The following is a 112,752-nucleotide window of genomic DNA, read 5'->3' on the forward strand; positions in this document are numbered from 1 at the left end:
CAGACCGCAGTGTGGCTCAACTGTGATTCACGCGAAACTCATTCGTATTGATCTTGACGAGAATGTCAAGACCCCGTCCCGGTTGCGTCTCGGAACTGTGACACGGGAACCGCTCAGCTGATGCCCCGGCGTCGCAACAGGTCCTCGATGTCGGAGAAGTCGTCATCGCCCTTGGCGGCCTTCTTCTGCTCCACCGCCGGCTTCGCGGGCGCCGCCTGAGGCGCCTTCCCGGCCGCCGCGGGCGCCTGAGCTGCGGGAACCTTCTCCGCCTTGCCGCGCCCCGCGCCCTTCAGCTTGCGTCCGCGCATCACACCCGACGCCACGAACAGCACCACCGACAGCCCGGCCACCGCCACGCCCGCCCACACCATCGGATTGAACACCAGGCTCGTCACGAACCCCACGACCGTCGTGCCGATCGTCCACAACGCCTGGAGCGCCCCGGTCAGATAGGCGGCCAGCGGCAGCAGCGCCCACGCAGCCGTCCGCATGCCCGACGCCGCGCCGCGCCGCCGGAACGCCAAGAAGCTCAGGAACAGCCCGGCGAGGGTCAGCCCGGTGCAGAGCGGGAACCATGCGATCGTTTCGAAAGGCATTCGGGGCCACCTCCGTCGTCGGTTACCTCTCCATCCTGGCACGCGATATGGCGCGTGTTCCTCCTCCCCGAGAACCACCCGACCCTTAGGGGACGAACCACCCACCCGTCCGGGACCGGCCCCCCATCGTCACCCAACCGCCCCGATCCCGCCAGCCCACCCTTTCCGGGCCGGGCTTCCGCGGGTGCCGCTTCCGGCGGGGTGCCGCCGGGCCAGAGCGCCACCTCGCTGAAGCACCCCGCGAGACGACCCCGCGAGACGACCCGTGGAGGGCGCGCCTCGCAGCGACCCTTCCCGGGAGGCGCCGTCTGCCGGAGGGCGAGGGCCTCCGCAGGCGGGGGTGGCCGTTCATGCGGGGTGGCCGTTCACGGGGGGTGGCGTTCACGTGGGGTGGCGTTCACGTGGGGGTGGCCGTTCACGTGGGGGTGGCCGTTCACGTGGGGGTGGCCGTTCACGTGGGGGTGGCCGTTCACGTGGGGGTGGCCGTTCACGTGGGGGTGGCCGTCGCGGAAGGCGTCCGGCGGGACGCCTTCCGGATGAGGGTCCGGGCTTCTCGGCGGTGTGGGGCCTATCGGGCGTCTCGCCGTACGGGCGCGGCCTCGTACGGCGTTGTGCGCCCCTCAGGGGGCGAGAGCGGGGTCAGGCGGGGATGAGGGCGCGCAGGTCGGCGGGGGTGACTTCGGTCAGGGAGGAGACGACCAGGCGGCCCGGAGCCGGGTCGATGGGCAGCAGGCTGGGCACCGCGACCACCGCGCATCCGGCGGCCGTGCCTGCGGCGACGCCGTTGGGCGAGTCCTCCAGCACCACGCAGCGCACCGGCTCCACCCCGAGCAGGCGGGCGGCCGTCAGGTACGGCTCGGGGTCGGGCTTGGTGCGGGTCACGTCGTCGGCCGTCACGATGGCGTCGAACCGGTCGCGGCCCACGGCCTTCAGCACCGCGTCCGCGATCTCCCGCAGCGACGAGGTCACCAGCGCCACCGGCACGCCCTCGTCCCGCAGCGCGTCGAGCAGCTCGGAGGCGCCCGGCATGACCTCGACGCCGCCGTTCAGCGTCGTGACCATCCCGCTGACCATCCACTCGCGCACGGTCGCCTCGGAGGCGTCCGAGCCGGACACGGCCAGCATGTACTCCACGGTGCGCTCCATGGAACCGCCGACGAGGTGCGTCTGGTGCTCCGGCGACCACTCGCCGCCCAGCCGCGCCATCACGCCGGTCTCGATCTCCAGCCACACCTTCTCGGTGTCGACGAGCAGACCGTCCATGTCGAAGAAGACCGCTTCCACACATCCCCCGTTCCAACGAAAAGGCGGCGTCGCCGCCGCTGCACATCGCCTTCCACCGTAGGCCGTCCCCCCGGACCCACCCCAACGGGGGCCACATATCGCCCACCCGACGGCATATCCCCAGATGTCGTACGGGGCCCGTACCAGCGGAAACCGGCCCGCACCGGAGGACGCCGGCAGAGCGCCGGACGGCTTCGGGGCGGGGCGGATCGGGCGGGGCGGGGCGGCCGGGCAGGGCGCGGCCGCCCGCTTCCGTCAGACGTTGAAGTACTTGGCCTCCGGGTGGTGGGCGACCAGGGCGGAGGTGGCCTGCTCGGGGTGGAGCTGGAACTCCTCCGACAGCGTGACCCCGATGCGCTCCGGGTCGAGCAGCTGGAAGAGCTGGACCTGGTCCTCCAGGTTGGGGCAGGCGGGGTAGCCGAAGGAGTAGCGGCAGCCCTGGATGTTGACCTTGAGCATGTCGTCCAGCGACTCGTCGCCGCCGATCCGCCACTCGGAGCGGACCCGGGCGTGCCAGTATTCGGCCAGCGCCTCGGTGAGCTGCACCGACAGGCCGTGCAGCTCCAGGTAGTCGCGGTAGGCGTCCTTGGCGAACAGCTCGGCCGTGGCCTCGGAGATCTTGCCGCCCATGGTGGCGATCTGGAAGCCGACGACGTCGACCTCGCCGGAGTCCTTGCCGCGGAAGAAGTCGGACAGGCACAGGTGCCGGTCGCGGCGCTGGCGCGGGAAGGTGAAGCGGGTGCGCTCGTCGCCCTTGTCGTCGAGGATGATCAGGGAGTCGCCGTCGCTCACGCACGGGAAGTAGCCGTAGACGACGGCCGCCTCCAGCAGGCCCTCGGTCTGCAGGCGCTCCAGCCACATGCGCAGCCGGGGCCGCCCCTCGGTCTCGACGAGCTCCTCGTAGCCGGGGCCGTCGCCGCCCCGGGTGGGCTTGAGGCCCCACTGGCCGAGGAACAGCGCGCGCTCGTCGAGGAAGGAGGCGTAGTCGGCGAGCGGGATGCCCTTGACGATGCGGTCGCCGTGGAAGGGCGGCGTGGGCACCGGGTTGTCGGCGGCCACGTCGGAGCGGGCGGGCAGCGCCTCGACGGGGGTGCGGTCGAGGACGGCGCCGGTCTTGACGCGGCGCTCGCGCAGCGGCGGCAGGGTGGCGCCCTCGACGCCGCGTTTGACGGCCATGAAGGCGTCCATCAGCCGCAGGCCCTCGAAGGCGTCGCGGGCGTAGCGGACCTCGCCGGGGAACAGCTCGGCCAGGTCCTGCTCGACGTAGGCGCGGGTGAGGGCGGCGCCGCCGAGCAGCACCGGGTAGCGGTCGGACAGGCCCCTGGACTTCATCTCCTCCAGGTTCTCCTTCATCACGACCGTCGACTTGACCAGCAGGCCGGACATGCCGATGACGTCGGCCCGCTGCTCGTCGGCGGCCTCCAGGATGGCGGAGACGGGCTGCTTGATGCCGAGGTTGACGACCTCGTAGCCGTTGTTGGACAGGATGATGTCGACGAGGTTCTTGCCGATGTCGTGCACGTCGCCCTTGACGGTGGCGAGCACGATGCGGCCCTTGGTCTCACCCTCGACCCGGTCCATGTGCGGCTCGAGGTAGGCGACGGCGTTCTTCATCACCTCGGCCGACTGCAGCACGAACGGGAGTTGCATCTGGCCGGAGCCGAACAGCTCGCCGACCGTCTTCATGCCGTCGAGCAGCACGTCGTTGATGATCTCCAGCGCGGGCCGCTGGGCCAGGCCCTCGTCGAGGTCGGCCTCCAGGCCCTTCTTCTCGCCGTCGATGATGCGCCGCTTGAGCCGCTCCCACAGGGGCAGCGCGGCCAGCTCCTCGGCCTTGCCGGCGCGCATCGCGGCGGCGTCGACGCCCTCGAACAGGTCCATGAAGCGCTGCAGCGGGTCGTAGCCCTCGCGGCGCCGGTCGTAGACCATGTCGAGGGCGACCTGGCGCTGCTCGTCGGGGATGCGCGCCATCGGCAGGATCTTGGAGGCGTGGACGATGGCGGAGTCGAGCCCGGCGTTGACGCACTCGTTGAGGAAGACCGAGTTGAGCACCATGCGGGCGGCCGGGTTGAGGCCGAAGGAGATGTTGGACAGGCCGAGCGTGGTCTGCACGCCGGGGTAGCGGCGCTTGAGCTCGCGGATGGCCTCGATGGTCTCCAGCCCGTCGCGCCTGGTCTCCTCCTGGCCGGTGGCGATGGGGAAGGTGAGGCAGTCGACGATGATGTCCTCGACCCTCATCCCCCAGTTGCCGGTCAGGTCCTCGATCAGGCGGGTGGCGACGCGGACCTTCCACTCGGCGGTGCGGGCCTGGCCCTCCTCGTCGATGGTGAGGGCGACGACGGCGGCGCCGTGCTCGCGGACCAGGCGCATGATGCGCTGGAAGCGGGAGTCGGGGCCGGTGCCGTCCTCGTAGTTGACGGAGTTGACGACGGCGCGCCCGCCGAGCATCTCCAGACCCGCGCGGATCACCTCGGACTCGGTCGAGTCGATCATGATCGGCAGGGTCGAGGCGGTGGCGAGCCGGAAGGCGAGCTCCTTCATGTCGGCGACGCCGTCGCGGCCGACGTAGTCGACGCACAGGTCGAGCATGTGCGCGCCGCCGCGGGCCTGGTCGCGGGCGGTCTCGACGCAGTCGTCCCAGCGGCCTTCGAGCATGGCCTCGCGGAAGGCCTTGGAGCCGTTGGTGTTGCAGCGCTCGCCCACGGCCAGGTAGGAGGTGTCCTGCCGGAACGGGACGGACTGGTAGAGGGAGGACGCGGCGGGCTCGGGGTGCGGGCGGCGGGCGGCGATCTCCCGGCCGCGCACGGTCTCGACGACCTGGCGCAGGTGCTCGGGGGTGGTGCCGCAGCAGCCGCCGACGAGCGACAGGCCGTAGTCGCGGGAGAAGGTGTCGTGGGCGCCGGCGAGCTCGCCGGCGCTCAGCGGGTAGTAGGCGCCGTCGGCGGTCAGCACCGGCAGGCCCGCGTTGGGCATGCAGGACAGCCGCAGCCGCGAGTGGCGGGCCAGGTAGCGCAGGTGCTCGCTCATCTCGGCGGGGCCGGTGGCGCAGTTGAGGCCGATGACGTCGACGCCGAGCGGCTCGATGGCGGTGAGCGCGGCGCCGATCTCGGAGCCGAGCAGCATGGCGCCGTTGGTCTCGATCGTCACCTGGGCGATGATCGGCACGTCGCGGCCGGCCGCCTCGATGGCCCGCTTGGCGCCCACGACGGCGGCCTTGACCTGGAGCAGGTCCTGGCAGGTCTCGATGATGAGCGCGTCGGCGCCGCCGGCGATCAGGCCGGCCGCGTTGTCGCGGTAGGCGTCGCGCAGCGTCGAGTAGGGCAGGTGGCCCAGCGTGGGAAGCTTGGTGCCGGGGCCCATGGAGCCCAGCACGAAGCGCGGGTGCTCCGGCGTGGACCAGTGGTCGGCGCGCTCGCGCGCGATGCGGGCGCCGGCCTCGGAGTATTCGTAGACGCGGGCGCCGATGTCGTACTCGCCGAGTGCGCTCAGGTTGGCGCCGAAGGTGTTGGTCTCGACGCAGTCGACGCCCACCGCGAAGTAGGCGTCGTGGACGCCGGCGACGATGTCGGGCCGGGTGACGTTGAGCACCTCGTTGCAGCCCTCGTGGCCCTGGAAGTCGTCGAGCGTCGGGTCCTGCGCCTGCAGCATCGTCCCCATGGCGCCGTCGGCGACGACCACGCGCTGGGACAGCACATCACGGAAGGAGGAGATGCTCATGGTCCAAGACTATCGGCTGTGCCCGCGCGGATTTTCCTGCGGGATGCCCCTCAGGGCACGCGGCGCTGATCACGCTTACCGAGTGACATGAGAGGGCCCCCACCGCATAGGCTTAGCGGGATGGCGGAGACAGGAGGCGACACGTGATCGAGCTCGAAGGGCTCCCCGAGCTCGTCGACCCGGTGCTCATTGCCGCGTTCGAGGGGTGGAACGACGCGGGCGAGGCTTCGAGCGGTGTGATCGCCCATCTCGAGTCCGCGTGGAAGGCCGAGCCGCTGGCCGAGCTCGACCCGGACGACTACTACGACTTCCAGGTCACCCGTCCCGTCGTGGAGATGGGCGAGGGCCTGACGCGGTCGATCGTGTGGCCGACGACCCGCCTGCTGCGCGCCCGGCCGCCGGGCAGCGAGCGTGACGTGGTGCTGCTGCGCGGCATCGAGCCCAACATGCGCTGGCGCGCGTTCTGCGCCGACATCGTGGAGGTCTGCCGCGAGCTGGGGGTGGAGCTGGCCGTGATGCTGGGGGCGCTGCTCAACGACTCCCCCCACACCCGGCCGGTGCCGATCCTGGGCGGGGCCACCGACGAGGCGCTGGCCCGCTCGACCAACCTGGAGCTGAGCCGCTACGAGGGCCCGACGGGCATCGTGGGGGTGCTGCAGCACGCGTTCGGCGAGGCGGGGCTGGGCGCGATCACGCTGTGGGCGTCGGTGCCGCACTACGTGGCCCAGCCGCCCAACCCGAAGGCCACGCTGGCGCTGCTGCGCCGCCTGGAGGACGTGCTGGAGATCCCGATGCCGCTGGGCGACCTCGACGAGGAGGCCCGCGCCTGGGAGCACGGCGTCGACGAGCTCGCCTCGCAGGACAGCGAGGTGGCCGAGTACGTCAAGGAGCTGGAGGAGCGCAAGGACGCGGCGGAGCTGCCGGAGGCGAGCGGTGACGCGATCGCCGCCGAGTTCGAGCGCTACCTGCGGCGCCGCGACCGCGACACGGACTCCTGACCCGTACGGCCTCCCGTACGGCCTCCCGTCTTTCGCGGGAACGGCACCCGGGGTTGCTGCCGGTCGGGTGGGTCCACCGGGCCTACATCGAGCCGGTCGCCGGCGCGTACGGCGTGACCGGCCGGGACGCGAGCGCCGGGGAGACCGCCCGGGAGCCGGGGCCGTCCGGCCGGGCGCGTACGGCGGCGTCGTAGCGGAGCCAGACGAGGTCGGCCACGCCGGGGGCGGGGCCGAGGGGGGCGCTGACCACGTCCGCGCCGGAGTCGCGCAGCCGGGCGTGGAAGAACCCGGGGGCCAGCAGGTAGGAGGCGACGGCGACGCGCGGTGAGCGGGCGCGGGCGAGCGCCTCGCCCAGCGACGGGGAGCCACTGGAGACGAACGCGGCGGTGACGGGCCGCGCCAGGCGCGCGCTGAGGAGGCGGGCGGCGGCGCGGACGTCGGCGAGCCCGGCCGGGTCGGACGAGCCGGCCGCGCCGAGGACGACCGCGTCGCCGGCGCGCAGCCCCGCCTGTGCCAGGCGGCCGGCCAGGGCGGCGGTGAGCAGGTCGTGCGGGCCCAGCCGGTCGGCCACGACGGCGCCGGGGCGGTGCGCGGCGACGACGGCGGGCAGGTCGACGTGCAGGTGGTAGCCGCCGGCGAGCAGCAGCGGGACGACGACGACCGGGCCGGGCGCGGCGGCCAGCACGGCCGGGAGCGGCGGGGAGCTGATCTCCAGGTAGGCGAGCTCGACGCGGACGCCGGGCCGGGCCCGCCGCACGGCCCCGGCCAGCGCCGCCAGGGTCCGCTCCCCCTCCCGGCTACGCGTCCCGTGCGCGGCCAGCACGAGCGAAGGAGGCGCCGGCCTGCCGCTCAGCACCAGCGAAGGGGGCGTCGGCCTGCCGCTCAGCGGAAGCGAAGGGGTCGCCGGCCTGCCGGTCGGCGGGGGTGCGGGGGTCATGGGCCTGCCTTACGGGTGCGGGTCATGGGGCGGGGTCGTAGGCGCAGGCCAGGCGGTAGCCGCGTTTGACGACCGTCTCGACGATGCCGCCGGGGCCGAGGGCGCGGCGCAGGCGGGTGACGGCCATCTCGACGGCGTGCTCGGCCGACTCCTTGGCGGCGCTGCCCGGCAGCACGGTGCGCAGGTCGGCGCGGGAGACGACGTGGCCGGGCTTGGCGGCCAGGCGTTTGAGCACGGCCATCGGGGCGGGCGGCAGCGGCCTGAGCTCGCCGTCGACGACGGCCGCGTGGCCGCGGATCTCCACCCGGTGCCCGCCGGCGTCCAGGCGGGTGACGGCGTGCTCCGGCAGGTGCCTGGCCAGGGCGCGGGCCAGCGCGCCGAGCCGGGAGCGGTCGGGCTGCAGCGTGGGGACGCCGCGCTCGGTCAGCGGCGCGGCGGTGACCGGCCCGACGCAGGCGGCCACGACGGGCCCGGCGAACGCGGCCAGCAGCCCCTCCTCCAGCCCGTCGGCCCGGGCCGCGCCGAGCATGGCGTGCACGGCGGGCGCGCTGGTGAAGGCGACGGCGTCGACCGCGCCGGAGACGGCCTGGCTGATGAGGCGGCGCAGCGGCGACGGGTCGCGGTAGGGCAGCCACCGGTAGACGGGGATCTCGATCACCTCGGCCCCCGCGGCGCGCAGGGCGTCGGCGAAGCCGGTGAGGGGCTCGCCGTGCTGCTGCACCGCGATACGGCGGCCGCGCAGGTCCTGGGCGAGCAGGTGGTCCTTCACCTCGTCGCAGGACTCGGCGGGCGCGGTCCAGTGGTCGTTCAGCCCGGCGGCGCGGACGGCTCCCCTGGCCTTGGGGCCGCGGGTGAGCAGCCGGGCGTGTGACAGGTGCTCGGCCAGGTCGCCGGAGAGCCCCCAGCCCTCGGCGGCGGCCATCCAGCCGCGGAAGCCGACCCCGGTGGTGATCACCACGTCGTGGAGCGGTCCGTCCAGGGTGAGGCGGGTGGCGGCGAGCAGGTCGGCGTCCTCGGCGAGCGGCACGAGCCTGATCGCGGGGGCGCTCAGCACGCGGGCGCCCCGCCGTTCGAGCAGCGCGCCGAACTCCTCGCGCCGCCGGGTGGCGGTGACGCCGACGGTGAAGCCCGCCAGCGCGTCGGGCGCGGTCTCCAGGATCATGCGGGCACCTCGCCGGCGGGGCGGGGCATCACACGGGTGAGAGCCGATGGTGAAATCACGTCTTCGATCCTGCGATCGGGGCGTTTCGGCACTGTTACCGCCGTGCTAAAAGCACTGTTACCGCTGGGACCGTGGGGGGCTGTCACCGTGGTGCCACAAGCCCGGATCCGCGCGGTTGGCGGGGCTCGCGCCGGGGAAACCCCTTGGGAGTGCGACGCGACGTATCGGGGAGTTTCGGGTGACGGTGCCTATCCGGATGTTCGGCGACCCGGCGCTGCGCGTGGTGTCGGAGCCGGTGAAGGACTTCGACCGCGAGCTGCGCAAGCTGGTCAAGTCCCTGACGGCGACGCTGCGTGCCGGTCAGGGCCGGGCCGGGCTGGCCGCTCCTCAGCTCGGGGTGCCGCTGCGCGTGCTGGTCTACGCCTACGACGGCGCGCAGGGCCATCTGGTCAATCCGAGGCTGGAGCTGTCGGAGCGCCGGATCACGGCGGACGAGGCGTGCCTGTCGGCGCCGGGCGTGTGGTGGCCGCTGGAGCGGGCGTACATGGTGACAGCGCGCGGCCGTGACATGTTCGGCAAGCCGGTGACCGTGCGCGCGCTCGGGGTGCTGGCCCGGGTCATGCAGCACGAGGTCGACCATCTCGACGGGGTGTTGTTCAGCGACCACCTCGAAGAGGACGAGCGGGCGCGGTTCCTGGCGGCGGCAACGCCTTCGGGATGAGGGCCCGCCGCTGGTCGGGGTCGGTGCCGCCCCAGACGCCGTGCGCCTGGCGGCTGCTGATCGCGTAGTCGAGGCAGGGTCTGCGCACAGGGCAGTCGCGGCAGATCGCCTTGGCGCGTTCCACCTGCGAGCGGCCGGGGCCCTGGTGCGAGATCGGGAAGAACAGCTCAGGGTCCAGGTCCAGGCAGGCTGCCCTGCGTGACCATTCGAGCGTCGTCGTCATGCCCATCGCGCCTACCCAGGCGAAATCGGGTCATACCTCTTCGAGCAGCTGGTCCCAGTCACGCAGGAACCTGTCGAGCCCGTACCGGGACAGGGCGGCGGCGCGGGCGGCCTTGCCCGCCTGCGCGGCCCGCTCGGGGTCGTCGGCGAAGCCCCTGAGCGCGTCGGCGAGCACGTCCACGCGGGTGGAGACGACGCCCGCCTCCGGCGGCACCGCCTCGACGGCCTCGGTGGCGGCCAGCGCCACGACGGGCATGCCGAGCGTCATCGCCTCGATCAGCGCCAGCCCGAGCGAGGTCCAGCGGTAGGGGTGCAGGTAGACGCGCCGCCGCGCCAGCTCGGCGTGCATGGCGTGCTGCGGCAGGTCCTCGTACGTGCCGTAGGGCAGGCCGTCGACCTTCATGCCGAACAGGTCGAGCGGCGCCGCGGCGGCGAAGCGCGGCAGCAGGTCGGTCCCGGCCACGCGGGTGCGCCGGACGGGCTCGTTGACCACGACGCCGGCCCGGCGCAGCTCGCCGGTGTAGAGGTGGCCGGGGTCGGGCACGCCGTGCTCGATCACCCGGGTGGGCGCCCGGCCGTTGTCCCAGAACAGCTCGTTGAAGTACGTGACGTGCACCAGCGGGACGTCGTCGCGCCCGGCCAGCGGGTGCCGCGTCTCGGGCACGTCGCCCTTGGGCGTGTTGTGCTCGACGTAGACGCCGGGCAGGTCGCGGCCGAGCCAGTCGCGGGCCAGCTCCAGCTCGTGCGGCCGCTGGTAGACGACCAGGTCGATCGGCTCGTCGCGGAGCCGGTCCCAGGGCACCTCGCGGGCGGCGGCGGGCCAGTCGTAGGTGGCCGCCCGCCCCCGGCCGTCGGGACCACGGCCGGGGACGAGCGGGATGACGTAGTCGTGGCGGCCCTGGACGAACGCGGTCGTCCACGAGCCGTGCACGTGCCAGAGCAGGATCCTCACCAGTGGCTCCAGTCCACGTGGCGGGCGTCCTGGCCGGCGGCGACGGTGACGGTGTCGCTCAGCACGCGGTCGGCGACGTCGATGAGGTCGGCGGCCACCTCGGCGGCCCGGTCGATCTCCTCCTGGAGGGTCAGCGCCGTGGGCACCATGATGCCGCGGGCGCCCGCCGCCCTGGCGGCCTCCATGTCCCTGCCGATGTCGCCCACGACGACGCAGTCGCGCGGGCTCACGTCGAGCACCGCGGCCGCCCTGATCACCAGGCCGGGCGCGGGTTTGCGGCAGGTGCAGCCGTCGCCGTCGTCGTGGACGCAGATCGCCCACGCGTCGAACGGCCCGAGCAGCTCCTCCACGCGGGCGTTCACCTGTTCCATCTCGTCGGCCGTCAGCAGGCCCTTGGCCACGCCCGACTGGTTGGTCACGACCGCCACCGGCACGTCGGCGCGCCGCAGCCTGCCGAGGGCTTCCAGCGCGCCCGGCATCGGGATCACCCGGGCCGGGTCGCCGTTGTACGGGACGTCCCTGATCAGGGTCCCGTCACGGTCGAAGAGCACGGCCCCGGGACGTCGTTGTTCGAACACTGCCCACCTCCGTCGCGTGCCTCGCAGCTACCCGGCCGCATGTCCGGCAAACAACTACTTAGAGTAATCAACCACCCTTTGGCGCAGGGCGTTTCCGCATTTCCCGGGATCGGGTCATGTTTGAGAGCCGCTCCTCTCGGTAGCGGTTCTCCCATCCGCAGGGGGAGGACTGATGAGATTTCTCGGCATCAACGCGATCTTCCACGACCCGGCCGCCGCGCTCGTGGTGAACGGCAAGGTGGTCGCCGCCGCGGAGGAGGAGCGGTTCAGCCGCCGCAAGCACGGCAAGCGCCCGCTGCCGTTCTCCGCGTGGGAGCTGCCGGAGCAGGCCGCCGCCTGGTGCCTGCGCGAGGCGGGGATCGGGCCCGAGGACGTCGACGCCGTGGCCTACTCCTACGACCCCGCCCTGGTCCGGCAGGCGCCCGACGGCGACTGGGAGGAGCTGCGCACCCGCTACGCGGTGCGCGCCCCGCTGTTCCTGGCCACGGCACTGCCCGGGCTGGACCCGGCGCAGGTGCGGTACGTGCCGCACCACGTGGCCCACGCCGCCTCGGCCGGGCTCGCCTCACCGTGGCGCGACTGCGCGGTGCTGGTGTGCGACGGGCGCGGCGAGGACGTCTCCCACCTGGCCGGCCGCTACCGCGACGGCGAGCTGGAGGTGCTGGCCACGCAGCGGCTGCCGCACTCGCTCGGCCTGCTGTACGAGGAGGTCACCGAGCACCTGGGCTTCATGCGCTCCAGCGACGAGTACAAGGTCATGGCGATGGCCTCCTACGGGACGCCGCGCCACCTGGCCGAGCTGCGTGAGCTGATCTGCTCCACCGGCGACGGCGGCTTCCGCGCCGGGCCCGTCGACTGGAACGGCTACGCCAAGGCCCTGCAGAAGGGCGAGCCGTGGACCGCCGACCACGCCGACCTGGCCGCCAGCGTGCAGACGCGGCTGGAGGAGGTGCTGCTGGAGCTGGCCGCCTGGCTGCACGAGCGCACCGGCGAACGGCGGCTCGCGCTGGCCGGGGGTGTCGCGCTGAACTGCGTGGCCAACACCCGGCTGCTGGCCGAGGGGCCCTTCGACGAGGTGTGGGTGCAGCCGGCCGCCGGCGACTCCGGCACCGCGCTCGGCGGCGCCCTGCACCTGGCGCAGGCGTACGGCGAGCCCGCCGCGCCGATGACCAGCGCCGCGCTCGGGCGCGGGTTCACCGACGAGGAGCTGGGCGCGTGGCTGGAGGTGGCCCGGGTGCCGCACTCGCGGCCCGCCGACCTGGCCGCCGCCGTGGCCGCCGAGCTCGCCGCCGACCGGATCGTCGCCTGGTTCCAGGGGCGTTCCGAGTACGGGCCGCGCGCCCTGGGGCAGCGGTCGCTGCTGGCCCATCCCGGGCACGCGCGCAACACCGAACGGCTCAACGACGTCAAGGGGCGCGAGCAGTTCCGGCCGATCGCGCCGATGGTGCTGGAGTCGCGGGCCGGCGAGATCTTCGGGCGGGGGCCGACGCCCTCGCCGTACATGCTGTTCGTGCACGACGTGCATCCCGACTGGCGCGACCGCATCCCGGCCGTGGTGCACGTGGACGGGACCGCCCGCATCCAGACGGTCTCCCCCGCCGCGCAACCGCTGATGGCGCGGGTGCTGGCCGAGTTCGAGTGCCTGACCGGGCTGCCGGTGGTGGTGAACACGAGCCTCAACACGGCGGGGCGGCCCATGGTGGACGACCCGCGTGACGCCCTGGAGTGCTTCGGCTCCTCGCCCGTCGAGGTGCTGGCGCTCGGCCCGTACCTGGTGCGGCGCGCGGAGGTGTTCGGATCATGATCACCGTGGTGATCCCCACGATCGGGCGGCCGTCCCTGGCGGCCACGCTCGACGCGCTGGGGACGGACCTGCCGATCATCGTGGCCGACGACCGGCGCACCGGCTCGCCGCCGCTCGCGCTGCCGTCCCACGTCCGCGTCGTGCGCTCGGGCGGGCGGGGGCCGGCGGCGGCCCGCAACGCCGGCTGGCGGCTCGCCAGGACGCCGTGGGTGGCGTTCCTGGACGACGACGTGGTGCCGGAGCCCGGGTGGGCCGAGGCGGTCTGGAAGGACCTGGCCGACCTGCCGGACGACGTGGCGGGCAGCCAGGGCCGCATCGTGGTGCCGCTGCCCCGCGACCGGCCGCCCACCGACGCCGAACGGCACACCGCCGGGCTGCAGACGGCCGAGTGGCCGACGGCCGACATGGCCTACCGGCTGTCGGCGCTGGAGATCGTGAGGGGCTTCGACGAGCGCTTCCCGCGCGCGTACCGGGAGGACGCGGACCTGGCGCTGCGGGTGCGGGCGGCGGGGCACCGGCTGGTGCGGGGCTCGCGCGTGACCGTGCACCCGCTGCGGCAGGACGGTTACTGGTCCAGCGTGCGCTTCCAGCGGGGCAACGCCGACGACGCGCTGATGCGGCGCCTGCACGGGCGCGGCTGGCGGGCGGCGATCGGCGGCCCGCGCGGCCGCCTGCGCCGCCACGCCGTCACCACGGCCCTCGGCCTGACGGCCCTCGCCCTGGCCGCCACCGCCGCCGCGCTCCCCGCCGTCCGCCGCACGCCGGCCGCGACCGGGCGCGCCACCCGGGCGGCGTACGGGAGCCGCAAGCTGGCGTGGGCGGCCGGGGCGGCGGCCGCGGGGTGGGCGGCGATGACGGCGGAGTTCGCGTGGGCGCGGATCGCGCCCGGCCCGCGGACGCCCGCCGAGGTGGCGCGGATGGCCGTCACCAGCGTCGTGATCCCGCCGGTCGCCTGCGCGCACCGGCTTCGAGGGGAATGGAGGGTACGGCGATGAGCGCTGCGGTGCTGTCACGGGCCCGCCCGCAGGCACAGCCGGCCGCCGAGAGCGAGCCGGCGGGCCGCGGGCCGCGGCGCGGCCGGGGCCGGGTGCTGGTCGCGCGGCTCGACGACGCCGGGGACGTGCTGCTGGCCGGACCAGCCGTGCGGGCGGTCCGGGAGGGCGCCCGCGAGGTGGTGATGCTGGCCGGCCCGCACGGCCGGGCGGCGGCCGAGCTGTTGCCCGGGGTGGATCGGGTGATCGAGTGGCGGGCCCCGTGGATCGACCACGACCCGCCGGCCGTGGACGCCGACCGGGTGAACGAGCTGGTCCGGCGGGTGCGCGGCATCGACGAGGCGCTGATCCTCACGTCCTTCCACCAGTCGGCGCTGCCGCTGGCCCTGCTGCTGCGGCTGGCCGGGGTGCGCCGCATCTCGGCGATCAGCAACGACTACCCCGGCTCGCTGCTCGACGTGCGTCACGTCGTGGACGAGAGCCAGGACGTGCCGGAGGCCGAGCGGATGCTCGAACTGGCCCGCGCCGCCGGGTTCGAACTCGCGCCCGGCGACGACGGCAGACTCGCAGTTCGGCGGCCACTTCCGGATATGAGCCGCCAGATCGGGCAGGCACTGAGCGCCGGCGGCGTTGCCGGCAAAGGCGCGTATGTCGTGGTGCACCCGGGGACCACCGCCCCCGCCCGGTCCTGGCCCGCAGAAAAGCACCGCCAGACCGTGAAGGAGCTGGTCGACGACGGGCATCGCGTCGTCGTCACCGGCAAGGAACGCGAGCTCACCGCCTTCGTCGCCCACCAGGTCGCCGCCGACCTGGGCGGCAGGACGACGTTCGCCGAGCTGGCGGCCGTGATCGAGGGCGCGTCGGTGCTGGTGGCCGGCAACACCGGCCCCGCGCACCTGGCGGCCGCGGTCGGCACCCCGGTCGTCAGCCTGTTCGCTCCCGTCGTCCCGGCCGCCCGCTGGGCTCCGTACGGCGTGCCGGTGGTGCTTCTCGGTGACCAGCAGGCGCCCTGCCGCGCGAGCAGGGCGCGCCTGTGCCCGGTACCCGGGCATCCGTGCCTGTCAGAGGTGACGAGTGAGCAGGTGGTCAAGGCAGTAAGGGAGCTGGCGCAGTGAAGATCGATCTCATCTCGGAGCATGCCGATCCGCTGGCCGCCGTGGGCGGCGTCGACTCGGGCGGCCAGAACGTGTACGTCGCCGCGCTGGCCGTGGCGCTGGCCGGGCGCGGCCACTCGGTGGTCGTGCACACCCGCCGGTCCGATCCCGTCCGTCCCGTCTCGGTGCCGCTCGCGCCGGGCGTCACGGTCTCCTACGTCCAGGCGGGGCCGCTCGCCCCGGTGCCCAAGGACGAGCTTCCCCCGTACATGCCGGAGTTCACCGAGCGGCTGGCCGAGCGGTGGGCGCGCCGCCGGCCGGACGTGGTGCACGCGCACTTCTGGATGAGCGGGCAGGCGGCGCTGGAGGCCGCCGACGGGGTGCCGGTGGTGCAGACGTTCCACGCGCTGGGCACGGTCAAGCGGCGCTGGCAGGGCGGTGCCGACACCAGCCCGGCGCACCGGATCGCCACCGAGCGTGAGATCGGCGAGCGGGCCGACGCGATCCTGGCGACCTGCCGGGACGAGGTGCTGGAGCTGCGCGCGATGGGCGTGCCCGAGCGGCGGATCACCGTGGTGCCGTGCGGGGTGGACGTGGACGCGTTCCGCCCGGACGGGCCGGTCGCGCCGCGCGACGGGCGGCCGCTGGTGCTCAGCATCGGCCGGCTGGTGCCGCGCAAGGGCGTCGACACGGTGATCGCGGCGCTGCGCAGGCTGCCGGACGCCGACCTGGTGATCGCCGGCGGGCGGGCCGACGACGAGGAGGCGGTGCGGCTGCGCGACCTGGCCGGCCGCTACGGGCTGGCCGACCGGGTGCGGGTGATCGGCAGCGTGCCGCGCGAGGACGTGCCGGCGCTGATGCGCTCGGCCGACGTGCTCGTCGCGGTGCCCTGGTATGAGCCGTTCGGGATGGTGCCGGTGGAGGCGATGGCGTGCGGGGTGCCGGTGGTGGCCTCGGCCGTCGGCGGCCACCTGGACACGGTGGCCGGGGCGGGCCTGCTCGTGCCGCCGCGCCGCCCGCGCGCCCTGGCCAGGGCGCTGCGCGACGTGCTCGACAACCCGGACAGGCGCCGCGAGCTGGGCGAGGCGGGAGCCCGCCGGGCCCGCGACCGGTACGGCTGGCCGAGGGTCGCCGAGCTGACCGAGGCCGTGTACACGCAGGTCATCGACGGCCAGCCGCGCCGTCTGGCCGCTCTTGGGGGGTAGCCATGGACACGCATCTGGAGAAGCTCCGCACCGCCCTGGCGCGGGTCGACGGCCACGCGGTCACGGTCCGCGCCTGGGGCGGCAAGCTGGCGGGCGTGCTGTCGGCCGGCGGCCGGCTGCTGGCCTGCGGCAACGGCGGGTCGGCGGCCGAGGCGCAGCACCTGACGGCCGAGCTGGTCGGCAGGTTCAAGGACGACAGGCAGCCGTACGCGGCGATCCCGCTGCACGCCGACACCTCCTCGATGACCGCGATCGTCAACGACTACGGCGCCGACGAGGTGTACGCCCGCCAGGTGCGGGCGCACGGCCGGCCCGGTGACGTGCTGGTGTGCCTGTCGACCAGCGGCGGCAGCACGAACGTGATCAACGCGGCGCTGGCGGCGCAGGAGGCCGGCATCCTCGCCTGGGCGCTGACCGGGCCCGCGCCGAACCCGCTGGCCGACGTCTGCGACGAGACCGTCGCCGTGCCGTTCGACGACACGGCCACCGTCCAGGAGGTCCACCTCGCGATGATCCACATGCTCTGCGACGCGGTCGAAGAGGCGCTGTGATGGGGCCGCTCGTGGTGATCGGGGACACGCTGCTCGACGTGGACGTCGAGGGCGAGACCGAGCGCCTGTGCCCCGACGCGCCCGTGCCGGTGGTGGACGTGGCCGCCGAGCGCGCCCGGCCCGGCGGCGCGGGCCTGGCGGCGCTGCTCGCCTCCCGCGACGGCGCCGACGTGGTGCTGATCACCGCGATCGGCGACGACCCGGCCGGCCGCCGCCTGTGCGGGCTGCTGGCCGACGAGCTGGAGCTGGTCCGCCTTCCGCTGCGCGGCGGCACCGTACGCAAGACGAGGATCAGGTCGCGCGGCCAGACGCTGCTGCGGATCGACACCGGCGACGGCCGGGCCAGGCGGGCGCCCGAGCACGCCAGGGCGGCCGAGGCGGTCGCCGGGGCGGGCGCGGTGCTGGTCGCCGACTACGGCCGGGGCGTCGCCCGGGTCGCGCTGGAGCTGCTGCGGGGCGTGGACGTGCCGGTCGTGTGGGACCCGCACCCGAAGGGCGAGCGGCCCCCGGCGGGCTGCGCCCTGGTCACGCCGAGCGAGGCGGAGGCGCGCGGCCTGTGCCCCGGCCCCTACCCCGGCCCCGACCGGGCCGCCCGGCGGCTGCTGCGCGAGCTGGACGCCCGGGCGGTCGCCGTGACGGCCGGGACGCGTGGCGCCTCGCTGGCGCGGCGCGACGGCTCCCTCACCAGGATTCCGGCGCCCGTGCTGGCCACCGGCCAGGACGTGTGCGGCGCCGGTGACCGGCTCGCGAGCGCCGCCGCGCTCGCCCTGCGGGCCGGCGCGGACGTGGAGGAGGCGGTGACGATCGGCGTCGGCGAGGCTTCGCGCTTCGTCGCGCGCGGCGGCGCCGCCGCGGTCCGCGTCCAGGAGCAGGAGCTGGGCGACCGGCCGCGCACCGCGGTCGAGGTGGCCGAGCTCACCCGGGCCTCCGGCGGGCGGCTGATCGCCACCGGGGGCTGCTTCGACCTGCTGCACGCCGGGCACGTGAGCCTGCTGCGGCGGGCCAGGGCGCTGGGCGACGCGCTCGTCGTCTGCGTCAACTCCGACGCGTCGGTGCGCAGGCTCAAGGGCCCCGCCCGGCCGGTCGTGGACGTCCGCGACCGGGTCGAGGTGCTGCGCGCGCTGAGCTGCGTGGACGCGGTGCTGGTGTTCGACGAGGACACCCCCGTGGACGCGATCGAGCTGCTCCGCCCCGACGTGTGGGTGAAGGGCGGCGACTACGAGGGCGGGAACCTGCCCGAATCCGAGGTCCTGGCAGGGCTCGGCGCGGAAACGGTCGTGCTGAGCCTGCTGCCGGGACGGTCGACCACGAATCTGATCAGGGAGATCCGATGAACGTATTGATCACGGGAGGCGCGTCCGGGCTCGGCCTGGCCACGGCGGAAGCGGTGGAGAAGGAGGGCTGGCGTCCGCTGGTCGTCGACGTGCGCGACCCCGACCAGCGCTTCGAGCACGTGACCGCCGACCTGGCCGACCGGGGCGAGGCCGAGCGGGCGGTGCGGGAGCTGGCCGAGCGGGCCGGCGGCCTGGACGCCGTCGTCACCGCCGCGGGCATCGACGCGTGCGGGCGGCTGGAGGACGTGCCCGCCGACGACTGGGAGCGGGTGATCCGGGTGAACCTGCTCGGCACGGCCGCGGTCGTCCGGGCGGCGCTGCCGCACCTGAAGGCGTCGCGGGGCCGGGTCGTCACCTGCGCCTCGACTCTCGGGCTGCGGCCGCTCAGCGACGCCTCGGCCTACAGCGCGTCGAAGTTCGGCGTCGTCGGCTTCACCCGGGCGCTGGCGCTGGAGATGCGCGGCGAGATCGGCGTGACGCTGCTGGTGCCGGGCGGCATGCGGACGAGCTTCTTCGACGGCCGCCCCGAACAGTACAAGCCGGGCCCCGAGGCCGGGCTGAACGACCCGGCGGACGTCGCCAGGACGGTGGTGTTCGCGCTGTCGCAACCGGCCGGCTGCGAGATCAGGGAGCTCGTCATCTGCCCCGGCACGGAGACGTCATGGCCCTAGAACTGCTGGTGCTGCGCGGGCTGGGACTGGGCGACCTGCTGACGGCCGTCCCCCCGCTGCGCGCGCTGCGCCAGGCCTTCCCGGAGCACCGGATCACGCTCGCCGCGCCCGCCGTGCTGGGCCCGCTGCTGCCGTTCATCGGGGCGGTGGACGCGCACCTCGACGTGTCGGGGCCGGGGCCGGTGCCGTTCGAGCGGCCCGACATCGCGGTCAACCTGCACGGCAAGGGCCCGCAGAGCATCGAGGCGCTGCGCCGTACCGGCCCGGGCAGGCTGATCAGCTACGGGACGGGCCCCGCCTGGCGCGACGACCTGCACGAGGTGCGGCGCTGGTGCGAGCTGCTGGAATGGCACGGCATCCCCGCCGACCCGGACGACCTGACGCTCGGCGTCTCCGACCGGACCGGCCCGGCGATCGTGCACCCGGGCGCCGCCTACCCGGCGCGCCGGTGGCCGCCGGAGCGGTTCGCCCGGGTGGCGGCGGCGCTGGACGACGTGGTCGTCACCGGCAGCGCCGCCGAGGTCGGCATCGCCCGGCGGGTCGCCGAGCTGGCCGGGCTGCCGCCGGAACGGATGCTGGCCGGCCGCACCGACCTGGCCGACCTGATCGACCTCGTCGGCCGGGCCCGGCTGGTCGTGTGCGGCGACACCGGCGTCGCCCACCTGGCGACCGCGTTCTGCGTGCCGTCGGTGGTGCTGTTCGGGCCGGTGTCGCCCGCGCTGTGGGGGCCGCCGCCCGGCTGGCGGCACGTCGCGCTCTGGGCGGGCCGCAACGGGGACCCGCACGGGGAACGGCCCGACCCGGGGCTGCTGAAGATCGAAGTATCCGAAGTCGTCGACGCCGCAATGGAGGTCACGTCATGAGGGCGCTGGTCACCGGAGGAGCCGGGTTCCTCGGCTCCTACCTGTGCGAGCGGCTGCTGGACGAGGGGGCGGACGTGGTCTGCATGGACAGCTTCCTCACCGGCGGCCCACGCAACGTGGAACACCTGATCGACCGGCCGTCGTTCCGCATCATCGAATGCGACCTGACCGGCTACGTGCACGTGCCCGACCGGCTGGACCTGGTCCTGCACTTCGCCTCGGCCGCCTCTCCGGCCGACTACCTGCGCTACCCGATCGAGACGCTGCGCGTCGGCAGCGTCGGCACCCTGCACGCGCTCGGGCTGGCCCGGGAGAAGGGCGCGCGGTTCGTGCTCGCCTCCACCAGCGAGGTGTACGGCGACCCGCTGGAGCACCCGCAGCGCGAGACGTACTGGGGCAACGTCAACCCGGTCGGCCCGCGCAGCGTCTACGACGAGGCCAAGCGCTTCGCCGAGTCGCTGACCACGGCCTACCGGCACGCCCGGGGCACCGACACGGGCATCGTGCGGATCTTCAACACGTACGGGCCCCGGATGCGGCCGTTCGACGGCCGGGCGATCCCGACGTTCATCCGGCAGGCGCTCATGGGCGAGCCGATCACGATCACCGGTGACGGCTCGCAGACCCGGTCGATCTGCTATGTGGACGACACGGTGTCGGGCATCCTGGCGATGGCGGCCAGCGACTTCGCCGGGCCGGTGAACATCGGCAACCCGGACGAGCTGACCATGCTGGAGCTGGCCACGATGGTCAGGGACCTGAGCGGGTCGTCGTCGCCGATCGAGTTCATCGACCGGCCGGCCGACGACCCCCGGGTGCGCCGGCCGGACACGTCGCTGGCGGCCGAGCGGCTCGGCTGGAAGGCCCAGGTGCCCGCCGAGGAGGGGCTGCGGCGGACCATCGAGTGGTTCTCGGCCGAGCTCGCCGGCTTCACCCCGGCGGCCCCCATGGCCGCCGAGGCGGGCGCCTGACCGGCCGCCCCGCCACCACGGGGCGCGCCCGTCAGCGCCACCACGGGCCGCGCCCGTCAGAGGGCGATGCCGAGGAGGGCGTCGGTGAGGTCGCGGACCAGGGCCGGGGCGCCGGGGTCGGTGCCCCGGCCCGCCAGCGCCTCCTCCGCCCAGGCGTCGACGGCGGCGAGCGCGCCGGGGGCGTCCAGGTCGTCGGCGAGCCGCTCGCGCACGGCCGCGAGCACGTCGCCGGCGGGCGGGGCGGCGGCGAGCGCCACGGCCGAGCGCCAGCGCTCCAGCCGCGCCTCGGCCTCGGCGAGCATCGCCGGCACGTATCCCCAGTCGGCCCGGTAGTGGTGGGCGAGCAGCACGAGCCGGATCGCCATCGGGTCGTGGGCGGCCCGCAGCTTGGACACGAACACCAGGTTGCCCTTGGACTTCGACATCTTCTCGCCGTCGAGCCCCACCATGCCGGCGTGGGTGTAGAAGCGGGCGAAGGGCCACTCCCCCGTGGCCGCGTGGCCCTCGGAGGCGCCGCACTCGTGATGCGGGAAGATCAGGTCGGAGCCGCCCCCGGCGACGTCGTAGCCGGCGCCCAGGTGGTCGAGGGCGATGGAGGTGCACTCGACGTGCCAGCCGGGCCGCCCCCGCCCCAGCGGTGAGTCCCAGGCGGGCTCGCCGGGCCGCTCGGCGCGCCACAGCAGCCAGTCGAGCGGGTGGCGCTTGCCGGGCCGCTCGGGGTCGCCGCCGCGCTCGGCGAACAGCGTGAGCATCTCGGCCTCGCCGTAGCCGGACACCTGCCCGAACTTGGGGGCGTCGGCGACGCTGAAGTAGACGTCGCCGTCGAGGTCGTAGGTGACGCCCTTGGCGCCGAGGCCGGCGATGAGATCGGCGACCCGGTCGACGACCTCGGTGACGCCCACGTACTCGCGCGGCGGCAGGATGCGCAGCGCCTCCATGTCGGTGCGGAACAGCTCGATCTCGCGCTCGGCCAGGCTCTGCCAGGCGACGCCGGTGCTCTCGGCCCGCTCCAGCAGCGGGTCGTCCACGTCGGTGGCGTTCTGCGTGTAGTGCACCTCGTGTCCGGCGTCGCGCCAGAGGCGGCCGACGAGGTCGAAGGCGAGGTAGGTGTTGGCGTGCCCCAGGTGCGTGGCGTCATAGGGGGTGATGCCGCACACGTACATCCGGGCGGTGGGGCCCGGGTCGGTCTGCCGCACCTGCTTGGCCGCGGTGTCGTAGAGCCGCAGCGGGACGCTCTCACCGGGCAGCTTGGGGATGTTGGGGGCGGACCACGATCTCATGTCTTCGAGCCTATCCGTCCCGATCAGCTGTCATGTCGGTGAAGTCGTACGTCACTCCGCCGGTGTCGAGCGTGAGCAGGGTGACACTGAGCGTGGTGAAGCGGCGGCCGTCGGGCAGCGTGTGGTCGACGATGAGCGCGGCGGGGTCGGCGGAGGGCGGATCGGTGATCAGCTCGTGCCAGTCGGCGGTGCTCGCGAACCGGGGCAGGAACGCGGTGACGCGCTCGCTGGCGGGGTCGAGGCCGCTGTTGACGATCATGCTGGTGCCGTCGGGCAGGCCGGTCGTGGTGAGCCGTACGCCGTCCCAGGTGAACAGGCGGGCCCGGCCGGGGTCGGCGAGCACCAGGTGGAAGGGGTCGTAGCGGGTCAGGTCGAGGTCGGGCAGGTCGCCGGCGGCGACGGCGCGCAGCGGCAGGTCGCCGCGGGAGACCTTGACGGCGTCGGGGGCCTCGCGGCCGCGGCCGTTGAGGAGCGCGGCGGCGCGCCGGGCGGACGGGTCGACCGCCAGCCAGGTGCCGCCGGCCTTGAGGTCACGCCCGCCGACCACGCCGGGGTAGTCGGGCCAGTGCTCGCCGGGGCCCTCCCAGGGGCGGTCGGCGAACTCGTCGCGCACCCCCATGAGGGTGAGGGGCAGGCCCGTTCTCACGATCACCGTACACATGCGGCAAAGCGTAGTAAACGGGATTAGATGGGCGGCCAGGGGATGGCAGGCCAGCCCTCGGAGGGCGAGGGGTGCACGCCGGTGTCGAGGAGCTTGCGCACCCGCTTCCACGTCGCCTCCACCTCCGCGAGCGTCAGCAGCTCGCGCAGCCGGCGGCCGAGCGAGCCCGACTCCAGGTCGCGCTCCAGTTTGGCGAGCACCGCCACCGCCTCGCGGGCCAGCGGCTTGCCGCGCCACTGCCACAGCACGGTGCGCAGTTTGTCCTCCACGGCGAAGCAGACGCCGTGGTCGACGCCGTAGACGTGGCCGGTGGGCATCGGCAGCAGGTGGCCGCCCTTGCGGTCGGCGTTGTTGACGATCGCGTCGAACACCGCCATCCGCCGCACCACCGGGTTGCGGCTGCGCACCAGCCGCATCAGGTCGACCTCGCGCTCGGTGTCGATCCAGAGCTGGCACATGCCGGGACCGAACGGCCCGTCGCGGTAGACCGTGGGCGGCACGACGTGCCAGCCGGTCGCCTGGGAGACCTCGAAGGCCGCGACCTCGCGGGCGGCCAGGGTGCCGTCGGGGAAGTCCCACAGCGGCCGCTCGCCGCGCACCGGCTTGTAGACGCAGGCGACGCTGCGCGAGCCGAGTGTGACCGAGCAGTAGAGGGTCATGTTGGTGGCTTCGACGAGGCGGCCGGCCACCTCCAGGCGGCCGTCGCGGAGCAGCTTGAGCGTCTCCTCCTCGTTCATGGCCGTGGGAGGGGTGGGCCTGACGGCCGGCTCGCTCTCCGGAGCGGTCATGAAGCCGCCTCACCTCCGCGGTAGCCGTTGAGACGTACGCACACGTGACCCGTGGCGTCGAGCGGCTGCCCGCAGAGCGGGCACGGCGGGCGTCCCGCCGACACGATCTTGAGCGCCCGCTGGGTGAAGGCGCGGGCGGCCCCGGCGCTGATGCGCACCCGCAGCACCGCGGGCTCGGGCGCGTCGAGGTCGTCCTCGTCGACGACCTCCTGGGCCTCGATGACGACCTGGGAGCTCTCCTCGTCCCAGGACAGCGCCATCGTGCCGACCCTGAACTCCTCCGACACCGGGACGTCGAGGGGGCCGTCGTCGGCCAGGTCGGCGGGGGCGATGGCCGGCACCCGGGCGGTGCCGCCGCTGAGCCGCAGGACCTCGTCGAGCATCTCGTCGAGCCTGTCGGCGAGCGCGGCGACCTGCAGCTTCTCCAGCGCCACGGTGGTCAGTCTGCCCTCGGCCCTGGCCTGCAGAAAGAAGGCTCGTGCGCCCGGCCGCCCGAGGGCGCCAGCCACGAACCTCTCCGGTGGGTCGTAGTCGAAGACCGGCATAGCCTGACCTTACGTGGTCCCGGGCCCGCCGCCGACGGCGGCATCGCTCCCGGTGGAGTTTTCTCCCCCGTCTTTCTCCTCCGAATCCTCGGGCAACCGCAATTCCCCCATATCGTTAACTCTGAGAACAAAGGGACGCAAGGGGGCATAGCGAATCACGGTGAGAGCCGCCGGATCAGCAGTTATCCGCTGAAAGTGATCGAGGTGGAGCCCCAGAGCGTCGGCCACGATCGCCTTGATCACGTCTCCGTGGCTGCACGCCAGGTAGACAGCCTTCTCCCCCAGGCGTCTATTCCACTCCCGGACCGCCGCCACGGCCCGCGCCTGCATCGCCGCGAGCGACTCGCCGCCGGGGAACTCGGCGGCGCTCGGGTGGGCCTGGACGACCGGCCAGAGCGGCTCCCGCGCCAGCTCCTTGAGCGCGCGCCCGGTCCAGGCGCCGTAGTCGCACTCGATCAGCCGCTCGTCGGTCAGCACCGTCAGGCCGCGGCCGCCGGCCACCGCCTCGGCCGTCTCCACGCAGCGCTCCAGCGGGCTGGAGACGATCGCGTCGAGCCGTACGGAGGCGACGCGCCCGGCCAGCGCGGCGGCCTGCGCCCGGCCCGCGTCACTGAGGTGCACCCCCGGGGTGCGGCCCGCCAGGATCGGCCCCGTCAGGTCGGTGAGCCCGTGGCGGGCCAGAAGCAGCGTCGTCACGACCCAAGTGTCGCAGGCGTCTATCACGGCGTTTCACCCACCCGAGCGGTAACCTGGCGGGATCATGGAGCAGCGCTATGTCGGCCGCAGCGGCCTGTCGGTGTCCCGGATGGGCCTCGGCACGATGACGTGGGGGCGTGACACCGACGCGGACGACGCCGTGGCCCAGCTGCGCACGTTCATGGACGCGGGCGGCACACTGGTCGACACCGCCGACGTCTACACCGGCGGCGACGCCGAGCGGCTGCTGGGCCGGATGCTGCGCGACTCGGTGCCGCGGGCCGAGCTGGTGATCTCGACCAAGGCCGTGGTGACCCCGCTGGGGCGCCGGCCGCGCGACGCCTCCCGGCGTCACCTGATCGCCGCCGTCGACGACTCGCTCGGCCGGCTCGGGCTCGACTACGTGGACCTGTGGCAGCTGCACACCTACGACGCCGAGGTGCCGCTGGAGGAGACGCTGGCCGCGGTCGACGCGATCGTCTCCTCGGGGCGGGCCGTCTACGCGGGCGTGTGCGACTACACCGGCTGGCAGCTCGCCGCGGCGGCCGTGACGCAGCGCGCGACCCCGGGGCGGGTGCCGATCACCGCCGTGCAGGCCGAATACTCGCTGCTGGCCCGCGACCCCGAGCGCGAGCTGCTGCCCGCCGCCCAGCACTGCGGGGTCGGCGTGCTGGCCTGGTCGCCGCTCGGCCGGGGCGTGCTGACGGGCAAGTACCGGACGGGCATCCCGGCCGATTCCCGGGCCGCCACGCCGCATTTCGCGGATTTCGTCCGCCCGTATCTCGACGAACGCAGCCGCCGGGTGGTGGAATCGGTCATGACCGCGGCCGACGGGCTGGGGGTCTCGCCCTTGGCCGTCGCGCTGTCCTGGGTGCGCGACCAGCCCGGGGTGGCCTCGGCGATCGTCGGCGCCCGCACGCTGGCGCAGCTCAGGAGCACCCTCCCGGCCGAGGACGTGGTGCTGCCGATCGAGATCCGAGAGGCCCTGGATGACGTGTCGTCACCCGATTGACGGCGAACGAGAGCTCAACTCGCGTATCACTAGTCGATACCGAATCGCAACATTAACGGGAAAACACCTGCGTCTGATGGCCGATGTCCATAAAGATTTCCTCCGGGAGCGATTCGGGAGGGGACGAATGGGGAGCAGGAGCGCCATCTCGGCCGGGGTGCTGGCGATGGCGCTGGCGGCCGTGCCGGTCGCGGCGCCACCCGCCCAGGCCGCCGACTGCGAGCGCGGCGGCGGACTGCTCTCCGGGGTGACCGACAGCCTGTGCGGCGTCGTCGAGGCGGTCACCGGCACCGTCGACCAGCTCACCGGCGGGCTCACCGATCCGGTGACCGACGGGCTCGACAAGACCACCGACACGGTGCTCGGCACGGTCGGCGAGGCGGTCCCCACCGGCCGGCCGCGCGCCTCCGGCAAGCCGTCCGGCAAACCCGCCGCCACGCCCGACCCCCCGGGCCCCGTCGAGCCGCCCGAGCCGCCCGACCCGAAGGTCACCGAGCTGCTGCCGGAGCCGCTCGACGAGGTGTGCCTGCCGGTGGTGGGCTGCGACGAGGACGGCGTGCTCGGCGGCCTCACCACGCCGACGCCGACGACGACCGGCCCTGACGACGGCGAGGACGACCGGCCCGCCGACGAGCGCGGGCGGCGCGAGGACACCACGGCCGTGCCCGCCGAGGTCGTCACCACTCCGCCGGGCGACACGGTCGTGCCGCCGGACAACCAGCCGCACCTGATCGACTCCCGGCAGGAGCCGGTGGGCGACAAGCCGTCGGCCGACCCGGAGGACTTCCGGATCGACCTGCTGTGGCCCAACCCGTTCGCCGAGGAGTTAGGCCTGCCCGCCGACGAGCGGCCCGTCGTACGGCCCTCCACCCGCGCCTCCGACGTGGTCGGCACGGCGCTGACGATCATCCTGCTCGCCACGGCCGTGGCCGCCACCCGCATCGTGCAGCAGCGGCGTCACCGCCGCGAGCAGAGCGAGACCATCCCCTTCGAGCCGGCGCGCGGCAACGGCCTCCACCGGCTCGCCTGACCCGCCCGCCGGGCGCGCCCGCCCGGCGTCAGGCCGGCTCTGCGGGCCGGATCTCCGGCGGTCAGGCGCCGATCGCGTGGACGCCGCCGTCGACGTGCACGATCTCGCCCGTCGTGGCCGGGAACCAGTCGGACATCAGCGCCACGCACGCGCGGGCCGCCGGCATCGTGTCGGCCAGGTCCCAGCCGAGCGGGGCCTTCTCCGGCCAGCTGTCCTCGAACTCCTTGAAGCCCGGGATCGACTTGGCGGCCATCGTGCGCAGCGGCCCGGCGGCCACCAGGTTGGCCCGGATGCCCTGCTTGCCCAGGTCACGGGCCAGGTAGCGGTTGCACGACTCCAGGCCGGCCTTGGCCACGCCCATCCAGTCGTAGACCGGCCACGCCTTGGTCGCGTCGAAGTCGAGGCCGACGACCGCGCCGCCCTCCTTCATCAGCGGCAGGCAGGCCACGGCCAGCGCCTTGTAGGAGTAGGTCGACACGTGCACGGCGGTGGCGACGTCCTCCCAGGTGGTGTTGAGGAAGTTGCCGCCGAGCGCCGTCTGCGGGGCGAAGCCGATGGAGTGGACGACGCCGTCGAGGCCGTCGACGTGCTCGCCCACCCGGGCCGCCAGCGACTCGAGGTGCTCGGTGTTCTGCACGTCGAGCTCCAGCACCGGCGCCGGGGCGGGCAGCCGCTTGGCGATCCGCTCGACCAGGCTGAGCCGGCCGAACCCGGTGAGCACCACGGTGGCGCCCTCCTGCTGCGCCAGCTTGGCGACCGAGAAGGCGATCGAGGCGTCGGTGAGCACGCCGGTCACCAGGATGCGCTTGCCTTCGAGAAGTCCCATGTCAGTGCCCCATTCCGAGTCCGCCGTCGACGGGGATCACGGCCCCGGTGATGTAGGAGGCGTCGTCGCTCGCCAGGAAGCGCACGACGCGGGCGACCTCGGAGGGGGTCGCCTGCCTGCCGAGCGGGATGTTCTTGACGATCGCGTCGGTGTCGAGCTCGGCCGTCATGTCGGTGGCCACGAAGCCGGGCGAGACGACGTTGACGGTGATGCCGCGCGAACCGTACTCGCGGGCCATGGAGCGGGCGAAGCCGATCAGCCCGGCCTTGGAGGCGGCGTAGTTGGTCTGGCCCGCCTGGCCGAGCATGGCGATGACGGAGGAGACGAGGATGACGCGGCCGCGCTTGAGCTTCATCATCGGGCGGATGGCCCGCTTGGCGACGCGGAAGGCGCCGGTCAGGTTGGCGTCGACGACGTCGGTGAAGGTCTCCTCCTTCATCATCGCCAGCAGCGTGTCCTTGGTGATGCCGGCGTTGGAGACGAGCACCTCGACGGGGCCGTGCTCGGCCTCGACCTTGTCGAAGGCGGCCTCGACGTCGGCCATGCTGGTGACGTCGCAGCGGACGCCGAACAGCCCTTCAGGCGGCTCCCCCGATCGGTAGGTGACGGCGACGGCGTCGCCGGCCGCGGCCAGTTCGCGGGCGATCGCGAGGCCGATGCCGCGATTGCCTCCTGTGACGAGTACAGAGCGTGCCATGAGAACTGACGCTATCTCCTACCGGCCGGTACCGGCTTGTCCGGGGGATACAAGATCACAGCGTTAGGATCGTGGACATGCGCCAGATCGATGACGATTTCCTCGCGCTGCCGCTCAGACGGCTCGCGGACGCCGCCCTGCAACGCGCACGCGAGCTGGGCGCGGAGCACGCCGACTTCCGGCTCGAACGCATCAGAGCCGAGACCCTGAGCCTCTACGACGCGCGCCTGGAGGGCGCCGCCGACGCCGACGACCTCGGCTACGCCGTGCGCGTGGTCAAGGGCGGCACCTGGGGGTTCGCCGCCGGGATCGACCTGACCCCCGAGGCCGCCGCGCGGGTGGCCGAGCAGGCGGTGCGGGTCGCGGAGGTGAGCGCCCCGATCAACCGTGAGCCGATCGAGCTCGCGCCCGAGCCGGTGCACGGCGAGGTCACCTGGGTGTCGTCCTACGACGTCGACCCGTTCGACGTGCCGTCGGCCGACAAGGTGGCGCTGCTGGCCGACTGGTCGGCGGGCCTGCTCAAGGGCGCCGACCACGTGTCGGCGCGGCTGCTGCAGGTCAAGGAGCAGAAGTTCTACGCCGACACGGCCGGCACCGTGACGACGCAGCAGCGGGTGCGGGTGCATCCCGTGCTCAACGCCATGAAGGCGTCGGAGACCGGCTTCGACGACATGTCCACGATCGCGCCGCCGGTCGGCCGGGGCTACGAGTATCTGACCGGCACGGGCTGGGACTGGGCGGCGGAGCTGGCCGCGCTGCCGGAGCTGCTGGCCGAGAAGCTGGCCGCGCCGTCGGTCGAGGCGGGCGACTACGACCTGGTGATCCACCCGTCCAACCTGTGGCTGACCATCCACGAGTCGATCGGCCACGCGACCGAGCTCGACCGGGCGCTCGGCTACGAGGCCGCCTACGCCGGCACCAGCTTCGCCACCTTCGACCAGCTCGGCGAGCTGGTCTACGGTTCGCCGCTGATGAACGTGACCGGCGACCGCACCGTCGAGCACGGCCTGGCCACCATCGGCTACGACGACGAGGGCGTGCAGGGGCAGAGCTTCGACATCGTCAAGGACGGCGTCCTGGTCGGCTACCAGCTCGACCGGCGGATGGCGCTGATGAAGGGCCTGGGCCGCTCCAACGGCTGCGCCTTCGCCGACTCGCCCGGCCACATGCCGATCCAGCGCATGGCCAACGTGTCGCTGGCCGCCGCGCCCGGTGGCCCGTCGACGGAGGAGCTCATCTCCGGCGTGGAGCGCGGCATCTACATCGTCGGCGACAAGAGCTGGTCGATCGACATGCAGCGCTACAATTTCCAGTTCACCGGTCAGCGCGCGTACCGGATCTCCCACGGCGAGCTCGCCGGGCAGGTCCGCGACTTCGCCTACCAGGCCACCACCACCGACTTCTGGCAGTCGATGGAACGCGTCGGCGGCCCGCAGACGTACGTGCTCGGCGGGGCCTTCAACTGCGGCAAGGGCCAGCCGGGGCAGGTGGCGCCGGTCAGCCACGGCTGCCCGTCGGCCCTGTTCAGGAACGTACGGATACTCAACACCGTTCAGGAGGGCGGAAAGTGACTCCCCAGGAGATGGTGGAGCGGGCCCTGGAGCTCTCCACGGCCGACGGCTGCGTGGTGCTGGTGGACGAGGAGTCCACCGCCAACCTGCGCTTCGCCGGCAACACGCTGACGACCAACGGCGTGGCGCGCTCCAGCCGGCTGACCGTGATCTCGATCGCCGGGCGGGGCGTGGGCGTCGTGTCGCGCGCCGCGGTGCGGCCCGAGCAGCTCGCCGCCGTGGTGGCCGCCGCCGACGCGACCGCGCGCGACGCGCAGCCGGCCGAGGACGCGGGCGAGCTCGTCGCGGGCGGCCCGGCGAGCGCGTCGTGGGACGGCCCGGTGACGCCGACCGACATCGAGGTGTTCCGCGGGTTCGCGCCGGCGCTCGGCGAGGCGTTCGCCTCCGCCGAGGCGGGCGGCAGGAGGCTGTACGGGTTCGCCGAGCACACGCTGACCACGACGTTCCTCGGCAGCTCGACCGGGCTGCGGCTGCGCCACGACCAGCCGTCGGGGCGGCTGGAGCTCAACGCCAAGTCCGCCGACCTCAAGCGCTCGGCGTGGGCCGGGGTGGCCACGCGCGACTTCACCGACGTGGACGTGGCCGCCCTCGACGCGGGGCTGGCGCAGCGGCTCGACTGGGCCAAGACGCGCGTCGACCTCCCGGCGGGCCGCTACGAGACGCTGCTGCCCCCGACGGCGGTCGCCGACCTGATGGTCTACCTGTTCTGGTCCGCCGGCGCCAGGGACGCGCTGGACGGCCGCTCGGTGTTCTCCAAGCCGGGCGGCGGCACCCGGGTCGGCGAGCGGATCGCCACGCTGCCCGTGACGCTGTCGAGCGACCCGGCGGCGCCCGGGATCGGCTGCGCGCCGTTCGTGACGGCACGCTCGTCCAGCAGGGAGAGCTCGGTCTTCGACAACGGGCTGCCGTTGTCGGCCACCGACTGGATCGCCGACGGCCGGCTGGAGGCGCTGCTGCAGACGCGCTACTCGGCCGGGCTGAGCGGCCTGCCGGTGACGCCCTCCGTCGACAACCTGATCATGAAGGGGCCGGAGGGCGGCCGCTCCCTGGAGGAGATGATCGCCTCCACCGAGCGCGGCCTGCTGCTGACCTGCCTGTGGTACATCCGCCAGGTCGACCCGCAGACGCTGCTGCTGACCGGGCTCACCCGCGACGGCGTCTACCTGGTCGAGCACGGCGAGGTCGTGGGCGAGGTGAACAACTTCCGGTTCAACGAGAGCCCGGTCGACCTGCTGGGCCGCCTCACGGAGGTGGGCGCGCCGGAGCAGACGCTGCCGCGCGAGTGGGGCGACTACTTCACGCGGGCGGTCATGCCGCCGGTGCGGGTGCCCGACTTCAACATGTCGACGGTCAGCCAGGCGAGCTGATCGCCAGCTCGTGCACACGGCCCCAGCGCTGCCCGGTGACCAGCCGGGCGGTGCCGGCCGTCAGGTCGTACACGACCGACCAGCGCGTGTGCGGCTGCGCCACCCGGCGCAGCAGGGCCAGGGGGTCGGCGCCGGCCCCCTGGCTGAGCGCGCGGTAGCGGGGATCGGCCAGGCGGGTGGCGCGGCTCGCGCCGGTCATGGTGATGTTGGTCAGCACGCGGTCCTCGATGACGTTGAGCCTGCCGTCGCCGTACTCGACGACCGCCGAGCGGCCCGAGCGGTCGCCGATCAGGTAGTGCACCTGCGGGCCGCCGGAGAAGTCGACGTCGTAGCGGCGCATGAGGGCGACCGCCTCGTCCACGGTGGCGGCCCGGTCCAGGAGCAGCCGCATGACGCGGGCGCTGCCGACCGTCGTGCGTCCCGGCGCGCGGGCGGGCAGCAGCGCGTCGGGCACCTGGGCGAGGCCGACGGCCAGGCCCTTCTCGTTCATGCCGTCGAACGGCGCCAGCACCGCGTGCGCCAGCCGCCGCCGGTCGGCCGGGTCACCGAGGTCCGGGGCGCCGCCGTGGCCGAGCACGTACGAGACGTCCGAGATCGACAGTGAGGCGTACCCTCCCGGCGGCCGGGCGTGCACCACCATCGCCGGGTGCGGGTCCCAGTCGAAGTTGCGGCCGAACACCGGGCCGGCCTCGCCGGGCTGCAGGAACAGCGAGCAGGCCCACGCGTCGTCGCGGCGGGCGAGCTCCTGCTCGGTGAGGGGCGCCTCGGCGTCGTAGCCGCCGTGGAAGGTCATCTCGTACAGCGGCAGGTCGTCCAGCCGGCGCAGGCTCGCCGCCGTACGGGCCGCCTCGGCGGCGCTCTGGCGCAGGACAGGGGCCGGGGCAGGCTCCTGTGACCGCGGCGGGGTCTGCCCGGCGACCTCCCGCGGCGTGGCGGTCGTCCCGCAGGCGGCGAGGGCGCAGGCGAGCACGACGGCGAGCACAGCGCTGAGCACAGCGCCGGGCACAGCGGCCAGGGCAGGCGGTGCGGGCGGGAGCGCGGGGCGGCGGCGCATGACCGCAGTGTGAACGGCCCGCGCCGCCCCTGTCACGTCCCGCACGGAACCGTGACAGAGACGGCGTTTCCCGTGTGTCCCCGGGGTTCCCGGGCGTGTCCGGTTGTTCACCGGCGTGTCCGGGTGTTCCCGGGCTGTCAGGGCGTGCTCAGGCGTCTTCCAGCCTGAAGCCGACCTTCATCCCGACCTGGAAGTGCGCCACCTCTCCCCCCTCGATGTGGCCGCGCACCTCCGTCACTTCGAACCAGTCGAGGTGGCGCAGGGTCTGCGAGGCGCGCCGGATGCCGTTGCGGATGGCCTCGTCGACGCTCTCCCCCGAAGTGCCGACGATCTCGGTCACCCGGTACGTTCGGTCCGTCATGTCCACATCCTCCTTACTAGAAGGCCATGATCGCATGACCTGTGCTCCCAGGGGGGTGCGCCTTCGCGAGCGCCCCGTCCGAGGTCTACGGTGGGAAACATGAGGGGTTGGCGCAGGAAAGAGGCGGTTCACCAGGTGACGGACGCCCGTCCGTCGCTCACCGCCGACGTCCATCGGCGCGAGATCAGCTACCTGGTCAAGATGGGCATCCGGACGATCTGCCTGATCCTGGCGGTCGTGGTGCCGGTGCCGTGGCCCTACCGGCTGCTGTTCATCGCCGGGGCCGTCTTTTTGCCATACATAGCGGTAATCGGGGCCAATGAGAGGGGGAGGGATGCCCCACCTCCCACCTTTCACACACCCGAAGCTAACCAAAGCGAGATACCGCTGCACCGACGCGAGATCGGGTCGTGACTAAGTCTTGACGCATCCCATGGGTTGTAGGTGTACGCTTTAGGCAAGCGCTCCGGTCCCCCGTCGGAGTGCTGGTGCCGGCGTTCCGGGCCCCCGTCGGAACGCCGATGAAGCGACGCCGGGTGGTTTGCCCCCGTAACCACCCGGCGTCGCCCTTTTTCCAGGTAAAGCGTCGCATTAGATGATCTGTTCGACGCGCGCCCCGCGTATTGGATAGGGCTGCTTTCCCGAAATCGTTTACACCCCGCCCTGGCCGTATTTCACAGGAAATCTTCAGGTTCGAGCGGGGTGCTTGACAGCGGTAGTTCGTTCCAGTGTCAGCTGTCCGTCAGCGTCTCGGCCGTCGCCTCGCCCCAATTGCGGGCCAGCGTCGTCAGCCGCGCCACGGCCTCCTCAGGCGCCGTGCCGGCCCCCTCGGCCAGCCCCAGCAGGTACGCCGTCAGCGGCGCCGCCGGCCTCGCGACCCCGTGCGCCACCTCCTTGGTCAGCTCCAGGATCTGGTCCCGGTCCACCCGCGCCGGGTCGATGCCCAGCTCCTTGCAGGCCAGCGCGGTCCATTCGGCCAGTACGTTCATCCGTGCCTCCTCGAGGTCGTCCACAGTGTCGCAGTCGAACCATGCCCGGCGCGGCAACGCCACCCGGGCCCGTGTCAGCGGCGCCAGCAGCCCGCGCAGCGACCGCCCCTCATAGCGGTCCAGCGCCTCCCGCAGCTCCGCCACGTCCCACACGCCCAGCAGCCACTGCTCCCGCCCCTCCCCATCCACGGCCACCACCCCACCGCCCGGCCCAACCCCGGAACCGCCCGGGCCGCGCCGACCGACGTCGCTTGACGCCACGCGTACCCAGGAAGCGCCCCCCACCCGGGGCCCGGACGGCCCGGACACCGCCCCAGACGGGCCCGACCCCGCCCCGGGCGGACCGGAGGCACCTGGTGGGGCGTGAGGCTTCGGCCCTTCGGAGTGAGCGTCCGCCGTCCCGGGTGGCATGGACGGGCTGACCTCCGCCCCTGGCCGGCCGGGAGCGCCTGGCGCCGTGTGAGGCTCCGGCCCTTCGAAGGGCGTTCCCGCCGCCTTGGGAGGGCCGGACGGGCGGGCCTGGCTGGTGGAAGCGTCCGTCTCCGCCGGGTGTGCGGGCCGGTCTGGCGCGGTCGCGAGGTGGGGTTCAGGGGTGGGCGGCAGGGAGTGGGCTGCGGTGAGGAGGGTGGTGACGTGGCGGGCGTTCAGGAAGGGGAGGTCGCCGGCGAGGAGGATGACCCAGGGGGCCGTGACGTGGGCGAGGCCGGCGCGCAGGGCGGGGATCGGGCCCGCGCCCGGCGGGTCCTCGCGGGTGAACAGGACGCCGGGCAGGTCACGGGGCGGGCCGACGACGATGACGCGCCCGGCGGCGGGGACGGCCGCGACGACGTTCTCGACCAGCGAGCGACGGCCGACGTCGAGGCCGGGCTTGTCGAGGCCGCCGAGGCGGCGGGCCTGGCCCCCGGCGAGGATCACAGCGTCGTACCCGGGCCTCATGGCGTCGCGCCCGGGAGGGGGACGGCGTGGGCGGTGCGGCCGTACACGCCGGTGGTCGTCGTGGCGGTGAACAGGGAGTTGAGCACGGCCTCCTCGACGGCGTCGAGCGTCGCCTCGAACAGCGGGCTCAGCGAGGCGTCCGGCACGGGGGCGGCGCCGGGGCGGACGCTGAAGGCGATGCCGTAGTCGCCGCTGCCGTGGGTGTAGGCCGCGCCGACCCGGGCCAGGGCGAAGACGGCGCGCCGTGCCACCCGGGTGAGCTGCCGCGCGTCCAGGGGCGCGTCGGTGGCGACCACCACCATGCACGACCCGGCCTCTCCGTCGTCACCGACCGCCACGGGAGCCGGTAGGCCGGGGAAGGGCGCCGGGGAGCCGGTCGAGGGCCGGTCCCCCTCCAGGGGGCCTGACGGTGACCCAGCGGGCTGCAGGGGGCGGCCCGGTGAGGGTGTGTCCGCCTGGGATCGGTCCGGATGGGAGGGGCCCGCCGGGGGAAGGCGGAGGGTGCCGGCGAAGTTGGCCTGGACGAGGGCGCCCACCGTGTACGGGGGGACGAGGCGGGAGGAGGTGCCGATCCCGGCCTTGTGGCCGAGCGCCACGGTGCCGGTGCCCGCGCCGACGCAGCCTTCAGGGACGGCCCCGCCGGTCGCCGTGTCGATGGCCGCCAGCACGTGCGCCTCGGTGATGGGCCGGGCGCGGATGTCCGACAGGTGGCCGTCGTTGCACTCCCCCACGACCGGGTTGAAGGTGCGCACGCCGGCGCAGTCGGGCCGGGCGAGCATCCAGGTGACGAGCGCGTCGGCGGCGCGGAAGGCGGACAGCGTGGAGGTCAGGACGACGGGTGATTCCAGCAGGCCGAGCTCGGCGAGCTGGGTGGCGCCGATGAGCTTGCCGTGGCCGTTGCCGGTGAACACGCCGGCGGGCAGCGGGCTGACCGGGGTGGCGCCGGGGACGACGGCGGTGACGCCGGTGCGGATGCCGGGGTCGCGGACGACGGTGCGGTGGCCGACGCGGACGCCGGGCACGTCGGTGATGGCGTTGTGCGCGCCGGGCCGGCCGGCTAGCGGGAGGCCGAGGTCGCGCGCTCTGGGCACCTAGCCGCCGATCGCCGACATGGGCCGGGCGGGCTGGAGGAAGGACGGGTCGTCGATGCCGTGGCCGGCGCGCTTGCGGGCGACGGCGGCGAGCCAGCGCTGGGCGAGGTCGTCGTCGGTGGCTCCGGCGCGCATGGCGGACTTGAGGTCGGACTCCTCGGTGGCGAACAGGCAGTTGCGGATCTGCCCGTCGGCGGTGAGCCGGACGCGGTCGCAGGCGCCGCAGAACGGCCGGGTGACGGAGCCGATGACGCCGACGCGGCCGGGGCCGCCGTCGACGAGGAAGCGTTCGGCGGGGGCGCTGCCGCGGTCCTCGCTCTCGTCGGGGGTGAGGGTGAACGCGGCCGACAGCAGGTCGAGGATCTCGTCGGCGGTGACCATGGTGTCGCGGCTCCAGCCGTGCTGGGCGTCGAGCGGCATCTGCTCGATGAAGCGCAGCTCGTAGCCCTGTTGCAGGCAGTAGCGCAGCAGCGGGACGGCCTCGTGCTGGTTGACGTCGCGCATGAGCACGGCGTTGACCTTGACGGGGCGCAGACCGGCGTCGTGGGCGGCGGCCATGCCGGCGATCACGTCGGTGAACCGGTCGCGGTGGGCGAGTTTCTTGAACGTGTCGCGGTCGAGGGTGTCGAGCGAGACGTTGACGCGGCCGAGGCCGGCGGCGGCGAGGGGGGCGGCCAGGCGGGCCAGGCCGATGCCGTTGGTGGTGAGCGACACCTGGGGGCGCGGGGTGAGCGCGGTGGTGCGGGCGACGATGTCGGGCAGTTCGCGGCGCAGCAGCGGCTCGCCGCCGGTGTAGCGGACCTCGCGGATGCCGAGGCGTTCGACGCCGATGGTGACGAGCCGGACGATCTCGTCGGCCGTGAGGAGCTGGGAGTTGGGCAGCCAGTCGAGACCCTCGGGCGGCATGCAGTAGGAGCAGCGCAGATTGCACTTGTCCGTGAGCGACACCCGCAGATCCGTCGCCACCCGTCCGAACGAGTCTCGCAACATGGGGCGTCACCTCCTGTCGTTCGCCAGAGGCCCAGCCTACGTCGGCGTCATGCGCTGTCTCAAAACGCATACCGCTGTACGTGCCGGGCGTCGGCGAGGTACAGCTCGGGGTGGCCGTCGGCGAGGTGGGCGGCGAAGGCGGCGTCGCCGGCGGCGGCCCGTTCGCGGATGTGGCGGGCGAGCCCGTGCAGGACGCGGACGAGGGTGCCGGGCAGCGCCCGCCGGTCGGCCTCGGGCAGGCCGTAGGCGTCGCAGAACAGCCGCAGCCGCCGGATCTGCTCGGCGACGGGCAGCGGCTCCTCGCCGTGGCCGCCGAGGGTGATGGGGACGAAGCGGTAGGCGGCGTGGGCGACGTCCCACAGGCGGGGCGCGGGGTGCGCGGTGTCGAAGTCGATGAACGCGACGGGCACGCCGTCGCGGAAGACGCAGTTGTACGGGGCGACGTCGCCGTGGCAGACGACCTCGGCGGGCTCCTTGGGCGCGAACTGCCAGCGGGCGCCGGCGGGCGGGACATAGCCGATGGTGGCGTCGTGGTAGTCGCGCAGCAGCGCGGCCACGGCGGTCAGCGTGGCGTCGCTCCAGGTGGAGGGGGGCGCCGGGTAGTGGGCGACGGCGCCGGGCACGTAGTCGAGGATCTCGCGCCCGCGCTCGTCGAGGCCGTGGGCGCGGGGCGCGCCGGTGAAGCCGCGGGCGGCCAGGTGGGTGAGCAGGCCGTGCACGGCGGGGGTCCACGGCGCGGCGGGGCGGCGGACGGTGTCGCCGGCCCGGACGACCTCGTTGACCCCGCCTCCGGCCAGCGGTTCTTCGGCGATCACGGCGGGGATCGTAACAAGCCGGCGGGTAAAATGAGTGGGTTTTCACCTGCGCCCCCGGCAGACTGGATCAAGAACGAACCGAGGAGATCCACTCATGCCGCACCAGCCCGCACCGAACCTGCTGTCCTGGGCCAGCGAGATCGACGAGGGAACGATCACGCAGGCCGCTCGCGCCGCCCGCCTGCCGTTCGTCTCCGGGCACGTCGCTCTCATGCCCGACGCGCACGTCGGCATCGGCGCGACGGTCGGCTCGGTCATCCCCACCGAGGGCGCGATCATCCCGGCCGCCGTCGGGGTCGACATCGGCTGCGGCATGGTCGCGACCGAGACCACGCTCACGGCCGCGGACCTGCCGGCCACGCTCGACGCGCTGATGCCGCTGGTGGAGCGCCGCATCCCGGCGGGCGTCGGCAAGGGCCACGAGGACCCGTCGGTCGACCGGGCGCTGAGCGAGCTCGGCCGTCCGCGCACGGAGCTGACGGGCAAGCAGGAGGCGACGGTGTCGCGCCAGTTCGGCACGCTCGGCTCGGGCAACCACTTCGTCGAGGTGTGCCTGGACGAGCGCGACCGGGTGTGGACGGTGCTGCACTCGGGTTCGCGCGGCATCGGCAACCAGCTCGCGACCAAGCACATCGCCGGGGCCAAGAACCTGATGCGCCGCCAGGCGATCGGGCTGGAGGACCCGGACCTGGCGTACCTGGTGCAGGGCTCGCCGGAGTTCGACGCCTACATCGAGGACATGCTGTGGGCGCAGCGCTACGCGATGGCCTCGCGGGCCCGGATGGACCGGGTCCTGGTCGACGCCCTGTTCCGCGTCGTGGGCACGGGGCGCAGGGTGCGGACCATCAACTGCCACCACAACTTCACCCAGCTGGAGGAGCACCACGGCAAGAGGCTGTGGATCACCAGGAAGGGCGCGATCAAGGCCGACACCGGTGACGAGGGCGTCATCCCGGGCTCGATGGGGACGCGCTCGTACATCGTGAGCGGGCGCGGCAACGCGGAGTCGTACCACTCGTGCGCGCACGGGGCGGGGCGGCGGATGTCGCGCACCAGGGCCAAGCGGGAGCTGTCGGCCTCGTCGCTGAAGGCGGCGATGCGGGGCCGCACCTGGAACGAGGACCGCGCGGCGGCGCTGGTGGACGAGCACCCGGAGGCGTACAAGCCGATCGACCAGGTGATGGAGGACCAGAAGGACCTGGTGACGGTGCGGCACACGCTGCGGCAGGTGTTCAACTACAAGGGCTGACACAATGGCGGGCGTGACGACCGTGTACGTGTTCAACGGCCCCAATCTCAACCTGCTCGGCACCCGCAGGCCGGAGGTCTACGGGACGGCCACGCTGGCCGACGTGGAGGCGCTGTGCCGCGAGGAGTGCGCGGCGGCCGGCGTGGAGCTCGACTTCCGGCAGTCCAACCACGAGGGCGACCTCGTCGACTGGATCCAGGAGGCGGGCGCGGCGGTGAAGGCGGGCCGGGCGGTGGGCGCGGTGGTCAACGCGGGCGCCTACACGCACACGTCGGTGGCGCTGCACGATGCGATCGAGGGGGCGGAGCTGCCGGTGGTGGAGGTGCACATCTCCAACGTGCACCGGCGTGAGCCGTTCCGGCACCGCTCGTACCTGTCGCCGGTGGCGGCGGGGATCGTGGTGGGGTTCGGGGTGCGCGGCTACGCGCTGGCGATCAGGGGGCTGTGCCCGACCAGCTGATGCGCTCCTCCAGCAGGGCCTGCTGGGCGGGGTTGGCGGTCAGGCGCAGGGCGCGCTCGTCGGCCTCGCGGGCCTCGCCTGGCCGGCCGAGGTCGCGCAGCAGCTCGGCATGGGTGGCGTGATAGAGCGGATAGCGGTCGAGCGCGGCCCGCAGGTCCTTCAGCTCGCCGAGCGCGGCCTCGGGGCCGTCGGCGTGACGCACGGCGACGGCGCGGTGCAGCCGGGTGACGGGTGAGGGCGCGAGCCGCAGCAGCATGTCGTAGAGGACGACGATCTGCCGCCAGTCGGTGTCGTCCCAGCGGTCGGCCTCCGCGTGGCAGGCCGCGATGGCGGCCTGGAGCTGGTACGGGCCGGGCGCGCGGTGGCGGCGGGCGGTGCGGGTCAGCAGGGCGGTGGCCGCGGCGATGGCGTCGTGGTCCCAGCGGGACCGGTCCTGGTCGCGCAGCAGCACGAGGCCGCCGGAGTCGTCGAAGCGGGCGGCGTCGCGGGCCCGGTGCAGGCGGATGAGCGCGAGCAGCCCGGCGGCCTCGGGTTCGGCGGGCATCAGCCCGGTCAGCAGCGAGGCGAGCCATTCGGCGTCGTCGACCAGGTCGCGCGAGTGGGCGCGCTCGGCGGTGCTGGACAGGTAGCCCTCGTTGAACAGCAGGTAGATGACGGCCAGCACCTCGCGCACGCGGGCGGGCAGCTCGCCGGCGGCGGGCACCCGGTACGGGATCCCGGCCTCGGCGATCTTCTTCTTGGCGCGGGTGATGCGCTGGGCGACGGTCGTCTCGGGGGCGAGGAAGGCGGCGGCGATCTGGCCGGTGGTGAGCCCGCACACCACGCGCAGGGTGAGCGCGATCTGCGCGGCCCTGGGCAGCGCCGGGTGGCAGCAGGTGAACATGAGCCGCAGCCGCCCGTCGGGCTCGGCCGGGGCGGGGTCGCGCAGCAGCTCCAGCTTGGCCCGGTAGACGGACTCGCGGCGCAGCACGTCCAGGCCGCGGCGGCGGGCCACCGTGTGGAGCCAGGCGTCGGGGCGGTCCGGGATGCCCTCGTCCGGCCAGCGTCGCAGCGCGGTCTCGACCGCGTCCTGGACCAGGTCCTCGGCGGCGGAGAAGTCGCCGAGGAGCGACACCAGCGAGGCGGCGAGCCGGCCCGCGTGCTCGCGCACCACGCGGGCCAGTTCGTCGGCGGGCGCGCCTGTCACCGTTCGACGGGCCTGATCTCGACCGTCGGGCAGGCGGGCCAGGTGCGGACCATGGCCAGGGCCTCGTCGAGGTCGGCCACGTCGATCTCGGCGAAGCCGCTGACGACCTCCTTGCCCTCCATGAACGGCCCGTCGGTGATGACGGGCTCGCCGCCGCCCTCCAGGCGGACGGTGGTGGCGGTGTGCGGCGGCGCGAGCTTGCTGCCGCCGGTGATCCGGCCGGCGTGGTCGGCGAACCACTGCTCGACCTTCCGTACGGCCTCGGCGCGCTCGTCGCCGGTCATGGCCTCCAGGTCCTTGGTGAACTGCTCGGTGTCCATGAACATCAGCACGTATTTCACGACATTCCCCTTCCCGTGGGTCTCACCTGTAAGACGAACGGGAGAGCGCCCGTCACGACACCGGCCGCCAGGCGGGCGGCTCGCCGGTGTCGGTCAGGTCCCAGGCGCCGTTCGCGCGCAGGCGGTCCTCGTAGTAGTGGACGGTGGCGGGCATGGGCACGCCGGCGGCGAAGGCATCGCGGGCGGCCCGCCTGAGCCGTTCCGGCGGCACGCCGAGCGCGGCCTCGGCGACGGCGGCGAGGCGTTCGAGCGCGTGGTGGCCGAGGAAGCTGTCGTAGGCGAGGCTGAAGACGCTCTCGCGCGGCTGCCGGACGTCGCGGGAGATCACGTTGACGGGCGGCAGCTCGCGGGTGAGGCCGAGGTCGTGACGGGTGCGGGGGTCGACGTAGACGCCGCAGTCGCGGTAGAGGACGGCCGTGCGCCCGCCGCCGTCGAAGGCGAACAGCGTGTTCTGGCCGTGCGGCTCCAGGACGCATCCCGTACGGGTCAGCGCCCGGCACCACAGCTCGACCATCGGGGTGACGACGCGGCGGGCCAGCCAGTCGCCGGGGTCCTCGCCGCTGCGGGCCACGAGCTGCTCCATCAGCGTCGGGTCGCCGGGCCGCCGCACGTCGTGGCCGTACAGCGCGAACAGCGGCACGGTGAACGGCAGGCCGCCGGAGCGGGGGCGGGCCTCGCGCAGCAGGAAGCCCCACGCCTCGCGCGGGTCGTCGCCGAGCACGCCGCCCGCCACCTCGGGCAGCACGGGCAGCCCGGCGGCCAGCAGCTCCTCGGCGGCCCAGAGCTGCACGGTGATGATCGGGCGGCGCAGCCGCCGGGTGAACCGCGACAGCCTGCGCGGGTAGTGCAGCTTGACGAAGTGCGGCTCGACGGGCTCGGCGCCGATCCGCTCGACGAACACGGTGCGGGCGTTGGCCGAGGGCACCACGGTCAGGTCGGGGCCGCGTTCGACCAGCGCGTCGCGGCCGGGCAGGGCGGGGTGGGCGAGCGTCTCGGGGTGGACGGGCAGCAGGAAGCCGTCGCCGCGCCGGTAGAGCTTGGTGAGCGTGGACTCGACGGCGTTCGTCAGGAACGTCCCGGTGACGCGGAAGGTCGGCACGGGGAAGCGGGGGCGGCCGAGCTGCGGGTGGTAGGGCTCGGAGATCTCCAGGTCGGCGGAGAAGCTGCTGTAGGCGCGGGTGCCCCCGCCCAGGTAGCGCTCGGCGTGCTGCCAGGTGTGGAGGGGGTCTGCCGCGTCATCGAGGATCATCGCGTCCGTCCAGGTAGTGCAGGCCGGGGTGGGGGTGCATGAGGAAGTCGTGGTGGGACAGGTTCCACGCGTAGGCGCCGGCCAGGCCGAAGGCGATCAGGTCGCCGGGGCGCAGGCCGGTGACGGGGGCGTCGCGGTGCAGCACGTCCTTGGGGGTGCACAGCTGGCCGACGAGGGTGGCGCGGCCGGTCAGGGCGGGGCCCGCGCTCTCGCGGTGGATCACGGTGAAGGGCTGGTCGTGGCCGCGGGCGACGGGGGTGCGCAGGTGGTGGGTGCCGCCGCGCAGGACGGCGTAGTCGCGGCCGTGGTTGCGCTTGACGTCGAGGACGTCGGTGACGTACCAGCCGTCGTAGGCGGTCAGCGCGCGGCCGGGCTCGATCCGCAGCCGCGCCCCGCCGAGGCGGGACAGCGCGCCGGCGTAGGCGGCCCAGCCGAACCGCTCGTCCGGGGCGGCGTAGTCGACGCCCATGCCGCCGCCCAGGTCGAGCTCGGGGGCGGTGAGGTGCGGCAGGTGCGCGCCGATCCAGCCGAGCGCCCAGCGGGCGACCTCGGCGGCGAGCCGGGCCAGGCCGGCCGCGTCCTCTCGGGCCCAGGTGAGGTGGGTGTGCAGGCCGTGCACGCGGATCCGCGGCGCGTCCGCGAGCAGCGGCAGGCAGGCGGCCAGCCCGGCGGGGTCCATGCCGAACGGGGTGGCGGCGCCCTCGCCGGGCAGGCCGGGGTTGGCGCGCAGCAGCACGTCGGCTCCGCGCGGGCCGGCCAGCTCGATCAGGCGGGCCAGCTCGCGGGGGCTCTCGACGTGCAGCCGCTCGACGCCCGCCTCCAGGGCGAGGGCCAGCTCGGCCGGGGTCTTGCCGGGGCCGCTGAAGGCGATCCGGGCGTCCGGCGCGACCTCGCGCACGTGCGCCAGCTCGCCGCCGGAGGCGACCTCGAAGCCGTCCACGTACGGGCGCAGCGTCCGCAGGATCTCGGCGGCCGGGTTGGCCTTGACGGCGTAGAAGACCTCGGCCGTGCCGCCCATCTCGGCGCGCACGTCCGCGGCGTGCGCGGCCAGGCCGGGCAGGTCGTACACGTAGGCGGGCAGGCCGCCGGCGCCCGCCAGCCGCAGCGCCGCGGCGCGCACCCGCTGCCTCACGGGCCGCCGCCCCGTTCGCGTCTCCTCATCGGCTCATTGTTCCGCATGGGCGGGTCCTTCGGGTTTCCTGAGAGTGAACGGGACGGCGGCGGGCCGGCCGGGCGGGTTCCCAGAGTTCTCCCAGAAGCTCACAGAAGGCGGTCGGCCGGACCCGCCAGGATCTCGGCCATGACGACGATCGACGTAAAAGGGCTGACCAAGCGGTACGGGCCGGACACGGTGGTGGACGACCTGTCGTTCACCGTCTCCCCCGGGCAGGTGACCGGCTTCCTCGGCCCGAACGGCGCGGGCAAGTCCACCACGATGAAGATGATCATGGGGCTGGCGGCTCCCACGAGCGGGTCCGCCACCGTCGGCGGACGCCGCTACCGGGACCTGCCCGTGCCCCTGACCGAGGTGGGCGCGCTGCTCGACGCCGGGGCGGTGCACGGCGGCCGGACGGCGTACGACCACCTGCTGGCGCTCGCGGTGAGCAACGGCCTGCCCCGGCGCCGCGCCGACGAGGTGCTCGCCAGGACCGGGCTGGAGTCCGTGGCCGGCAAGCGGGCCGGCGGGTTCTCGCTCGGGATGCGGCAGCGGCTCGGCATCGCGGCGGCGCTGCTCGGCGACCCGGCTGTGCTGATCTTCGACGAGCCGGTGAACGGGCTCGACCCCGAGGGCATCCGCTGGATCCGCGGCTTCATGCGCTCCCTCGCCCGTGAGGGCCGGGCCGTGCTGGTCTCCAGCCATCTCATGAGCGAGATGGCGCTGACCGCCGACCACCTGGTGGTCATCGGCCGGGGCCGGCTCATCGCCGACACCGGGATGGGCGAGTTCGTACGCGGCGCCGGCGAGGGCGCCGTGCTCGTCCGCGCGTCCGGGGCGGACTCCTTCGCGCGCCGGCTGACCGCCGCCGGGGCCGCCGTGCGCGGCGGGCCGGAGTCGTCCCTCGTCGTCTCCGGCATGACGAGCGCGGAGATCGGCAAGCTCGCCGCCTACCACGGCGTCGAGCTGAGCGAGCTCACCCCGCAGCGGCCCTCGCTGGAGGACGCCTTCATGGAGCTGACCAGGGACAGCGTCGAGTACCAGGGGGCCCGGGCATGAGCTCCGTGCGCTTCACCCGCCTCCTGCACGCCGAATGGATCAAGCTGCGCGGGCTGCGTTCCACCTGGTACACGCTGGCCTGCCTGTTCGTGGTCGGGCTCGGCATCACGGGCCTGTCGATGAGTACGGCCGGGGCCGACCACGCGGCCCTGACCGAGGCGGAACGGCAGGCGTGGGACCCGACGAACCTCAGCCTGACGTCGTACATCGTCGCCCAGCTGATCATCGGCGTGGTGGGCATCCTGGTCGTCACCTCCGAGTACGCGACCGGGCTGATGGCGACGACGCTGACCGCCGCGCCCCGCAGGCACCGGCTGCTGGCGGCCAAGGTGGTGGTGGCGACCGCGATCGCCGTGGTGGCGGGGCAGGCGCTGATGCTCGCCTCCTTCCTCCTCGGCCAGGCCCTCCTCGCCGGTCAGGGCGTGCCGTACGCGCGGCTCGGCGACCCGGGGGTGTTCTCCGCGGTGGCGGGCGGCGGGGTCTACCTGGCGGCGATCGCGCTGCTGTCGGCCGGGCTCGGCACGATCATGCGGGCCACGGCGGGGGCGCTCGCCACACTGGTGGGGATCGTCTTCCTGGTGCCCGCCCTCGCGGGCCTGTTCCCGTCGTGGCTGCAGGGCCTCGTCGCCGTCTGGCCGACCAGGGGCGCCGCCTCGGTGCTCACGACGGTCCCCGACCCGGCCCACCCGCACCCGTGGCTGAACCTGGGCGGGATGTGCCTCGGGGTGGCCGCCGTGCTGGCCGCCGCGTTCGTGCTGTTCCGGCGCCGCGACGTGTGATGGGCGGGCACCGGGCTTCCGTATCCTGGCCGGCGTGGACGGATCAGGCCGGGCGATGACGCCCGAGGAGGACGCCGAGCGGCTGCTGGTGGTGGACGACGAGGCCACCGTCCGCGAGCTGCTCGCGGCGACGCTGCGCTTCGCCGGGTTCCGGGTGACCTCGGTGGCGACCGGGACCGAGGCGGTCGCCGCGGCCGGCGCCGAACCGCCCGACCTGGTGCTGCTCGACGTGATGCTGCCGGACATGGACGGCTTCGAGGTGGTCCGGCGGCTGCGTGAGCGGCGGCCGGTGCCCGTCCTGTTCCTCACCGCCCGCGACCGCCAGGCGGACAAGGTCACCGGGCTCTCCCTCGGCGCCGACGACTACGTGACCAAGCCGTTCGACCTGGAGGAGCTGATCGCCAGGATCCGCGCGATCCTCCGCCGCACCTCCGGCCACCACGCCGGGGTGCTGAAGGTGGGGGCGCTCACGCTCGACGCCGACGGGCACCAGGTGACGCGGGAGGGGCGGCCGGTCCGGGTCTCCCCCACCGAGTTCCGGCTGCTGCGCTACCTGATGGAGAACGCCGGGCGCGTGGTGTCCAAGGCGCAGATCCTCGACCGGGTGTGGCGCTACGACTTCGGCGGCGACGCCAGCATCGTCGACACCTACATCTCCTACCTGCGGCGCAAGGTCGACGCCGGGGAGCCCAAGCTCATCCACACCGTGCACGGCGTGGGCTACGTGATGCGCGAGCCCCGGCGGTGAGGCGGCTGTCGCTGCGGGCCAGGCTGCTGCTGCTCACCGCAGGGCTGCTGCTGGCCGGGCTGAGCCTGGCCGGCGCGGTCGTCGCCGACCAGCTGGAGCGCTACCAGCTCGGCCGGCTCGACGGCCAGCTGCGCTCGCTCACCGCGCTCGTCTCCAGCGTGCCGGCCCCGGGGCCGCCCGACCTCGCGGACGCCGCCGCCCGCCCCGGCCTCCTCGCGCAGGGACTCGACGTGTTCGGCAGCCCGTACCTGGTCTATCTGGACGCGGGCGGCGCGGTGGCGGCGAGCGTGCACTCGCCCAGGGTGGCCGCCGCGACGCTGCCGCGCCTGGAGGACCTGCGCGCGGTGCCCGCGGACGCGTCGGCCGCCGACCTGCCCGCCGCCGACGGCTCGGGCCGGTGGCGGGCCGTCGCCCGGCCGGCCACCGGGCGGGGCGGGACGGTGATCGCGGCGGCGCCGCTGGCCGAGGCCGACGCGACCATCGCCCGGGTCCGGGCCAGCAGCGTGATCAGCGGCGCGGTGCTGCTCGTCCTGCTGACGGGGGCCGGCTGGTTCGCCCTCGGCCGGGGGCTGCGGCCGCTGCGCCGGATCGAGCACACCGCGGCCGCGATCGCCGGCGGCGACCTCAGCCGGCGGGTGCCCGTGCTGGCGCCGCCCGGCACCGAGATCGGGCACCTGGCGGCGTCGCTCAACACCATGCTCGGCCAGCTCGAACGCGCCTTCGCCGACCGGGCCGCGTCCGAGGCGCGGATGCGCGCGTTCGTCTCGGACGTCAGCCACGAGCTGCGCACGCCGCTGTTCGTCATCAAGGGCTCGGCCGAGCTGCACCGGATGGGCGCGCTGGCCTCCCCCGCCGACGTCGACGAGGCGATGCGGCGCATCGACCGCGAGGCCACCCGGCTCACCGCGCTCACCGAGGACCTGCTGCTGCTCGCCCAGCTCGACGAGGGCGCCGACGAGCAGCTCGACCTGGCCCCGATGGACCTGCGCACGCTCGCCAACGACGCCCGGCACGACCTGCGCGCCCTCGACCCGGCGCGTCCCGTCGAGGTCACCGGGCCCGACGGCGGGCCGCCCGGCCCGGCGCCGGTCCACGCCGACGAGGCGCGGCTGCGTCAGGTGGTCGCCAACCTGGTGGGCAACGCCGCCGCCCACACCCCGCCGGGCACCCCCGTGCGGATCGGCGTCGGCACGGCGGACGGCCGGGCGGTGCTCGACGTGGCGGACGAGGGGCCGGGGATGACGGCCGAGCAGGCGGGCCGCGTCTTCGACCGCTTCTACCGGACCGACCGCTCCCGCGACCGCTCGGTCGGCGCCGGCGCGGGGCTCGGGCTGGCCATCGCCCGCTCCCTCGCCCGCGCGCACGGTGGCGACGTCGAGCTGCGGACCGCCCTCGGCGAGGGCGCCCGCTTCCGCCTGACCCTCCCCCTCCTGAACCCCTGACGCCCCCGTGCAGACCGTAAGGGGCGGGCGCGCCCCCGCGTGGGGGGCGCGCCCGTGGGAAGCCGCGCGGGCCGTACGGCTCCCGGTGCCGCTCCTCCCTCGGCCCGCGCGGAGATCAGGGGTACGCGGTCACGGCGAGGCGCAGGTGTAGCCCGAGGGCGTCTGCGTGTTGCCGCTGGGGCGGTTGACCTGGAAGCCGAAGCTGGTGGCGGCGTTGGGGGCCAGGGTGCCGTTGTAGGAGACGCTCTTGGCCGTCACCGTCTGCCCGCTGGTGGTCAGGGTGGCGTTCCAGGAGCCCGCGAGGGTGTGGCCGGCGGGCAGGGTGAAGGTGACGGTCCACCCGTTGAGCGTGGCCGAGCCGGTGTTGGTGACGGTGACGGGCTGCACGACGTAGCCGTTGTTCCACTGGGTCTGGATGGTGCCCGTCGCGGTGCAGGGGCCGCCGGGGCCGCCGCCCGCGCTGGTCTCGAAGGTCACCGTCGCCGAGGGGGTGGACAGGTTGCCGGCGCCGTCGCGGGCGCGCACGTACACCTGGTACTCGGTGTCGGCCGTCAGGCCGGTGAGGGTGGTGGAGTTGGTGGCCGACTGGCCGAGCAGCGTGTCGGTGGCGCCCTGCTCGCGGTAGACGTTGTAGCCGGCCAGGCCGCTGCCGCCGGAGTCGGTGGAGGCCGCCCAGGACAGGCTCGCCGAGCTGCTCGTGACGCCGGAGGCCGCCGGGGTGCCCGGGGTGGTCGGCGGGGTGGTGTCGTTGCCGGTGCCGCCGGCGAGCGCGTCGTGCACGGCGGTGTAGGCCGGCTTGGTCTGGTAGTTCTCGTTGTAGATGAGCGCGGCGCCCTCGCCGGGGAACGTGTCGGGCACCCAGGAGTGCCTGTCGGTGATGCCCCAGATGGTGACGCCGGCGCAGGCGGTCACGGCGAGGCAGGCGTTGACGACGTTGCGGTAGTAGGTGGCCTGGGTGGCGTCCTTGGAGGCGTCGCGCGGCATCTGCATGCGCACGTCGAGCTCGGTGATGCGCACCTGGACGCCGAGGTCGGCGAAGCGCTGCAGGTTCTGCTGCAGGTCGTTGGGGAAGCCGTACTGGATGGCCAGGTGGCTCTGGAAGCCGACGCAGTCGACGGGCACGTTCTGCTGGCGCAGCGACCGGACCAGGTTGTACATGGCGGTGCTCTTGGCGTTGATGCCTTCGACGTTGTAGTCGTTGATGCACAGCCGGGCGTCGGGGTCGGCGGCGCGGGCGTAGCGGAAGGCGTCGGCGATGTAGCTCTGGCCGAGCGTGTTGTACCAGAACGAGGTGCGCAGGCTGCCGTTCTCCTCGAAGACCTCGTTGACCACGTCCCAGGAGACCAGGGCGGGGTTGTCGGCGTAGCGGCCGGCGACCGTGTCGATGTGGTTGCGCATGGCCTCGCGCATGGCGGTGGCGGGCAGGTTCTGCACCCAGGTGGGGGTCTGGCTGTGCCAGACGAGCGTGTGGCCGTGGACCTGCTGGTCGTTCTGCTGGGCGAAGTTCATGATGGCGTCGGCGCCGGAGAAGTTGAACTGGCCCTGGCTGGGCTCGGTGGCGTCCCACTTCATCGCGTTCTCGGCGGTGATCTGGTTGAACTCGCCGGCCGCGAGGGTGCGGTACTGGGTCTCGTTCGACAGCGGCCCGGTGGCGAGGGCGGCGCCGATGAACTTGCCGCGTGCGGCGGCGTGCTGGCGCAGCGGCGCCGAGGCGTCGGCGGGGACGGCCGGCGCCAGGAACACGGTGAGCAGGGCGAGGGCCGCCGCCGCCGTGAGGGTTCTGATCCGGGCTCCGGATCTGTTGAGCGTTGTCGAGAGCACGAGCACCTACCTCCGCGAAGTTCCGATCCCGAAAGTTTCATCAGCCCGGGACCCTTGCGGGGAAGGTATTGACATGCGAGAGCGTGGTCAATGCCGGGAACGGCGTCCCGTCATCGGCGCAGGTGGTGAGCAGAAATTATCGGACGCTATATGAAACTTTCACGGGCGGAGGGCGCCGCGTGCCCGCCCCGCAGGGGGAGCTGGGGGCGGGCACGGGGTCCCGGTAGGTGGGTGGCCTGCCGGGAGCATGGCGGTCAGGCGCCGGTCCTGCGCCTCGTGCCGGTCATGCGTCGTCGTCGGAGACGCGCGAGGCGTCCGTGCACGTGCTGGATCCGGAGCTGAGCACGGGGAACAGCGCGCCGCAGGTGCTGACCGGCGCCGACACCGGCTCGACGATCTCGTCGTTGAAGATGATGATGTCGCCGATGAGCGGTGGAGCCGGCTTGGCCGCCGCCGGGGACACCTGCGCGAGCAAGCCGACGATCACGCCGCCGATACCCGTTGCTGCGGCGAGGCGGAAGCCGGGTCGCCCGGCCGGTGCCGGCTCGGCCGGCTGTTCAGCATGATGCGGTCGATGAGGGCCAGCGCGACAGCCGAGACGATGAAGGTCAGATGAATCAACGTTTTCCATAGCAGTTCCCTGTCGGTGACGGCCGGGCGGGCCGCGTTGATGAATATCTGCAGCAGGTGGATGGAGGAGATGCCGATGATGGCCATGGCGAGCTTGACCTTGAGCACGTTGGCGTTCACGTGGGAGAGCCATTGGGGCTGGTCGGGATGCCCCTCGATGCGCAGGCGCGACACGAACGTCTCGTAGCCGCCCACTATCACCATGATCAGCAGGTTGGAGATCATCACCACGTCCACCAGGCCGAGGACGATGAGCATGACGGTGGTCTCCGGAGGGTGGCCGCCGAACCCGAGCTCCACGAGGTGGATCAGCTCGGCCATGAACCGCCACACGTACACGACCTGCGCGGCGATGAGGCCCAGGTAGAGGGGTGCCTGGATCCAGCGGCTGAGGAACATGACGTAGCCGAGGCGCTTGAGCGGGCTGCGCCGCTCCCGGGGGGCGCCGGCCACGTGCAGAGGCAGGGGCGGGTGCATCTAGGACGTGAGGAGGTTGACGTGCTGGATGACGGTCTCCAGGCCGATCAGCGGCTCGCCGCCGGCGTCCGCCGCCAGGGGCGGCAGGACGATCGCGGCCGCCGTGAGGACGGCGACGTACAGGGTCCGCAGGTACAACGCTGCTCCTTGGGGTTGCTGGGCGGAACGGAAACCTGCGGCCGGGACGGGGGCCGCCCCGGCCTGCCGAGAGTCAGGGCGCGGTCAGGCAGTTGACGGCGGGCACCTCGGCCGGGAGTCCCGGGGCCGAGGGGTCGACGAGGGTGGTGACCTCGCCGGCGCTGGCCGTGAGGCACTCGAGGGCCCCGACCGGGTCGACGATGGCGTGGGCGGGCGCGGTGGCGGCGAGCAGGCCGCCGGCCACGAGGGCGGCGACGCCGGTCAGGCGAAGCGTGCGGTGCATGAGACCTCCTGGGTCCGGTAGGGGAACACCCCTGAACTGCTACCCACAGTAGTTTTTCAGTAACTCTCAGTACAGGAATTGACCGCGATTCTCATGTGCGCCGCCGCGAAAAAGACCCTTTGCACGCCTTTGTGGATCATGTTAACTGGCGGAGAAAAGGTGGCGATCTATCATGCTGCTCATCGACGGCGTCCGCGTACGGCAGCGCGGCGAGGTCTGGCTCGACGACATCAACCTGGAGTTACCGAGGGGGATGACCACCCTCCTGGGGCCGATGACGGCAGGCAAGACGACGCTCATGCGGGTCGTCGCCGGGCTGCATCCACCGGACGCGGGGCGGGTGCTCGTCGGCGGGCGTGACGTCACCTCGGTCTCGGTGCGCCGCAGGTCGGTCGCCTTCGTCTACCAGCGCTTCATCAACTACCCGACGCTGACGGTGTACGAGAACATCGCCTCCCCGCTGCGCCTGGACCGGGCCTTCCCCCGCGAGTCGGTGGACCGGCGGGTGCGCGAGGTGGCCGAGCTGATGGGCATCGGCGAGCTGCTGGACCGGCGGCCCGGCGAGCTGTCCGGCGGCCAGCAGCAGCGCACCGCGATCGCCAGGGCGCTGGCCCGCCCGGTGGACGTGCTGCTGCTCGACGAGCCGCTGGCCAACCTGGACTTCAAGCTGCGCGAGCAGTTGCGCGCCGACCTCAGGGGCATGTTCGCGGACTCCCCCGGCGTGGTGCTGTACGCGACGGCCGACCCGAACGAGGCGCTGTCGTTCGGCGCCCCGGCCGTGGTGCTGGGCGAGGGCCGGGTGCTGCACACCGGCGACGTGGCCGCCCTGTACGCCGGGCCGCCGTCGCTGGCGGTCGCGGCGGCGCTCAGCGACCCGCCGCTCAACGTGCTGCCGGGCGTGGCGCGCGAGGGCGGCATCGACTGCCTCGGCGCGACCTTCCCCGCCCCCGCCGGGCTGCCGCCGGGTCGTGAGGTGGCGCTGGCCGTGCGCCCGCACCAGGTGGCCGTCGAGCGCCCGGGCGGCGGCGCGGTGGGCTTCCCCGGGGAGGTCCGGCTGGCGGAGGTGACGGGCGGGTCGACGTTCCTGCACCTGCTGCTGGACGGCGGCCCGCACGTGGTGGCCCACCTGCCGGGCACGCGGGCCTACGAGCCGGGCGGCCGGGCGACCGCGTACGTGGACCCGGAGGACGTGTTCGTGTTCGAGTCGCGGCATGGCGGAGGACAATCTGCATGACTGACATCCGGCTGGAGGGCGTGGGACACAGCTACGACGGCGGCCGGACGTGGGCGCTGCGGCCGACGACGTGGACGTGGCGCGGGTCTCGGGCGTACGCGCTGCTCGGGCCGAGCGGGTGCGGCAAGACGACACTGCTGAACATCGTCTCGGGCCTGCTCTCCCCCACCACCGGCCGGATCTGGTTCGGCGACCGGGACGTGACCGGGGTGCCGACGGCGGGGCGCAACATCGCGCAGGTCTTCCAGTTCCCGGTGCTGTACGAGGAGATGTCGGTCTACGACAACCTGGCCTTCCCGCTGCGCAACCGGGGCCTGGGCCGGGCGGAGACGGACCGGCGGGTGCGGGAGGTGTCGCGGCTGCTGGGCCTGGACGAGCATCTGCGGCGCCGGTCGAGGCGGCTGGACCCGGGCCGGCAGCAGATCGTCGCGCTGGGCCGCGGGCTGGTGCGGCCGGACGTGGCGGCGGTGCTGCTGGACGAGCCGCTGACCGTGGTCGACCCGGCGGTGAAGTGGGCGCTGCGCAGCAAGCTGAAGGAGATCCACCGCGACACCGGGCACACGCTGATCTACGTCACGCACGACCAGACGGAGGCGCTGACGTTCGCCGACGAGGTGGTCGTGCTCAACGAGGGGCGCATCGTGCAGGCGGGCGAGCCGGGCGAGCTGTTCCTGTCGCCGGCGCACGAGTTCGTCGGCCACTTCATCGGCTCGCCCGGCATGAACGTGCTGCCGGGCGAGCTGGCCGGCGGCGTGGTGCGGGTCGGCGGCACGGCGCTGGGGCGGGCCTCCGGCGACCTGCCGCCGGGGCCGGTGCGGGTCGGGGTGCGGCCGGAGTTCGTCCGCCTGGGCGCCGGGCACGGCGGGCTGAACGGGCTGACGGGCCGGGTGACGGGGGTGGACCGGATGGGCGCCTACGACCTGGTGCACGCGGCGGTGGACGGGCACCCGCTCGTCGTCCGTGCGGAGGCCGGGGCGGCGGTCACGGTGGGCAAGGCGGAGCCGCTGAGCTTCGCCGAGGGGCGCGCGTTCCTGTTCAGGGACGCCGTCAGGTGCGGGGTCGTCGAGCCGCTGGACGGGAGGCCCGGAGCGTGAGCGAGAAGCGCCCGCCGGAGGTGAAGCGGCGCGACAACCGGGCCTGGTGGCTGGTGCTGCCGGTCGTGCTGTCGGTGGCGTTCACCGCGGTGATCCCGCTGATGACGGTCGTGAACTACTCGGTGCAGGACGTGTTCAGCCCGAACGACCGGATCTTCGTCGGGCTGGAGTGGTTCCGCGACGTGACCCGCGACCCGGAGGTGCGCGCGGCGTTCGGCCGCACGCTGCTGTTCTCGGCGCAGGTGCTGCTCGTCGAGATCCCGCTGGGGGTGGCGATCGCGGCGACGATGCCGCGCCACGGGCGGGTCGCGGTGCCGGCGGCGCTGGTCGTGGTGGCGCTGCCGCTGCTCATCCCGTGGAACGTGGTCGGCACCATCTGGCAGATCTTCGCCCGTCCCGACATCGGCCTGGGCGGCTGGGCGGTCAACCGGGTGCCGGGCGTGAACTTCAACTACACGCTCGACGCCACCGACGCGTGGATCACGGTGCTCGTCATGGACGTGTGGCACTGGACGCCGCTGGTGGCGCTGCTGGCGTACGCGGGGCTGCGGTCGATCCCGGACCCGTACTTCCAGGCGGCGCAGATCGACGGGGCGTCGGCGTGGGCGACGTTCCGGCACGTCCAGCTCCCGAGGCTGCGCGGGGTGCTGACGATCGCGATCCTGCTGCGGTTCATGGACAGCTTCATGATCTACACCGAGCCGTTCGTGGTGACGGGCGGCGGGCCAGGCAACGCCACGTCGTTCCTCAGCATCCTGCTGTCGAAGATCGCCGTCGGGCAGTTCGACCTGGGGCCGGCGGGCGCGTTCTCGCTGCTGTACTTCCTGGTGGTGCAGATCGCCTGCTACGTGTTCTTCACCGTGCTGACGAGGAGCGGCCGATGAGCGGGCGGGACGGGCGGCGGCTGCCGTGGGCGCGGACGGTGTTCTGGCTGTACGGGGCGACGCTGCTGCTGCCGGTGCTGTGGATGTTCGGCATGTCGATCCGCCCGAACCAGGACATCCTCGGAAGCTTCTCGCTGATTCCGCAGCGGGTGACGTTCGACAACTACGTCACGTTCTTCACGAACCCGGTGTGGTATTCGAGCTACCTGAACTCGATCGTCTACACGTCGATGAACGCGGTGATGTCGCTGGTCGTGGCGTTGCCGGCGGCGTACGCGTTCTCCCGGTTCCGCTTCGCCGGCGACCGGCACCTGTTCTTCTGGCTGCTGACGAACCGGATGGCACCCCCGGCGGTGTTCCTGCTGCCGTTCTTCCAGATCTACCAGTCGGTCGGCCTGTTCGACACGCATCTGGGCGTGGCGATCGCGCACATGCTGTTCAACGTGCCGCTGGCGGTGTGGATCCTGGAGGGGTTCATGTCGGGCATCCCCCGCGAGATCGACGAGACGGCGGCGATCGACGGCTACTCGCTCCCCCGGTTCTTCGTGCGGATCTTCCTGCCGATGATCCGGTCGGCGATCGGCGTGACGCTGTTCTTCTGCTTCATGTTCAGCTGGGTGGAGCTGCTCATCGCCAGGACGATCACCTCGGTGAACGCCAAGCCGATCGCCGCCACGATGACGCGCACGGTGAGCGCGGCGGGCGTCGACTGGGGGCTGCTGGCGGCGGCCGGGGTGCTGACGATCGTGCCGGGCGCGATCGTCATCTGGTTCGTGCGCAACTACATCGCCCGCGGGTTCAGCCTGGGGAGGGTGTGAGCGGTGCTGGAGTGGATGGTGTGGACGGCGCCCACGGCGCTGGTGTTCGCCGGGCTGGCGCTGCTGCTGGCCGGGATGGCCGTCTGGGCGCGGATCTCGCCGCCGGTGGCGCGGCGCGGCTTCCTGCGCATCGAGACCGATCGGGGTGACCGGCTGTACATCGGCCTCGTCAGCGCCGCCGTGGTGCTCGCCGGGTGGATCGCGGTCAGCGACCTGTCCATGTGGCTCGCGCTGGCGCTCGCGGTCGTGGTGGTGCTGGTCATCGGCAGATGGGGCTGACCCGAGGAGGCGCAATGGCGTTCATGGCACGAGGTCCGGCCGTACCCGTCCTGCTGCTCGCCCTGGTGGCGGCGGGATGCTCGCAGGGGCAGGGAGGCGGTGGCGGCGAGTTCCGGGAGGCGGACGCGAAGGCGGCGGCGCAGCGGTGGGTGTCCACCGAGTTCACGCCGAGCACGCTGACGCGCGACCAGCAGCTGGCCGAGATGGACTGGTTCATGAAAGCGGCCCAGCCGTACCGGGGCATGGAGATCAACGTCGTGTCCGAGACGATCACCACGCACCAGTACGAGTCGCAGCGCCTGGCCAAGGCGTTCGGCGAGATCACCGGCATCCGGGTCAAGCACGACCTGATCCAGGAGGGCGACGTGATCGAGAAGCTGCAGACGCAGATCCAGGGCGACCAGAACATCTACGACGCCTACGTCAACGACTCCGACCTGATCGGCACGCACGCGCGCGGCGACTACGTCTTCCCGCTGTCGGACTACATGGCCGGCGAGGGCAAGGCCGTCACCTCGCCGACGCTCGACCTCGGCGACTTCATCGGCATCAGCTTCACGACCGGGCCGGACAAGAAGCTCTACCAGCTTCCCGACCAGCAGTTCGCCAACCTCTACTGGTTCCGCTACGACTGGTTCACCGACCCGGCGATCAAGAAGCAGTTCCGCGACGCCTACGGCTACGAGCTGGGCGTCCCGGTCAACTGGGCGGCCTACGAGGACATCGCGGAGTTCTTCACCTCGAAGGTCAACGGCGACGGCACGATCGACGGCGTCAAGGTGTACGGCCACATGGACTACGGGCGCAAGGACCCGTCGCTCGGCTGGCGGTTCACCGACTCGTGGCTGTCGATGGCGGGCAACGGCGACCCGGGCCTGCCGAACGGGCTGCCGGTCGACGACTGGGGCATCCGGGTGGAGAACTGCCGCCCGGTGGGCTCGTCGGTCACCCGGGGCGGCGACACCAACGGCCCGGCGGCCGTCTACGCGCTGACCAAGTACGTCGACTGGCTGAAGCGGTTCGCGCCGAGATCGGCGGCCGGGATGAACTTCAGCGAGGCCGGCCCGGTGCCCGCGCAGGGCAACGTCGCCCAGCAGATCTTCTGGTACACCTCGTTCACCGCCGACATGACCAAGCAGGGGCTGCCGGTCGTCAACGCCGACGGCACGCCGAAGTGGCGCATCGCGCCGAGCCCGCACGGCGCGTACTGGAAGGAGGGCAACAAGCTCGGCTACCAGGACGCGGGCTCGTGGACGCTGCTGCGCAACACCCCGGCGGAGCGCCGCGCGGCGGCCTGGCTGTACGCGCAGTTCGTCACGTCCAAGACGGTGTCGCTGAAGAAGTCCATCGTCGGGCTGACCTTCATCCGCGACTCCGACCTGCGCAGCGACCACTTCGAGCGGAACGCGGACAAGTACGGCGGCCTGATCGAGTTCTACCGGGGCCCGGCGCGTGAGCAGTGGACGCCGACCGGGACGAACGTGCCGGACTACCCGAGGCTGGCGCAGCTGTGGTGGCAGAACGTGGCCACCGCCGTCACCGGGGAGACGACGCCGCAGCAGTCGATGGACAACCTGGCCAGGCAGCAGGACGACATCCTGTCGCGGCTGGAGCGGCGCGGCTACGGCGGCGCGTGCGCGCCCAAGCTGAACCCCGAGCGTGACGCGCAGCACTGGCTGGACCAGCCGGGCGCGCCCGCGCCGAAGCTCGCCGACGAGCGCGGCAAGCCCGAGACGCTCGACTACGACCAGCTCGTCGCCCAGTGGAAGAAGATCGACTGACGGCGGCCCCGGTTTCCGGCCGGAGACCTCAGGGCAGGACTCCGGCCAGGGGATTTCGGGGGAAACACGGATGAACGGCTGGCCGCTGCTGCGGCAACTCATGGGCGGGGACCCCACCGGGCGGGGGCGGGCGGTCAGGTCCGCGCGCACCGACCGGCTGGAGGCGCGGACGGCGACGGCGGACCGGGTGGTCAAGTCCGTCTGCCCCTACTGCGCCGTCGGGTGCGCGCAGAACGTCTACGTCCGCGACGGGAAGGTCGTGCAGATCGAGGGCGACCCGGACTCGCCGGTCAGCCGCGGCCGCCTGTGCCCGAAGGGCGCGGCCAGCCTGCAGCTCACCACCGGCTCCGGCCGCCTGGACAAGGTCCTTTACCGGCCTCCTCACGCCGCCGGCTGGCAGGAGCTCGACCTGGACACGGCGATGGACATGGTCGCCGACCGGATCATCGCCACCCGCCGCGCGACGTGGGAGTGGGAGCGCGACGGCGCGCGCACCGCCCGCACGATGGGCATCGCCTCGCTCGGCGGCGCCACGCTGGACAACGAGGAGAACTACCTCATCAAGAAGCTGCTCACGGCGCTGGGCGTGGTGCAGATCGAGAACCAGGCGCGGGTGTGCCACAGCTCGACCGTCGTCGGCCTCGGCACCTCGTTCGGGCGCGGCGGGGCGACCACGTTCATGCAGGACCTGCAGCACGCCGACTGCATCGTCATCGAGGGCTCGAACTTCGCCGAGGCGCACCCGGTGGGCTTCCAGTGGGTGATGGAGGCCAAGGCGCGCGGCGCGACGGTGATCCACGTCGATCCGCGGTTCACCCGCACGAGCGCGCTGGCCGACCTGCACGTGCCGCTGCGGGCGGGCAGCGACGTGGCGTTCCTGGGCGGGCTGATCAACCACGTGCTGACCGGGGAGCGTTACTTCCGCGAGTACGTGGTCGCGTACACCAACGCCGCCACCCTGGTCGGCGAGGACTACCGCGACACCGAGGACCTCGACGGGCTGTTCTCCGGCTTCGACCCGCAGGAGCGCTGCTACGACCACCGGAGCTGGCAGTACGAGGGGATGCCGGTGATCTCGGCGGCGGGCGAGCGCGAGCAGCCGCAGGCGGGGCAGAGCGAGATGCACGGGGCGGGCGGCTCCAGCATGCGCGGCACGCCGACGCGGGACGAGACGTTGCGGCACCCGCGCTGCGTGATGCAGATCCTGCGCCGCCACTTCGCCCGTTACACGCCGGAGATGGTGGAACGGGTGTGCGGGGTGCCGCCCGAGCTGTTCGCGCGGGTCTGCCGCCACCTGACGGAGAACTCCGGCCCGGACCGGACGTCGGCGTTCGTGTACGCGGTCGGGTGGACGCAGCACAGCGACGGCTCGCAGTTCATCCGGGCGGCGAGCATCCTGCAACTGCTGCTGGGCAACATCGGCCGGCCGGGCGGCGGCATCCAGGCGCTGCGCGGGCACGCCAGCATCCAGGGCTCCAGCGACATCCCGACGCTGTTCAACCTGCTGCCCGGCTACATCCCGATGCCGCACGCGCACCGCCACCAGCGGCTGGAGGACTTCCTGCGCGCCGACGCGCCGGTCAAGGGCTACTGGGCGCACATGCCCGCCTACCTGGTGAGCCTGCTCAAGGCGTGGTGGGGGCCGTCGGCGCGGCCCGACAACGACTTCCGCTTCGGCTACCTGCCCCGGCTGACCGGCAGCCACAGCCACTACGACACGGTGATGGCGCAGCTCGACGGCACCTGCAAGGGCTACCTGCTGCTGGGCGAGAACCCGGCGGTCGGCTCGGCCAACGCCCGCATGCAGCGCCTGGGCATGGCCGAGCTCGACTGGCTGGTGGTGCGCGACTTCAACCTGATCGAGAGCGCCACCTGGTGGAAGGACGGGCCGGAGATCGAGACCGGCGAGCTGTCCACCGCCGAGATCGGCACCGAGGTGTTCTTCTTCCCGGCCGCCGCGCACACCGAGAAGGACGGCAGCTTCACCAACACCAACCGGCTGCTGCAGTGGCACCACAAGGCCGTCGAGCCGGCCGGCGACCGGCGCAGCGACCTGTGGTTCATGTACCACCTGGGGCGGATCATCCGGGAGAAGCTGGCCGGGTCCGCCGACCCGATGGACGCGCCGGTGCTCGACCTGACCTGGGACTACCCGGTCAGCGGGCCGACGGCCGAGCCGGACGCGGAGGCGGTGCTGGCTGAGATCAACGGCACCGACGCCGAGGGCCGGCCGCTGTCCGGCTACGACCAGCTCAGGAGCGACGGCTCGACGGCGTGCGGGTGCTGGATCTACTGCGGCGTCCGCGCCGGCGGCGTCAACCAGGCGGCCCGCCGCAAGCCCGGCGCCGAGCAGGACTGGATCGCCGCCGAGTGGGCATGGGCGTGGCCGGCCAACCGGCGGCTGCTGTACAACCGGGCCTCGGCGCGGCCCGACGGCAGCCCGTGGAGCGAGCGCAAGAAGCTCGTGTGGTGGGACGGGTCGGCCTGGTCGGGCTACGACGTGCCCGACTTCGAGCGGGGCAAGGCGCCGGACTACCGGCCGCCCGAGGACGCGGCCGGGGTCGAGGCGCTGTCGGGCGTCGACCCGTTCATCATGCAGGGTGACGGCAAGGGCTGGCTGTTCGCGCCCGCCGGGGTGCTCGACGGGCCGCTGCCCACGCACTACGAGCCGCAGGACTCGCCGGTGGCCAACGCCCTGTACGGGCGGCAGCGCAGCCCGGCGCGCAAGCTGTACCCGCACGTGCACAACCGCTACCACCCCAGCGGCGGCGAGGCGGGCGCGTCCGTCTACCCGTACGTGGTCACCACCTACCGGCTCACCGAGCACTTCACCGCGGGCGGGATGAGCCGCAGCACGCCCTACCTGGCCGAGCTGCAGCCGGAGATGTTCTGCGAGGTGTCGCCCGAGCTGGCCGCCGAGCGCGGACTCACGCACGGCGGCTGGGCGACGATCGTCACCGCGCGCAACGCCATCGAGGCCCGGGTGCTGGTCACCCAGCGGATGACGCCGCTGCACGCCGACGGGCAGGTGATCCACCAGATCGGGCTGCCGTTCCACTTCGGGCCCAACGGGCGGGCGCGCGGCGACGCCGCCAACGAGCTGTCGGCCATCTCGCTCGACCCGAGCTCGCACATCCAGGAGGTCAAGGCGCTGTCGGCGGACATCCGGCCCGGCCGGCGCCCGCGCGGCCCGGCGCTGCCCGAGCTCGTCCAGCACTACCGGCTGCGCGCCGGGATCACCGAGCGCACCGGAACGGAGGCGTGACATGGGCCGCGTCGGCTTCTTCACCGACACCAGCGTGTGCATCGGCTGCAAGGCGTGCGAAGTGGCGTGCAAGGAGTGGAACGCCGTCCCGGACGACGTCCTCGGCTTCACCGGCATGTCGTACGACAACACCAAGGGGCTGGGCGCGAGCACGTGGCGGCACGTGGCGTTCGTCGAGCAGCCGCACCCCGACTTCCGCTGGCTGATGGCCTCCGACGTGTGCAAGCACTGCACCGAGGCGGCCTGCCTGGACGTGTGCCCGACCGGGTCGCTGTTCCGCACCGAGTTCGGCACCGTCGTGGTGCAGGAGGACGTGTGCAACGGGTGCGGCTACTGCGTCCCGGCGTGCCCGTACGGGGTGATCGGCAAGCGGGAGGGCGACGGGCTGGCTCACAAGTGCACGATGTGCTACGACCGGCTGGGGGCCGGGATGGAGCCGGCGTGCGCGAAGACGTGCCCGACGGACTCGATCCAGTTCGGCGACCTCGACGAGCTGCGCGAGCGGGCGTCGCGGCGGCTGGAGCGGCTGCACGAGGCCGGGGTGGGCTCGGCCCGGCTGTACGGCCACTCCCCCGCCGACGGGGTGGGCGGCACCGCGGCGTTCTTCCTGCTGCTGGACGAGCCGGAGGTGTACGGGCTGCCGCCGGACCCGGTGGTGACGACGCGGGACCTGCCGTCGATGTGGCGGCACGCCGCCGTGGCCGCGGCCGGGCTGCTGGCGGGGCTGGTGGCGCTGTCGTGGAGGGGGCGGTCATGACCGGGCTGACGGACGTGCGGCTGGACGGGGACCCGGCGCTGCCGCCGGGCCGCGACGCCGTGCCGGAGTCGCTGGGCCGGCCCCGGGAGCGGCGCATGGTGCCCCGGGCGGACTTCGGCTCCTACTACGGGCTGCCGGTGCTCAACGAGCCCACCTGGCAGGCGCACGACATCGGCGGTTACCTGTTCCTCGGCGGGCTGGCGGGGGCCTCGTCCACGCTGGCCGCCGCCGCGCACCTGACCGGCCGCCCCCGCCTGGCGCGGGCCTGCAAGACGGCGGCGCTGTGCGGGGTGACGGGCTCACTGTACGCGCTCATCCACGACCTGGGGCGGCCGGGGCGCTTCCTCAACATGCTGCGCGTGTTCAAGGTGACCTCCCCGATGAGCGTCGGCACCTGGATCCTGACCGCGTACGGCCCGCAGGCGGGGCTGGCCGCGGCGACGGCGCTGGTGCCCGGGCCCTGGCCGGGGGTCGCGAGATGGGCCACGGTGGGGGCCGGGCTGCTGGGACCGGCGCTGGCGACCTACACGGCGGTGCTGATCTCCGACACCGCGGTGCCCGCGTGGCACGGCGGCTACCGGGAGATGCCGTTCCTGTTCGCCGGGTCGGCGGCGGCGTCGGCGGCGGGGATCGGCCTGCTGGCCGCGCCGCTCGCCGAGGCGGCCCCGGCGCGGCGGGCGGCCGTGGCGGGCGTCGCCGTCGAGCTGGCCGCCGCCGCGCGGATGAAGCACCGGCTCGGCACGGTCGCCGAGCCGCTGCGGCGGGGCCGGGCCGGGCGGCTGCTGCGCCTCGGGCAGGCGCTGTCGGTCACCGGGGCGCTGGTCGGCCTGACCGCCGGCCGCCGCAGCCGCCGGGCCGCCGTCGTGGCCGGGGCCGCGCTGCTGGCCGGTTCGGTGTGCACCCGGTTCGGCGTGTTCGAGGCGGGGACGGCCTCGGCCCGCGACCCCCGCTACACCGTCGAGCCGCAACGCGCCCGGCTCACCGAGGAGGAGGACGACACCCAGTGAAGAAATACGTCCCGTTCGCGATGATCGTACTGATCACCTGCGCCGCCTCGTGGCTCGCGGCGCGCGCCCCGGAGGTCAGGCGGGAGCCTTCTCGCCCTCGGCGGGCTGGAGGTCGACGCTGTCGCGCAGCGTGATCCTCGGCAGGAACAGCGTGGCCACGACGCCGACGGCGGCGATGCCGGCCGAGATGAGGAAGATGTGCCCGGTCGCGTCGCCGTAGGCGGTGCGGATGACGGTCGCGAACGGCTCGGGCAGCGCCTCCAGGTTGAGCGAGCCGGCCGACTCGGCGGCGGCCCGGCCGGTGACGCCCGCCCTGGCCAGGCCCCGGGTGATGTCGGTGGCGACCTGCTGGGCCAGGACCGCGCCGAGCACCGAGACGCCGATGGTGCCGCCGAGCGAGCGGAAGAACGTGATCGCGCCGCTGGCCGCGCCCAGCTCGCGCAGCGGGACGGTGTTCTGGATGGCCAGGACGAGGTTCTGCATCGACATGCCGACGCCCGCGCCGACCAGCACCATCGCACCGCCGATCAGCCAGAGCGAGGTGTCGTGGTCCATCGTGGACAGCACGAGGAACCCGGCGGTCAGCACGATCGACCCGCTGACGATGTACGGCTTGACGCGCCCGGTCTTCGACACCAGGTTGCCGCTCACGGCGGAGGAGACCAGCACGCCGAGCATCATCGGGATGGTGAGCAACCCCGACTCGGTGGGCGTGTAGCCGCGGCCGATCTGGAAGTACTGGCCAAGGAAGACCGCCCCGCCGAACATCGCCATGCCGACCGCGAGGCTGGCCAGGATCGCCAGGGCGGGGGTGCGGCGGCGCACCACGTGCAGCGGCACGACGGGCTGGCTCACCCGTGACTCCACCCAGGTGGCGAGGGCCAGGACGGCGAGGCCGCCGCCGGCCATGACCGCGGTCTGCCAGGAGAGCCAGTCGAAGGAGTTGCCGACGAAGGTGATCCAGATGAGCAGGACGCTGACGCCGGCGGCGATGAGCGTCGCGCCCACGTAGTCGATCTTGACGTTCCGCGCCCGGACCGAGCTGACGTGCAGGGTCTTGTGCAGCAGGGCGAGCGCGGCGATGGTGAACGGCACTGCGACGAAGAAGCACCAGCGCCAGCCGAGCCACGAGGTGTCGGCGATGAGGCCGCCGAGCAGCGGGCCGGCGACGGTGGCCACGGCCATGACGCCGCCCAGGTAGCCGTTGTAGCGGCCGCGCTCCTTGGGGCTGATCATGGCCCCGATCACCACCTGGACCAGCACCTGCAGGGCGCCCATGCCGAGGCCCTGCACCGCGCGGAAGGCGATGAGCTGCCCGGTGTTCTGGGCGAACCCGCAGGCCAGCGAGCTCACCATGAAGATCACGATGGAGATCTGGATCAGCAGCTTCTTGTCGAACAGGTCGGCCAGCTTGCCCCAGATCGGCGTGGACGCCGTGGCGGCCAGCAGGGAGGCGGTGACCACCCAGGTGTACTGCGACTGGCTGCCGTTCAGCGCGCCGATGATCTGCGGCAGCGCGACGGACACGATCGTGCCGCTGATCATCGCGACGAACAGGACCAGCAGGAGCCCGCTGAGGGCTTCGAGAATCTGCCGGTGGGTCATCTGCCCGGGTGGTGCGTCCATGGTGGCGCTCACGCGCTTTCCCCCAAATCCTCATCAAACGTGCAGAGGACACCCTACATTCGCATTGGGCAAGTTTGCGCACTGGGCAGTTATTCCCAGCCGGTAAGATGTCCGCATCATGGACAGCACGCTGGGCCTGCGGGAGCGCAAGAAGGCGGAGACGCGGCAGGCCGTGCACGAGGCGGCGCTGCGGCTCACGATCGAGCACGGCTTCGACGCCGTCACCGTCGAGGCCATCGCCGACGCGGCCAACATCTCCCGCCGCACGTTCTCCAACTACTTCGCCGGCAAGGAGGACGCCATCCTCTACGGCGACGAGCGGCGCATCCGGGCGCTGGTCGAGCGGGTGCGCGCCGAGCCCGCCGACCGGCCCGCCTGGCTCGCGCTGCGCGGCGCCGTCCAGCGGCTCTACGAGGAGATCGGCGTCCCGGAGCGCGAGCAGGCGGTGCGCACCCGGCTGGCCATGAAGCACCCGTCGCTGCTGGCCCGGCAGCTCGCCAACCACGCGGCCTTCGACCGGGAGCTGGCCCAGGCCCTCGCGCTGCGCCGTGGCGGCGGCGTGAGCCCCCGGGTGATGGCCGCCGCCTTCCTCGCCGCGCTCCGGCTCGCCACGCACACGTGGATCGAGGAGGAGCAGGCCCGCCCGCTGCACGAGGTCATCGACGAGACGCTGGAGCAGATGGCGCGCCCCTTCACCTGACCCGCCCCTTCACCTGACCCGCCCCTTCACCTGACCCGCCCCTGCACCAGGCTCGTCCCGTCGTCCGGGCGGGTCAGCTCTCGTCGGGCACCGTGACGCCGAGCAGCGGCCGCACCTCGACGCCGCCGCGCACGACGGGCACCAGCTCGGCGATCGACAGCGCGTGGTCGTGGTCGCGCGCCTCGACGACCAGGACCCCGGCCAGCGCCTCCTCCGCCTCGGCGAACGGCCCGTCGGTCACCCGGCCGCCGCGCATCGCCGTGGCGGTCTCGGGCTGCTCCAGGGTCAGCCCGGCGACGAGCCGGCCGCCGAGCCCGGTGACCTGCCCGGGCAGGGCCCGGTGCGCCTCCTGGACGTCGTGCGGCAGGTCGGCGGGGGCGACGGCCTCGTACACGAGCACCGCGTAGCGGGCCATCACCCCACCTCCCCGCGGATCTCGAAATGCCGTGTCATGGTGTGTCTTCTCCCCCGTACGGCGAACAGGGTGCGCCGGAACGGGCAGCGTCACGGCAAAGCTTCGTTGGGCACCGTCTCTGTTTGGGCAGCGCTTCTCCAGGTAGACGCAGCGTATGAACAGCGACATCGAGGCCGTGGTCGTCGGCGACGTGATGCTCGACTCCTGGCTGCGCGGCCCGGTGCGGCGGATCGCCCAGGAGGCGCCGGTGCCGGTGGTCAGCGTGGAGGCCACCGACGAGGCGCCGGGCGGCGCCGGCAACGCGGCGGCGAACCTGGTGGCGCTCGGAGCACGGGTGCGCCTGGTGGGCGCGGTCGGGGACGACGCCTGCTCGGGCACGCTCGCCCGGGCGCTCGAACTGCTGGGCGTGGACGCCCGGCTGGTGACCGTGCCGGGCCGCCGTACCCCGCACAAGCAGCGGCTGATGGTCGGCGAGCAGCTCATCGCCCGCTACGACGAGGAGGACCGCGAGCCGCTCGGCGGCGAGGCCGAGGAGCGCGTGCTGGCCGAGCTGGAGCGGGCGCTGCGCGGCGCCGACGTGGTGGTGGCCTGCGACTACGGCGGCGGCGTCTGCACGCCGGCGGTGCGGCGGGCCCTGACCGGGCTGCCGGTGCTGGTCGTGGACGCGCACGTGATCACGCCGTGGCGGGAGTGCGGCGCGACCGCGATGCTGCCCAACTACGGCGAGGTGCTGCAACTGCTCGGCGAGGACGGCGACACCGCCGACCGGGTGCGCTTCCTCACCGACCGGTCCGAGAGGCTGCTGGCGGCGTCGGGGGCGCGGATGGTGGTGACGACGCTCGACGGCGAGGGCACGCTGCTGCACCGGCCGGGGCGGCCGCCGTACCGGACGTACGCCGATCCCGCGCCGGACCACATGACGACGGGGGCGGGCGACACGTTCACCGCGGCGTTCGCGCTGTGGCTGGCGGGCGGCGCGGAGCCGGAGCAGGCGGCGCGGGCCGCGCAGGCGGCGGCCGGGGTGGTGGTGCGCAGGCCGGGCACCGCCACCTGCACCCGCCACGAGCTGCTGAAGGCGCTGCGCGGCGAGGACGAGCTGCTGCGCCCGGCCGACCGGCAGGCCGAGCGGCTCGCCGAGCGGCTGGACGAGCACCGGCGGCGCGGGGATCGGATCGTGTTCACCAACGGCTGCTTCGACGTGCTGCACCGCGGCCACGTCACCTACCTGGAACGGGCCGCGCAGCTCGGCGACGTGCTCGTGGTGGCCGTCAACAGCGACGCCAGCACGGCGCGGCTGAAGGGCCCGGGCCGGCCGATCAACTCGTGCGAGGACCGCATGTCGGTGCTGGCCGCGCTCGGCTACGTCGACTACGTGACCTCCTTCGAGGAGGACACGCCCGAGCGGCTGCTGCGGATGATCCGGCCCGACCTGTACGTCAAGGGCGGCGACTACACGGCCGCCATGCTGCCGGAGGCGCCACTGGTGCGGGCGATGGGCGGCGAGGTCATGGTGCTGGACTACGTCTCCGACCGGTCCACGACCGCGATCATCGAACGGGTGCGCTCGCTGCCGGAGCAGCCATGACCCCATTCGCGCGCCACCACGTCATGGAGCCGCCGTGAGGATCGCGGTGCTGCGGGCGAACGCGGTCGGGGACTTCCTGCTGGCGCTGCCCGCGCTGGAGGCGCTGAGCAGCCGCTACCCGGGGGCGGAGATCACGCTGCTCGGGCTGGACTGGCACGCGGCGTTTCTGCGCGGCAGGCCGGGGCCGGTGGCCAAGGTGGTGGCGCTGCCGCCGGTGACCGGCGTGTCGACGATGGAGGCCGGGCACCGGGCGCCGCCCGAGCTGTTCGCCCGGCTGCGGGAGCGGCGGTTCGACCTGGCGGTGCAGATCCACGGCGGCGGGCGGCACTCCAACCCGTTCGTGCGGGAGCTGGGCGCGGGCCTGACGGTGGGGCTGCGCGCGCCGGACGCCGAGCCGCTGGACCGGTGGGTGCACTACGGCGGCCACCAGCACGAGACGCTGCGCTTCCTGGAGGTGGCGGCGCTGGTCGGCGCCACCGCCGACCGGCTCGAACCGAGAGTGGAGGTCACCGCGGCCGACGCCGCCGAGGTGGCGGCCGTGCTCGGCGAGCCGCCGCCCGGCCTGGTCGCGATCCATCCCGGCGCGAACGACCCGCGCCGCCGCTGGCCGGTCGAGAGCTTCGCGGCCGTCGCCGACGCGCTCGGCCGGCCGGTCGTGGTCACCGGCAGCCGGGCCGAGCGGGACCTGGTCGCAGGGGTGGTGTCGGCGATGCGGCGGCCCGCCCTGCCGCTCGCGGGCGTGCTCGGCCTGGGCGGGCTGGCCGCCCTCTACCGGGCGTGCGACCTGGTGGTGGCCAACGACACCGGGCCGCGGCACCTGGCGGCGGCCGTGGGCACGGCGACCGTCGGCGTCTACTGGTGCGGCAACCTGATCAACGCGGGGCCGATCAGCCGGGACCGGCACCGGCCGCTGGTGTCGTGGACGCCGGCCTGCCCGGTGTGCGGGACCGACGGGCTCGACCCGGCCGTGCCGCGCTGCCCGCACGACCCGTCGTGGGTGGCCGGCATCCCGGTGGAGTCGGTGCTGGAGCAGGCCCACGACCTCCTGCGATCCGATCACCGGCCCTGATGATCGTGCTCCCGGCAGGGAAGGCGGAAGGCCCGCACCCTCGGGGGGTGCGGGCCTTCCGGTGAAGCCGTGTGAAGGGGTCAGGCCGGAACGATGTTCTCGGCCTGGGGGCCCTTCTGGCCCGCGGTGATGTCGAAGCTGACCTTCTGGCCTTCGCGCAGCTCGCGGTAGCCGTTGCCCGCGATGTTGGAGTAGTGGGCGAAGACGTCAGCGCCTCCACCGTCCTGCTCGATGAAGCCGAAGCCCTTTTCAGCGTTGAACCACTTCACGGTGCCAGTCGCCATGTCAATCTCCTTCGATTGGCGAAGAGTGCGGGGAAGCGCGGTTCGCGGATCCCGTGTCGCCGTAGTGACACCTGAGGAAGATGACCGCCGAAAACACAAATGCGCCCGAGGGTCACATCCCGCCAGGCGCACACGAAATCCATGGGTACCAGAACTGCAACGCCTAATACGCTAGCACGCTCCGCGCTCCCTGACGACGATCTCGCAAAGATCGACATCTGTCGTGGCGCCGCGTCATGACCAGAGTGCGGCGGGATCGTCAAGAATGCCCCGGACCGTCGCCAGCGCCGCCCCCAGCAGCGGGCCGCGACGGCCCAGCTCGGACACCGTCAGCGCCTCCGGGTCCCACGGCCGCACGGTCACCCGCGCCGCCAGCTCGCGCCGCATCGCCGGCAGCAGCCACTCCCCCAGCTCCGCGTACGCGCCGCCGAGGACCACGGCCGCCGGGTCGAGCAGGTTCACCGCCCCGGCCAGCGCCGTCCCCAGCGCCGTCCCCGCCCCGTCGAGCGCCCGGACCACCGGCGTCTCCCCCGCCCGCGCCAGCCCGGCCAGCGCCGCCACCACGTCCGCACCCTCCAGGGCCGCACCCGCCACGTCCGCACCCGCCTGGGCCGCGCCGATCGCCGCCGGGAGCGGGAGGCCCGCGGCGCGCAGCACCGCCGCCTTGCCCGCGTACTGCTCCAGGCAGCCCCGGGCGCCGCACGAGCAGGGGAACCCGTCCGGATGCACCGGCATGTGCCCGAGCTCGCCCGCCAGCCCCCGGGCGCCGCTGAACAGCCGCCCGCCGACCACGAGCGCCGCGCCGATGCCGCTCTCCGCCGACACGTGCACGAAGTCGTCCGCCACCGGATGCGCCCACAGCTCGGCCAGCGCGCCCAGGTTGGCCTCGTTCTCCACGCGCAGCGGCAGCTCCCCCGGCCACAGCCCGGCGACGGGAACGTCGTGCCAGCCCAGGTTCGGCGCCCGGGCCACGGTGCCGGGCACGTCCCCCACCAGGCCGGGCACCGCCACCACCGCCGCGACCGGCCGCAGCCCCAGCTCGGCGGCCCGCCGGGTGGCGTCGTCGGCCAGCTCCGACAGCGCCGCCATCACCCCGGCCGGGTCCAGCGCCGCGTTGGGGCTCTCGGCCCGCGACCACACCCGCACCTCACCGCGCAGGTCGGTGACGCAGGCGCCCAGATGCTCGACGCCCACCTCCAGCCCCAGCCCCGCCGGGCCTTCCTCGCTCACCGCCAGCGCCGTCCCCGGCCGCCCCACCCGGCCGCTCGCCGCCGGCCCCAGCTCGGTCAGCAGCCCCCCGGCGAGCAGCTCGTCCACCAGGCTGGAGACCGCGGTCCTCGTCAGCCCGGTCCGCCCCGCCACCGCCGCCCGCGACACCGGCCCGTGCGCGGCCACGGTCCCCATGACGAGCGCCAGGTTGTGCTGCCGCATCCCCTGCTGCGACGCCGGCCGCCCCCCGTCCTGCCGACGCGCCTGCTCCCAACGCCTCACACCCATACCCCCGCACCAGCAACCCGCCCGCCACTACCCCGAAGAGCCCCGCCCTCCGCAGGGACGACTCCCCGCACGCGGCCCCCGCCCCCACAAGCAGCCCCCCAGCCGCAAGCGGCAGCACCCCTGGCCAACCGGGCACGCGTACGGGCACCGCCGCCGCTCCCACAGACGGGCCCGCCCCCCGCAGGAGCAACGTCCCGTACGGCGTCGGCGGCAGCAGCGCCGCGCCCGCTCCCCTGGGCGGAACTCTTGCCCTCCTCGCGGGCGCACCCGCTCTCCGGAGGGGTGGTGGCGCGCGCAAGGGGCGCGCCGTCGGGGCCGGGTCCCTGGTGGGGGGTCTCGGCCTCGAAGGAGGTCGTCAGGGGAGGGGCGGTGCTTCCGGTGGGTGGGGGCATGGGGATCTTCCGGGGGTCAGGGGGTGGTCAGGAGACGGTCGGCACGGGGCAGCGTACCGGCGATCCTGTCCATCGCCTCGGTGTCCCTGGGGAGCGGGTCGAGGAGGGTGCCGCGGGCGGTCCCCCAGCGGCGGGCGACCTCGTCGGGGGCCTCGCCCGTGAGGAGGGCGGCCGCCTGGGCGGCGGCGCCGAGGGCGACGAGCTCGCCGGCGGCGGGGATGAGGACGGGCCGGCCCGAGAGGCGGCGGATGGTGTCGCGCCAGGCGGCGCCGCGCGCGCCGCCGCCGATGAGGACGAGCGGCACGTCCGGGTCGGGCTGTTCGCCGCCGGCGCGCAGGACGTCGTCGAGGGCGGCGAGGAGCGAGTGCGCGGCTCCGTCGTAGGCGGCCTGGAGCACCTGGCCGGCGGTGGTGTCGTGGCGCAGCCCGTACAGGAGCCCGGCGGCGTGCGGCAGGTTCGGGGTGCGTTCGCCGTCGAGGTAGGGCAGGACGACGGCGGTGCCGCCGGGCTCGACGGCGTCGCGGTCGCGGCCGAGCAGGGAGGCGATCTTGTCGACGGCCTGGGTGCAGTTGAGCGTGCAGGCGAGCGGGAGCCAGTTGCCGAGGGCGTCGGCGAACCCGGCGACGACGCCGGTGGGGTCGGCGGGCCGGCGCCGGGTGACGGCGTAGACGGTGCCGGAGGTGCCGAGGCTGAGCACGGGGGTGCCGGGGAGCAGTCCGAGGCCGAGCGCGGCGGCCATGTTGTCGCCGGTGCCGGCGGCGACGGGGGTGCCATCGGCGAGCGGCCCGCCGGGGAGCGCCGTGCCGGCGAGGCCGTCGGTGACGCGGGGCAGTCGGGCGGGGTCGAGCCCGGCGGCGTCCAGCAGGCCGGTGTCGTAGCCGGTGGGGGTCCACCAGCCGGTGCCGGAGGCGTCGCCGCGGTCGGTGACGGCCTGGCCGGTGAGGCGTTCGGTGAGGTAGTCGTGGGGCAGCCGGACGGCGGCGGCGCGGGCGGCATGGGCGGGCTCGTTCTCGGTCAGCCAGAGCCATTTGGTCAGGGTGAAGGCGGCGGTGGGGACGCTGCCGACGCGTTCGGCGAGCCGGTCGGCGCCGTGCTCGGCGACCAGGGCGGCGGCCTGGCCGGCGGAGCGGACGTCGTTCCAGAGCAGGGCGGGGCGTACGGGCTCGCCGGCGTCGTCCAGGGTGACGAGGCCGTGCTGCTGGCCGCCGACGGAGGCGGCAGCGGCGCGGGCGGCGTGGCCGGTGGCCTCGACGGCGTCGCAGAGGGCCTGCCACCACTGCCGGGGGTCGCTCTCGCGGCCGGCGCCGGAGGTGACGGTGTGGGGGGCGCGGCCCTCGCCGACGACGGCGCCGGTGTCCACGTCCACGGCGACGGCCTTGGCCGACTGGGTAGAGCTGTCGATGCCGATGACGACGCGCTGTGCCGACATGCTGCCTCCTGCGTTCCGGGGGCGGTCTTCCCTCCGCCGCCTTGGCATATTAATTTGTTTTCTGCCCTTACGAATAGGAGTCCCAGTGACTGACAGCCTCACGCCCCGCCCGGAGCACAAGTTCTCCTTCGGTCTGTGGACCGTCGGCTGGCCGGGTCGCGACCCGTTCGGCGACGCGACCCGCCCGGCGCTCGACCCGGTGGAGACCGTCAACCGGCTCGCCGAGCTGGGCGCGTACGGGGTGACGTTCCACGACGACGACCTCATCCCGTTCGGTTCCGGCGACGCCGAGCGCGACCGCCACGTCAAGCGGTTCCGCCAGGCGCTGGACGAGACGGGCCTCGTGGTGCCGATGGCCACGACGAACCTGTTCACGCACCCGGTGTTCAAGGACGGCGGGTTCACGGCCAACGACCGTGACGTGCGCCGCTACGCGCTGCGCAAGACCATCCGCAACATCGACCTGGCCGTCGAGCTGGGCGCCAAGGTCTACGTGGCGTGGGGCGGCCGCGAGGGCGCCGAGTCGGGCGGCGCCAAGGACGTGCGGGTGGCGCTCGACCGCATGAAGGAGGCCTTCGACCTGCTCGGCGAGTACGTGCTGAGCCAGGGCTACGACCTGCGCTTCGCCGTCGAGCCCAAGCCGAACGAGCCGCGCGGCGACATCCTGCTGCCGACCGTCGGGCACGCGCTGGCGTTCATCGGCGAGCTGGCCCATCCGGAGCTGGTCGGGGTCAACCCGGAGACCGGCCACGAGCAGATGGCCGGGCTCAACTTCACCCACGGCATCGCCCAGGCGCTGTGGCACGGCAAGCTGTTCCACATCGACCTGAACGGGCAGACGGGCGTCAAGTACGACCAGGACCTGCGCTTCGGCGCGGGCAACCTGCGGGACGCGTTCTGGCTGGTGGACCTGCTGGAGAGCGGCGGGTACGAGGGGCCGCGGCACTTCGACTTCAAGCCGCCGCGGACCGAGGACGTCGACGGCGTGTGGGCGTCGGCGGCCGGCAACATGCGCAACTACCTCATGCTCAAGGAGCGCGCGGCGGCCTTCCGCGCCGACCCTGAGGTGCAGGAGGCGCTGCGCGCGTCCCGGCTGGACGACCTGGCCAGGCCCACGCTGGCGGACGGGGAGACGCTGCAGGATCTGCTTGCGGACCGCGGCGCGTTCGAGGACTTCGACGCGGACGCGGCGGGGGCGCGCGGGATGGCGTTCGAGCGGCTCGACCAGCTCGCCATGGAGCACCTGCTGGGCGCCCGCTGAGACTCGGGGGCGGCCGCCTCCGGGTGGCCGCCCCTCGCGCTGCGCGGACGCCCCAGGGGCCCCGTTGGTTTACCCAGATATCCGAATTTTCCTGACAAGTTGGTTCTGGCCCCGACAGAATGCGATTTCCATCCAGCGTCTACCGGAAACTGGAGGGAACACCGCATGCGCCGATCCCTTGGGATGATCGCCTGCCTCGCCACCGCCGCCACGCTCGTGACGCCCGCCGCCCACGCGGCGAGCACGGCCTCCACCGCTCAGGCGGCCTGCCGGCTGTCCGTGACGGGACCGCAGGTCGGCGACGACGGCAGGATCCGGGCGTCCGCCACCAGGAGCGGCTGCGAGCGCCCGGCGCTGATCCGCGTGCGCGTCAAGCGCGCCCAGCCCGGCAAGGACCCGGTGGTCAGGAGCGGCGCCCGGCGGGCCACCGGCGCCCGCCTCACGCTCACGCTCCCGTGCGCCCCCGGCGTCTACTACGCGCTCGCCACCGACTACCGCGGCCACACGGCCAGGTCCCGCCCGGTCCGGCTCACCTGCTCCCCGGCCCCGGCCCCGACCCCGTCCGCCACCGCGACGCCCGCCCCCGCCCCGACCTCCTCGCCCGCTCCCCCGGCGGGTACGGTCGGCACGGCCGAGGAGAACGAGGTCGTCCGCCTGACCAACGCCGAACGCGCCAAGGGCGGCTGCGCCCCGCTCAAGCACGACCCGCAGCTGCGCAAGGCCGCCTTCGGCCACTCCTCCGACATGGCCGCCCGCGGCTACTTCAGCCACACCTCCCAGGACGGCCGCTCGTTCATGGACCGCATCCGGGCGGCCGGGTTCACCGGCGGCACCGGCTGGGCCGAGAACATCGCCATGGGCCAGCGCACCCCGGCCGCGGTGGTCAGCGGCTGGATGAACAGCTCCGGCCACCGGGCGAACATCATGAACTGCAAGTACACGCTCATCGGCGTGGGCGCGGCCAAGAACGCCAAGGGCCAGACCTACTGGACCCAGAACTTCGCCGCCCGCTGATCCGTACGGCCCCCGGCGCGCCCCGGGGGCCGTACGTCACTCCTGAAGGGGCTGCGGCTCCAGGTTCAGCACCACCACGCGCGGCGCCACTCCCGTGATGGCCACGTGCAGGGTCAGCGTGACCAGGTTGTAGGCGACGTGCACGGCGATGGCGGCGGGGAGCCCGTACTCGAACATCACCAGGAACAGGAACATGCCCATGTACCAGGACCAGATCCACCCGATCAGCCCCTGGTAGAGGTGGCCGTTGCGGAAGCGGCCGTTGCTGGTGAGGATCGCCGCGGCCACGGCCCAGGCGCCGAGCGTGAGCTGCTCGTGCAGCATGCCGAAGGTGGCGAGGTCGGCGAGCGGGATGAGCACCTCGGTGAACAGCCACCGCACCGGGTGCAGGTCGGCGAAGCCCAGCAGGACGAAGTCGGCGAAGGTGGCGCCGGCGATGGCCGCGTAGAAGAGCACCCACCGGAACGCGATCTCCTCCAGCGCGCTCTGGAACAGCATCCGGGCCGGCCCCAGCCGGATGACCTGGGCGTCCTCGACGCCGTAGGCGGCGATCTGCCGCTGGGCGTGACGCTGGCGGGGCACGGCGACGAGGGTGATCAGCAGCCCGGCCGCCAGGACCGGCCAGACGAGCGTGACCGCGCCGGTGAACGCGGGCCAGAGCGGCCGGTCGAGGGCCCAGAACGTGTCGAGCTCGAACGGGATGACGTCGGGTGCGAGCCATTCGAGCGCCAGCACCAGCAGGGCGGAGAGCCCCAAGCCGAAGGGGAGGATGCAGCAGGACAGGGCGAAGCCTAACAATGGCATGCCGGAGGCCCTTCTGAAGGGTTCAGCCTCTCTCCATCATGCCGAGAAACGGGGCGGAATCGGCTGCCGCCGGGGCCGGATCGGGCGGCGGCAACAGAGCCGTGGCGCGGGGGCTAGGCAGGCGCTCCCGGGACGGCCCTCCCTAGGCGGGGACCCGCCCGACGGCGCCGTCGATGCGCAGCTTGGGCATGCCGTCCATCAGCGGGATGTCGTCGTCGCCGGCGAGCCGCCAGTCCTGGACGGGCACGAGCCCGGGCCCGATCAGGTCGAAGCCGTCGAGCAGCGCCAGCACCTCGTCGCGGGAGCGGAACGTGGGGTGGGCCGGGGTGTTGGCGGTGGCCCGGTAGAGCTCGCCGCGCGCCTCGGGGTCGCTCTCCAGCATCGCGTGGGAGAGGACCAGGTGGCTGCCGGGCGCCATCCGCTTGCGGAAGGCGGCGATGATCCCGGCGGGGTCCTCCTCGTGCTTGACGAAGTGGAAGATGCCGACGAGCAGCACCCCGACGGGCTGGTCGAAGTCGATGAGGCCGGTGACGTGCGGGTCGGTCAGGATGTCGGCGGGCCGGCGCAGGTCGGCCTGGATGCTCTCCACGCCGGGCGAGTCGGCCAGCAGCACCTGGGCGTGCAGCCGCACCACCGGGTCGTAGTCGACGTAGATCACCCGGCAGGCGGGGTGCACCTCGCGGGCGACCTCGTGCACGCTGGGCGAGGTGGGGATGCCGGCGCCGACGTCGATGAACTGCCGCACGCCCTGCTCGGCCAGATGCCGTACGGCGCGCACGAGGAAGATCCGGTTGGCCCGGGCGACGAGGCGGGAGTCGGGCGCGACGGCGAGCAGCCGTTCGGCGACGGCGCGGTCGACCGCGACGTGGTCCTTGCCGCCGAGCAGGTAGTCGTAGACCCGGGCGGAACTCGGGACGCCGGGGTCGACGCCGGGCGGAACCCGCTCAAGCTCGGTCACGGAGGGGTCTCCTTCACCTCAAGCAAGCCTCAAGCAGCTTGATCGACATGCTACTCGGTCGAGCAGGGCGGATGCGTGCCTATCAGGCGGACAGCGGGGGCCGGCTCAGCGGGGCGGGGCGGTGGACTCCCTGGCCACCAGCCGCACGGCGATCCGGGTGTCGCGGCCGGTGAGCCCGGGGCGCCGGATGCGCTGCACGAGGTGCCAGACGGCCTGCGCGCCCAGCAGCTCCTTGTCGCTGGCGATCGTGGTGAGGGGCGGGGAGGCGTGCGCGGCCATGGCGATGTCGTCGTAGCCGATCACGCTGACGTCGCCGGGCACGCACAGGCCGCGCTCGCGCAGCGCGGCGAGCGCGCCGAAGGCCGACTCGTCGTTGGCGCAGAAGACGGCGGTCGGCGGCACGGGCAGCGCGAGCAGCGCCGCCATCTGCTCGTGGCCGGTCTCGGAGGTGAACTCGCCGCGCCGGACGTAGCCGGGCGGCGGGCGCAGCCCGCGCTCGGCCAAAGCCCGCCGATAGCCGGACAGCCTGCGGGCGGCGGGCAGCACGCGCTCGTCGGCGGTGATGACGGCGGGCGGCGGGTCGGTGTGGCCGAGGTCGAGCAGGTGGCGGGTGGCCAGGTAGCCGCCGGTCTCGTCGTCGTGGCCGACCTGGTCGACGGCCAGTCCGTCGGGCAGGTCGCCGGCGGCGGACTCCAGCAGCACGCAGGTGACGCCCGCGTCGAGGATGCGGAGCAGCTGGTCGCGGGGGGCCGAGCTCAGCACGAGCAGCCCGCCGACCTGCTCACGGGCCACGCACAGCGGCAGCAGGTCGCCGCGCCGCTGCACCACCTCGTAGGTCATCGACAGGCCCAGCTCGGCGCACGCCTGCTGGGCGCCGAACAGGACCGGGGCGTAGTAGGGGTTCGCCGGGGCGAACAGGTCGTTCACCCAGGAGACGAACCCGATCATCCCGCCCGGCGCGGCGGTGGCCTTGCGGGCGCGGGGCCGGTAGCCGAGCTCCTCGGCCGCCTGCCGCACGGCGGCGCCGGTGGCCGGGGACACCCAGGACTTGCCGGCGAACACCGCCGAGGCCGTGCCGATGGCCACACCCGCCCGCTCGGCGACCTCCTTGAGCGTGACCCGGCTCATCGACTCCCCCGCGTTGAAATCTTCAGCCGAGCCTACTGAACTTTCAACACGACAGGAACGGACGAATACGACATCATGCGTCCGGTGAAGCTTAGAAAGCCTGTCACGCTCGCCCTCCTGCTCGCCTCCTCGGCCTGCGGGCTGACGAACGGGGCAGAAGCACCCCAATCTGCCAGCCGGGCCAGCGCGCCGGCGTCCTCGGCGCCCGCCACCACCGCGCCCGCCACCGCATCCGCCACCGCGCCCGCGACGGCCGCGCTCGCGGAGTCGCGCAGCACGCTCACGCCCGACCTCAAGGTGGAGGTCACCGGCCTGAACCGGATCGGCGGCGCGCACCTGGCCGTCCAGGTCCGGCTGACCAACACCGGCGAGTCCGACAGCATCTCGTGGACCGGCCAGCTCGGCGACCAGACGAGACCGCTGGGCCAGATCCGCTGGGCCTCCGGGATCGGCGTGCTCGACACGGCCGCGCGCTCGTGGATCCTGCCCTACCAGCCGACCGGCTCGCCGTGCCTGTGCAGCGACCAGGACCGCGACAAGCTGCCGTACTCGCTCGACCCGGGACAGTCGGTCGACCTGTACGCGATGCTGCCCGCGCCCGCGGGCTCCCCCACCACCGCCACCGTGGTCACCCCGGTGGGCCCGCCGATGCCGGACGTGCCGATCAGCGACGATCCGCCCGTCACCCCGCCCGGCCTCACCCTCCCCGACCCGGGCGCCGAGCAGGTCACCACGCTGGCCCGCCGCATCGTGACGCCGTCGGAGTCCACCGACCTGTCGGAGGAGACCGCCGACGACGGCAGGGACCTGAGCATCAGCCTCTCCTCCGACGTGCTGTTCGCGGTCAACCGGGCCACGCTCACGCCCAAGGCCAGGGCGGTGCTCGCGCGCGCCGCGAAGCTCGTCGACGCCTCCCCCGGCGACACCGTCAAGGTCGAGGGGCACGCCGACTCCTCCGGCACCGACGCGATCAACGACCCGCTCTCGGCGCGCCGCGCCCAGGCGGTCCGCAAGGCGCTGTCGGCGCTGGTCACCCGGGACGGCGTCACCTACCAGGCCCGGGGGTTCGGGTCGCGGCAGCCGCTCTACGACAACGGCACCGACGAGGGCAGGCGGCGCAACCGCCGGGTCACGGTGACGTTCGCCAAGCCGGAGCCCGCCCCGGCCGCCACCCAGCCGAGTGCGCAGCCGAGCGGCCGGCCGGCTGAGGGCCTGACCGGCTCGACCACGGCCGACGGGCAGCCGTTCAAGCTGGAGGTGACCGGCCTGCGGCGGCTGCCGGACGGGCTCGGCCTGCTCACCTACCGGGTGAAGAACGAGGGCGGCGCCGAGGCCTGGTACAACGAGCTGCACCGCGCCAAGGACTGGATGTCGTTCAAGTATCAGGCGGCCACCGCCGTCACGCTCACCGACGAGCGGGGCAAGCGCCGCTACCTGCCGGGGCGGCTCCAGGTGCCGGCCGAGAACGGCGGCGTCGACGCCTACTGCGCGTGCACCGACGTGTCCGGGGTGCGCCTGTCCAGCGAGAAGTTCGGGCCGGGGCAGGAGCGGGAGTTCTGGGGCCTGTTCGAGCTGCCGGCGGCGGCCGGGGAGCTCACCGTGGAGATCGCCGACTTCGGACCGCTGCGGGTGCCGCTCCCCTGACAGTTCCGCTCTGGGAATGCCGTGACGACGGCGAACGCCCGGTCCCTCGCGTGTGAGGGGCCGGGCGTCCGCGTGATCGGCTAGCGGTGGTGGTGGCGGCCGTAGACCTTGACCCAGTCGGTGTCGGACGACGGCTCCAGGTGGCGCGAGCCCTCGAAGACCGCCCGCCAGGTCCCGGACGAGCGGGCCTCGACCCGGGTGTGGAAGTAGCCGTCGCGGCCGGTCTTCAGCGTGTCGACGTACTCCCAGCGGCCGCTGTAGGACGGCTTGAAGAGGATGACGATCCGCTTCCAGCCGAGCCGGTGCCAGCTGCCTTCCTTGCAGCGGTTGTCGTGCAGGACCACGACGAGGCCGCTGGCGAAGTCCTCGTCGCAGTGCACGGACAGCTTGCCCTCGACGGTCAGCGGCTTGCCGCGCCAGGCGGGCTCGGGGTTGACGTCGAGGTCGAGCCGGGTCTGGCCACTGTCGTAGCCGGGGTCGGCCATCGCGGGCGCGGCCGCTCCCGCGAGCACGGTGGCGCCCATGGCGGCCGCCGCCACTCCGGCGGCGAGTCGTCGCATCATGAAACTGACTTCCTTCCCCGTATGGAACGCGCGCCGGGACGGCACACGTCACCGTCCAATGACGCGTAAGGGTAAAGAAAGGTTGCGAAACGGACGATCACAATTTCGCAACACCAATTCCGGTGATGTCGTTTATGGAGTTGTATTAGGGCTTTTATCCTGCGATTTCGTGGATTTTGGACTGGTCAGGCGCGTAGTGGCCGGTGCCCGCGTACCGCACCCGCCAGAAGCCGCCCGTCCGGTCGCGCACCGTGTGCGTGAACGAGCCCTTGGCGTCCGTGGTGACGTACCCGGCGTGCGCCCACTCGCCGGACGGGCTCTGCCGCCACAGGAGCTCAACCCGCTGCCCGCCGAACGGCGAGAGCCCGGTCAGGCCGCGCGCGTCGGCCCTCTTCAGCGAGCCGTGCAGCCGCACCCCCTCGGCGTGGCGGGACCGCTCCACCGCGACGTCCGACAGCCGCGTCTCCCGCCTGAGCTGGAACGTCTCGTACGCGGTCACGCTCGCGCCCTGCGCGCCCTCGGCCGTCGCGGTGATCGTCCAGGTGCCGGCCGGGTAGAAGCGGGTCAGCTCCTTGTCCGGCAGGAAGCGCCAGGTCTGCCAGCCGCCGCTCATCCGCATCGGGCTCGGCGCCAGCCGCCACACCAGCCGCACCGGCACCCCGGGCCGCCCCTCTGCGCCCTCTTCGCGCACCACCTGCGGCCGGAACGCGCCCGCCGCCGTCCGCACGGTCTCGGCGGCCGAGCGCACCGCCTCGGCCCCCGACCGGACGGCGTCCGCCCCGGGCCCCCCGGCCTCCCCGCCGGGCCGCCCGGCCTCCGTCGCCGGCCGGCCGGCGCCCTCGCCGGGCCGCGCCGCATCCGCGCCGTCCGCCCCCCGGTCCGCCGCGCCGTTAGCCACGCCGTTAGATGTGCCGTCCGCTGTGCCGGGCCGGGCCGGGTTCTCCTGTACGGCCTGCGCCGGTGGCAGGGCGTCGGCGCCGCCTTCGGTGACGTTCTCGTCCGGGGCGAGGACGCGGGGCCGGCCGGGCGGCGACGGGCGCTCCGCGCCGGCGGGCGGCGAGCCGGGCTCGACCGTGACGGTCACCCCGTCGCGCCCCCGCACCCCCTTGGCGACCACGTCGATCACCAGGCGGACGGAGTCGCCGGCCCCGACCACCGGAGCGGCCGGCCGTACGGTGATCTCCCGGATGGCGAGCTCGGTCGCGGCGGAGGACGCCGGTGCGGGCACCGTGAGCGCACCCGCCGCGAGCGAGACGAGAAGAAGGCTTCTGGTCATGATCAAGACGGTACGAACCGCCCGGTCATGACCTGGACCACGACACACGCCCCCGATGGCAACCGATGGCAAAAGGTCAGGAGTCGTACAGCCCGGCGATGAGGTCGGCGTACTTGGCGTGGACCACCCGCCGCTTGAGCTTGAGGCTGGGCGTCAGCTCCTCGGTCTCGGCGGTCCACTCGGCGCCGAGCAGCGCCCACCGCTTGACCTGCTGGACCCGGGCGAGCTTGGCGTTGGCGGCCTCGACGGCCGTCTCGACCTCCTTGAGCACGTCGGGGTGGGCGGCCAGGTCGGCGAGCGTGGCGAACGCGATGCCGCGCGCCTGCGCCCAGCCGGGCGCGACCTCGCCGTCGAGGGTGAGCACGGCCACCGGGTGCGGCCGGTTGTCGCCGTAGGCGAGGGCCTGGCCGATGAGGGGGTGCTCCTTGAGGTGGTTCTCGATCTCGGCCGGGGAGATGTTCTCGCCCCCGGCGGTGATGATCAGCTCCTTCTTGCGGTCGACGACCCGGTAGAAGCCGTCGGCGTCGACGGTGCCGATGTCGCCGGTGTGCAGCCAGCCGTCGGCGTCGATGAGCTCGGCGGTGGCCTCCGGGCGGCCGAGGTAGCCGGTGGTGTTGAGCGGGCTGCGGGTGAGGAGCTCGCCGTCGCCGGCGATGCGCACCTCGACGCCGGGCTCGGCGCGGCCGACGGTGCCGAGGCGGTAGCAGGCAGGGCCGTTGCCGGTGAACGCCCCCGTCGTCTCGGTCATCCCGTACACGTCGATGACCTTGAGCCCGAGCCCGGCGTAGAAGCGCTGGACCTCGCCGGCGAGCGGGGCGGCGCCGGTGGCGGTCCACTGGGCGCGGTCGAAGCCGATCATGCCGCGGATGACCGACAGGAGCGAGGCGTCGGCCTTCTCGTACGCGGCCTCGATCTCGGGGGTGAGGGTGGCGCCGTACTGCCCGGCCTCGACGTAGGCGACGCCGGCCGCCATGGCCTGCCGTACGGCCTCCTGCTGCTCCTCGGGCTGGGTGGCCAGGACGGCCAGGAGGCGGGCCATCATCTTCTCCCACACGCGGGGCACGCCGAAGAACAGCATCGGCCTTACCTGGCCGAGCGTGGCGCCGAGGTTGGCCAGGTCGGTGCAGAAGTGCACGTGGGAGACCTTGACCAGCGGCAGGTAGAGGCTGAGGACGCGCTCGGCGATGTGCGCGTAGGTGAGGTAGGAGATCTGGGTGCCGAGCAGCGGCAGCGAGGCCATCCGGTCGGTGGACTCGACCTCGTAGAAGATGTTGGTGTGGCTGAGCGGCACGCCCTTGGGCATGCCGGTGGTGCCCGAGGTGTAGAGGACGGTGGCGACGTCGGCGGGGGTGACGGCCCGCCAGCGGGCCTCGACGGTGGCGGGGTCCTCGGCCAGGCGGGCGCGGCCCAGGTCGAGGAAGTCCCGCCAGGACATGAACCGGTCGCCGTCGGGCGCCCCCTCCAGCATGATGATCGTGCGGAGGCCGGGCAGCCGGTCCAGGACGGACTCCCAGCGGGCGAGCTCGGCGGGGCCGCCGAGCACCGCGTAGCGGGCGCCGACGTCGCCGGCGACGAAGGCGATCTGGTCGGGCGCGAACGTGGAGTAGACGGTGCAGCCGACGCCGCCCGCGTGCACGGCGCCCAGGTCGGCCAGCACGTGCTCGCTGCGGTTGACCATCATCAGCGCGACCGAGTCACCGGGCTCCAGCCCGAGCGCGGCGAAGGCGGCGGCGATCTCCAGCACGCGGCCGCGCGCCTCGGCGTAGGTGAGCGTGGCCCAGCCGCCGGCCGGGCCCTCGACGGGATCGGAGTAGGCGGGGGCGTCGGGGTGGCTTTCGGCGACCTGTCGGAGCTGCTCGCACACGGTGCGGCCGGCGATGAGCCGCTCGATCTCCGCCCGGACTTCGAAGACTTCTGCCATGGCGCGGGCCTCCAGTCAGCGACCACTTACACATTTGGCATGCATCGCACCACACCGCGCGGGTAGCGGCAAGGGTCTGGCACATCTGTGACGTAGAGTAATCTTTCACACGCTTTGAGTGACCATCGGGGGCACGGATGAGTAACGGCGGCAGGACGTTCTTCGGTCACCCGTGGGCCCTGGCGACGTTGTTCGGCACCGAGATGTGGGAGCGGTTCAGCTGGTACGGACTGCGTGCCATCCTGGCGACGTTCATGGTGGCCTCCCCCGCCAACCAGGGGCTCGGCATGACCGAGGAGACCGCCCAGGCGGTCGTCGGCGTCTACGGCGCGCTGATCTACCTGGTGGCGCTGCCCGGCGGCTGGATCGCCGACCGGATCCTCGGGCCGCGCCGGTCGGTGTTCTGGGGCGGGTTCGTCATCATGTGCGGCCACATCAGCATGGCCATCCCGGTCCAGGGGCCGATCTTCGTGTGGCTCGGCCTGCTGCTGATCATCGCGGGCACCGGCCTGCTCAAGCCGAACATCTCCGTCATGGTGGGCAAGCTCTACCCCGACGACGCCGACGCGCGCCGCGACGCCGGGTTCTCACTGTTCTACCTGGGCATCAACCTGGGCGCGTTCTTCGCCCCGATCGTGGTGGGCTGGCTGGCCGCCGGCGACCGGTGGCACCTGGGCTTCAGCGCGGCGGCGGTCGGCATGGCGCTGGGCCTGGCGCAGTACGCCTGGGGCGGCCGCCGCAGCCTGCGCGGCGTCGGCGAGCGGCCGGGCATGCCGCTGTCGCCCGCCGAGCTGCGCCGCTTCGGCCTGATGACCTGCGCGGCGGTGGCGGTCGCGGCCGTGGCGCTGGGCGCGTGGGCGGCGACCGGCACGTTCACGCTCAGCCGGTTCACGCTCGTGGTGACGGTCGTGATCCTGGCCGTGCCCGTCGTCTACTTCGGCTACATCATGCTCGGCAGCCACGACCTGACCGAGGACGAGCGGTCCAGGATGAAGGCGTACATCTGGCTGTTCATCGCCGCCGCCATCTTCTGGATGATCTACGACCTGGCGCCGAGCAAGCTGCTGTTCTTCGCGCAGAACAACACCGACCTGTCGCTGTTCGGGGTGCCGATCCAGGCGGCGACCACGCAGTCGTTCAACCCGCTGTTCATCATGATCTTCGTGCCGGTGTTCGCGGCGCTCTGGGTCAAGCTGGGCAACCGGGTCAGCACGCCGCAGAAGTTCGCCTTCGCGCTGGTCATGGTGGGGCTCAGCTTCGTCATCATGGCGCTGGCGGCGTCGCTGGCGCAGAGCGGCCGGGTGTCGGTCTGGTGGCTGGTGCTGGTCTACCTGGTGCAGGTGTTCGGCGAGCTGTCGCTCAGCCCGGTCGGCCTCTCGGTCACCACCAAGCTGGCGCCGCAGGCGTTCAAGGGGCAGATGCTCGGCGTGTGGTTCATCGCGGTGTCGGTGGGCGACGCCGTCGGCGGGCAGACCGGGCGGCTCGGCAACGTGATGTCCGAGCCCGCCTACTACCTGCTGCTGGCGGCGCTGGCGATCGTCGCCGGGCTGGCGCTGTTCATGTTCACCCGCAAGCTGCGCGCGCTGATGGCCGAGCACCACGTGCCCGCCATGCCCCCCATCCGCTAGCCGTCGCGCGGACATCCTGTAGACATTGCCAACGTGTCAGAACTTCTCGATCTCGCCGGCATCTTCGTCTTCGCGCTGTCGGGCGCCCTCATGGGCGTGCGCAAGCGGCTCGACGTGGTCGGCATGGCGGTGCTCGCCGAGATGACCGCGCTGGGCGGCGGCATCGTGCGCGACCTGGTGCTCAACGTGCGGCCCGCCGCGTTCCAGAGCCTCGGCTACGTGCTGGTGCCGGTCGTGGCCACGGCCGTGGTCTACTTCTGGCACCCGCACGTGGCCCGCGTCATGCCCGCGATCCTCGTGCTCGACGCCGCCGGCCTCGGCCTGTTCTGCGCCGTCGGCACGGCCAAGGCCCTGGAGTACGGGCTGAGCCCGCTGCACGCCGCCCTGCTGGGCGTCGTCACGGCCGTGGGCGGCGGCATGCTGCGCGACGTCCTGGCCGGCGAGATCCCCACCCTCCTGTACGACCGGCAGCTGTACGCGCTGCCCGCCCTGCTGGGCTCGGCGGCGATGGCGATCCTGTCGGAGCTCGGCCTGCACGGCTGGCCGGCCACGCTGGGCGCGGCCGTCCTCGCCTTCGTGCTGCGGATCGCCGCCATGCGCCTCAACTGGCGCGCGCCCCTCGCCAGGGGGATCACCGAATGACGCCGCTCACACCATCGGGCTGAGGGAGTCGGGGACCCGGGCGGGGCCGATCGGGCCGTGCCGGTGGGCGGCGGCGACGCGGGTGACCGCCTCCCGCAGGAGCGCGGGCGGCAGCGTGTAGGGCAGCCGCAGGTAACCCTCCAGCGTGCCCTCCAGACCGAACCAGGGGCCGGGCGCGATCCGTACGCCATGACCGGCGGCCGCCTCGGCGAGGGAGACGGCGGAGCCGGAGCCGAGCCGGATCCACAGCGTGCCGCCGCCGCGCGGCACCGCGAACTCCCACTCGGGCAGGTGCGTGCGCAGCGCGGTGACCAGGGCGTCGCGGGAGGCGCGCAGGGCGCGGCGGCGTTCGGCCCTGGTCTCCTCCAGCCGGTCGAACAGCCGCGCGACGACGAGCTGTTCGAGCACCGGGCTGGCGATGTCGGCGGCGGCGCGGTGCAGCGCCATGCGCCGGGCCAGCGCGGCGGTGGTGCGGATCCAGCCGATGCGCAGCCCGCCCCACCACAGCTTGGACGCCGACCCGATGCTGATCACCCGGCCGTCGGTGTCGAAGGCCGCCATGGGGGCGGTGCGGGGCACGTCGTCCAGGGCCAGCTCGGCCCACGTCTCGTCGACGAGCAGCGTGGTGCCGCAACGCCGGGCGGCGCCGGTGAGCGCGGCGCGGGTGGCGTCGTCCATGAGCGCGCCGGTGGGGTTCTGGAAGTCGGGCATCAGGTAGGCGAGGCGGGCGGCCGGCTGGCGCATGGCGGCGGCGACGAGGTCGGGCTGCCAGCCCTCGTGGGTGACGCCGACGGGGACGATCCGGGCGCCGCGCAGGCGGACGGCGTCGATGGCGTGCGGGTAGGTGGGCGACTCGACCACGACGGGGTCGCCCGGCCCGGTCAGCACGCCGAGGACGAGCTGGATGGCGTTCTGCGAGCCGGTGGTGATGAGGATCTGCTCCGGCCGGGTGGCCAGGCCGCGCCCGGTGTAGTAGGCGGCGATCCGCTCGCGCAGCACGGGCAGGCCGAGCGCGTGGTAGCCGTTGCCCATGCCGTAGCGGGGCAGGTCGTCGACGGCGGCGGCCATCACCTCGCGCAGCGCGGAGGGCGCGGGCGGGGCGGCGGCGTGCATCTGGATGAGGCCGCCGTCGTCGACGGCCAGCCACGGGTTGTCGGACGACACGGCGGGGTCGGGCAGCGCGGTCCAGCTTCCCGAGCCCTGCCGGCTCTCCAGGTAGCCGCGCTCGCGCAGCAGGTCGTAGGCGGCGGTCACGGTGGTGCGGCTGACCTGGAGCGTGCCGGCCAGGTGCCGTTCGGCGGGCATGCGAACGCGGACCGGGATGCGGCCGTCCATCACGAGGGCGCGCACGGCGTCGGCGAGCGCCCGGTAGTAGGGCCGGGCGTCCGGTGGGACGTCGGCGAGCCGGGCCACCTGCTGAGCCGACAGATGCTTCATAAGGCCACTTTTCCTGATTGGCCCTGTAAGGGCAAACCGGGAGCGTGCCACTCTGGGTCCATCATGAGCGAAGCCACTGTCACCCCGATCGGCTCCCTGCCCCTGCGCCTGCTGCGGCTCTACGGCGGCCTGGCCCTGTACGGCACCGGCATCGGCCTCCAGGTCGAGTCCGGCCTCGGCAACGGCCCGTGGGACGTCTTCCACCAGGGCGTGGCCCGCTGGACCGGCCTCAGCATCGGGACCGTCATCATCATCGTCGGCGCGGTCGTGATGCTCGCCTGGATCCCGCTGCGGCAGCGGCCGGGCCTCGGCACGATCAGCAACGTGATCTTCGTGGGGCTCTTCGCCGACGCCGCCATCCTCCTGCTCCCCTCCTCGGGCCACCCGGTGCTCGGCTGGCTCTACGTGGCGCTCGGCGTCTCGTCGATCGCGCTGGCCACCGTGCTCTACATCAGCGCCGGGATGGGCGCGGGCCCGCGCGACGGCGTCATGACCGGCCTGGTCCGGCTCGGCCTGTCGGTCCGGCTGAGCCGCTTCCTCATCGAGATCACCGTGCTGGCGGCGGGCTGGCTGCTGGGCGGCACGGTCGGGCTCGGCACCCTGCTGTTCGCCCTCGCCGTGGGCCCGCTGACCCAGGTCTTCACCCGGTGGTTCCCGCTGCGGTGACCGCGCCCCGGGGCCGGTCATGACGCGACATGACCGGCCCCGGCGCGTGTAGCGTCGAGACATGCGGATCGAGGACTACGCGCTCATCGGTGACATGCAGTCGGCCGCCCTGGTCGGCAGGGACGGCTCCATCGACTGGCTCTGCCTGCCCAGGTTCGACTCCCCCGCCTGCTTCGCGGCCCTGCTCGGCAGCGACCGCAACGGCCACTGGTGGCTGGGGCCGACCGGGCGCAGGCCGGCCGACCGGCGCCGCTACCGGCCCGAGACGCTCATCCTGGAGAGCGAGTGGGACACCCCCACCGGCACCGTCCGGGTGATCGACTTCATGCCGGCGCGTGACGTCAACCCCGACGTGGTGCGCATCGTGGAGGGCGTGTCCGGCACCGTGGAGATGTCCACGCAGCTGCGGGTGCGCTTCGACTACGGGCGGATCGTGCCGTGGATGCGCCGCACCGACGGCCACCTCCAGGCGGTCGGCGGCCCCGACTCGGTCTGGCTCCACTCCCCGGTGCCGCTCAAGGGCGGCGACTACGCCCACGTGGCCACGTTCGAGGTCAAGGAGGGCGACCGGCTGCCGTTCGTGTTCACCTGGCACCCCTCGCACGAGCCGATGCCGCCCCAGATCCACTGCGAGAACCAGCTCGCCGAGACCGAGGCCATGTGGGCCGAATGGGTGTCGCGGTGCACCTACGACGGCCCCTGGCGGGAGGCCGTGGTCCGCTCCCTGATCACGCTGAAGGCCCTCACCTACGCGCCCACCGGCGGCATCGTGGCCGCCCCCACCACCTCGCTGCCCGAGGACCTGGGCGGCGTGCGCAACTGGGACTACCGCTTCTGCTGGCTGCGCGACGCGACGCTGACGCTCGACGCCCTGATCGGCTCCGGCTACCTGGAGGAGGCCGGAGCCTGGCGGTCGTGGCTGCTGCGCGCGATCGCCGGCCGCCCCCAGGACCTGCAGATCATGTACGGGGTCGCGGGCGAGCGCCGGCTGCCGGAGCTGGAGCTCGACTGGCTGGAGGGCTACGAGCGCTCCCGGCCGGTCCGCATCGGCAACCAGGCGGTCAACCAGCTCCAGCTCGACGTCTACGGCGAGGTCATGAGCTGCCTCTACCTGTCGCGCTCCTCCGGCCTGGCCCCCGACGACCGCGGCTGGGCCGTCCAGCGCGAGCTGCTCAACTACGTCGAGGAGCACTGGGACGAGCCTGACGAGGGGCTGTGGGAGGTCCGCGGCCCGCGCCGCCACTTCGTCCACTCCAAGATGATGTGCTGGGCGGCACTCGACCGGGCCGTCAAGTACGTCGAGAACTTCGGCCGCACCGGCCCCGTCGACCGGTGGCGGGCGCTGCGCGACAAGGTGCACGCGGAGATCTGCGACAAGGGCTACGACGCCGGCCGCAACACCTTCACCCAGTCCTACGGCTCGCACGAGCTGGACGCCTCGCTGCTGCTCATGCCGATCATCGGCTTCCTGCCGCCGGACGACCCGCGCATGATCGGCACCGTGGCCGCCATCGAGAAGGAGCTGATGTCCGACGGGTTCGTGCTGCGCTACCCCGTGGCCGAGGACAACGACGTCGACGGGCTGCCGGGCGGCGAGGGCGCGTTCCTGGCGTGCAGCTTCTGGCTGGTGGAGGTGATGGCCATGCAGGGCCGCCGCGACGAGGCGTGCGCGCTGTTCGACCGGCTGCTGGCGCTGCGCAACGACCTCGGCCTGCTCGCCGAGGAGTACGACCCGCGCTACGACCGGCTGGTGGGCAACTTCCCGCAGGCGTTCTCGCACGTCCCGCTCATCCACGCGGCCCGCGCCCTCAGCGGCGACCCGCGCGTGGAGCCCCGGGCGCTGAACGAGATGCCGCGCGAGCCCTAGACGGCCAGCCGGGCCAGCACCCGCGCGAACTCCGGCGGCGGGGCCACGACCAGCCGGGTCTGGCCCTGCTGCCGCACGATGTCGGCCCGGATGAGGGTCAGCCGCCCCTCGTGCCACCAGTGCACCTGCGGGCTGAGCCCGCCGGTGCGGGCCGCGTGCAGCCTCAGCCGCTCGATCGCCCGCACCACGCCGATCCCGTCCACCGGGTGCACGAGCAGCGTGTACGGGTCGGGCAGCACGACCAGGGCGCCGTCGGCGGGCACCGGCAGATAGTCCTCCAGCCAGCGCAGATGGGTCGCGGCGGCCGGGATGCGGCCGGTCAGCCGGGTCACCGGGGTGCCCGACAGCTCTATGGTCTCCACCGACAGCTTGTCGTCCAGCCTGACGTTGGAGACGGCCAGCTCCAGCGCCTGCCCGGAGGGCAGCGGCCAGCAGCCGGCCTCCTCGGGGCGCACCGGCCGGGAGCCGACCGTGAGCAGCTCCACCGCGTCGCCGTTGAGGTGGCGGCCCACCACCCGGGTCAGGTCGGCGACCTCGTCCACCGCCTCGACGCGGGTCCGCAGCAGCGGCTTGACCTGGTCGAGGTCGCACACGTCGAGCAGCTCGTCGGCCGCGGCCACGGCGCCGGCCAGGTGCTCGGAGACCAGCGTCGGCCAGTCCTCGCGGGCCCGGCGGCCGGCCTCGCGGCGCAGGCCGGTGAGCCTGACCAGGATCTCCCGCCCGCCGCCGAGCGTCAGTGACGCGCCGTCGGCGGCGAAGCGGCAGCTGTAGCCGAGCGAATCGGCCACGAGGGCGAGCAGGGAGTCGAGGTCGACGTCCTCGACCGCCCGGCGCGAGGGCTCCCGGTCACGTTTGAAAAAGTTCACGCGCCGCATCCCCCCAATGTCCGGTTCGTCCCCTATGTGAGTCCTACCTTGCCGGTTCGTCGTTCCCGATCGGGCCAGCCAGCGAGCACGATTCGGTATCGATAACCCCAAGCGCCCCAAGCCACACACTCATCTGGGGAGACCCATGCCCCACGGGCAGTCCTGCCACGATCGGCACCCCCAGCGGGAGCAGCCGGTCGCGCAGCACCGGGTAGGGGTCACCGCAGTCGACCCAGGAGCCGAGCGCGATCCCCCGCACGCCCTCGAACGCCCCCGACTGCAGGAGCTGGGTGAGCATCCGGTCGATCCGGTAGGGCTCCTCGGTGATGTCCTCCAGCAGCGCGATCCGGCCCGCGAACGACGGCTGGTGGCGGGTGCCGCACAGGGAGGCCAGCAGCGACAGGTTACCGCCCGTCAGCACGCCCTCGGCGCGGCCCGGCGCGAGCGCCAGCTCCCCCTTCACCGCGGAAGCCGTACCGGTCAGCGCCGCCCGCAGGTGCTCCCACGTCGCCGCCTCCGGCCCGTCCTCGCCGCCCAGCAGCAGGCCGCCCGGCATCGGGCCGTGCAGCGTCGGCACCCCCAGCTCGACCCCGAACGAGTGGTGCAGCGCGGTGATGTCGCTGGAGCCGACCAGCACCTTCGGACCGGCGGCCCGCATGGCGTCCCAGTCGAGCAGCCCGAGCAGCCGGGCCGCGCCGTAGCCGCCCCGGGAGCAGAACACCACCGACACCGCCGGGTCGCACCAGGCCGCCTGCAGATCGGCGGCACGGTCGGCGTCGGAGCCCGCCAGATAGGGCAGCTCCTGGCGGTCCAGCGCGTGGGCGCCCACGACCACCTTCAGGCCGAGCCCCTCCAGGCGCTCGACGCCCCGCCGGAGCTGGGCGGCGTCGGCCGGGCCCGACGGGGAGACGATCGCGACGGTGTCGCCTGACTGCAAAGCTGGGAATGGCACGTTCACCCGCCAAACGGTGTCACACTTTACCTTCCGGATGCGACTCGCGACCGGCTCACGGGCTGCCCGACGAGGCGAACTGAGTGCGGTAGAGCTCCGCGTAGAGGCCGCCGCGCTCCAGCAGCTCCTCGTGCCGGCCCCGCTCGGCGATGCTGCCGTCCTGCACGACCAGGATCTCGTCCGCCTCCCGGATCGTCGACAGCCGGTGCGCGATCACCAGCGACGTGCGGCCCGCCAGCGCCGTCTTGAGCGCCTGCTGGACGGCCGCCTCCGACTCCGAGTCCAGGTGCGCGGTGGCCTCGTCGAGCACCACCACGCGCGGCGCCTTGAGCAGCAGCCGCGCCAGCGCCAGCCGCTGCTTCTCCCCGCCGGACAGCCGGTAGCCGCGCTCGCCCACCACCGTGTCGAGCCCGTCGGGCAGCGACTCCACCAGGTCGCCGATCTGCGCCGCCCGCAGCGCCGCCCACAGCTCCTCCTCGTCCGCCTCGGGACGGGCGTAGCGCAGGTTGGCGCCGATCGTGTCGTGGAACAGGTGCGAGTCCTGCATGACGACGCCGATCGTGTCACGCAGCGAGGCGAACGTGGCGTCACGCACGTCCATCCCGTTGATCCGCACCGCGCCCTCGTTGACGTCGTAGAGCCGCGACACCAGCGAGGTGATCGTCGTCTTGCCCGCCCCCGAGTGGCCGACCAGCGCCACCAGCCTACCCGGCCTGGCAGTGAACGACACGCCGTCGAGCACCTGCTGGGAGGGGCCGGTGTCCTGCCGGGCCACCGACTCCAGCGAGGCCAGCGACACCTCCGCAGCGGCCGGGTAGCGGAAGCGCACGTCGTCGAACTCGACCGTCACCGGCCCCTCCGGCAGCGGGCGGGCGTCCGGCCGCTCGGCCACCATCGGCTTCAGGTCCAGGATCTCGAAGACGCGGTCGAAGCTGACCAGCGCCGTCATCACGTCCACGTGCACGTTCGACAGCGAGGTCAGCGGCCCGTACAGGCGCATCAGCAGCGCCGCCAGCGCCACCAGCGTGCCCAGCTCGAACACCCCGCCCACGGCCAGCACGCCGCCGATGCCGTAGACCAGCGCGGTCGCCAGCGCCGCCACCAGGCCGAGCGCGACCCGGAACACGGTGCCGTACATGCCGACCGTCACCCCGACGTCACGCACCCGCGCGGCCCGGCCGCCGAACATGCGCGCGTCGTCCTCCGGCCTGCCGTAGAGCTTGGCCACCGTCGCGCCCGCCACGTTGAACCGCTCGGTCGTCACCGAGCTCATCTCGGCGTCGAGCTGCATCTGCTCACGGGTCAGCGCCGACATGCGGCGGCCCACCCACTTGGCCGGCACGATGAAGATCGGCAGCAGCACCAGCGCGACCAGCGTCACCTGCCACGACAGCACCAGCATCGCGCCCAGCACCAGGACCAGGCTGACGACGTTGGACACCACCGACGACAGCGTGCTCGTCAGCGCCCGCTGCGCGCCGATCACGTCCGTGTTGAGCCGCGACACCAGCGCGCCGGTCTGCGCGCGCATGAAGAACGCCACCGGCATCCGCTGCACATGGTCGAACACCTCGGTGCGCAGGTCGTAGATCAGCCCCTCGCCCACGCGCGCCGAGAACCACCGCTGCACCAGCGTCAGCCCCGCGTCCACCAGCGCCAGCGCGGCGATCGCCACCGCCAGCCCCACCACCACGCCGGGCCGCTTCGGCAGGATGCCGTCATCGATGATCGCCTTCATCAGCAGCGGATTGGCGATCACGATCACCGCCCCCGCCACGACCAGCGCCAGGAACGCGGTGATCTGCTTGGTGTACGGCCGCGCGTAGCCCGCGATGCGCCGCACCGTGCCCGGCGCGAGCCGCTGCTTGGTCACGTCGCCGTCGCGTCGCAGCGACGCCCACACCTGAGGCCCGAAGCCTCCGCCCATCATGGCCATCAGGCAGCCCTCCTCCCCCAGCAGAGCGCCCCCGGACGGCCCCCCGATTCCCACATCCGCTCACCGCGAAACCGCCCACCCCGAAGCCCCCCGCACCCCAGGAGAACCCCCCACCTTGGGCACCCCCGCGGACCACACCGCCGCAGCCCCAGCAGGGGCGAGCCACCCAGCGGCGTGGCACCCAGTGGGGGTGGCGCCCCACCCTAAGAACGACGGGGCGGGGGCGTCACCCCAGGTGAAGGGGCATGGGCGTACCCCAGGTGGCGGCCCTCGGCGGCCCGGGGGCGTACAGGGTGTTCCCCTGGCGTCAGGCGGGTGTGACGGCCGGGTGCAAGGGGGGTCGGTGGGTCAGGCGGGGGTGTCGCCGAAGAGGGCACGCAGGCGGAGGGCCTGTTCGGCGCCTTCGGCGGCGGCCTGCTCCTCCAGGGTGCGCGAGCGCGCGCCCTGGAGGAGTCGCTTGGTCGCGGCGGCCGCGTCACGGTTGGTGGACAGCAGTTGCGCGATCTTGTCTTGTACGGCCCCGGCCAGGTCGCCCCCGGCGACCACCAGCTCGGCCAGGCCGATGCGCGAGGCTTCTTCGGCTTCCACGGTCCTGGCGGTCAGGCAGATGTCGATCGCCTTGGCCAGGCCGACCAGCTCGACCAGCGGCTTGGTGCCGGTCAGATCGGGCACCAGCCCCAGTGCGGGCTCTTTCATGCAGAACTTGACATCGTCGGCCACGATCCGCAGGTCACAGGCGAGCGCGAGCTGGAATCCCGCGCCGATCGCGTGGCCCTGCACGGCCGCGATGGAAACGATCTCGGGGCGGCGTAGCCACAGGAATCCCTGCTGGGCCTCCTTCAGCCGCTGCTCGAACGAGGTGCTGTCGAGCCGCGCCGCCGAACTGAACGAGCCCTGTCCGGGCACCCCCTCAGGTGTGAACATGCGCAGGTCGATCCCTGCCGAGAAGGACGGTCCCTCACCTTTCACCACGACCACGCGCACCTGCTCCGGCAGGCTGTCGCCGATGCGAGCCAGACCCGACCACATCGCGGACGTCTGGGCGTTCCGCTTGTCCGGCCGGTCCAGCGTGATCGTCGCTATCTCACCGTCCACCTCGAAGCGCAGACCGGCCTCCGCCAGTGTGGCGGCAGAGACGTCCTCCGCATTCCCCCCGCGCTGTCGTTGCGCCTTCGCTTCCGCCATCGCCTGCTCCCTCGTCGGCTTACCGTCGCGCCCGAGCTTACAGAATATGATTCTGGCTCGGGCGCGACGGCGGCTGACTAGGAACGGGCGGCTGCGGACGCACGTTCCGAGGCGGCCGTCAGCGCTTGGACTTGCCTCGGGTCGCCCCGCCGCGCCCGCGCAGAGTCACGCCGGACTCGCTCAGGATGCGGTGGATGAACCCGTAGGACCGGCCGGTAGAAGCGGCCAGGGCGCGGATGCTCTCACCCGCGGCATAGCGCTTCTTGAGATCGCCGGCCAGTTTTTCACGATCGGCCCCGGTGACCCGGGTGCCCTTCTTCAGTGTCTCGGCCACGAGTACCTCCTGTAGTGCCGGACTTCCGCAGCGTTACTCCGCCATGATCAGTCATTTCAGCGGGATCGGCTACCTACTCCACGGGAAAAGATCCGTACCCACCCAAATTAAGATCAGGCAAGTGCCACAAGATCGGAAAATTCCTCGCTCCACGCGTCTTCAGTTCCGTCTGGCAGCAAGATCACCCTATCCGGTGAAAGGGCATCAACGGCACCCTCGTCATGGGTAACCAGGACGATCGCTCCTGAATACGACCTCAGAGCCTCCAGAACCTGCTCGCGGCTGACCGGGTCGAGGTTGTTCGTGGGCTCGTCGAGCAGCAGGACGTTGGCGCTCGACAGCACCAGGATGGCCAGCGCCAGCCGGGTCTTCTCGCCACCGGAGAGCACCGAGGCCGGCTTGTCGACGTCGTCGCCGGTGAACAGGAACGAGCCGAGAACCTTGCGCAACTCGGTGTCGGTGAACGTGCCGCCCGCCGAGCGCATGTTCTCCAGGAGGGTGCGGGAGCCGTCGAGCGTCTCGTGCTCCTGGGCGTAATAGCCGATCTTGAGGCCGTGGCCGGGCTTGATCGCGCCGGTGTCGGGCTCCTCGATCCCGCCGAGCAGGCGCAGCAGCGTGGTCTTGCCCGCGCCGTTGAGTCCGAGGATGACGACCCGGTGACCTCGGTCGATGGCCACGTCGACGTCCGTGAAGACCTCCAGGGACCCGTACGACTTCGACAGGCCCTCGGCCATGAGCGGGGTGCGCCCGCACGGCTGCGGCTCGGGGAAGCGGAGCTTGGCGACCTTGTCGCCCTTGCGCTCCTCCTCGGTGCCGGCCAGCAGCCGGTGGGCGCGGCGCATCATGTCCTGGGCGGCCTTGGCCTTGGTCGCCTTGGCGCGCATCTTGTCGGCCTGCGCGAGCAGCGCGCCGGCCTGCTTCTCGGCGTTGGCCCGCTCGCGCTTGCGGCGCTTCTCGTCGGTCTCGCGCTGGGCCAGGTAGGCCTTCCAGCCGACGTTGTAGTGGTCGATGACGCACCGGTTGGCGTCCAGGTGCAGGACCTTGTTGACCGTGGCTTCAAGAAGCTGGACGTCGTGGCTGATGATCACCAAGCCGCCCTGATGGGATCGCAAAAAATCACGAAGCCACCCGATTGAGTCCGCATCTAGGTGGTTTGTCGGCTCATCGAGTAGGAGAGTTTCCGCTCCGCTGAAAAGAATTCGCGCCAATTCCACACGTCTGCGCTGACCGCCGGAAAGCGTTTCCAGCGGCTGCCCCAGCACGCGGTCGGGCAGGCCGAGGCTGGAGGCGATGGAGGCGGCCTCCGACTCGGCCGCGTAGCCGCCCAGCACGTGCATCTGGTCCTCCAGCCGGCCGTACTGCCGCACCGCCTTCTCCCGGGTGCGGTCGTCGGCGGAGGACATGCCGAGCTCGGCCTGGCGCAGCTTGCGGATCACCTCGTCCAGCCCGCGGGCGGACAGGATGCGGTCGCGGGCCAGCACCTGGAGGTCACCGGTGCGCGGGTCCTGCGGCAGGTAGCCGACGCTGCCGCTGGTGGTGACGCCGCCCGCGGCGGGCAGCGCCTCACCGGCCAGCACCTTGGTGAGGGTGGTCTTGCCGGCGCCGTTGCGGCCGACCAGACCGATCTTGTCGCCGGGGTTGACCCGGAAGGACGCGCTCTCGATGAGCAGCCGCGAACCGGCGCGCAGTTCGATGTCACTAGCAATGATCATGGTTGGCTCAGCACTCCCGAGCTAGGGAAACGAGGGATTTCAGAAGGCGTGCGACGCCGGTCAATCGGGAGTGTGCATACAGATCAGTGTAGGGCCCTGACCAAGAGTTATGACGGGCTCGGATGATCACCGCCGCCCAGGACGGCGAGCTACCTCGCACGTCACCACGAGACGGCTGTTGAATCGACTCAAACCGCCGGGACCTCACCCACCCCGGCGCGGCTCGCTGGACGCCCGCACGACCAGGTCGGGCTGGAAGATGACCTGCCGGTGGCGGTGCCGCTCAGACTCGGTGACCTCCTCCAGCAGCAGCTCGATCGCGGTGCGGCCGAGCAGCTCGCGCGGCTGGCGCACCGACGACAGCGGCACGGCCGCCGCCGCCGCGAACTCGATGTCGTCGTAGCCGACGATGGCCATGTCGGCGGGCACCCGCAGCCCGTGGGCCGCCATGGCCTGGAGGAAGCCCAGCGCCACCACGTCGTTGGCGCAGAAGGCCGCCGTGGGGCGCTCGCCGGGCGGCATCGCGGCCAGCCGCTCGCCCGCCCGCCTGCCGGTGTCGAAGCTCAGCGTGGGCATCGCGCACGCGACCAGCTCGACGCCGTCGCCGGCGGCCTCGACGGCGCTCATGACGCCCGCGTGGCGGTCGGCGACCTGTTTGATCGACGGCGGCCCGCCGATGAACGCGATGCGCCGGTGCCCGCGCTCGATCAGGTGCTCCCCGGCGATCCGGCCGCCGAGCCGGTCGTCGACCGCCACCGAGCACTGGGCGCCGGAGGCGGCGCTGTCGACCAGCACCACGGGCGTGCCCCGGGCGGCCAGCTCGGTGAGGCGGGGGCTGGCGGCGTCGACGGGGGTGATGAGGATGCCGAGCACGCGCTGCTGTTCGAGCTGGTCGAGATGGCGGCGCTCGCGGACCGGGTCGGCGCCGCTGTTGCACAGCACGACCATCGTGTCGTGCTCGTCGGCCGGGCCCTCGGCGCCCTGCGCGACGTCGGCGAAGAACGGGTTGGACACGTCCAGCACGACCAGCCCGACCGTGCGGCTGCGGCCGACGCGCAGGTGGCGGGCCACCTCGTTGCGGACGAAGCCCAGCTCGCGGATCGCCTGGAAGACCCGCTCCCGCGTGGCGGGCGAGACGATCTCGGGCCGGTTGAGCACGTTGCTCACGGTGCCGACCGAGACCCGCGCCAGCTGCGCGACCTCCTTGATGCTCCTGGTCCCCATTGATCCTCACGAGGCCGTGCCGCTGTGACGCGCCCCAGCATAGCGGCAATCAAGATTGTTTTGAATCGTCTCAAAGACCGGCTCAGGCCGTCATCCCGTCGAGCATCAGGCCCAGGAACCAGTCCGGGCGGGCCGCCACGTGCGGCGGCAGCGCCTCCGGATGGCAGGCGAACAGGTTGAGCGCGGCCACCACGTCGGCGGCGCCGACGTCGCCGCGCATGACGCCGTCGGCCTGGGCCCGGCGCACCAGCGCGTCGAGCCGCTCCAGCCAGCGGGCGCGGGCGCGGATGAACCCGTCCTGATCCTCGTACGTCCCGTCCGGCAGCTCGGCGAGCGCGGCGGCGAGCGCGCCGCGCCCCGGGTCGGCCGCCCACAGCGCGAACGCGCGCACCCCCTGCCAGGCGTCGGGCGCCTCGGCGGCGGCCCGCTCGAGCGCCTCGGCCAGCGAGCCGACGTAGTGCTCGGCCACGGCCGCCACGAGCGCCTCCCGGTCGGGGAAGCGCCGGTAGAGCGTGCCGACGCCGACGCCCGCGCGACGGGCGATGAGCTCCATCGGGGCTCCGGTGCCGCGCTCGGCCATCACGGAGGCCGCCGCCTCGACGATCTTGGCCAGGTTGCGCCTGGCGTCCGCACGCACGACGCCCAGCGTACCGGGAGACAAGTGGACGATGCGATTCCGGTTACGGTACGGTCCAAGCGGAATCTCATCGTCCACTTAGGAGGTTGCCGTGATCGTGGTCACCGGCGCGACCGGTTCCATCGGCAGGGCCCTGACCGGGCTGCTGCCCCGCGAGGAGGTCGTGGCCGTCGTCCGCCGCCCGGCCGGGCTCGCGTGCGCGGAGGCCGTGGCCGACTTCGAGCGCCCCGAGACGATCGGCGGGCTGCTGTCCCCCGGCGACCGGCTGTTCCTCAACAGCTCCCTCTGGCCCGGCGTCGCCGACGCCCAGCGCGCCGTCGTCGACCTGGCCGCCGAGGCGGGCGTGGCCCAGATCGTGTCCGTCTCCGTCCGGGGCGCCCGGCCCGGCGGGCCGCTCGGCGCCGACCCGCACGGGCGCATCGACGACCACCTGCGGGCGTGCGGCGTCCCGTACGCGATCCTGCGGCCGAGCGGGTTCATGCAGAACCTGCCGGGCGAGGTGCGCGACGGCCGCTTCCACGGCTCGTACGGGGAGGCCCGGGTCAACTACATCGACACCCGCGACGTCGCGGCCGTCGCCGCCGCGCTGCTGACCGCCCCGGTGGGGCCCTCGGCGGTCCACGAGCTGACCGGGCCGGAGTCGTACACGCACGCGGAGATCGCCGCCGTGATCAGCGCCGCCGCCGGGAAGCCGGTCGCCTACGTGGACCTGCCGGTGCCCGAGATGACCGCCCACCTGGTCGCGCGGGGCCTGCCGGAGCCGGCCGCGGGCGCGCTGGCCGCCATGATGAGGGACATGGGGCGTACGGACTGGTGGTCGCTGAGCACGGCGGTCCGCGACCTCACCGGCCGCCCGCCCCGCACGCTGGCCGCCTTCGCCGCCGAGCACGCGGCCGCCTTCGCCTGACACCCGGCGGACCGGGCGGGCCGGGCGGGCCGGGCGGGCCGGGCGGGAGGTCAGGCCGGGTCGGTGATCAGGATGCGGACGGCGCGGAACTGGCCTGGGGTGTCGCGGAGGACGGCCAGCCTGGGGTCCGGCACGTCCAGGAACGGCTCCGACTCCAGCGCGAACAGCGGCGCGAGCCTGCGGTCGGCGCGCAGCGCGTCGACCGCCTTGCGGTCACCGCCGAACACCACCGCCTCCAGCTCGCCGAGGTGCGGCGTCAGCACGCGCAGCGCCGTCTCGGCCGCCGCCTCGAACGCCTTGCCCGCCTGGTTCTCGCGGCGTCTGGCGAACCGCTGCTGCGACCAGCCGCCCGCCGCCGTGCGGCCCTGGACCAGCCGTGAGCCGACCTTGGAGGCGACCAGCTCGCCCCCGTGGAACACCCCGGCCGCGTAGCCGCCGAGCCGCACCAGCACCACGCCCACCCGGCGGTCCTCCCGCGCATGCCCGGCCAGCCGGGTGACGTGCGGCGGCCCCGGGCGCATCGGCGGGAACGGCACGTGCAGCTCGGCCACCGCCCCGTCGGCCGCCGTGAGCCGGACCACCCGCTCGTCGCCGGTCGCCTCGAACGGCCCGTGACGTCCGGCGAACCCGTCGATCCACGGGTGCACCCGCTCCGGCGGCACGCTCACCCAGCGGCCGCCGCCCTTCGCCGGCCGGGCCCTCACGCGGGCACGTCGCCGTCCGCCGCCGCCCTGCTGTGGCTCGGATCGCGGCCCGAATCGTGGCCCAGGCCGCGGCCGAAGGTCCGGTCGACGGCGATGCGGGTCAGCCAGCCGAGCCCGGCGGTGAACAGCGGCGGCCACACGACAGGCCCGAACGTGTAGCCGACCAGCACCGCCAGCGGGAACCACACGCGGTGCACGGCCTGGTGGACGAGGCCGGGCGGGCGGGCCCCGGCGAGCCCCGCCAGGCTCGGCAGCGCGAAGAACGCCAGCGCCGCGGCCGTCGTCGGCAGGCCGTACTTGACGCTCTCGAACACGGCGAACGCCGCCAGGAACAGGGCCGGCGCCCCCCAGGCGATCCGCCGCGGCAGATCGCGGCTCGCCGGCACGTCGCGCGTGTGTTCGGGTGTCACGGGACCAGCGTAGACCCGAACGGCATTCCCCTTCGAGCGGGTGGGAAATACCGCGAGAAATGTCGGTGAACTTCGCCGCACCGCCCTTCCCCGCGTGCTCGGGTGACACCATCATCTCAACGTGTCCTCCCTGCTCACCGGCCCTGTCGTGGACCTCGACACCGGATCGGTCATCGCCTACCCCGCGCTTCTGGACGCCTCGGGCCAGCTGCGGGCCGCGCCGCTTCCGATGGTGCTGGAGCTGCCCATGCGGGTGGTGCTGTCGGGCGCCGGGGCGCTCGTCCCGCTGCACGAGGCGCTGCGCCGCGCCCGGAGGCATCCGCGCGAGGCGATCCTGCTGCTGTCGGGGCCGTGCGCGGTGACCGACCGGCCGGTGCTGAAGGTGGCGCTGGACGGGCTGCGCAACCTCGGCTACCTGCTCGGCTTCGGCGGCGCCGGGGCGGAGAGCGTGCCGCTCGACCTCATCGCCGACACGGCCCCGTACCTGGTGGCGATGGCCCCCGACCTGATCGCGCGGGCGCCGCGCGACCACCGGGCGGCGGCGGTGGCGCAGGGGCTGACGGCGCTGGCGCGCGGCGTCGGCGCGCACGTGCTGGCCCCCGGCGTGGAGGACCCGGCGCAGCTGGAGGCGGCACGCGGGTGGGGGGTGCGGCTGGCGCACGGGCCGCTGCTCGCGCCCGGCCCGGACGGCCGGGTGCGGGTGCCGCTGCCGCCCGCCGACGACTCCCCCGCGGCCGTCATGCTCGGGCCGCGCGTGCAGGAGCTGCTGCTGCCCGCGGTGACGCTGCCGGTGGCGGCGACCGCGGAGGAGGCGGTGGAGGCGTTCGGGCACGAGCCGACGATCACCAGCGTCATCCTGGTGGACGAGTACCAGCGGCCCAAGGGCAGCCTGGACCGCAGCCGGTTCCTGCTGTCGATCGCCTCCCGCTACGGGCACGCCCTGCACGGCTCTAAGCCCGCGCAGCGGCTGGCCGACCCGCCGCGCACGGTGCCGAAGACCACCCCGGCGGTGGCGGCCATGCAGGCGGCCGGCCGCGACGCGCTGCGCGTCTACGACGACCTGGTGGTGACCGACGAGCTGAGCCGCTGCCTGGGCATCGTCCGCGTGTCGGACCTGATCCGCGAGGTGGCGGCGATGCGCGCGTAACGACTCGGTCCCGGAGCTGGGCACGGCCGCGGGGCCGGGATAGGAAGAGGGCGTGACTCCTCGGCTGAACAGACGGGCCCTGCTCGGCGCGGGAGTGCTGGCGAGCGTGGCCGCCTGCACGTCCTCCCCTGCTGCCTCCCCTGCCGCTCCGCCTCCCTCCGCTGGAGCCTCCGCCGGGGGGTCCGCCGGGGGTTCCGCGCCGCCTTTCGACCCTCAGGACTGGGAGTCCGTACGCGCCCAGTTCGCGCTCGACCCCAAGTACGCGCAGTTCGCGGCGTTCATCCTGGCACCCGCCCCGGCGATGGTCCGCGAAGCCGTCCAGAAGCACCGCGACGCCCTGGACCGAAACCCGCACTACCTGCCGGACGGCGGCGACCCCGACGAGGCGATCCGCGCGGCCGCCGCCCGCCACCTGGGCGCCGAGCCGTCCGGCATCGCGCTGACCGACAGCACCACGATGGGCCTCGGCCTGCTCTACTCCGGCCTGCGGCTGCGCGAGGGCCAGGACGTGCTCACCACCGAGCACGACTTCCTGGCCACCCACGAGGGCCTGCGCCTGCTCGCCCGGCGCACGGGGGCCGAGGTGCGCCGGGTCAGGCTGTACGACGACCCGGCGCGGGCGTCGGCCGGCCGGATCGTCACCGCGATCAGGGAGGGCCTGCGCGACCGTACCCGGATCGTCGCGATCACCTGGGTGCATTCGAGCACCGGCGTCCGCCTGCCCGTCCGGGAGATCGCCGACATGCTCGCCGACGTCAACCGGTCACGCGACGAACACGACCGGGCGCTGCTGTGCGTCGACGGCGTGCACGGCTTCGGCGCGATGGCCGACGGCGTGGCCGAGCTCGGCTGCGACTTCCTGGTCAGCGGCACGCACAAGTGGCTGTTCGGGCCGCGCGGCACCGGCATCGTGTGGGGCCGCGCCTGGGACGCGCTCGACCCCGTCATCCCGGCCTTCAGCCAGGGCGCGTTCGAGGCGTGGCGCACCGGCGAGCCGCCCGCGCGCACCGACGCCCGCCTGGCGACCCCGGGCGGCTACAAGGCGTTCGAGCACCGGTGGGCGATGCCGGCGGCGTTCGGGTTCCAGGAGGTCATCGGCCTGGACCGGATCCAGCGGCGCACCCAGGAGCTGGCCACCCGGCTCAAGGCCGGCCTGGCCGGTCTGCCGCACGTCACGCTCGCCACCCCCGCCGACCCCGCGCTCTCGGCCGGCCTGGTGTGCGTCTCGGTCGACGGCATGCAGCCCGGGGAGGCGATGCAGCGGCTGCGCGCCGGCATGATCGACACGAGCCTCACCCCGTACGACCCGCCGCTGTTGCGGTTCGGCACCAGCATCGTCACCACCCCCGAGCAGGTCGACCAGGCCGTCGAGGCGGTGAAGAAGCTCGGCTAGCGCCGCCCCGGGCCTCACAGGCGGGTCCATCGCTGGTTGGGCGCCCCGCTACAGGACCAGATCTGGAGCCTGGCGCCGTTGGCCGTGGCGTTGCCGGACACGTCCAGGCACTTGCCCGCGCCGACGGCGGTGATGCTGCCGTCGGCGTTGAAGCGCCATTTCTGGTTGCTCTGACCGTTGCAGTCCCAGATGATGACGCCGGTGCCGTCGGCGGTGGCGGCCCTGTCGACGTCCAGGCACTTGCCGCCGTAGACGCGCAGTTCGCCGGCGGCGGTGGCGGTCCACTGCTGGTTGCTCTGGTGGTGGCAGTCCCAGATCACCACCTGGGTGCCGCTGACCTGGGACGCGCCGGACACGTCCAGGCACCTGCCGGAACCGGCGCCCTGGATCCGGGTGGCGGGCGGCGCGGGGGTGCCGCCGCTGACCCGGAACACGGCGGTGCCGTGGGGCGGGACGCTCGCCGAGATGGTCCCGGTGGTCGTGGTGACGGCGTTCGTCCAGGCGTCGCGGAGCGTGAACGGGCCGCCGGTCAGGCCGACGGCGGAGGCGGTGGTGCTGATCGTGGTGGTGGCGCCGCCCTGGTTGAACAGCGCCACCGCGACGTCGCCGTTGCTGAGCCGCTTGGCCAGCACGCGGCGGGTTCCGTCGTGGCTGACCTGAGTGGCCTGCAGGCCGAGCGGGTCCTGGTTGACGGCGATCAGGTTCTGATTCTTCATGATCGTCGCGGTGGCGGCGTCCATGTTCCGGACGTCGTTCCCGGCGATCAGCGGGGCGGCCATGACGGCCCACAGGGCGAAGTGGCTGCGCATCTCGGTGTCGTTCATGCCGCCCCGGCCGACGACCATCATGTCGGGGTCGTTGAACTGCCCCGGCCGGGCGTTGCCCGCGAGGGGGACGTTGACGTCGACGATGTTCTGGATGCCCATCGGGTAGCCGTTGGTCTGGCCCGTGTTCCAGGCGTTGGTGATGTCCTCGGTCGTACGCCAGATGTTGGCCACGTCGCCCCAGTCGCGGCGCGGGCCGGTCTTCTCGTGAATGCTGTTGGGGTTGATGCTGTAGAGGATCGGCCGGCCGGTGGCGGCCAGGGCGTCCCGCATCTTGGCGAAGGTGCGCACCTGGTCGTCGATGGTGCCGGTGGGCGAGCACCAGTCGTACTTGAGGTAGTCGACGCCCCAGGCGGCGAACTGCCGGGCGTCCTGGACCTCGTGGCCGAGGCTCCCGGTCGCCCCCGGGTAGGAGCCGAAGTACTGGGCGCAGGTCCGGTCCAGGGGCGCCTGGTAGAGGCCGAACTTCAGGTTCCTGGCGTGCAGGTAGTCGCCGAGCGCCTTCATGCCGCTCGGGAACCGGGACGGGTTGGCCCGCAGGTTTCCGGCGGAGTCACGGGCCGGGTCGAACCAGCAGTCGTCGACCACGACGTACTGGTATCCCAGGTCACGCATGCCGGAGCTGACCAGCGCGTCGGCCGTCTGCTTGATCAGCGTCTCGTTGATGTTGCAGCCGAAGGTGTTCCAGGTGTTCCATCCCATCGGCGGGGTGCGGCCCACGCCGTTGTCCAGCGCCCGCGCGGGCGTGGCCGGGCCGACCGCCACGACTGCAGTCGCCAGGGCCAGGATGGCGGCGGCGGCGTGGACCAGGGGGAGGCGCGTTCGGTTCCTGTCCATCGATGTCTCACCTCGGGGGTCGAAGGGGCGGGGTCGGTCCTTCCGCCAGGTCACCGGAAGGAGGCGTCGTCGACGTAGAGGCCGTCGGTCCCCGCGACGGTCTCGACGTAGAAGGAGGCGCCGGTCAGCGTTCCGGTCCAGGAGACGGTCGTGGTGCCGGTGAGCTGGGTCCAGCCGTTCGCGCCGACGGTTCGCGCCGGGGTGAGCTGGTGGTAGTTCGTGGCGCCGTTCGCCGTGACCGCCAGGGTCGCCTTCGCGCTGGGGGTTCCGCTCTGCGACCGCACCCAGACGCTCGTGGTGTAGCTCCTGCCGTTGGCGAGCCGCCCGGTCAGGCTCTGGTGGGGGCCGTTCCAGGCCGCGGTACGGCCGGAGTTGAGCAGGGACCGGCTGCCCGTGCGGGCGACGTCGGCGGCGGAGGTCAGGGTGCCTCCGGAGGTGGTCCAGCCCGTCGTGCCGTCCTCCATGCCGCCGTTCGTCAGCAGCTCGGCGCCGCTGCCGCCGATCGGCGTGAACTGCCACCAGCCGAGGTTGAGCAGGTAGCCGCTGCCGCCGGCGAACCGGAGGTAGAGGTCATGGGTGCCGGTCGCCCCGGACACCGGGCAGGTGACCGAGGCCCAGTTCTGCCACCCGCCGGTGCCGGTGACGGCGCAGGTGCCCACGAGGGCGCCGGTGGCGCTGCCGAGCCGCAGCTCGATCCGGCCCCCGCTGGTGGCCGAGGCGACGCGGGCGGTGAAGGAGGAGGCGCCGTTGCCGAAGGCGACGCCCTTGACCTTGAGGTGGTCGCCGTTCTCGATGAAGCCCACGTTCAGGCCGCCTTCCTCGGAGGGTTCGGTCTCGACCCCGGAGGACCAGGCCATGGTCTCGGCCTCCTGCCGGACGAACGGGTCGAGGGTGCCGATCTGCGGCGGCCCGGCGGTGGTCATGTTGATGACGGGGATGGTGCCGTCGGCGTTGTACGTGAACTTCTCCACGGCCACCGACCTGGTGAAACCGCCTCCGCCGGGGAGGGCGCCGTTGTGGTAGAAGAAGTACGACCCGCCGGCGAAGTCGACGATCCCGGCGTGGTTGGTGAAGCTGCTCCCCTGCCTGGGCATGATCGTTCCCCGGTAGGTCCAGGGGCCGGTGGCGGTGGGCGCCGTCGAGTAGGCGATGAACTCGGAGCAGCATTCGGCAGCGAACACGTTGTAGTACAGGCCGTTGCGCTTGAAGACCCAGGGGGCTTCCTCGTAGAGGGTCGGGCGGGCGGCGTTGCCGGTGCGCGTGCCGTAGCCCGCGGTGGTGAGGGGGATCTGGGTGGGGCTGCCGGAGTAGGAGATCATGTCCGTGTTCAGCCGGACGTACCAGAGGCGGGGGTTGCCCCAGTACAGGTAGGCCTGGCCGTTGTCGTCGATGAGGACGTTGGGGTCGATCTCGCCGTTGTTGACCAGCGGGCGCCCGATGGCATCCCGGAAGGGCCCGGTCGGGCTGTCGGCGACCGCGACGCCGATGGCCATCGAGCCGCTGGCACGGTCGCGGACCGGCACGTACCAGTAGAAGCGGCCGTTGCGGTGGGTGACGTGACCCGCCCAGGCGTTGGCGTCGGCCCAGGCGAAGGTGGCCAGGCTCAGGGGCGAGCCGTGGTCCGTCCAGTTGGCCATGTCCGAGGAGGAGTAGACACGCCAGTCCCGCATGGTGAAGTACGTGGAGCCGTCCTCGTCGTGTCCGGTGTAGACGTAGACCCGGCCGTCGTGGACGAGTGGCGCGGGGTCGGCCGTGTAGATGGTCTGCACGATCGGGTTGTCGGCTCCGGCCGCCGACGGGAACAGCACGGCCGGAAGCAGCAGGCCGACGGCACACAGAAGCGTGCGCAGGGCGGATCTCACCGGTTGTCCTCCTCCGACTTGCGCTGTTAGCGCTAACATTCGGTACCGCAGAGCGCCCCTCCGAGGGGCCCGATGTGCCGGAGTACATCCGAGGTCCGGCCCCGCGTCAACGACAGGAATCCCCCTCGCCACCGGCCCCCTGCCTCACCTGGCGCTCTCTCCCCCGCCCGGGTGAAAGTTTCACCCGGGCAGCGGCGGCGGCGTGCGTCAGACGACGCGGCTGACCAGGCCCGTGTCGAGGCAGTAGTGGGCGCCCAGGACCGTCGCGCGCCCGCGCAGCAGCGGGTCGTCGCGCAACTCCCGCACCGTGGCGGCGGTGTGGGCGCGCGTCATCGCGGCCACGTCGCCACCCGAGCTCTCGTACGCGCCCGCCAGCGCCGCCACGACGGCGGGCAGCTCCCCCGGCAGCGTGGCGCGCTCGCGCAGGGCCGTCGCCGCCGCCGTCACCGCGCCGCAGCGCTGATGCCCGAGCACCAGCACGAGCGGCGCGCCCAGCGCGTGCGGGCCGTACTGGACGGCGGCCCTGACCAGCGGGTCGAGCGTGTGCGCGGCGGTGCGGACGACGAGCAGGTCGCCGAGCCCGGCGTCGAACACCACCTCGGGCGGCACCCGCGAGTCGACGCACGACAGCACCACCGCGAACGGCGCCTGCGCCCGCGCCACCTGCCGCCGCCGCTCCACGTCCTGCCCGGCCCGGCCGGGAGTCCCGGCCGCCCAGCGGCGGTTGCCGTGCTTGAGCCACGTCCACGCGTCGCGCACGGTGAAAGCGCGGCGGGCGCACCGCTCCGTAACAGGTCGGATACTCACGGACCGGTACGTTCCCGCCCGGAACAGGCGATTACCTGACGGCGCAGGCAGAGGTCACAGGCGGCAGGCGTAGATGTCGGTGACCAGAATGGCCCTTGCGCCGATGTCCCACAGCTGGTCCATCACCTGCTGGTGCCCCCGGCGCCGGACCATGGCGCGCACGGCCACCCAGCCCTCCCGGTGCAGCGGCGAGACCGTCGGCCCCTCCATGCCCGGCGTGAGCGCGATGGCCTCCTCGATCCGCTCGGCGCGGATGTCGTAGTCCATCATCACGAAGTCGCGGGCGTGCACGACCCCCTGCAGCCGGCGCACGAGCTGCTCGACGCCGTTGGTCGCCGGGGCGGTGTGCTGCTTGATGAGCACCGCCTCCGACTTCATGATCGGGTCGCCGAACACCTCCAGGCCGACGTTGCGCAGCGTCGTGCCGGTCTCCACCACGTCGGCCACCGCGTCGGCCACGCCGAGCCTTATGGCGGTCTCGACCGCGCCGTCGAGCTTGATGACGCGCGCGTCGACGCCCTGGTCGGACAGGTATTTCTCCAGCAGGCCCGCGTAGGCGGTGGCCACCCGCAGCCCCTGCAGGTCCTTGACGGACGTCATCGTGCCGGCCCGGGTGGCCAGACGGAAGGTGGAGGCGCCGAAGCCGAGCGGCATGACCTCCTCGACCGACGCGCCGGAGTCGACGAGCATGTCGCGGCCGGTGATGCCGGCGTCGAGCGTGCCCTCCCCGACGTAGACGGCGATGTCGCGCGGGCGCAGGAAGAACAGCTCGCAGCCGCTCTCCTCGTCGACGACGACGAGCTCCTTGCTGTCTCTGCGGGACCGGTAGCCGGCCTCCTTGAGCATGACTTGGGCGGCCTCACTGAGAGTGCCCTTGTTCGGTACGGCCAGGCGAAGCATGTCTGATTCCTCGGTGTCCAGAGTCGTTGCGGAAGACCGGAGGCGGGCGCGGGGGCGCCCTAGAGATGCTTGTAGACCTGGTCCAGGCCGATCCCCTTGGCGATCATGAGCACCTGGACGTGGTAGAGGAGCTGGGAGATCTCCTCGGCTGCCCGGTCGTCAGACTCGTGCTCGGCCGCCATCCAGCTCTCGGCGGCCTCCTCGACGACCTTCTTGCCGATGGCATGGACGCCGGCGTCGATGGCGGCCACGGTGCCGGAGCCGGCGGGCCGGGTCCGGGCCTTCTCGGACAGCTCGGCGAACAGCTCTTCGAAGGTCTTCATGATCTCTCTCGTCGATCGGCTGGCGTGCGGTAACAGCCTAGTCGCCGCGCGACCCCGCTTCGTGCCGCGTCCGCCAGCCGAGACACCCGCGAGTCGCGCGGGTCCCGTGCCTGGCGGCCGTCGGTGGCCGAGGCCGGTGACGGCGTGGCGGCGGCCGTCCGGACCGGGAACGGTCCGTACGTCGTGCAGGCAGGCCACCGGCGGGCGGGTGAGATGCGCCCGCCAGGGTGCGGGAACGCGGACGCCCGCCGTGCCCGGGAGGACCGGGCGCGGCGGGCGTCGGACGAACTCATGGGGCGGTGCCGCCCCGGGAATCAGCGCTCGTAGCGGCGGGCGGAGCCGCCCCGGCGGAAGCCGCCGTTGCCACGGTCGTCGGCGCGGAAGCCGCCCCGCTGGCCGCGGTCGTCGGGACGGGCGCCGCCGGAGCGGTAGCCGTCACGGGGACGGTCGTCCGTGCGGACGCCGCGCTCGCGGTCGGCCGAGAACGGGCGGCCACGGTCGGTGGAGTGGCGGCGGTCGTCGGAGCGGAACCCGCCACGCGGCCGGTCACCCTCACGGAACCCGCCACGCCCACGGTCGCCGCCGGAGAAACCGCCACGGTCGCCGTCGTTGCGGAAGCCGCCGCGGTCGCCACCACCGGAGTAGCCACCACGGTCACCGTCGTTGCGGTAACCGCCGCCGGAGTAGCCGCCGCGGTCGCCGTCGTTGCGGTAGCCACCACGGTCACCGCCGCGGTCGCCGCCACGGTCACCGCCGCCGAAACCGCCACGGTCGCCGCCGCCGAAGCCACCGCGGTCGCCGCCGCCGGAGTATCCGCCACGGTCGCCGTCGTTGCGGTAGCCGCCGCGGGGGCGGTCGCCGCCGGAGCGGCGGTCGTCACCGAACGTGCGGGGCTCGTCGTGACGGCGCGGGTAGCGGTCGTCGGTGCGGCGCTGGCCGCCGAACGAGCCGTCCTCGGTCCGGCGCGGGCCGGCGAAGGGCGGGCGGTCGCCGTCGTGGCGGCGCGGGCGGCGCTCGCCGTCGAACTCACGGCGCGGACGCCGGCCGCGGCGCTCGGAGCCGGCGTGGCCGCCTTCGCGCCGGGGGCGCAGCGGCTTGCGCACGTCGGGCTCCCACACGGGGATGGCCTCGCCGCTGGGCGTGCGGGCCCCGGCGATCTCGGCCAGGCGCGGGTGGCCGGGGGTCGCCTTGAGGCGGAACGGGTGGATGCCCGCCCGCCGGGTCAGCGCGTCGGTGGAGCGGCGCTCGTTCGGGAGCACCAGCGTGACGACGGTGCCCTTCTCGCCGGCGCGGGCGGTGCGGCCGCCGCGGTGCAGGTAGCTCTTGTGGTCCTGCGGCGGGTCGACGTGCAGGACGAGGCTGATGTTGTCGACGTGGATGCCGCGGGCGGCCACGTCGGTGCAGACGAGCACGTTGACCGAGCCCTCGCGGAACTCGGCGAGGATGCGGGTGCGCTGGTTCTGGCGCTTGCCGCCGTGCAGGCCGCCGGCCTTGACGCCGACGCGGGCGAGCTGCTTGCACAGCCGGTCGACGCCGTGCTGGGTGCGGACGAAGATGATCGTACGGCCCTCGCGGTTGGCGATCTCGGCCGTGACGTCGAACTTGTCGTCGCGCGTCACCTGCATGACGTGGTGTTCCATCGTGTCGACCGGGGAGGTCGCGGGGGCGACGGAGTGGGTGATCGGGTCCTTCAGGAAGCGCTGCACGAGCTTGTCGACGTCGCCGTCGAGCGTGGCGGAGAACAGCAGCCGCTGACCGTCGGCCGGGGTCTGCGCGAGCAGCTCGGTGACGACGGGGAAGAAGCCGAGGTCGCACATGTGGTCGGCCTCGTCCAGGACGCTGATCTCGATGTCCTCCAGCGAGCACTCGCCCTGCCGGATGAGGTCGCCGAGACGGCCCGGGGTGGCGATGACGACGTCGACGCCGCGGCGCAGCGCCTCGATCTGCTTGCCCATGGACATGCCGCCGACGACGACCTTCATGCGCAGGCCGAGGCCGCGGCCGAGGGGCTCGATGGCGTCGTGCACCTGGAGCGCGAGCTCACGGGTGGGGACGAGGATCATGGCGCGGGGCCGGCCGGGGGCCGGCTTGACGCCGGCGAGGCGGGCCATCGTGGGCAGGCCGAAGGCCAGCGTCTTGCCGGAGCCGGTCTGGCCGCGGCCGAGGACGTCGGCGCCGGAGAGCACGTCCGGGATCGTCGCGCTCTGGATGGGGAACGGGCTGTCGATTCCCTGCCGGGAGAGGCCGCTGATGAGCGGCTTGGGCAGGCCGAGCAGCTCGAACTCGGACGGGCCCTGCTCAGGGGTCGTCTCGGGCAGGGCAGCGTCAAGCATGGTCACGAACTTCGTGCCTTTCAGTCGAAGTGGCACGTCACTTCTGCGAAAGGACGAGCCAGGACGTACGGCGGCCTTGCCGTACACGGTGCAGTGCGCCCGCCGTGGGGGCGAGCGGAGGGGGAGGCGCACCTGGGCGCCGGCCGCAGGCGGCGCGGGACGCGCGATGAGGCGTCAGGTGTCCCTGGTGCCAACGCGGGGAGGATCAAGACTATTCCCCGTCGGGGCGCCGGACTTTCCGGATCCCCTGGCATGCTGAAGCGGCTGACGCGGAGCGCCAGCCGACCAGCGGTAAAAGATCAGACGTTGAAGCCTAGCATACGAAGCTGCTCACGGCCCTCATCGGTGATCTTGTCCGGGCCCCACGGCGGCAGCCAGACCCAGTTGATCTTCACATCGGAGACCATGCCCTCCAGGGCGGAGTGCGCCTGGTCCTCGATGACGTCGGTCAGCGGGCAGGCCGCGCTGGTCAGCGTCATGTCGATGGTGGCCACCGGCTTGGCGCCGCCGTCGGCCGGGTCGAGGTTGAGGCCGTAGATCAGGCCGAGGTCGACGACGTTGATGCCGAGCTCGGGGTCGACGACGTCCTTGAGCGCCTCCATGACCTCTTCGACGCTCGCCTCGCCGTCGAAGCCGGTCGGGGTCTCGACGGGCTTGCTCATCGTGCAGCACTCCTCACTACAGCGTCCTTGTAGGCCATCCACGACAGCAGCGCGCACTTCACGCGGGCCGGGAACTTGGCCACCCCGGCGAACGCGACCGCGTCGCCGAGCACGTCCTCGTCGGCCTCCACCTGTCCCCTGCCCTGCATGAGCCGGGTGAACTCGTCGACCACCGACAGGGTCTCCTCGACGGTCGAGCCGGCGGTCAGCTCGTGCAGCACCGAGGCGGCGGCCTGGCTGATGGAGCAGCCCTGGCCGTCGTAGGAGACGTCCTCGATGCGGCCCGCGTCGCCCACCTTGACGCGCAGCGTGATCTCGTCGCCGCACGTGGGGTTCACGTGGTGAACCTCGGTGTCGTACGGCTCGCGCAGCCCCCGCCCCTGCGGGTGCTTGTAGTGCTCCAGGATCAGCTCCTGGTACATCGACTCGCCGATCATGGCTATGCGAACACCTTCTGTACGTGGTGGAGGCCGCGCACCAGGGCGTCGACCTCGCCCGTGGTGTTGTACAGGTAGAACGACGCCCTGGTGGTCGCCGGTATTCCGAACCTGAGGTGCAGCGGGCGCGCGCAGTGGTGGCCGACCCGCACGGCGATGCCGAACCGGTCGTCGAGGATCTGGCCCACGTCGTGCGGGTGGATCCCCTCCAGCGTGAACGCCAGCGTGCCGCCCCGCAGGTCGAGGGAGTCGGGCCCGATCAGGCGCAGGCCGGGCACCTCGCGCAGCGCGTCGAGCGCGTAGGCGGTGAGCTCGCGCTCGTGGGCCTCCACGGCCGCCATGCCGATGCCGGTCAGGTAGTCGACGGCCGCGCCGAGCCCGATGGCCTCGACGATCGGCGGGGTGCCGGCCTCGAACTTGTGGGGCGCGGGCGCGTACGTCGAGCGGTCCATCCAGACCGCCTCGATCATCTCGCCGCCGCCGAGGAACGGCGGCATGGCCTCCAGCAGCTCGCCGCGCGCCCACAGCACGCCGATGCCGGACGGGCCGACCATCTTGTGGCCGGTGAAGGCCACGAAGTCGGCGTCCAGCGCCGCCATGTCCACGGGGTGGTGCGGGACGGACTGGGAGGCGTCGAGCAGGACCAGCGCGCCGGCCCGGCGGGCGAGCGCGACCACGTCGGCGACCGGGTTGACGGTGCCGAGCACGTTCGACTGATGCGCGACCGAGACGATCTTCGTGCGTTCGGTGACGACGCCGTCGGCGAGGTCGAGCCGGCCCTCGTCGGTGACGCCGAACCACTTCAGCGTCGCGCCGGTGCGCTGCGCGAGCATCTGCCACGGCACGATGTTGGAGTGGTGCTCCATCTCGGAGATGACGATCTCGTCACCGGGGCCGAGCGTGAAGCGCGGGTCGGCGCACGCCGGGTTGCCGAAGCTGTAGGCGACGAGGTTGAGCGCCTCGGAGGCGTTCTTGGTGAAGACCACCTCGTCGCGCGACGGGGCGCCGATGAACGCGGCGACCTTGTCGCGCGCGCTCTCGTACGCCTCGGTCGACTCCGAGCCCAGCACGTGCATGGCGCGCCCGACGTTGCTGTAGTGCATTGCCAGGTGCTCGCGCATGGTCTCGACGACCGATGTGGGCTTCTGCGAGGAGTTGCCCGAATCGAGGTAGACGAGCGGACGCCCGCCGGGCAGCTCGCGGGAGAGGACCGGGAAGTCTTTCCTGATCCTCTCCACGTCCAAGCTGGTGGAAGTCATGCAGATGCCTTCGTGTACTGCTCGTAGCCCTCGGCCTCGAGCTTGTCGGCCAGCTCCGGCCCGCCCTCCTCCACGACCCGGCCGGCCGCGAAGACGTGCACGAAGTCGGGCTTCACGTAGCGCAGGATGCGGGTGTAGTGGGTGATGAGCAGCACGCCGGTCTCGCCGGAGGCGCGGAAGCGGTTGATGCCCTCCGACACCACGCGCAGGGCGTCGACGTCGAGGCCGGAGTCGGTCTCGTCGAGCACCGCGATCTTCGGCTTGAGCAGCTCGAGCTGGAGGATCTCGTGGCGCTTCTTCTCGCCGCCGGAGAAGCCCTCGTTCAGGTTGCGCTGGGCGAAGGCCGCGTCGATGGCCAGGGCGTCCATGCCGCTCTTGAGGTCCTTGGCGAACTCGCGCAGCTTGGGCGCCTCGCCGCGGACGGAGGTGACGGCAGAGCGCAGGAAGTTGGACACCGACACGCCGGGGACCTCGACCGGGTACTGCATGGCGAGGAACAGGCCGGCGCGGGCGCGCTCGTCGACCGACAGCTCCAGCAGGTCGACGCCGTCGAGCAGCACCTCACCGCCGGTGATGGTGTACTTCGGGTGACCGGCGATCGCGTAGGCGAGCGTGGACTTGCCCGAGCCGTTGGGGCCCATGATGGCGTGGGTCTCGCCGGCCTTCACGGTCAGGTTGACGCCGCGCAGGATTTCCTTGTCCTCGACGGCGACCTTCAGGTCACGGATCTCAAGGGTGGACATGTGTTTATGACTCCTTCGAGAGCGAGACGAGGACGTCGTCGCCGTCGATCTTGACTGTGTAGACGTTCACGGGCTTGGTCGCGGGCGGGCCGGTGGGCTTGCCGGAGCGGATGTCGAAGCACGAGCCGTGCAGCCAGCACTCCAGGGTGCCGTCGTACACCTCGCCCTCGCTGAGCTTGACCTCGGCGTGCGAGCAGATGTCGTGCAGGGCGAACACCTCGTCGCCCTTGCGCACCAGCGCCACGGGGGTCTCGCCCACCTCGACGCCGATCACCCCCTCGTCGGGGATGTCGCTGACCTTGCACACCTTCTCGTAGCCGCTCATCGTGCGAGCTCCGCCTCCACCGCGTTCATCACGCGCTCGCGCAGCTCCTCGACCTGGATCTTCTCGATGAGCTGGCCGAGGAAGCCGCGGATGACCAGGCGGCGGGCCTCGTCGAACGGGATGCCGCGGGCCTGGAGGTAGAAGATGTGCTCGTCGTCGAGGCGGCCCGACGTCGAGGCGTGCCCCGCGCCGGCGACCTCGCCGGTGAGGATCTCCAGGTTGGGCACCGAGTCGGCGCGGGCGCCGTCGGTGAGGATGAGGTTGCGGTTGAGCTCGTAGGTGTCGGTGCCCTCGGCCGCGACCCTGATGATCACGTCGCCGATCCAGACGGCGTGGGCGCCCTCGCCCTGGAGCGCGCCGCGGTAGTCGACGTTGCTCTTGCAGTTGGGCTGCGAGTGGTCGACGAGCAGGCGGTGCTCCAGGTGCTGGCCCGCGTCGACGAAGTAGACGCCGGACAGGTCGGCGTCGCCGCCGGGCGCGGTGTAGGACACGCTGGGCGACAGCCGCACCAGGTCGCCGCCCAGGGTCACCACGAAGCTCCGGAACGTGGCGTCCTTGGCGAGCTGGGCGTGGTGGTGGGAGACGTGCACGGCGTCGTCGGCCCAGTCCTGGAGGCTGACGACCTTGAGCGTGGCGCCGTCGCCGACGACGAACTCGACGTTGTCGGCGTAGACGGCGCTGCCCTCGTGCTGGACGACCACGGTCGCCTGCGCCATCGGCTCGACGACG

General features: G+C 73.2%; 108 protein-coding genes and 1 pseudogene (1 of these 109 running past the window's edge). 44 read left to right on the forward strand and 65 right to left on the reverse strand.

Going from position 1 to position 112,752, the window contains the following annotated elements; all coding sequences use genetic code 11:
• Positions 1-113: 113 nt before the first annotated feature.
• The 3 genes from ACBI99_RS31140 to metH all read right to left on the reverse strand — a co-directional run bounded on the left by ACBI99_RS31140 (position 114) and on the right by metH (position 5,597).
• On the reverse strand, positions 114-596 hold the full coding sequence (locus ACBI99_RS31140) for a cellulose synthase (RefSeq protein ID WP_219514734.1): 483 nt from the start codon (positions 594-596) through the stop codon (positions 114-116).
• 639 nt (positions 597-1,235) lie between these two features.
• Positions 1,236-1,880 (reverse strand): HAD family phosphatase, encoded by a 645-nt coding sequence (locus tag ACBI99_RS31145; RefSeq protein WP_357586795.1) that lies wholly within the window; start codon positions 1,878-1,880, stop codon positions 1,236-1,238.
• Between the two features lie 255 nt (positions 1,881-2,135).
• Positions 2,136-5,597, reverse strand: a complete 3,462-nt coding sequence (gene metH / locus ACBI99_RS31150) for a methionine synthase (RefSeq protein WP_375074125.1) — start codon at positions 5,595-5,597, stop codon at positions 2,136-2,138.
• A gap of 143 nt (positions 5,598-5,740) precedes the next feature.
• Here metH and ACBI99_RS31155 point away from each other — a divergent pair, with 143 nt between their 5' ends.
• Entirely contained in the window at positions 5,741-6,595 is an 855-nt protein-coding gene (locus ACBI99_RS31155; protein WP_219519052.1) for a PAC2 family protein, read from the forward strand.
• Positions 6,596-6,677: 82 nt separating this feature from the next.
• On the opposite strand, the gene ACBI99_RS31160 is transcribed toward ACBI99_RS31155, so the two are convergent.
• Both ACBI99_RS31160 and ACBI99_RS31165 read right to left on the reverse strand, forming a co-directional pair.
• Positions 6,678-7,532: a sirohydrochlorin chelatase gene (locus tag ACBI99_RS31160; RefSeq protein WP_375074126.1), complete on the reverse strand. Its 855-nt coding sequence runs from the start codon at positions 7,530-7,532 to the stop codon at positions 6,678-6,680.
• Between the two features lie 22 nt (positions 7,533-7,554).
• Entirely contained in the window at positions 7,555-8,694 is a 1,140-nt protein-coding gene (locus tag ACBI99_RS31165) for a uroporphyrinogen-III synthase (RefSeq protein ID WP_219519057.1), read from the reverse strand.
• Between the two features lie 238 nt (positions 8,695-8,932).
• On the opposite strand from ACBI99_RS31165, the gene def reads away from it, so the two are divergent.
• Positions 8,933-9,415, forward strand: a complete 483-nt coding sequence (def, locus tag ACBI99_RS31170) for a peptide deformylase (protein WP_308126248.1) — start codon at positions 8,933-8,935, stop codon at positions 9,413-9,415.
• On the opposite strand, the gene ACBI99_RS31175 is transcribed toward def, so the two are convergent.
• Genes ACBI99_RS31175 through ACBI99_RS31185 form a run of 3 tightly spaced genes read right to left on the reverse strand, consistent with a single transcriptional unit; the run spans position 9,351 to position 11,167 of the window.
• On the reverse strand, positions 9,351-9,638 hold the full coding sequence (locus ACBI99_RS31175; RefSeq protein WP_219519072.1) for a WhiB family transcriptional regulator: 288 nt from the start codon (positions 9,636-9,638) through the stop codon (positions 9,351-9,353). The genes def and ACBI99_RS31175 overlap by 65 nt on opposite strands.
• A 30-nt stretch (positions 9,639-9,668) precedes the next feature.
• Entirely contained in the window at positions 9,669-10,589 is a 921-nt protein-coding gene (locus ACBI99_RS31180; protein ID WP_357586789.1) for a glycosyltransferase, read from the reverse strand.
• The gene (locus ACBI99_RS31185; RefSeq protein ID WP_308126249.1) at positions 10,586-11,167 is read right to left on the reverse strand and encodes an HAD-IIIA family hydrolase; all 582 of its coding nucleotides are present in this window, start codon (positions 11,165-11,167) and stop codon (positions 10,586-10,588) included. The genes ACBI99_RS31180 and ACBI99_RS31185 overlap by 4 nt, the downstream gene beginning before the upstream one ends.
• Positions 11,168-11,339: 172 nt before the next feature.
• On the opposite strand from ACBI99_RS31185, the gene ACBI99_RS31190 reads away from it, so the two are divergent.
• The 9 genes from ACBI99_RS31190 to ACBI99_RS31230 are packed head-to-tail and all read left to right on the forward strand — an operon-like array spanning position 11,340 to position 20,652.
• Positions 11,340-12,971: a carbamoyltransferase gene (locus tag ACBI99_RS31190; protein ID WP_375074127.1), complete on the forward strand. Its 1,632-nt coding sequence runs from the start codon at positions 11,340-11,342 to the stop codon at positions 12,969-12,971.
• Positions 12,968-13,966 (forward strand): glycosyltransferase family 2 protein, encoded by a 999-nt coding sequence (locus tag ACBI99_RS31195; protein ID WP_375074128.1) that lies wholly within the window; start codon positions 12,968-12,970, stop codon positions 13,964-13,966. The genes ACBI99_RS31190 and ACBI99_RS31195 overlap by 4 nt, the downstream gene beginning before the upstream one ends.
• Entirely contained in the window at positions 13,963-15,078 is a 1,116-nt protein-coding gene (locus ACBI99_RS31200; RefSeq protein ID WP_375074129.1) for a glycosyltransferase family 9 protein, read from the forward strand. The genes ACBI99_RS31195 and ACBI99_RS31200 overlap by 4 nt, the downstream gene beginning before the upstream one ends.
• The gene (locus ACBI99_RS31205) at positions 15,075-16,262 is read left to right on the forward strand and encodes a glycosyltransferase (protein ID WP_357586783.1); all 1,188 of its coding nucleotides are present in this window, start codon (positions 15,075-15,077) and stop codon (positions 16,260-16,262) included. Before ACBI99_RS31200 ends, ACBI99_RS31205 begins: the two co-directional genes overlap by 4 nt.
• Positions 16,263-16,264: 2 nt before the next feature.
• On the forward strand, positions 16,265-16,813 hold the full coding sequence (locus ACBI99_RS31210; RefSeq protein ID WP_357586781.1) for an SIS domain-containing protein: 549 nt from the start codon (positions 16,265-16,267) through the stop codon (positions 16,811-16,813).
• Between the two features lie 11 nt (positions 16,814-16,824).
• A complete protein-coding gene (locus tag ACBI99_RS31215) occupies positions 16,825-18,147 on the forward strand; it encodes a PfkB family carbohydrate kinase (protein WP_357586779.1) in 1,323 nt (440 codons plus the stop codon).
• Complete coding sequence (locus ACBI99_RS31220; protein ID WP_219505570.1) at positions 18,144-18,818, forward strand: SDR family oxidoreductase; 675 nt, start codon at positions 18,144-18,146, stop codon at positions 18,816-18,818. The genes ACBI99_RS31215 and ACBI99_RS31220 overlap by 4 nt, the downstream gene beginning before the upstream one ends.
• Entirely contained in the window at positions 18,809-19,681 is an 873-nt protein-coding gene (locus ACBI99_RS31225) for a glycosyltransferase family 9 protein (RefSeq protein WP_357586777.1), read from the forward strand. The genes ACBI99_RS31220 and ACBI99_RS31225 overlap by 10 nt, the downstream gene beginning before the upstream one ends.
• Positions 19,678-20,652: a UDP-glucuronic acid decarboxylase family protein gene (locus tag ACBI99_RS31230; RefSeq protein WP_219505574.1), complete on the forward strand. Its 975-nt coding sequence runs from the start codon at positions 19,678-19,680 to the stop codon at positions 20,650-20,652. Before ACBI99_RS31225 ends, ACBI99_RS31230 begins: the two co-directional genes overlap by 4 nt.
• Before the next feature lie 56 nt (positions 20,653-20,708).
• On the opposite strand, the gene mshC is transcribed toward ACBI99_RS31230, so the two are convergent.
• The 5 genes from mshC to ACBI99_RS31255 are packed head-to-tail and all read right to left on the reverse strand — an operon-like array spanning position 20,709 to position 24,622.
• Positions 20,709-21,932, reverse strand: a complete 1,224-nt coding sequence (mshC, locus tag ACBI99_RS31235) for a cysteine--1-D-myo-inosityl 2-amino-2-deoxy-alpha-D-glucopyranoside ligase (protein WP_219505576.1) — start codon at positions 21,930-21,932, stop codon at positions 20,709-20,711.
• A 10-nt stretch (positions 21,933-21,942) separates the two neighbouring features.
• Positions 21,943-22,593 (reverse strand): NRDE family protein, encoded by a 651-nt coding sequence (locus ACBI99_RS31240; RefSeq protein WP_357586775.1) that lies wholly within the window; start codon positions 22,591-22,593, stop codon positions 21,943-21,945.
• Between the two features lie 23 nt (positions 22,594-22,616).
• Positions 22,617-23,381 (reverse strand): SCO1664 family protein, encoded by a 765-nt coding sequence (locus tag ACBI99_RS31245; RefSeq protein WP_219505580.1) that lies wholly within the window; start codon positions 23,379-23,381, stop codon positions 22,617-22,619.
• A complete protein-coding gene (locus tag ACBI99_RS31250) occupies positions 23,378-23,926 on the reverse strand; it encodes a DUF3090 domain-containing protein (protein ID WP_219505583.1) in 549 nt (182 codons plus the stop codon). Before ACBI99_RS31250 ends, ACBI99_RS31245 begins: the two co-directional genes overlap by 4 nt.
• 9 nt (positions 23,927-23,935) lie before the next feature.
• On the reverse strand, positions 23,936-24,622 hold the full coding sequence (locus ACBI99_RS31255; RefSeq protein WP_219505584.1) for an MSMEG_4193 family putative phosphomutase: 687 nt from the start codon (positions 24,620-24,622) through the stop codon (positions 23,936-23,938).
• A gap of 64 nt (positions 24,623-24,686) precedes the next feature.
• Here ACBI99_RS31255 and ACBI99_RS31260 point away from each other — a divergent pair, with 64 nt between their 5' ends.
• Complete coding sequence (locus tag ACBI99_RS31260; RefSeq protein ID WP_219505586.1) at positions 24,687-25,634, forward strand: aldo/keto reductase; 948 nt, start codon at positions 24,687-24,689, stop codon at positions 25,632-25,634.
• 127 nt (positions 25,635-25,761) lie between these two features.
• Entirely contained in the window at positions 25,762-26,664 is a 903-nt protein-coding gene (locus ACBI99_RS31265) for a hypothetical protein (protein ID WP_219505588.1), read from the forward strand.
• Between the two features lie 61 nt (positions 26,665-26,725).
• Here ACBI99_RS31265 and fabI read toward each other — a convergent pair whose 3' ends face one another.
• A complete protein-coding gene (fabI, locus tag ACBI99_RS31270; protein WP_219505590.1) occupies positions 26,726-27,490 on the reverse strand; it encodes an enoyl-ACP reductase FabI in 765 nt (254 codons plus the stop codon).
• 1 nt (position 27,491) lies between these two features.
• Positions 27,492-28,187, reverse strand: a complete 696-nt coding sequence (gene fabG / locus ACBI99_RS31275) for a 3-oxoacyl-ACP reductase FabG (protein WP_219505592.1) — start codon at positions 28,185-28,187, stop codon at positions 27,492-27,494.
• Between the two features lie 77 nt (positions 28,188-28,264).
• Here fabG and ACBI99_RS31280 point away from each other — a divergent pair, with 77 nt between their 5' ends.
• Both ACBI99_RS31280 and ACBI99_RS31285 read left to right on the forward strand, forming a co-directional pair.
• The gene (locus ACBI99_RS31280; protein WP_219505594.1) at positions 28,265-29,758 is read left to right on the forward strand and encodes a TldD/PmbA family protein; all 1,494 of its coding nucleotides are present in this window, start codon (positions 28,265-28,267) and stop codon (positions 29,756-29,758) included.
• Positions 29,755-31,125 carry a metallopeptidase TldD-related protein gene (locus tag ACBI99_RS31285; protein ID WP_308125772.1) on the forward strand — a complete coding sequence of 457 codons (1,371 nt, stop codon included), beginning with the start codon at positions 29,755-29,757 and terminating at the stop codon, positions 31,123-31,125. Before ACBI99_RS31280 ends, ACBI99_RS31285 begins: the two co-directional genes overlap by 4 nt.
• Here ACBI99_RS31285 and ACBI99_RS31290 read toward each other — a convergent pair.
• On the reverse strand, positions 31,109-32,179 hold the full coding sequence (locus ACBI99_RS31290) for a carcinine hydrolase/isopenicillin-N N-acyltransferase family protein (RefSeq protein WP_375074130.1): 1,071 nt from the start codon (positions 32,177-32,179) through the stop codon (positions 31,109-31,111). The genes ACBI99_RS31285 and ACBI99_RS31290 overlap by 17 nt on opposite strands.
• Positions 32,180-32,327: 148 nt before the next feature.
• Positions 32,328-32,540: a dodecin gene (locus ACBI99_RS31295; protein ID WP_049573305.1), complete on the reverse strand. Its 213-nt coding sequence runs from the start codon at positions 32,538-32,540 to the stop codon at positions 32,328-32,330.
• Positions 32,541-32,639: 99 nt separating this feature from the next.
• On the opposite strand from ACBI99_RS31295, the gene ACBI99_RS31300 reads away from it, so the two are divergent.
• The gene (locus ACBI99_RS31300; protein ID WP_219505599.1) at positions 32,640-32,954 is read left to right on the forward strand and encodes a DUF3099 domain-containing protein; all 315 of its coding nucleotides are present in this window, start codon (positions 32,640-32,642) and stop codon (positions 32,952-32,954) included.
• Between the two features lie 317 nt (positions 32,955-33,271).
• On the opposite strand, the gene ACBI99_RS31305 is transcribed toward ACBI99_RS31300, so the two are convergent.
• From ACBI99_RS31305 to ACBI99_RS31325, 5 genes and pseudogenes are all read right to left on the reverse strand, one after another.
• On the reverse strand, positions 33,272-33,940 hold the full coding sequence (locus tag ACBI99_RS31305; RefSeq protein WP_375074164.1) for a DUF6457 domain-containing protein: 669 nt from the start codon (positions 33,938-33,940) through the stop codon (positions 33,272-33,274).
• Positions 33,941-34,138: 198 nt separating this feature from the next.
• Positions 34,139-34,465 (reverse strand): annotated as a pseudogene (locus tag ACBI99_RS31310) (molybdenum cofactor guanylyltransferase); the annotation flags it as partial.
• Complete coding sequence (locus tag ACBI99_RS31315) at positions 34,462-35,556, reverse strand: P1 family peptidase (protein ID WP_375074131.1); 1,095 nt, start codon at positions 35,554-35,556, stop codon at positions 34,462-34,464. The gene ACBI99_RS31315 and the pseudogene ACBI99_RS31310, both read right to left, overlap by 4 nt.
• On the reverse strand, positions 35,557-36,546 hold the full coding sequence (gene moaA / locus ACBI99_RS31320; RefSeq protein ID WP_357586763.1) for a GTP 3',8-cyclase MoaA: 990 nt from the start codon (positions 36,544-36,546) through the stop codon (positions 35,557-35,559).
• 59 nt (positions 36,547-36,605) lie between these two features.
• On the reverse strand, positions 36,606-37,361 hold the full coding sequence (locus tag ACBI99_RS31325; RefSeq protein ID WP_357586761.1) for an aminoglycoside phosphotransferase family protein: 756 nt from the start codon (positions 37,359-37,361) through the stop codon (positions 36,606-36,608).
• 94 nt (positions 37,362-37,455) lie between these two features.
• Between ACBI99_RS31325 and ACBI99_RS31330 the strand changes: the two genes are divergently transcribed.
• Both ACBI99_RS31330 and aroQ read left to right on the forward strand, forming a co-directional pair.
• Positions 37,456-38,610, forward strand: coding sequence for an RtcB family protein (locus ACBI99_RS31330; protein WP_219505604.1), 1,155 nt, complete (start codon positions 37,456-37,458; stop codon positions 38,608-38,610).
• A gap of 4 nt (positions 38,611-38,614) precedes the next feature.
• Positions 38,615-39,070, forward strand: a complete 456-nt coding sequence (gene aroQ / locus ACBI99_RS31335) for a type II 3-dehydroquinate dehydratase (protein ID WP_219505606.1) — start codon at positions 38,615-38,617, stop codon at positions 39,068-39,070.
• Here the strand turns inward: aroQ and ACBI99_RS31340 are convergent.
• The 4 genes from ACBI99_RS31340 to ACBI99_RS31355 are packed head-to-tail and all read right to left on the reverse strand — an operon-like array spanning position 39,045 to position 42,978.
• The gene (locus ACBI99_RS31340; protein WP_357586755.1) at positions 39,045-40,256 is read right to left on the reverse strand and encodes a DUF6596 domain-containing protein; all 1,212 of its coding nucleotides are present in this window, start codon (positions 40,254-40,256) and stop codon (positions 39,045-39,047) included. The genes aroQ and ACBI99_RS31340 overlap by 26 nt on opposite strands.
• Positions 40,253-40,597: a YciI family protein gene (locus tag ACBI99_RS31345; protein WP_308125774.1), complete on the reverse strand. Its 345-nt coding sequence runs from the start codon at positions 40,595-40,597 to the stop codon at positions 40,253-40,255. The genes ACBI99_RS31340 and ACBI99_RS31345 overlap by 4 nt, the downstream gene beginning before the upstream one ends.
• 52 nt (positions 40,598-40,649) lie before the next feature.
• A complete protein-coding gene (locus tag ACBI99_RS31350) occupies positions 40,650-41,846 on the reverse strand; it encodes an IucA/IucC family C-terminal-domain containing protein (protein ID WP_219505610.1) in 1,197 nt (398 codons plus the stop codon).
• Entirely contained in the window at positions 41,833-42,978 is a 1,146-nt protein-coding gene (locus ACBI99_RS31355) for an alanine racemase (RefSeq protein ID WP_375074132.1), read from the reverse strand. Before ACBI99_RS31355 ends, ACBI99_RS31350 begins: the two co-directional genes overlap by 14 nt.
• A gap of 168 nt (positions 42,979-43,146) precedes the next feature.
• Between ACBI99_RS31355 and ACBI99_RS31360 the strand changes: the two genes are divergently transcribed.
• The 4 genes from ACBI99_RS31360 to ACBI99_RS31375 are packed head-to-tail and all read left to right on the forward strand — an operon-like array spanning position 43,147 to position 47,030.
• Entirely contained in the window at positions 43,147-44,061 is a 915-nt protein-coding gene (locus tag ACBI99_RS31360; protein WP_357586754.1) for an ATP-binding cassette domain-containing protein, read from the forward strand.
• Complete coding sequence (locus ACBI99_RS31365; protein ID WP_219505615.1) at positions 44,058-44,840, forward strand: ABC transporter permease; 783 nt, start codon at positions 44,058-44,060, stop codon at positions 44,838-44,840. The genes ACBI99_RS31360 and ACBI99_RS31365 overlap by 4 nt, the downstream gene beginning before the upstream one ends.
• Positions 44,841-44,895: 55 nt before the next feature.
• Positions 44,896-45,588, forward strand: coding sequence for a response regulator transcription factor (locus ACBI99_RS31370; RefSeq protein WP_219505737.1), 693 nt, complete (start codon positions 44,896-44,898; stop codon positions 45,586-45,588).
• Complete coding sequence (locus ACBI99_RS31375; protein WP_375074133.1) at positions 45,585-47,030, forward strand: sensor histidine kinase; 1,446 nt, start codon at positions 45,585-45,587, stop codon at positions 47,028-47,030. Before ACBI99_RS31370 ends, ACBI99_RS31375 begins: the two co-directional genes overlap by 4 nt.
• 129 nt (positions 47,031-47,159) lie before the next feature.
• On the opposite strand, the gene ACBI99_RS31380 is transcribed toward ACBI99_RS31375, so the two are convergent.
• The 5 genes from ACBI99_RS31380 to ACBI99_RS31400 form a co-directional block, all read right to left on the reverse strand.
• Positions 47,160-48,851, reverse strand: coding sequence for an endo-1,4-beta-xylanase (locus tag ACBI99_RS31380; RefSeq protein WP_375074134.1), 1,692 nt, complete (start codon positions 48,849-48,851; stop codon positions 47,160-47,162).
• 283 nt (positions 48,852-49,134) lie between these two features.
• Entirely contained in the window at positions 49,135-49,338 is a 204-nt protein-coding gene (locus tag ACBI99_RS31385) for a hypothetical protein (RefSeq protein ID WP_219505619.1), read from the reverse strand.
• Positions 49,335-49,934, reverse strand: coding sequence for a TIGR00645 family protein (locus ACBI99_RS31390; protein ID WP_308125777.1), 600 nt, complete (start codon positions 49,932-49,934; stop codon positions 49,335-49,337). Before ACBI99_RS31390 ends, ACBI99_RS31385 begins: the two co-directional genes overlap by 4 nt.
• Positions 49,935-49,958: 24 nt before the next feature.
• Positions 49,959-50,096, reverse strand: coding sequence for a hypothetical protein (locus ACBI99_RS31395; protein WP_219505623.1), 138 nt, complete (start codon positions 50,094-50,096; stop codon positions 49,959-49,961).
• A 73-nt stretch (positions 50,097-50,169) separates the two neighbouring features.
• Entirely contained in the window at positions 50,170-50,379 is a 210-nt protein-coding gene (locus ACBI99_RS31400; protein ID WP_219505625.1) for a hypothetical protein, read from the reverse strand.
• A gap of 172 nt (positions 50,380-50,551) precedes the next feature.
• Here ACBI99_RS31400 and ACBI99_RS31405 point away from each other — a divergent pair, with 172 nt between their 5' ends.
• From ACBI99_RS31405 to nrfD, 9 genes are all read left to right on the forward strand, one after another.
• Positions 50,552-51,613, forward strand: coding sequence for an ABC transporter ATP-binding protein (locus tag ACBI99_RS31405; protein WP_219505627.1), 1,062 nt, complete (start codon positions 50,552-50,554; stop codon positions 51,611-51,613).
• The gene (locus ACBI99_RS31410; RefSeq protein ID WP_375074135.1) at positions 51,610-52,707 is read left to right on the forward strand and encodes an ABC transporter ATP-binding protein; all 1,098 of its coding nucleotides are present in this window, start codon (positions 51,610-51,612) and stop codon (positions 52,705-52,707) included. Before ACBI99_RS31405 ends, ACBI99_RS31410 begins: the two co-directional genes overlap by 4 nt.
• Positions 52,704-53,591 (forward strand): carbohydrate ABC transporter permease, encoded by an 888-nt coding sequence (locus ACBI99_RS31415; protein ID WP_219505631.1) that lies wholly within the window; start codon positions 52,704-52,706, stop codon positions 53,589-53,591. The genes ACBI99_RS31410 and ACBI99_RS31415 overlap by 4 nt, the downstream gene beginning before the upstream one ends.
• Entirely contained in the window at positions 53,588-54,409 is an 822-nt protein-coding gene (locus ACBI99_RS31420; RefSeq protein WP_219505634.1) for a carbohydrate ABC transporter permease, read from the forward strand. Before ACBI99_RS31415 ends, ACBI99_RS31420 begins: the two co-directional genes overlap by 4 nt.
• A 3-nt stretch (positions 54,410-54,412) precedes the next feature.
• On the forward strand, positions 54,413-54,688 hold the full coding sequence (locus ACBI99_RS31425) for a DUF2160 domain-containing protein (protein ID WP_219505636.1): 276 nt from the start codon (positions 54,413-54,415) through the stop codon (positions 54,686-54,688).
• 23 nt (positions 54,689-54,711) lie between these two features.
• Positions 54,712-56,469, forward strand: coding sequence for an ABC transporter substrate-binding protein (locus ACBI99_RS31430; RefSeq protein WP_219505638.1), 1,758 nt, complete (start codon positions 54,712-54,714; stop codon positions 56,467-56,469).
• A 70-nt stretch (positions 56,470-56,539) separates the two neighbouring features.
• Positions 56,540-59,734, forward strand: a complete 3,195-nt coding sequence (fdh, locus tag ACBI99_RS31435; protein ID WP_219505639.1) for a formate dehydrogenase — start codon at positions 56,540-56,542, stop codon at positions 59,732-59,734.
• Between the two features lies 1 nt (position 59,735).
• Positions 59,736-60,491, forward strand: a complete 756-nt coding sequence (locus ACBI99_RS31440; protein WP_219505640.1) for a 4Fe-4S dicluster domain-containing protein — start codon at positions 59,736-59,738, stop codon at positions 60,489-60,491.
• Positions 60,488-61,498 carry an NrfD/PsrC family molybdoenzyme membrane anchor subunit gene (gene nrfD, locus ACBI99_RS31445; RefSeq protein WP_364170107.1) on the forward strand — a complete coding sequence of 337 codons (1,011 nt, stop codon included), beginning with the start codon at positions 60,488-60,490 and terminating at the stop codon, positions 61,496-61,498. Before ACBI99_RS31440 ends, nrfD begins: the two co-directional genes overlap by 4 nt.
• 75 nt (positions 61,499-61,573) lie before the next feature.
• Here the strand turns inward: nrfD and ACBI99_RS31450 are convergent, their stop codons facing one another.
• Positions 61,574-63,103, reverse strand: a complete 1,530-nt coding sequence (locus ACBI99_RS31450; RefSeq protein ID WP_375074165.1) for an MDR family MFS transporter — start codon at positions 63,101-63,103, stop codon at positions 61,574-61,576.
• 139 nt (positions 63,104-63,242) lie between these two features.
• Here ACBI99_RS31450 and ACBI99_RS31455 point away from each other — a divergent pair, with 139 nt between their 5' ends.
• A complete protein-coding gene (locus ACBI99_RS31455) occupies positions 63,243-63,824 on the forward strand; it encodes a TetR family transcriptional regulator (RefSeq protein WP_219505642.1) in 582 nt (193 codons plus the stop codon).
• Positions 63,825-63,897: 73 nt separating this feature from the next.
• On the opposite strand, the gene ACBI99_RS31460 is transcribed toward ACBI99_RS31455, so the two are convergent.
• Positions 63,898-64,239 (reverse strand): YciI family protein, encoded by a 342-nt coding sequence (locus ACBI99_RS31460; protein WP_219505643.1) that lies wholly within the window; start codon positions 64,237-64,239, stop codon positions 63,898-63,900.
• Positions 64,240-64,393: 154 nt separating this feature from the next.
• Between ACBI99_RS31460 and rfaE2 the strand changes: the two genes are divergently transcribed.
• Entirely contained in the window at positions 64,394-65,824 is a 1,431-nt protein-coding gene (gene rfaE2 / locus ACBI99_RS31465) for a D-glycero-beta-D-manno-heptose 1-phosphate adenylyltransferase (RefSeq protein WP_219505644.1), read from the forward strand.
• Between the two features lie 34 nt (positions 65,825-65,858).
• Positions 65,859-66,893 carry a glycosyltransferase family 9 protein gene (locus ACBI99_RS31470; protein ID WP_375074136.1) on the forward strand — a complete coding sequence of 345 codons (1,035 nt, stop codon included), beginning with the start codon at positions 65,859-65,861 and terminating at the stop codon, positions 66,891-66,893.
• A gap of 80 nt (positions 66,894-66,973) precedes the next feature.
• On the opposite strand, the gene ACBI99_RS31475 is transcribed toward ACBI99_RS31470, so the two are convergent.
• The 3 genes from ACBI99_RS31475 to xylB all read right to left on the reverse strand — a co-directional run bounded on the left by ACBI99_RS31475 (position 66,974) and on the right by xylB (position 70,495).
• Positions 66,974-67,177: a cold-shock protein gene (locus ACBI99_RS31475; protein WP_049575752.1), complete on the reverse strand. Its 204-nt coding sequence runs from the start codon at positions 67,175-67,177 to the stop codon at positions 66,974-66,976.
• Between the two features lie 234 nt (positions 67,178-67,411).
• Positions 67,412-68,608: an ROK family transcriptional regulator gene (locus ACBI99_RS31480; RefSeq protein WP_357586740.1), complete on the reverse strand. Its 1,197-nt coding sequence runs from the start codon at positions 68,606-68,608 to the stop codon at positions 67,412-67,414.
• A 474-nt stretch (positions 68,609-69,082) separates the two neighbouring features.
• Positions 69,083-70,495 (reverse strand): xylulokinase, encoded by a 1,413-nt coding sequence (gene xylB, locus ACBI99_RS31485; protein WP_375074137.1) that lies wholly within the window; start codon positions 70,493-70,495, stop codon positions 69,083-69,085.
• An 85-nt stretch (positions 70,496-70,580) separates the two neighbouring features.
• Here xylB and xylA point away from each other — a divergent pair, with 85 nt between their 5' ends.
• Positions 70,581-71,756 (forward strand): xylose isomerase, encoded by a 1,176-nt coding sequence (gene xylA, locus ACBI99_RS31490; protein ID WP_308125779.1) that lies wholly within the window; start codon positions 70,581-70,583, stop codon positions 71,754-71,756.
• 165 nt (positions 71,757-71,921) lie between these two features.
• Entirely contained in the window at positions 71,922-72,770 is an 849-nt protein-coding gene (locus ACBI99_RS31495) for a CAP domain-containing protein (RefSeq protein ID WP_375074138.1), read from the forward strand.
• Between the two features lie 36 nt (positions 72,771-72,806).
• On the opposite strand, the gene ACBI99_RS31500 is transcribed toward ACBI99_RS31495, so the two are convergent.
• The 3 genes from ACBI99_RS31500 to ACBI99_RS31510 all read right to left on the reverse strand — a co-directional run bounded on the left by ACBI99_RS31500 (position 72,807) and on the right by ACBI99_RS31510 (position 75,660).
• Complete coding sequence (locus ACBI99_RS31500) at positions 72,807-73,574, reverse strand: hypothetical protein (protein WP_357586734.1); 768 nt, start codon at positions 73,572-73,574, stop codon at positions 72,807-72,809.
• Positions 73,575-73,716: 142 nt separating this feature from the next.
• Entirely contained in the window at positions 73,717-74,532 is an 816-nt protein-coding gene (locus ACBI99_RS31505; RefSeq protein ID WP_219505649.1) for an SAM-dependent methyltransferase, read from the reverse strand.
• Positions 74,533-74,637: 105 nt separating this feature from the next.
• The gene (locus ACBI99_RS31510; protein WP_219505650.1) at positions 74,638-75,660 is read right to left on the reverse strand and encodes a LacI family DNA-binding transcriptional regulator; all 1,023 of its coding nucleotides are present in this window, start codon (positions 75,658-75,660) and stop codon (positions 74,638-74,640) included.
• Positions 75,661-75,744: 84 nt separating this feature from the next.
• On the opposite strand from ACBI99_RS31510, the gene ACBI99_RS31515 reads away from it, so the two are divergent.
• A complete protein-coding gene (locus ACBI99_RS31515) occupies positions 75,745-77,304 on the forward strand; it encodes an OmpA family protein (protein WP_375074139.1) in 1,560 nt (519 codons plus the stop codon).
• Between the two features lie 80 nt (positions 77,305-77,384).
• On the opposite strand, the gene ACBI99_RS31520 is transcribed toward ACBI99_RS31515, so the two are convergent.
• The 3 genes from ACBI99_RS31520 to ACBI99_RS31530 form a co-directional block, all read right to left on the reverse strand.
• Positions 77,385-77,867 carry a hypothetical protein gene (locus tag ACBI99_RS31520; RefSeq protein ID WP_219505654.1) on the reverse strand — a complete coding sequence of 161 codons (483 nt, stop codon included), beginning with the start codon at positions 77,865-77,867 and terminating at the stop codon, positions 77,385-77,387.
• A gap of 154 nt (positions 77,868-78,021) precedes the next feature.
• The gene (locus ACBI99_RS31525; protein ID WP_375074140.1) at positions 78,022-79,143 is read right to left on the reverse strand and encodes a hypothetical protein; all 1,122 of its coding nucleotides are present in this window, start codon (positions 79,141-79,143) and stop codon (positions 78,022-78,024) included.
• A gap of 76 nt (positions 79,144-79,219) precedes the next feature.
• Positions 79,220-81,064: an AMP-dependent synthetase/ligase gene (locus tag ACBI99_RS31530; RefSeq protein ID WP_375074141.1), complete on the reverse strand. Its 1,845-nt coding sequence runs from the start codon at positions 81,062-81,064 to the stop codon at positions 79,220-79,222.
• 137 nt (positions 81,065-81,201) lie between these two features.
• On the opposite strand from ACBI99_RS31530, the gene ACBI99_RS31535 reads away from it, so the two are divergent.
• A complete protein-coding gene (locus tag ACBI99_RS31535) occupies positions 81,202-82,692 on the forward strand; it encodes a peptide MFS transporter (RefSeq protein ID WP_219505660.1) in 1,491 nt (496 codons plus the stop codon).
• Between the two features lie 33 nt (positions 82,693-82,725).
• On the forward strand, positions 82,726-83,334 hold the full coding sequence (locus ACBI99_RS31540; RefSeq protein ID WP_219505662.1) for a trimeric intracellular cation channel family protein: 609 nt from the start codon (positions 82,726-82,728) through the stop codon (positions 83,332-83,334).
• Between the two features lie 6 nt (positions 83,335-83,340).
• Here the strand turns inward: ACBI99_RS31540 and ACBI99_RS31545 are convergent, their stop codons facing one another.
• Positions 83,341-84,771, reverse strand: coding sequence for a PLP-dependent aminotransferase family protein (locus ACBI99_RS31545; RefSeq protein ID WP_219505665.1), 1,431 nt, complete (start codon positions 84,769-84,771; stop codon positions 83,341-83,343).
• A gap of 63 nt (positions 84,772-84,834) precedes the next feature.
• Between ACBI99_RS31545 and ACBI99_RS31550 the strand changes: the two genes are divergently transcribed.
• Together ACBI99_RS31550 and ACBI99_RS31555 are read left to right on the forward strand one after the other, a co-directional pair.
• Positions 84,835-85,437 (forward strand): hypothetical protein, encoded by a 603-nt coding sequence (locus ACBI99_RS31550; RefSeq protein WP_357586726.1) that lies wholly within the window; start codon positions 84,835-84,837, stop codon positions 85,435-85,437.
• 61 nt (positions 85,438-85,498) lie between these two features.
• Positions 85,499-87,304, forward strand: coding sequence for a glycoside hydrolase family 15 protein (locus ACBI99_RS31555; RefSeq protein ID WP_357586724.1), 1,806 nt, complete (start codon positions 85,499-85,501; stop codon positions 87,302-87,304).
• Here ACBI99_RS31555 and ACBI99_RS31560 read toward each other — a convergent pair.
• The 8 genes from ACBI99_RS31560 to ACBI99_RS31595 form a co-directional block, all read right to left on the reverse strand.
• The gene (locus ACBI99_RS31560) at positions 87,301-88,170 is read right to left on the reverse strand and encodes a hypothetical protein (RefSeq protein WP_219505671.1); all 870 of its coding nucleotides are present in this window, start codon (positions 88,168-88,170) and stop codon (positions 87,301-87,303) included. The two genes, ACBI99_RS31555 and ACBI99_RS31560, sit on opposite strands and share 4 nt — an antisense overlap.
• A 43-nt stretch (positions 88,171-88,213) precedes the next feature.
• Positions 88,214-89,128, reverse strand: coding sequence for an LD-carboxypeptidase (locus ACBI99_RS31565; RefSeq protein ID WP_375074142.1), 915 nt, complete (start codon positions 89,126-89,128; stop codon positions 88,214-88,216).
• A 49-nt stretch (positions 89,129-89,177) separates the two neighbouring features.
• Positions 89,178-91,058, reverse strand: a complete 1,881-nt coding sequence (locus tag ACBI99_RS31570; RefSeq protein ID WP_375074143.1) for an ABC transporter ATP-binding protein — start codon at positions 91,056-91,058, stop codon at positions 89,178-89,180.
• A gap of 348 nt (positions 91,059-91,406) precedes the next feature.
• Complete coding sequence (locus ACBI99_RS31575) at positions 91,407-92,243, reverse strand: enoyl-CoA hydratase/isomerase family protein (protein ID WP_357586718.1); 837 nt, start codon at positions 92,241-92,243, stop codon at positions 91,407-91,409.
• A gap of 118 nt (positions 92,244-92,361) precedes the next feature.
• A complete protein-coding gene (locus ACBI99_RS31580) occupies positions 92,362-92,577 on the reverse strand; it encodes a helix-turn-helix domain-containing protein (protein WP_020547488.1) in 216 nt (71 codons plus the stop codon).
• 113 nt (positions 92,578-92,690) lie between these two features.
• Positions 92,691-94,289: an ABC-F family ATP-binding cassette domain-containing protein gene (locus ACBI99_RS31585; protein WP_219505678.1), complete on the reverse strand. Its 1,599-nt coding sequence runs from the start codon at positions 94,287-94,289 to the stop codon at positions 92,691-92,693.
• Positions 94,290-94,493: 204 nt separating this feature from the next.
• Entirely contained in the window at positions 94,494-95,513 is a 1,020-nt protein-coding gene (locus tag ACBI99_RS31590) for a LacI family DNA-binding transcriptional regulator (protein ID WP_375074144.1), read from the reverse strand.
• An 82-nt stretch (positions 95,514-95,595) separates the two neighbouring features.
• On the reverse strand, positions 95,596-96,150 hold the full coding sequence (locus ACBI99_RS31595) for a helix-turn-helix domain-containing protein (RefSeq protein ID WP_357586713.1): 555 nt from the start codon (positions 96,148-96,150) through the stop codon (positions 95,596-95,598).
• 91 nt (positions 96,151-96,241) lie between these two features.
• Here ACBI99_RS31595 and ACBI99_RS31600 point away from each other — a divergent pair, with 91 nt between their 5' ends.
• On the forward strand, positions 96,242-97,057 hold the full coding sequence (locus ACBI99_RS31600) for an NAD(P)H-binding protein (RefSeq protein WP_375074145.1): 816 nt from the start codon (positions 96,242-96,244) through the stop codon (positions 97,055-97,057).
• Positions 97,058-97,107: 50 nt separating this feature from the next.
• Here the strand turns inward: ACBI99_RS31600 and ACBI99_RS31605 are convergent, their stop codons facing one another.
• Positions 97,108-97,761 (reverse strand): acVLRF1 family peptidyl-tRNA hydrolase, encoded by a 654-nt coding sequence (locus ACBI99_RS31605; protein ID WP_219505684.1) that lies wholly within the window; start codon positions 97,759-97,761, stop codon positions 97,108-97,110.
• A complete protein-coding gene (locus ACBI99_RS31610; RefSeq protein ID WP_375074146.1) occupies positions 97,758-98,171 on the reverse strand; it encodes a hypothetical protein in 414 nt (137 codons plus the stop codon). The genes ACBI99_RS31605 and ACBI99_RS31610 overlap by 4 nt, the downstream gene beginning before the upstream one ends.
• 121 nt (positions 98,172-98,292) lie before the next feature.
• Here ACBI99_RS31610 and ACBI99_RS31615 point away from each other — a divergent pair, with 121 nt between their 5' ends.
• Together ACBI99_RS31615 and ACBI99_RS31620 are read left to right on the forward strand one after the other, a co-directional pair.
• On the forward strand, positions 98,293-99,318 hold the full coding sequence (locus ACBI99_RS31615; protein WP_308125780.1) for an EAL domain-containing protein: 1,026 nt from the start codon (positions 98,293-98,295) through the stop codon (positions 99,316-99,318).
• Between the two features lie 52 nt (positions 99,319-99,370).
• Positions 99,371-100,711, forward strand: coding sequence for an aminotransferase class V-fold PLP-dependent enzyme (locus ACBI99_RS31620; protein ID WP_357586703.1), 1,341 nt, complete (start codon positions 99,371-99,373; stop codon positions 100,709-100,711).
• A gap of 14 nt (positions 100,712-100,725) precedes the next feature.
• Here the strand turns inward: ACBI99_RS31620 and ACBI99_RS31625 are convergent, their stop codons facing one another.
• The 12 genes from ACBI99_RS31625 to sufD all read right to left on the reverse strand — a co-directional run.
• Positions 100,726-102,372: a lectin gene (locus ACBI99_RS31625; protein WP_375074147.1), complete on the reverse strand. Its 1,647-nt coding sequence runs from the start codon at positions 102,370-102,372 to the stop codon at positions 100,726-100,728.
• Positions 102,373-102,422: 50 nt separating this feature from the next.
• On the reverse strand, positions 102,423-104,234 hold the full coding sequence (locus tag ACBI99_RS31630) for a family 43 glycosylhydrolase (RefSeq protein WP_375074148.1): 1,812 nt from the start codon (positions 104,232-104,234) through the stop codon (positions 102,423-102,425).
• 207 nt (positions 104,235-104,441) lie between these two features.
• The gene (locus tag ACBI99_RS31635; protein ID WP_375074149.1) at positions 104,442-104,993 is read right to left on the reverse strand and encodes a carbonic anhydrase; all 552 of its coding nucleotides are present in this window, start codon (positions 104,991-104,993) and stop codon (positions 104,442-104,444) included.
• Between the two features lie 102 nt (positions 104,994-105,095).
• Positions 105,096-105,941 (reverse strand): ATP phosphoribosyltransferase, encoded by an 846-nt coding sequence (gene hisG / locus ACBI99_RS31640; RefSeq protein WP_219505693.1) that lies wholly within the window; start codon positions 105,939-105,941, stop codon positions 105,096-105,098.
• A 59-nt stretch (positions 105,942-106,000) separates the two neighbouring features.
• The gene (locus ACBI99_RS31645; protein WP_219505694.1) at positions 106,001-106,264 is read right to left on the reverse strand and encodes a phosphoribosyl-ATP diphosphatase; all 264 of its coding nucleotides are present in this window, start codon (positions 106,262-106,264) and stop codon (positions 106,001-106,003) included.
• A gap of 314 nt (positions 106,265-106,578) precedes the next feature.
• Positions 106,579-108,597, reverse strand: coding sequence for a DEAD/DEAH box helicase (locus ACBI99_RS31650; RefSeq protein WP_364170026.1), 2,019 nt, complete (start codon positions 108,595-108,597; stop codon positions 106,579-106,581).
• Between the two features lie 299 nt (positions 108,598-108,896).
• Entirely contained in the window at positions 108,897-109,259 is a 363-nt protein-coding gene (locus ACBI99_RS31655) for a metal-sulfur cluster assembly factor (RefSeq protein ID WP_219505697.1), read from the reverse strand.
• Positions 109,256-109,696: a Fe-S cluster assembly sulfur transfer protein SufU gene (gene sufU / locus ACBI99_RS31660; RefSeq protein WP_219505699.1), complete on the reverse strand. Its 441-nt coding sequence runs from the start codon at positions 109,694-109,696 to the stop codon at positions 109,256-109,258. The genes ACBI99_RS31655 and sufU overlap by 4 nt, the downstream gene beginning before the upstream one ends.
• A gap of 2 nt (positions 109,697-109,698) precedes the next feature.
• Positions 109,699-110,955 carry a cysteine desulfurase gene (locus ACBI99_RS31665; protein WP_281427012.1) on the reverse strand — a complete coding sequence of 419 codons (1,257 nt, stop codon included), beginning with the start codon at positions 110,953-110,955 and terminating at the stop codon, positions 109,699-109,701.
• Entirely contained in the window at positions 110,952-111,698 is a 747-nt protein-coding gene (gene sufC, locus ACBI99_RS31670) for a Fe-S cluster assembly ATPase SufC (protein ID WP_219505701.1), read from the reverse strand. Before sufC ends, ACBI99_RS31665 begins: the two co-directional genes overlap by 4 nt.
• Before the next feature lie 4 nt (positions 111,699-111,702).
• Positions 111,703-112,023 carry a non-heme iron oxygenase ferredoxin subunit gene (locus ACBI99_RS31675; RefSeq protein WP_219505703.1) on the reverse strand — a complete coding sequence of 107 codons (321 nt, stop codon included), beginning with the start codon at positions 112,021-112,023 and terminating at the stop codon, positions 111,703-111,705.
• On the reverse strand, positions 112,020-112,752 hold the 3' portion of the coding sequence (sufD, locus tag ACBI99_RS31680; protein WP_357586692.1) for a Fe-S cluster assembly protein SufD. The gene runs 392 nt beyond the window's last position; only the last 733 of its 1,125 coding nucleotides appear in the window; its start codon lies beyond the right edge, outside the window — the gene reads right to left on this strand; its stop codon occupies positions 112,020-112,022. The genes ACBI99_RS31675 and sufD overlap by 4 nt, the downstream gene beginning before the upstream one ends.

It is taken from the genome of Nonomuraea sp. ATR24, assembly GCF_041950485.1.
GTDB classification, from domain to species: domain Bacteria; phylum Actinomycetota; class Actinomycetes; order Streptosporangiales; family Streptosporangiaceae; genus Nonomuraea; species Nonomuraea ceibae.

Bases quoted from the DNA above. Each gene is read 5' to 3' on its own strand.
- ACBI99_RS31545 (WP_219505665.1), bottom strand. From the start codon at position 84,771: ATGAAGCATCTGTCGGCTCAGCAGGTGGCCCGGCTCGCCGACGTCCCA.
- ACBI99_RS31535 (WP_219505660.1), top strand. From the start codon at position 81,202: ATGAGTAACGGCGGCAGGACGTTCTTCGGTCACCCGTGGGCCCTGGCG.
- ACBI99_RS31675 (WP_219505703.1), bottom strand. From the start codon at position 112,023: ATGAGCGGCTACGAGAAGGTGTGCAAGGTCAGCGACATCCCCGACGAG.
- ACBI99_RS31625 (WP_375074147.1), bottom strand. From the start codon at position 102,372: ATGGACAGGAACCGAACGCGCCTCCCCCTGGTCCACGCCGCCGCCGCC.
- metH (WP_375074125.1), bottom strand. From the start codon at position 5,597: ATGAGCATCTCCTCCTTCCGTGATGTGCTGTCCCAGCGCGTGGTCGTC.
- ACBI99_RS31420 (WP_219505634.1), top strand. From the start codon at position 53,588: ATGAGCGGGCGGGACGGGCGGCGGCTGCCGTGGGCGCGGACGGTGTTC.
- ACBI99_RS31590 (WP_375074144.1), bottom strand. From the start codon at position 95,513: ATGGGGACCAGGAGCATCAAGGAGGTCGCGCAGCTGGCGCGGGTCTCG.
- ACBI99_RS31400 (WP_219505625.1), bottom strand. From the start codon at position 50,379: ATGCACCGCACGCTTCGCCTGACCGGCGTCGCCGCCCTCGTGGCCGGC.
- ACBI99_RS31360 (WP_357586754.1), top strand. From the start codon at position 43,147: ATGACGACGATCGACGTAAAAGGGCTGACCAAGCGGTACGGGCCGGAC.
- ACBI99_RS31525 (WP_375074140.1), bottom strand. From the start codon at position 79,143: ATGACCAGAAGCCTTCTTCTCGTCTCGCTCGCGGCGGGTGCGCTCACG.
- ACBI99_RS31305 (WP_375074164.1), bottom strand. From the start codon at position 33,940: ATGCCACCCGGGACGGCGGACGCTCACTCCGAAGGGCCGAAGCCTCAC.
- ACBI99_RS31190 (WP_375074127.1), top strand. From the start codon at position 11,340: ATGAGATTTCTCGGCATCAACGCGATCTTCCACGACCCGGCCGCCGCG.
- ACBI99_RS31280 (WP_219505594.1), top strand. From the start codon at position 28,265: ATGCGCCAGATCGATGACGATTTCCTCGCGCTGCCGCTCAGACGGCTC.
- ACBI99_RS31655 (WP_219505697.1), bottom strand. From the start codon at position 109,259: ATGAGCAAGCCCGTCGAGACCCCGACCGGCTTCGACGGCGAGGCGAGC.
- ACBI99_RS31645 (WP_219505694.1), bottom strand. From the start codon at position 106,264: ATGAAGACCTTCGAAGAGCTGTTCGCCGAGCTGTCCGAGAAGGCCCGG.
- ACBI99_RS31570 (WP_375074143.1), bottom strand. From the start codon at position 91,058: ATGGCCATGATGGGCGGAGGCTTCGGGCCTCAGGTGTGGGCGTCGCTG.
- ACBI99_RS31575 (WP_357586718.1), bottom strand. From the start codon at position 92,243: ATGGCGGAAGCGAAGGCGCAACGACAGCGCGGGGGGAATGCGGAGGAC.
- ACBI99_RS31240 (WP_357586775.1), bottom strand. From the start codon at position 22,593: ATGTGTACGGTGATCGTGAGAACGGGCCTGCCCCTCACCCTCATGGGG.
- ACBI99_RS31350 (WP_219505610.1), bottom strand. From the start codon at position 41,846: ATGATCCTCGATGACGCGGCAGACCCCCTCCACACCTGGCAGCACGCC.
- fdh (WP_219505639.1), top strand. From the start codon at position 56,540: ATGAACGGCTGGCCGCTGCTGCGGCAACTCATGGGCGGGGACCCCACC.
- ACBI99_RS31510 (WP_219505650.1), bottom strand. From the start codon at position 75,660: ATGAGCCGGGTCACGCTCAAGGAGGTCGCCGAGCGGGCGGGTGTGGCC.
- ACBI99_RS31210 (WP_357586781.1), top strand. From the start codon at position 16,265: ATGGACACGCATCTGGAGAAGCTCCGCACCGCCCTGGCGCGGGTCGAC.
- sufU (WP_219505699.1), bottom strand. From the start codon at position 109,696: ATGATCGGCGAGTCGATGTACCAGGAGCTGATCCTGGAGCACTACAAG.
- xylB (WP_375074137.1), bottom strand. From the start codon at position 70,495: ATGTCGGCACAGCGCGTCGTCATCGGCATCGACAGCTCTACCCAGTCG.
- ACBI99_RS31405 (WP_219505627.1), top strand. From the start codon at position 50,552: ATGCTGCTCATCGACGGCGTCCGCGTACGGCAGCGCGGCGAGGTCTGG.
- ACBI99_RS31455 (WP_219505642.1), top strand. From the start codon at position 63,243: ATGGACAGCACGCTGGGCCTGCGGGAGCGCAAGAAGGCGGAGACGCGG.
- ACBI99_RS31290 (WP_375074130.1), bottom strand. From the start codon at position 32,179: ATGCGCCGCCGCCCCGCGCTCCCGCCCGCACCGCCTGCCCTGGCCGCT.
- sufC (WP_219505701.1), bottom strand. From the start codon at position 111,698: ATGTCCACCCTTGAGATCCGTGACCTGAAGGTCGCCGTCGAGGACAAG.
- nrfD (WP_364170107.1), top strand. From the start codon at position 60,488: ATGACCGGGCTGACGGACGTGCGGCTGGACGGGGACCCGGCGCTGCCG.
- ACBI99_RS31260 (WP_219505586.1), top strand. From the start codon at position 24,687: ATGGAGCAGCGCTATGTCGGCCGCAGCGGCCTGTCGGTGTCCCGGATG.
- ACBI99_RS31195 (WP_375074128.1), top strand. From the start codon at position 12,968: ATGATCACCGTGGTGATCCCCACGATCGGGCGGCCGTCCCTGGCGGCC.
- ACBI99_RS31500 (WP_357586734.1), bottom strand. From the start codon at position 73,574: ATGCCATTGTTAGGCTTCGCCCTGTCCTGCTGCATCCTCCCCTTCGGC.
- ACBI99_RS31410 (WP_375074135.1), top strand. From the start codon at position 51,610: ATGACTGACATCCGGCTGGAGGGCGTGGGACACAGCTACGACGGCGGC.
- ACBI99_RS31460 (WP_219505643.1), bottom strand. From the start codon at position 64,239: ATGGCCCGCTACGCGGTGCTCGTGTACGAGGCCGTCGCCCCCGCCGAC.
- ACBI99_RS31330 (WP_219505604.1), top strand. From the start codon at position 37,456: ATGCCGCACCAGCCCGCACCGAACCTGCTGTCCTGGGCCAGCGAGATC.
- ACBI99_RS31365 (WP_219505615.1), top strand. From the start codon at position 44,058: ATGAGCTCCGTGCGCTTCACCCGCCTCCTGCACGCCGAATGGATCAAG.
- ACBI99_RS31665 (WP_281427012.1), bottom strand. From the start codon at position 110,955: ATGACTTCCACCAGCTTGGACGTGGAGAGGATCAGGAAAGACTTCCCG.
- ACBI99_RS31300 (WP_219505599.1), top strand. From the start codon at position 32,640: ATGAGGGGTTGGCGCAGGAAAGAGGCGGTTCACCAGGTGACGGACGCC.
- ACBI99_RS31220 (WP_219505570.1), top strand. From the start codon at position 18,144: ATGAACGTATTGATCACGGGAGGCGCGTCCGGGCTCGGCCTGGCCACG.
- ACBI99_RS31440 (WP_219505640.1), top strand. From the start codon at position 59,736: ATGGGCCGCGTCGGCTTCTTCACCGACACCAGCGTGTGCATCGGCTGC.
- ACBI99_RS31265 (WP_219505588.1), top strand. From the start codon at position 25,762: ATGGGGAGCAGGAGCGCCATCTCGGCCGGGGTGCTGGCGATGGCGCTG.
- ACBI99_RS31585 (WP_219505678.1), bottom strand. From the start codon at position 94,289: ATGATCATTGCTAGTGACATCGAACTGCGCGCCGGTTCGCGGCTGCTC.
- ACBI99_RS31160 (WP_375074126.1), bottom strand. From the start codon at position 7,532: ATGACCCCCGCACCCCCGCCGACCGGCAGGCCGGCGACCCCTTCGCTT.
- ACBI99_RS31530 (WP_375074141.1), bottom strand. From the start codon at position 81,064: ATGGCAGAAGTCTTCGAAGTCCGGGCGGAGATCGAGCGGCTCATCGCC.
- ACBI99_RS31550 (WP_357586726.1), top strand. From the start codon at position 84,835: ATGAGCGAAGCCACTGTCACCCCGATCGGCTCCCTGCCCCTGCGCCTG.
- ACBI99_RS31250 (WP_219505583.1), bottom strand. From the start codon at position 23,926: ATGCCGGTCTTCGACTACGACCCACCGGAGAGGTTCGTGGCTGGCGCC.
- ACBI99_RS31520 (WP_219505654.1), bottom strand. From the start codon at position 77,867: ATGATGCGACGACTCGCCGCCGGAGTGGCGGCGGCCGCCATGGGCGCC.
- ACBI99_RS31555 (WP_357586724.1), top strand. From the start codon at position 85,499: ATGCGGATCGAGGACTACGCGCTCATCGGTGACATGCAGTCGGCCGCC.
- ACBI99_RS31495 (WP_375074138.1), top strand. From the start codon at position 71,922: ATGCGCCGATCCCTTGGGATGATCGCCTGCCTCGCCACCGCCGCCACG.
- ACBI99_RS31200 (WP_375074129.1), top strand. From the start codon at position 13,963: ATGAGCGCTGCGGTGCTGTCACGGGCCCGCCCGCAGGCACAGCCGGCC.
- ACBI99_RS31370 (WP_219505737.1), top strand. From the start codon at position 44,896: ATGACGCCCGAGGAGGACGCCGAGCGGCTGCTGGTGGTGGACGACGAG.
- ACBI99_RS31295 (WP_049573305.1), bottom strand. From the start codon at position 32,540: ATGACGGACCGAACGTACCGGGTGACCGAGATCGTCGGCACTTCGGGG.
- ACBI99_RS31450 (WP_375074165.1), bottom strand. From the start codon at position 63,103: ATGACCCACCGGCAGATTCTCGAAGCCCTCAGCGGGCTCCTGCTGGTC.
- ACBI99_RS31245 (WP_219505580.1), bottom strand. From the start codon at position 23,381: ATGACCGCTCCGGAGAGCGAGCCGGCCGTCAGGCCCACCCCTCCCACG.
- ACBI99_RS31430 (WP_219505638.1), top strand. From the start codon at position 54,712: ATGGCACGAGGTCCGGCCGTACCCGTCCTGCTGCTCGCCCTGGTGGCG.
- moaA (WP_357586763.1), bottom strand. From the start codon at position 36,546: ATGTTGCGAGACTCGTTCGGACGGGTGGCGACGGATCTGCGGGTGTCG.
- fabG (WP_219505592.1), bottom strand. From the start codon at position 28,187: ATGGCACGCTCTGTACTCGTCACAGGAGGCAATCGCGGCATCGGCCTC.
- ACBI99_RS31650 (WP_364170026.1), bottom strand. From the start codon at position 108,597: ATGCTTGACGCTGCCCTGCCCGAGACGACCCCTGAGCAGGGCCCGTCC.
- aroQ (WP_219505606.1), top strand. From the start codon at position 38,615: ATGGCGGGCGTGACGACCGTGTACGTGTTCAACGGCCCCAATCTCAAC.
- ACBI99_RS31225 (WP_357586777.1), top strand. From the start codon at position 18,809: ATGGCCCTAGAACTGCTGGTGCTGCGCGGGCTGGGACTGGGCGACCTG.
- ACBI99_RS31230 (WP_219505574.1), top strand. From the start codon at position 19,678: ATGAGGGCGCTGGTCACCGGAGGAGCCGGGTTCCTCGGCTCCTACCTG.
- ACBI99_RS31175 (WP_219519072.1), bottom strand. From the start codon at position 9,638: ATGACGACGACGCTCGAATGGTCACGCAGGGCAGCCTGCCTGGACCTG.
- mshC (WP_219505576.1), bottom strand. From the start codon at position 21,932: ATGAGATCGTGGTCCGCCCCCAACATCCCCAAGCTGCCCGGTGAGAGC.
- ACBI99_RS31475 (WP_049575752.1), bottom strand. From the start codon at position 67,177: ATGGCGACTGGCACCGTGAAGTGGTTCAACGCTGAAAAGGGCTTCGGC.
- rfaE2 (WP_219505644.1), top strand. From the start codon at position 64,394: ATGAACAGCGACATCGAGGCCGTGGTCGTCGGCGACGTGATGCTCGAC.
- ACBI99_RS31165 (WP_219519057.1), bottom strand. From the start codon at position 8,694: ATGATCCTGGAGACCGCGCCCGACGCGCTGGCGGGCTTCACCGTCGGC.
- hisG (WP_219505693.1), bottom strand. From the start codon at position 105,941: ATGCTTCGCCTGGCCGTACCGAACAAGGGCACTCTCAGTGAGGCCGCC.
- fabI (WP_219505590.1), bottom strand. From the start codon at position 27,490: ATGGGACTTCTCGAAGGCAAGCGCATCCTGGTGACCGGCGTGCTCACC.
- ACBI99_RS31140 (WP_219514734.1), bottom strand. From the start codon at position 596: ATGCCTTTCGAAACGATCGCATGGTTCCCGCTCTGCACCGGGCTGACC.
- ACBI99_RS31480 (WP_357586740.1), bottom strand. From the start codon at position 68,608: ATGCGGCAGCACAACCTGGCGCTCGTCATGGGGACCGTGGCCGCGCAC.